105 protein-coding genes, 1 tRNA gene and 1 pseudogene (1 of these 107 only partly in view) are annotated in these 113,304 nt (G+C 71.6%); 63 read left to right on the top strand and 44 right to left on the bottom strand.

Annotated elements, in window-relative coordinates; translation table 11 throughout:
- The 5 genes from AHOG_RS14450 to AHOG_RS14430 form a co-directional block, all read left to right on the top strand.
- Positions 1–185: the 3' end of a TetR/AcrR family transcriptional regulator gene (locus AHOG_RS14450; RefSeq protein WP_093944467.1), read on the top strand. The gene continues 412 nt to the left of window position 1, outside the view; 185 of the gene's 597 nt are visible here — the last part of the coding sequence; the start codon falls outside the window, past its left edge; the stop codon is at positions 183–185.
- Between the two features lie 924 nt (positions 186–1,109).
- Entirely contained in the window at positions 1,110–1,331 is a 222-nt protein-coding gene (locus tag AHOG_RS29940) for an MmcQ/YjbR family DNA-binding protein (RefSeq protein ID WP_245856801.1), read from the top strand.
- Complete coding sequence (locus AHOG_RS29935; RefSeq protein WP_245856798.1) at positions 1,328–1,495, top strand: MmcQ/YjbR family DNA-binding protein; 168 nt, start codon at positions 1,328–1,330, stop codon at positions 1,493–1,495. The genes AHOG_RS29940 and AHOG_RS29935 overlap by 4 nt, the downstream gene beginning before the upstream one ends.
- A complete protein-coding gene (locus tag AHOG_RS14435) occupies positions 1,492–1,890 on the top strand; it encodes an MmcQ/YjbR family DNA-binding protein (protein WP_093941817.1) in 399 nt (132 codons plus the stop codon). The genes AHOG_RS29935 and AHOG_RS14435 overlap by 4 nt, the downstream gene beginning before the upstream one ends.
- 266 nt (positions 1,891–2,156) lie before the next feature.
- Complete coding sequence (locus AHOG_RS14430; protein WP_093941816.1) at positions 2,157–3,215, top strand: SDR family oxidoreductase; 1,059 nt, start codon at positions 2,157–2,159, stop codon at positions 3,213–3,215.
- 96 nt (positions 3,216–3,311) lie between these two features.
- On the opposite strand, the gene AHOG_RS14425 is transcribed toward AHOG_RS14430, so the two are convergent.
- From AHOG_RS14425 to AHOG_RS14415, 3 genes are all read right to left on the bottom strand, one after another.
- Positions 3,312–8,795, bottom strand: a complete 5,484-nt coding sequence (locus AHOG_RS14425) for an ATP-binding protein (RefSeq protein ID WP_093944466.1) — start codon at positions 8,793–8,795, stop codon at positions 3,312–3,314.
- Between the two features lie 147 nt (positions 8,796–8,942).
- On the bottom strand, positions 8,943–9,941 hold the full coding sequence (locus tag AHOG_RS14420) for a LysR family transcriptional regulator (protein ID WP_093941815.1): 999 nt from the start codon (positions 9,939–9,941) through the stop codon (positions 8,943–8,945).
- Positions 9,942–10,150: 209 nt separating this feature from the next.
- A complete protein-coding gene (locus tag AHOG_RS14415; RefSeq protein ID WP_093941814.1) occupies positions 10,151–10,771 on the bottom strand; it encodes a TetR/AcrR family transcriptional regulator in 621 nt (206 codons plus the stop codon).
- A 530-nt stretch (positions 10,772–11,301) separates the two neighbouring features.
- Here AHOG_RS14415 and AHOG_RS14410 point away from each other — a divergent pair.
- The 5 genes from AHOG_RS14410 to AHOG_RS14390 all read left to right on the top strand — a co-directional run bounded on the left by AHOG_RS14410 (position 11,302) and on the right by AHOG_RS14390 (position 16,851).
- Positions 11,302–12,495 (top strand): Cmx/CmrA family chloramphenicol efflux MFS transporter, encoded by a 1,194-nt coding sequence (locus AHOG_RS14410; RefSeq protein WP_093941813.1) that lies wholly within the window; start codon positions 11,302–11,304, stop codon positions 12,493–12,495.
- 365 nt (positions 12,496–12,860) lie between these two features.
- A complete protein-coding gene (locus AHOG_RS14405; RefSeq protein WP_093941812.1) occupies positions 12,861–13,268 on the top strand; it encodes a YciI family protein in 408 nt (135 codons plus the stop codon).
- A gap of 25 nt (positions 13,269–13,293) precedes the next feature.
- Positions 13,294–14,439, top strand: a complete 1,146-nt coding sequence (locus AHOG_RS14400; RefSeq protein WP_093944465.1) for an RNA polymerase sigma factor — start codon at positions 13,294–13,296, stop codon at positions 14,437–14,439.
- A 172-nt stretch (positions 14,440–14,611) separates the two neighbouring features.
- On the top strand, positions 14,612–15,163 hold the full coding sequence (locus AHOG_RS14395; RefSeq protein ID WP_093941811.1) for a TetR/AcrR family transcriptional regulator: 552 nt from the start codon (positions 14,612–14,614) through the stop codon (positions 15,161–15,163).
- Between the two features lie 179 nt (positions 15,164–15,342).
- Entirely contained in the window at positions 15,343–16,851 is a 1,509-nt protein-coding gene (locus AHOG_RS14390; protein WP_245856795.1) for an MFS transporter, read from the top strand.
- A gap of 413 nt (positions 16,852–17,264) precedes the next feature.
- Here the strand turns inward: AHOG_RS14390 and AHOG_RS14385 are convergent, their stop codons facing one another.
- The 7 genes from AHOG_RS14385 to AHOG_RS14355 form a co-directional block, all read right to left on the bottom strand.
- On the bottom strand, positions 17,265–18,056 hold the full coding sequence (locus tag AHOG_RS14385; protein WP_157736819.1) for an ABC transporter permease: 792 nt from the start codon (positions 18,054–18,056) through the stop codon (positions 17,265–17,267).
- Positions 18,053–18,850 (bottom strand): hypothetical protein, encoded by a 798-nt coding sequence (locus AHOG_RS14380; RefSeq protein ID WP_093941809.1) that lies wholly within the window; start codon positions 18,848–18,850, stop codon positions 18,053–18,055. Before AHOG_RS14380 ends, AHOG_RS14385 begins: the two co-directional genes overlap by 4 nt.
- Positions 18,847–19,560, bottom strand: a complete 714-nt coding sequence (locus AHOG_RS14375) for an ABC transporter ATP-binding protein (protein ID WP_093941808.1) — start codon at positions 19,558–19,560, stop codon at positions 18,847–18,849. Before AHOG_RS14375 ends, AHOG_RS14380 begins: the two co-directional genes overlap by 4 nt.
- Positions 19,561–19,645: 85 nt before the next feature.
- Positions 19,646–20,317 carry a response regulator gene (locus tag AHOG_RS14370; protein WP_245856792.1) on the bottom strand — a complete coding sequence of 224 codons (672 nt, stop codon included), beginning with the start codon at positions 20,315–20,317 and terminating at the stop codon, positions 19,646–19,648.
- Positions 20,314–21,474 carry a sensor histidine kinase gene (locus AHOG_RS14365; RefSeq protein WP_157736818.1) on the bottom strand — a complete coding sequence of 387 codons (1,161 nt, stop codon included), beginning with the start codon at positions 21,472–21,474 and terminating at the stop codon, positions 20,314–20,316. The genes AHOG_RS14370 and AHOG_RS14365 overlap by 4 nt, the downstream gene beginning before the upstream one ends.
- An 838-nt stretch (positions 21,475–22,312) precedes the next feature.
- The gene (locus tag AHOG_RS14360) at positions 22,313–22,939 is read right to left on the bottom strand and encodes an NAD(P)-dependent oxidoreductase (protein ID WP_093941806.1); all 627 of its coding nucleotides are present in this window, start codon (positions 22,937–22,939) and stop codon (positions 22,313–22,315) included.
- Positions 22,936–23,838, bottom strand: coding sequence for an EamA family transporter (locus AHOG_RS14355; RefSeq protein WP_093941805.1), 903 nt, complete (start codon positions 23,836–23,838; stop codon positions 22,936–22,938). Before AHOG_RS14355 ends, AHOG_RS14360 begins: the two co-directional genes overlap by 4 nt.
- A 79-nt stretch (positions 23,839–23,917) precedes the next feature.
- Between AHOG_RS14355 and AHOG_RS14350 the strand changes: the two genes are divergently transcribed.
- The 4 genes from AHOG_RS14350 (at position 23,918) to AHOG_RS14340 (ending at position 26,851) form a co-directional block, all read left to right on the top strand.
- Positions 23,918–24,871 carry a LysR family transcriptional regulator gene (locus AHOG_RS14350; RefSeq protein ID WP_093941804.1) on the top strand — a complete coding sequence of 318 codons (954 nt, stop codon included), beginning with the start codon at positions 23,918–23,920 and terminating at the stop codon, positions 24,869–24,871.
- Positions 24,872–25,256: 385 nt separating this feature from the next.
- Positions 25,257–25,760 carry a class I SAM-dependent methyltransferase gene (locus tag AHOG_RS29930; RefSeq protein WP_245856790.1) on the top strand — a complete coding sequence of 168 codons (504 nt, stop codon included), beginning with the start codon at positions 25,257–25,259 and terminating at the stop codon, positions 25,758–25,760.
- On the top strand, positions 25,751–26,143 hold the full coding sequence (locus AHOG_RS29925; RefSeq protein WP_245856787.1) for a hypothetical protein: 393 nt from the start codon (positions 25,751–25,753) through the stop codon (positions 26,141–26,143). Before AHOG_RS29930 ends, AHOG_RS29925 begins: the two co-directional genes overlap by 10 nt.
- Positions 26,144–26,554: 411 nt before the next feature.
- A complete protein-coding gene (locus AHOG_RS14340; RefSeq protein WP_093941803.1) occupies positions 26,555–26,851 on the top strand; it encodes a TetR/AcrR family transcriptional regulator in 297 nt (98 codons plus the stop codon).
- Between the two features lie 81 nt (positions 26,852–26,932).
- On the opposite strand, the gene AHOG_RS14335 is transcribed toward AHOG_RS14340, so the two are convergent.
- From AHOG_RS14335 to AHOG_RS14320, 3 genes are all read right to left on the bottom strand, one after another.
- Complete coding sequence (locus AHOG_RS14335) at positions 26,933–27,895, bottom strand: helix-turn-helix transcriptional regulator (protein ID WP_093944462.1); 963 nt, start codon at positions 27,893–27,895, stop codon at positions 26,933–26,935.
- A 576-nt stretch (positions 27,896–28,471) separates the two neighbouring features.
- Entirely contained in the window at positions 28,472–29,272 is an 801-nt protein-coding gene (locus AHOG_RS14325) for a VOC family protein (RefSeq protein WP_093941801.1), read from the bottom strand.
- A 52-nt stretch (positions 29,273–29,324) separates the two neighbouring features.
- The gene (locus AHOG_RS14320; RefSeq protein ID WP_093944461.1) at positions 29,325–29,735 is read right to left on the bottom strand and encodes a VOC family protein; all 411 of its coding nucleotides are present in this window, start codon (positions 29,733–29,735) and stop codon (positions 29,325–29,327) included.
- Positions 29,736–29,898: 163 nt separating this feature from the next.
- On the opposite strand from AHOG_RS14320, the gene AHOG_RS14315 reads away from it, so the two are divergent.
- The 4 genes from AHOG_RS14315 to AHOG_RS14300 all read left to right on the top strand — a co-directional run bounded on the left by AHOG_RS14315 (position 29,899) and on the right by AHOG_RS14300 (position 33,768).
- Positions 29,899–30,333 (top strand): DUF1801 domain-containing protein, encoded by a 435-nt coding sequence (locus tag AHOG_RS14315; protein WP_093941800.1) that lies wholly within the window; start codon positions 29,899–29,901, stop codon positions 30,331–30,333.
- Between the two features lie 246 nt (positions 30,334–30,579).
- Positions 30,580–31,782 (top strand): epoxide hydrolase family protein, encoded by a 1,203-nt coding sequence (locus AHOG_RS14310; protein ID WP_093941799.1) that lies wholly within the window; start codon positions 30,580–30,582, stop codon positions 31,780–31,782.
- Positions 31,783–32,074: 292 nt separating this feature from the next.
- Entirely contained in the window at positions 32,075–32,425 is a 351-nt protein-coding gene (locus tag AHOG_RS14305; RefSeq protein WP_093941798.1) for a YciI family protein, read from the top strand.
- 5 nt (positions 32,426–32,430) lie between these two features.
- The gene (locus AHOG_RS14300) at positions 32,431–33,768 is read left to right on the top strand and encodes an RNA polymerase sigma factor (protein ID WP_093941797.1); all 1,338 of its coding nucleotides are present in this window, start codon (positions 32,431–32,433) and stop codon (positions 33,766–33,768) included.
- A gap of 543 nt (positions 33,769–34,311) precedes the next feature.
- Here AHOG_RS14300 and AHOG_RS14295 read toward each other — a convergent pair.
- A complete protein-coding gene (locus AHOG_RS14295; RefSeq protein WP_093941796.1) occupies positions 34,312–35,160 on the bottom strand; it encodes a LysR family transcriptional regulator in 849 nt (282 codons plus the stop codon).
- A gap of 147 nt (positions 35,161–35,307) precedes the next feature.
- Between AHOG_RS14295 and AHOG_RS14290 the strand changes: the two genes are divergently transcribed.
- Complete coding sequence (locus AHOG_RS14290) at positions 35,308–36,045, top strand: NADPH-dependent F420 reductase (protein WP_093941795.1); 738 nt, start codon at positions 35,308–35,310, stop codon at positions 36,043–36,045.
- A gap of 102 nt (positions 36,046–36,147) precedes the next feature.
- On the opposite strand, the gene AHOG_RS14285 is transcribed toward AHOG_RS14290, so the two are convergent.
- Complete coding sequence (locus AHOG_RS14285) at positions 36,148–36,705, bottom strand: TetR/AcrR family transcriptional regulator (RefSeq protein ID WP_093941794.1); 558 nt, start codon at positions 36,703–36,705, stop codon at positions 36,148–36,150.
- An 84-nt stretch (positions 36,706–36,789) separates the two neighbouring features.
- Between AHOG_RS14285 and AHOG_RS14280 the strand changes: the two genes are divergently transcribed.
- Entirely contained in the window at positions 36,790–37,521 is a 732-nt protein-coding gene (locus tag AHOG_RS14280) for an MBL fold metallo-hydrolase (RefSeq protein WP_093944460.1), read from the top strand.
- Between the two features lie 241 nt (positions 37,522–37,762).
- Here AHOG_RS14280 and AHOG_RS14275 read toward each other — a convergent pair whose 3' ends face one another.
- A complete protein-coding gene (locus AHOG_RS14275; protein ID WP_093941793.1) occupies positions 37,763–39,253 on the bottom strand; it encodes a carboxylesterase/lipase family protein in 1,491 nt (496 codons plus the stop codon).
- A gap of 43 nt (positions 39,254–39,296) precedes the next feature.
- On the opposite strand from AHOG_RS14275, the gene AHOG_RS14270 reads away from it, so the two are divergent.
- From AHOG_RS14270 to AHOG_RS14260, 3 genes are all read left to right on the top strand, one after another.
- The gene (locus AHOG_RS14270; RefSeq protein ID WP_245856785.1) at positions 39,297–39,938 is read left to right on the top strand and encodes a TetR/AcrR family transcriptional regulator; all 642 of its coding nucleotides are present in this window, start codon (positions 39,297–39,299) and stop codon (positions 39,936–39,938) included.
- 1,167 nt (positions 39,939–41,105) lie between these two features.
- On the top strand, positions 41,106–43,781 hold the full coding sequence (locus AHOG_RS14265) for a helix-turn-helix transcriptional regulator (protein ID WP_093941791.1): 2,676 nt from the start codon (positions 41,106–41,108) through the stop codon (positions 43,779–43,781).
- Between the two features lie 3 nt (positions 43,782–43,784).
- A complete protein-coding gene (locus tag AHOG_RS14260) occupies positions 43,785–44,663 on the top strand; it encodes an alpha/beta fold hydrolase (protein ID WP_093941790.1) in 879 nt (292 codons plus the stop codon).
- Between the two features lie 663 nt (positions 44,664–45,326).
- Here AHOG_RS14260 and AHOG_RS14255 read toward each other — a convergent pair.
- A complete protein-coding gene (locus AHOG_RS14255) occupies positions 45,327–46,316 on the bottom strand; it encodes a GlxA family transcriptional regulator (protein ID WP_093941789.1) in 990 nt (329 codons plus the stop codon).
- Between the two features lie 129 nt (positions 46,317–46,445).
- Here AHOG_RS14255 and AHOG_RS14250 point away from each other — a divergent pair, with 129 nt between their 5' ends.
- Positions 46,446–47,327, top strand: a complete 882-nt coding sequence (locus AHOG_RS14250; protein ID WP_093941788.1) for an NAD(P)-dependent oxidoreductase — start codon at positions 46,446–46,448, stop codon at positions 47,325–47,327.
- A complete protein-coding gene (locus AHOG_RS14245; protein WP_093941787.1) occupies positions 47,324–47,956 on the top strand; it encodes a DinB family protein in 633 nt (210 codons plus the stop codon). The genes AHOG_RS14250 and AHOG_RS14245 overlap by 4 nt, the downstream gene beginning before the upstream one ends.
- 170 nt (positions 47,957–48,126) lie before the next feature.
- Here AHOG_RS14245 and AHOG_RS14240 read toward each other — a convergent pair whose 3' ends face one another.
- Positions 48,127–48,762 (bottom strand): GNAT family N-acetyltransferase, encoded by a 636-nt coding sequence (locus AHOG_RS14240; protein ID WP_093941786.1) that lies wholly within the window; start codon positions 48,760–48,762, stop codon positions 48,127–48,129.
- Positions 48,763–49,045: 283 nt separating this feature from the next.
- On the opposite strand from AHOG_RS14240, the gene AHOG_RS14235 reads away from it, so the two are divergent.
- From AHOG_RS14235 to AHOG_RS14225, 3 genes are all read left to right on the top strand, one after another.
- The gene (locus AHOG_RS14235) at positions 49,046–50,194 is read left to right on the top strand and encodes a coiled-coil domain-containing protein (RefSeq protein WP_093941785.1); all 1,149 of its coding nucleotides are present in this window, start codon (positions 49,046–49,048) and stop codon (positions 50,192–50,194) included.
- A 408-nt stretch (positions 50,195–50,602) separates the two neighbouring features.
- On the top strand, positions 50,603–51,229 hold the full coding sequence (locus AHOG_RS30510) for an ATP-binding cassette domain-containing protein (protein ID WP_184451107.1): 627 nt from the start codon (positions 50,603–50,605) through the stop codon (positions 51,227–51,229).
- Between the two features lie 115 nt (positions 51,230–51,344).
- The gene (locus AHOG_RS14225) at positions 51,345–51,947 is read left to right on the top strand and encodes a CGNR zinc finger domain-containing protein (RefSeq protein WP_245856782.1); all 603 of its coding nucleotides are present in this window, start codon (positions 51,345–51,347) and stop codon (positions 51,945–51,947) included.
- Positions 51,948–52,038: 91 nt separating this feature from the next.
- On the opposite strand, the gene AHOG_RS14220 is transcribed toward AHOG_RS14225, so the two are convergent.
- Both AHOG_RS14220 and AHOG_RS14215 read right to left on the bottom strand, forming a co-directional pair.
- Positions 52,039–52,560, bottom strand: a complete 522-nt coding sequence (locus AHOG_RS14220; protein ID WP_157736817.1) for a hypothetical protein — start codon at positions 52,558–52,560, stop codon at positions 52,039–52,041.
- A 262-nt stretch (positions 52,561–52,822) separates the two neighbouring features.
- Positions 52,823–53,626: an NAD(P)H-binding protein gene (locus AHOG_RS14215; RefSeq protein WP_093941783.1), complete on the bottom strand. Its 804-nt coding sequence runs from the start codon at positions 53,624–53,626 to the stop codon at positions 52,823–52,825.
- Between the two features lie 111 nt (positions 53,627–53,737).
- On the opposite strand from AHOG_RS14215, the gene AHOG_RS14210 reads away from it, so the two are divergent.
- The 3 genes from AHOG_RS14210 to AHOG_RS14200 all read left to right on the top strand — a co-directional run bounded on the left by AHOG_RS14210 (position 53,738) and on the right by AHOG_RS14200 (position 57,558).
- Positions 53,738–54,334, top strand: coding sequence for a TetR/AcrR family transcriptional regulator (locus AHOG_RS14210; protein WP_093944458.1), 597 nt, complete (start codon positions 53,738–53,740; stop codon positions 54,332–54,334).
- Between the two features lie 207 nt (positions 54,335–54,541).
- Positions 54,542–55,390 carry a pentapeptide repeat-containing protein gene (locus tag AHOG_RS30255; protein ID WP_093944457.1) on the top strand — a complete coding sequence of 283 codons (849 nt, stop codon included), beginning with the start codon at positions 54,542–54,544 and terminating at the stop codon, positions 55,388–55,390.
- 629 nt (positions 55,391–56,019) lie between these two features.
- Complete coding sequence (locus AHOG_RS14200; RefSeq protein ID WP_342746062.1) at positions 56,020–57,558, top strand: FAD-dependent monooxygenase; 1,539 nt, start codon at positions 56,020–56,022, stop codon at positions 57,556–57,558.
- 868 nt (positions 57,559–58,426) lie between these two features.
- On the opposite strand, the gene AHOG_RS14190 is transcribed toward AHOG_RS14200, so the two are convergent.
- Positions 58,427–59,356, bottom strand: a complete 930-nt coding sequence (locus AHOG_RS14190) for a zinc-binding dehydrogenase (protein WP_093941781.1) — start codon at positions 59,354–59,356, stop codon at positions 58,427–58,429.
- Between the two features lie 75 nt (positions 59,357–59,431).
- Between AHOG_RS14190 and AHOG_RS14185 the strand changes: the two genes are divergently transcribed.
- Positions 59,432–60,115, top strand: a complete 684-nt coding sequence (locus AHOG_RS14185; RefSeq protein ID WP_093941780.1) for a TetR/AcrR family transcriptional regulator — start codon at positions 59,432–59,434, stop codon at positions 60,113–60,115.
- Between the two features lie 180 nt (positions 60,116–60,295).
- Complete coding sequence (locus AHOG_RS14180) at positions 60,296–60,673, top strand: VOC family protein (protein ID WP_093941779.1); 378 nt, start codon at positions 60,296–60,298, stop codon at positions 60,671–60,673.
- Positions 60,674–60,731: 58 nt separating this feature from the next.
- On the opposite strand, the gene AHOG_RS14175 is transcribed toward AHOG_RS14180, so the two are convergent.
- Positions 60,732–61,136, bottom strand: a complete 405-nt coding sequence (locus AHOG_RS14175) for a winged helix-turn-helix transcriptional regulator (RefSeq protein WP_093941778.1) — start codon at positions 61,134–61,136, stop codon at positions 60,732–60,734.
- Positions 61,137–61,229: 93 nt separating this feature from the next.
- Here AHOG_RS14175 and AHOG_RS14170 point away from each other — a divergent pair, with 93 nt between their 5' ends.
- Positions 61,230–62,114 carry an SDR family oxidoreductase gene (locus AHOG_RS14170; protein ID WP_093941777.1) on the top strand — a complete coding sequence of 295 codons (885 nt, stop codon included), beginning with the start codon at positions 61,230–61,232 and terminating at the stop codon, positions 62,112–62,114.
- 353 nt (positions 62,115–62,467) lie between these two features.
- Here the strand turns inward: AHOG_RS14170 and AHOG_RS14165 are convergent, their stop codons facing one another.
- Positions 62,468–63,619, bottom strand: coding sequence for a winged helix DNA-binding domain-containing protein (locus AHOG_RS14165; RefSeq protein ID WP_211290598.1), 1,152 nt, complete (start codon positions 63,617–63,619; stop codon positions 62,468–62,470).
- 347 nt (positions 63,620–63,966) lie between these two features.
- On the opposite strand from AHOG_RS14165, the gene AHOG_RS14160 reads away from it, so the two are divergent.
- Both AHOG_RS14160 and AHOG_RS14155 read left to right on the top strand, forming a co-directional pair.
- Positions 63,967–64,389 carry a VOC family protein gene (locus tag AHOG_RS14160; RefSeq protein WP_093941776.1) on the top strand — a complete coding sequence of 141 codons (423 nt, stop codon included), beginning with the start codon at positions 63,967–63,969 and terminating at the stop codon, positions 64,387–64,389.
- A 203-nt stretch (positions 64,390–64,592) separates the two neighbouring features.
- On the top strand, positions 64,593–65,264 hold the full coding sequence (locus tag AHOG_RS14155) for a TetR/AcrR family transcriptional regulator (protein WP_211290597.1): 672 nt from the start codon (positions 64,593–64,595) through the stop codon (positions 65,262–65,264).
- A 438-nt stretch (positions 65,265–65,702) separates the two neighbouring features.
- On the opposite strand, the gene AHOG_RS14150 is transcribed toward AHOG_RS14155, so the two are convergent.
- Positions 65,703–65,776: transfer RNA gene (locus AHOG_RS14150), tRNA-Ala, on the bottom strand.
- Between the two features lie 293 nt (positions 65,777–66,069).
- Between AHOG_RS14150 and AHOG_RS14145 the strand changes: the two genes are divergently transcribed.
- Complete coding sequence (locus tag AHOG_RS14145) at positions 66,070–66,606, top strand: NADPH-dependent FMN reductase (protein WP_093941774.1); 537 nt, start codon at positions 66,070–66,072, stop codon at positions 66,604–66,606.
- A 76-nt stretch (positions 66,607–66,682) separates the two neighbouring features.
- Here the strand turns inward: AHOG_RS14145 and AHOG_RS28505 are convergent, their stop codons facing one another.
- Entirely contained in the window at positions 66,683–66,865 is a 183-nt protein-coding gene (locus AHOG_RS28505; protein WP_157736816.1) for a hypothetical protein, read from the bottom strand.
- 87 nt (positions 66,866–66,952) lie between these two features.
- Entirely contained in the window at positions 66,953–67,201 is a 249-nt protein-coding gene (locus AHOG_RS28500) for an MFS transporter (protein ID WP_157736815.1), read from the bottom strand.
- A gap of 3 nt (positions 67,202–67,204) precedes the next feature.
- Here AHOG_RS28500 and AHOG_RS28495 point away from each other — a divergent pair, with 3 nt between their 5' ends.
- On the top strand, positions 67,205–67,846 hold the full coding sequence (locus AHOG_RS28495) for an MFS transporter (protein ID WP_157736814.1): 642 nt from the start codon (positions 67,205–67,207) through the stop codon (positions 67,844–67,846).
- 190 nt (positions 67,847–68,036) lie between these two features.
- Entirely contained in the window at positions 68,037–68,576 is a 540-nt protein-coding gene (locus AHOG_RS14135) for a GNAT family N-acetyltransferase (protein WP_093941772.1), read from the top strand.
- An 85-nt stretch (positions 68,577–68,661) separates the two neighbouring features.
- On the opposite strand, the gene AHOG_RS14130 is transcribed toward AHOG_RS14135, so the two are convergent.
- Positions 68,662–69,492, bottom strand: a complete 831-nt coding sequence (locus tag AHOG_RS14130) for a helix-turn-helix transcriptional regulator (RefSeq protein WP_093941771.1) — start codon at positions 69,490–69,492, stop codon at positions 68,662–68,664.
- 130 nt (positions 69,493–69,622) lie between these two features.
- Here AHOG_RS14130 and AHOG_RS14125 point away from each other — a divergent pair, with 130 nt between their 5' ends.
- Entirely contained in the window at positions 69,623–70,066 is a 444-nt protein-coding gene (locus AHOG_RS14125; RefSeq protein ID WP_093941770.1) for a nuclear transport factor 2 family protein, read from the top strand.
- Positions 70,063–70,971 carry an NAD(P)H-binding protein gene (locus tag AHOG_RS14120; protein WP_093941769.1) on the top strand — a complete coding sequence of 303 codons (909 nt, stop codon included), beginning with the start codon at positions 70,063–70,065 and terminating at the stop codon, positions 70,969–70,971. The genes AHOG_RS14125 and AHOG_RS14120 overlap by 4 nt, the downstream gene beginning before the upstream one ends.
- 199 nt (positions 70,972–71,170) lie before the next feature.
- Here AHOG_RS14120 and AHOG_RS30670 read toward each other — a convergent pair.
- A pseudogene (locus AHOG_RS30670) lies at positions 71,171–71,602 on the bottom strand (hypothetical protein); the annotation flags it as partial.
- A 1,150-nt stretch (positions 71,603–72,752) separates the two neighbouring features.
- Positions 72,753–73,835, bottom strand: coding sequence for an FAD-dependent oxidoreductase (locus AHOG_RS14105; RefSeq protein WP_093941766.1), 1,083 nt, complete (start codon positions 73,833–73,835; stop codon positions 72,753–72,755).
- Between the two features lie 135 nt (positions 73,836–73,970).
- Here AHOG_RS14105 and AHOG_RS14100 point away from each other — a divergent pair, with 135 nt between their 5' ends.
- The 4 genes from AHOG_RS14100 to AHOG_RS14080 all read left to right on the top strand — a co-directional run bounded on the left by AHOG_RS14100 (position 73,971) and on the right by AHOG_RS14080 (position 77,644).
- Positions 73,971–74,426, top strand: coding sequence for a MarR family winged helix-turn-helix transcriptional regulator (locus AHOG_RS14100; protein ID WP_093941765.1), 456 nt, complete (start codon positions 73,971–73,973; stop codon positions 74,424–74,426).
- Positions 74,427–74,781: 355 nt separating this feature from the next.
- On the top strand, positions 74,782–75,057 hold the full coding sequence (locus AHOG_RS14095; RefSeq protein WP_157736813.1) for a hypothetical protein: 276 nt from the start codon (positions 74,782–74,784) through the stop codon (positions 75,055–75,057).
- A gap of 88 nt (positions 75,058–75,145) precedes the next feature.
- Positions 75,146–76,825, top strand: coding sequence for an acyl-CoA dehydrogenase family protein (locus AHOG_RS14090; protein WP_245856778.1), 1,680 nt, complete (start codon positions 75,146–75,148; stop codon positions 76,823–76,825).
- 225 nt (positions 76,826–77,050) lie between these two features.
- Entirely contained in the window at positions 77,051–77,644 is a 594-nt protein-coding gene (locus AHOG_RS14080) for an AAA family ATPase (protein ID WP_093941761.1), read from the top strand.
- A 65-nt stretch (positions 77,645–77,709) separates the two neighbouring features.
- Here the strand turns inward: AHOG_RS14080 and AHOG_RS14075 are convergent, their stop codons facing one another.
- Positions 77,710–78,609 carry an NAD(P)-dependent oxidoreductase gene (locus AHOG_RS14075; RefSeq protein ID WP_093941760.1) on the bottom strand — a complete coding sequence of 300 codons (900 nt, stop codon included), beginning with the start codon at positions 78,607–78,609 and terminating at the stop codon, positions 77,710–77,712.
- Positions 78,610–78,668: 59 nt separating this feature from the next.
- Between AHOG_RS14075 and AHOG_RS14070 the strand changes: the two genes are divergently transcribed.
- Positions 78,669–79,097, top strand: a complete 429-nt coding sequence (locus AHOG_RS14070) for a MerR family transcriptional regulator (protein WP_093941759.1) — start codon at positions 78,669–78,671, stop codon at positions 79,095–79,097.
- A gap of 225 nt (positions 79,098–79,322) precedes the next feature.
- Here the strand turns inward: AHOG_RS14070 and AHOG_RS14065 are convergent, their stop codons facing one another.
- Positions 79,323–79,892, bottom strand: a complete 570-nt coding sequence (locus tag AHOG_RS14065; RefSeq protein ID WP_211290595.1) for an SWIM zinc finger family protein — start codon at positions 79,890–79,892, stop codon at positions 79,323–79,325.
- Positions 79,892–81,913: a DEAD/DEAH box helicase gene (locus AHOG_RS14060; protein ID WP_211290594.1), complete on the bottom strand. Its 2,022-nt coding sequence runs from the start codon at positions 81,911–81,913 to the stop codon at positions 79,892–79,894. Before AHOG_RS14060 ends, AHOG_RS14065 begins: the two co-directional genes overlap by 1 nt.
- A gap of 175 nt (positions 81,914–82,088) precedes the next feature.
- On the opposite strand from AHOG_RS14060, the gene AHOG_RS14055 reads away from it, so the two are divergent.
- Positions 82,089–82,571: a MarR family winged helix-turn-helix transcriptional regulator gene (locus tag AHOG_RS14055; RefSeq protein ID WP_093941757.1), complete on the top strand. Its 483-nt coding sequence runs from the start codon at positions 82,089–82,091 to the stop codon at positions 82,569–82,571.
- A gap of 282 nt (positions 82,572–82,853) precedes the next feature.
- Here AHOG_RS14055 and AHOG_RS14050 read toward each other — a convergent pair whose 3' ends face one another.
- Positions 82,854–83,900 carry an NAD(P)/FAD-dependent oxidoreductase gene (locus AHOG_RS14050; RefSeq protein ID WP_184451117.1) on the bottom strand — a complete coding sequence of 349 codons (1,047 nt, stop codon included), beginning with the start codon at positions 83,898–83,900 and terminating at the stop codon, positions 82,854–82,856.
- Positions 83,901–84,483: 583 nt separating this feature from the next.
- A complete protein-coding gene (locus AHOG_RS14045; protein ID WP_093941755.1) occupies positions 84,484–84,990 on the bottom strand; it encodes a pyridoxamine 5'-phosphate oxidase family protein in 507 nt (168 codons plus the stop codon).
- Positions 84,991–85,328: 338 nt separating this feature from the next.
- Between AHOG_RS14045 and AHOG_RS30335 the strand changes: the two genes are divergently transcribed.
- Together AHOG_RS30335 and AHOG_RS30330 are read left to right on the top strand one after the other, a co-directional pair.
- Positions 85,329–85,601, top strand: coding sequence for a pyridoxamine 5'-phosphate oxidase family protein (locus tag AHOG_RS30335; RefSeq protein ID WP_311770197.1), 273 nt, complete (start codon positions 85,329–85,331; stop codon positions 85,599–85,601).
- Complete coding sequence (locus tag AHOG_RS30330; protein WP_311770194.1) at positions 85,598–85,855, top strand: hypothetical protein; 258 nt, start codon at positions 85,598–85,600, stop codon at positions 85,853–85,855. Before AHOG_RS30335 ends, AHOG_RS30330 begins: the two co-directional genes overlap by 4 nt.
- A gap of 47 nt (positions 85,856–85,902) precedes the next feature.
- Here AHOG_RS30330 and AHOG_RS14035 read toward each other — a convergent pair whose 3' ends face one another.
- Positions 85,903–86,241: a PASTA domain-containing protein gene (locus AHOG_RS14035; RefSeq protein WP_157736812.1), complete on the bottom strand. Its 339-nt coding sequence runs from the start codon at positions 86,239–86,241 to the stop codon at positions 85,903–85,905.
- 174 nt (positions 86,242–86,415) lie between these two features.
- Here AHOG_RS14035 and AHOG_RS14030 point away from each other — a divergent pair, with 174 nt between their 5' ends.
- The 3 genes from AHOG_RS14030 to AHOG_RS14020 all read left to right on the top strand — a co-directional run bounded on the left by AHOG_RS14030 (position 86,416) and on the right by AHOG_RS14020 (position 90,742).
- Positions 86,416–88,272 carry an ABC transporter ATP-binding protein gene (locus AHOG_RS14030; protein WP_245856776.1) on the top strand — a complete coding sequence of 619 codons (1,857 nt, stop codon included), beginning with the start codon at positions 86,416–86,418 and terminating at the stop codon, positions 88,270–88,272.
- The gene (locus tag AHOG_RS14025; RefSeq protein WP_093941752.1) at positions 88,269–90,077 is read left to right on the top strand and encodes an ABC transporter ATP-binding protein; all 1,809 of its coding nucleotides are present in this window, start codon (positions 88,269–88,271) and stop codon (positions 90,075–90,077) included. The genes AHOG_RS14030 and AHOG_RS14025 overlap by 4 nt, the downstream gene beginning before the upstream one ends.
- A gap of 266 nt (positions 90,078–90,343) precedes the next feature.
- On the top strand, positions 90,344–90,742 hold the full coding sequence (locus AHOG_RS14020; protein WP_093941751.1) for a RidA family protein: 399 nt from the start codon (positions 90,344–90,346) through the stop codon (positions 90,740–90,742).
- A gap of 101 nt (positions 90,743–90,843) precedes the next feature.
- Here AHOG_RS14020 and AHOG_RS14015 read toward each other — a convergent pair whose 3' ends face one another.
- Positions 90,844–91,449: a TetR/AcrR family transcriptional regulator gene (locus AHOG_RS14015; protein ID WP_093941750.1), complete on the bottom strand. Its 606-nt coding sequence runs from the start codon at positions 91,447–91,449 to the stop codon at positions 90,844–90,846.
- Between the two features lie 487 nt (positions 91,450–91,936).
- Here AHOG_RS14015 and AHOG_RS14010 point away from each other — a divergent pair, with 487 nt between their 5' ends.
- The 4 genes from AHOG_RS14010 (at position 91,937) to AHOG_RS13995 (ending at position 95,238) form a co-directional block, all read left to right on the top strand.
- Positions 91,937–92,845: an NAD(P)-dependent oxidoreductase gene (locus tag AHOG_RS14010; protein WP_245856773.1), complete on the top strand. Its 909-nt coding sequence runs from the start codon at positions 91,937–91,939 to the stop codon at positions 92,843–92,845.
- A gap of 136 nt (positions 92,846–92,981) precedes the next feature.
- Positions 92,982–93,965: an AraC family transcriptional regulator gene (locus tag AHOG_RS14005; protein ID WP_093941749.1), complete on the top strand. Its 984-nt coding sequence runs from the start codon at positions 92,982–92,984 to the stop codon at positions 93,963–93,965.
- Positions 93,966–94,051: 86 nt separating this feature from the next.
- Positions 94,052–94,921 carry an NAD(P)H-binding protein gene (locus AHOG_RS14000; RefSeq protein ID WP_093941748.1) on the top strand — a complete coding sequence of 290 codons (870 nt, stop codon included), beginning with the start codon at positions 94,052–94,054 and terminating at the stop codon, positions 94,919–94,921.
- Between the two features lie 95 nt (positions 94,922–95,016).
- Positions 95,017–95,238: a hypothetical protein gene (locus AHOG_RS13995; protein WP_157736811.1), complete on the top strand. Its 222-nt coding sequence runs from the start codon at positions 95,017–95,019 to the stop codon at positions 95,236–95,238.
- Here the strand turns inward: AHOG_RS13995 and AHOG_RS13990 are convergent, their stop codons facing one another.
- Complete coding sequence (locus AHOG_RS13990) at positions 95,239–95,529, bottom strand: GNAT family N-acetyltransferase (RefSeq protein WP_093941746.1); 291 nt, start codon at positions 95,527–95,529, stop codon at positions 95,239–95,241.
- Positions 95,530–97,711: 2,182 nt separating this feature from the next.
- Between AHOG_RS13990 and AHOG_RS13980 the strand changes: the two genes are divergently transcribed.
- Positions 97,712–98,197 (top strand): GNAT family N-acetyltransferase, encoded by a 486-nt coding sequence (locus AHOG_RS13980; RefSeq protein ID WP_157736810.1) that lies wholly within the window; start codon positions 97,712–97,714, stop codon positions 98,195–98,197.
- A gap of 744 nt (positions 98,198–98,941) precedes the next feature.
- Here AHOG_RS13980 and AHOG_RS13975 read toward each other — a convergent pair.
- Positions 98,942–99,151, bottom strand: coding sequence for a hypothetical protein (locus AHOG_RS13975; protein WP_093941743.1), 210 nt, complete (start codon positions 99,149–99,151; stop codon positions 98,942–98,944).
- A gap of 160 nt (positions 99,152–99,311) precedes the next feature.
- On the opposite strand from AHOG_RS13975, the gene AHOG_RS13970 reads away from it, so the two are divergent.
- Positions 99,312–100,289, top strand: coding sequence for a tyrosine-type recombinase/integrase (locus AHOG_RS13970; protein WP_093944452.1), 978 nt, complete (start codon positions 99,312–99,314; stop codon positions 100,287–100,289).
- A 775-nt stretch (positions 100,290–101,064) separates the two neighbouring features.
- Here the strand turns inward: AHOG_RS13970 and AHOG_RS13965 are convergent.
- The 3 genes from AHOG_RS13965 to AHOG_RS13955 form a co-directional block, all read right to left on the bottom strand.
- The gene (locus tag AHOG_RS13965; RefSeq protein WP_157736809.1) at positions 101,065–101,775 is read right to left on the bottom strand and encodes a VOC family protein; all 711 of its coding nucleotides are present in this window, start codon (positions 101,773–101,775) and stop codon (positions 101,065–101,067) included.
- Between the two features lie 84 nt (positions 101,776–101,859).
- The gene (locus AHOG_RS13960) at positions 101,860–103,851 is read right to left on the bottom strand and encodes a putative bifunctional diguanylate cyclase/phosphodiesterase (RefSeq protein WP_245856770.1); all 1,992 of its coding nucleotides are present in this window, start codon (positions 103,849–103,851) and stop codon (positions 101,860–101,862) included.
- Positions 103,852–103,937: 86 nt separating this feature from the next.
- Entirely contained in the window at positions 103,938–104,297 is a 360-nt protein-coding gene (locus AHOG_RS13955; RefSeq protein WP_093941741.1) for a hypothetical protein, read from the bottom strand.
- Positions 104,298–104,363: 66 nt separating this feature from the next.
- Here AHOG_RS13955 and AHOG_RS13950 point away from each other — a divergent pair, with 66 nt between their 5' ends.
- The 4 genes from AHOG_RS13950 (at position 104,364) to AHOG_RS13935 (ending at position 108,206) form a co-directional block, all read left to right on the top strand.
- Positions 104,364–105,161: a glycerophosphodiester phosphodiesterase family protein gene (locus AHOG_RS13950; protein ID WP_245856767.1), complete on the top strand. Its 798-nt coding sequence runs from the start codon at positions 104,364–104,366 to the stop codon at positions 105,159–105,161.
- A 224-nt stretch (positions 105,162–105,385) separates the two neighbouring features.
- Positions 105,386–106,789: an MFS transporter gene (locus AHOG_RS13945; protein ID WP_245856766.1), complete on the top strand. Its 1,404-nt coding sequence runs from the start codon at positions 105,386–105,388 to the stop codon at positions 106,787–106,789.
- Positions 106,790–106,852: 63 nt separating this feature from the next.
- Positions 106,853–107,614 carry a thymidine kinase gene (locus AHOG_RS13940; RefSeq protein WP_211290593.1) on the top strand — a complete coding sequence of 254 codons (762 nt, stop codon included), beginning with the start codon at positions 106,853–106,855 and terminating at the stop codon, positions 107,612–107,614.
- Positions 107,615–107,858: 244 nt separating this feature from the next.
- Complete coding sequence (locus tag AHOG_RS13935) at positions 107,859–108,206, top strand: RNA polymerase-binding protein RbpA (RefSeq protein WP_075740826.1); 348 nt, start codon at positions 107,859–107,861, stop codon at positions 108,204–108,206.
- A gap of 342 nt (positions 108,207–108,548) precedes the next feature.
- On the opposite strand, the gene AHOG_RS13930 is transcribed toward AHOG_RS13935, so the two are convergent.
- From AHOG_RS13930 to AHOG_RS13920, 3 genes are all read right to left on the bottom strand, one after another.
- Entirely contained in the window at positions 108,549–109,349 is an 801-nt protein-coding gene (locus tag AHOG_RS13930) for a polyprenol monophosphomannose synthase (protein ID WP_093941740.1), read from the bottom strand.
- A 128-nt stretch (positions 109,350–109,477) separates the two neighbouring features.
- On the bottom strand, positions 109,478–111,136 hold the full coding sequence (lnt, locus tag AHOG_RS13925) for an apolipoprotein N-acyltransferase (protein ID WP_245856763.1): 1,659 nt from the start codon (positions 111,134–111,136) through the stop codon (positions 109,478–109,480).
- A 132-nt stretch (positions 111,137–111,268) separates the two neighbouring features.
- Complete coding sequence (locus AHOG_RS13920; RefSeq protein WP_157736808.1) at positions 111,269–111,547, bottom strand: hypothetical protein; 279 nt, start codon at positions 111,545–111,547, stop codon at positions 111,269–111,271.
- 139 nt (positions 111,548–111,686) lie between these two features.
- Between AHOG_RS13920 and AHOG_RS13915 the strand changes: the two genes are divergently transcribed.
- On the top strand, positions 111,687–112,466 hold the full coding sequence (locus tag AHOG_RS13915; protein ID WP_093941738.1) for a class I SAM-dependent methyltransferase: 780 nt from the start codon (positions 111,687–111,689) through the stop codon (positions 112,464–112,466).
- The last annotated feature ends 838 nt before the right edge of the window (positions 112,467–113,304 follow it).

The following is a 113,304-nucleotide window of genomic DNA, read 5'->3' as shown; positions in this document are numbered from 1 at the left end:
CCGTCGCCGCCGGACTCCTCGACGCCGCGGTCCAGGCCGAGGAGATCAGGCCCGGCACCACGCCCTACGAATTGATGCGCGGCATCGGCAACCTCTGCATCGGGCACGACAGCGACCCGGACTACGACCCGCGTCGACTCGTCGACCTGCTCCTACGCGGCCTCCGACGGCCGACCTCCCGCTAGAACGTCGACTGGACCCCGGCATCGGACTCGTCTGCCAGAACATGCCCGGCGCGCGGACGGCGACGACATGCAGGGCGCGCCGCGGCCGCCCTGGTCGAACAGATTCGGACCGACGCGCCGGTGCGCGGGAACCTGAGGACGCCGGCGCGCCTGGCCGCCCAGGCGCCGTGGACACCGCCGTCCGACGTCATCGCCCGCAGGCATGAGTCCCTCGCCGAAAGGCCCCTCACCGCCCGGCGGAGAACCGCCACGGCCTGGAACGACGTCGAGGCCGACGTCAGCACATCATCGTCCTGAACGACTGAGAGACGAGCACTCAGGGCGCCGTCCGCCGCTCACCGACCGGTCGTGCCTTCCCCGGCCGCGACCGCGTCGAGGGCCATGCCCGCGCGGTCGCCGGCGAAACGGCCGAGGTCCGCGCAATCCGAAGACACCGAGAGGACCGGCCGCACTCCGGGTCTCCCACCCGGGCACCGCCGCGGACTCCCGGCTGCGAGCAGGCGTCGCCGGTCGATGAGTTCACGCACCGCTGTGCCGGTTCCAGCGGCAGGTCTTCGGATGGACCATGCCGAGGAACGCGGAGTAGTCCGGTTCAGTGGCTCGACGCCGAGGGTGCACATGACACCTGGTCACCCATCTGTGGCCGCGCAGGTCGTTGACGTCCTTGAAGTCGGCGACCGCGCCGCGCTCGGCGAGGATGCGTTCGATGCGCCGCCACCCTCCGCGACCGGATGGAAGACCGACGGTTCCTCGCCAGGCTCGGCGGGGACGAGTTCGCCGGCGTGGACGGCCGGTCCGGCCCGCGGCGGAGAGGCGGGCGTCGGCGCCTCTCCGCCGCGCGGCTGAACTGTGCCGCCGCGACAGCCGGCGCACACTCAGCAATGGCCGGTGCCGCAGCCGACCCCTCAAGGAGGACGACACCCCATGACTCCGCACACGATCGCCGCCGACTGTGCGCAGGAGCTTCCCGGAGCCCGACCGGGCCGCCCCTTCGGGGACGACTGGGACGTCTTCACAGTGCGAGGCAAGGTGTTCATGCCGATGACCGAGGTCCCCGGGCGTCCGGTCGTGATCCTCAAGGCGGACCCCGCCGGGGCCCTCGCCCTGCGAGAGCACAACAGCCACATCACCCCGGCTACCACATGAACAAGAAGCACTGGATCACGCTGGAGGACGGCGACGGCGTGGACGGGCGGCTCATCCGAGAGCTCGTCACCGAGTCCTACCGGCTCGTCGTCACTCGCCTGCCCAAGAGCGACCAGCCCGTCGACCCGCACACCTACGCGGGCGGCACGCGGGTATCCCGGTGAGCGCGGCCGGCGATCGGCTCCAGGACACCGCGCGCAAGGCGGCCCTCGCCCTGCCCGAGGTCAGCCGCGGACGCCCCTTCACCCCCCGGCTCGACGTGTACAAGGTCGCGGGCAGGGTGTTCCTCATCGTCACCGACGACCCGAACGAACAGATCATCACGGTCGAGTGCGAACCTGAGCACGCCCGCGCCCACGTGCACGCCTACGCCTCGGTCACGCCGGGCCGCTACTTCGACGAACGCCACTGGATCACGCTCGAGGCGGGACCCGGCATCGTCAAGCGGCTGATCACCGACGTAGTCGAGGACTCTTACGACCTGGCCGTCCAGCGGCTGCCACGCCGCGATCGCCCCGGCCCCCCGATGAACACCCCGAGGACGCCCACCGCCGGCTGAGCTGCCCCCTGCCCGCGCCCCGGTTCCGGTTCTTCCACCGGCCGCCCGCGGCCCACGCCGCCCGAAGCGCGAGCCCGGCGCCAACAGCCATGAGCATCGCTCATCGAACAGGTGAGAAAGATTCCTTGGACTCATGAGTCGAGCTCGACGAGGCTGGAACTCGGCCGTCGCCACCGCCCGCAGCCGAGGCCCTTCCGGCGACGGCCGTCCTGATCACGGCCCGCACGTCGTCCCGATTCCGCGGACGTCGCATCGAAAGAGGAGTCATGAGCACTCGACACAAGGTCGCACTCGTGGTCGGCGCCAACGGAGTCATCGGCGGCGGACTCGTCGAGCACCTTCTCGAACTCGGCGACTGGCAGGTCGTCGGCCTCTCACGCCGAGGCGGTCGCTGCGCCGACCGGCTGCGGCACGTCCGCGTCGACCTGCTCGACACCGAAGAAACCCGCTCCACGCTCGCGGGGCTCACCGACGTGACCCACATCTTCTACGCGGCCTACCAGGACCGACCCAGCTGGTCGGCGCTGGTGCCGCCCAACCTCGCGATGCTGACCAACGTCGTCGACGCGATCGAACCGGTCGCCCGAGGACTCGAACACGTCAGCCTCATGCAGGGCTACAAGGTCTACGGCGCCCACCTGGGCCCCTTCAAGACACCGGCGAGGGAGACCGACGCCGGACACATGCCGCCGGAGTTCAACGTCGATCAGCAGCAGTTCCTGCAACGCCGTGCGGAAGGTCGGAACTGGAGCTGGTCGGCGATCCGCCCCTCGGTGGTCTCCGGGGTCGCCGTGGGAAACCCGATGAACCTGGCGATGGCGATCGCCGTCTACGCCACCCTGTCCCGGGAGCTCGGGCTTCCGCTGCGCTTCCCCGGCAGCCCCGGCGCCTACGACAGCCTGCTGGAGATGACCGACTCCGGACTGCTGGCCAAGGCGACCGTCTGGGCCGCCACCGACCCCGGATGCACGGGGCAGGCCTTCAACATCGGCAACGGCGACCTCTTCCGCTGGAGCGAACTGTGGCCGAAGATCGCCGGCTACTTCGACCTCGAGGCCGCACCGCCGCTGCCGATGTCGCTGGCCGAGGTCATGGCCGACAAGGAGCCGCTGTGGGACGCGATCGTCTCGCGGGAGGGCCTGGCCCCGAACTCCTATGCGGCGGTCTCCTCCTGGTCGTTCGCCGACGCAGTGTTCTCCTGGGACTACGACATGTTCGGCGACGGATCCAAGGCCCGCCGTCATGGGTTCCACGAGTACGTCCAGACCGATCAGATGCTCTTCGACGTCTTCACCCGTCTGCGGACGCGACGCGTCATCCCCTGACCGGCGAGGCGGGTCCGTGACCCGCCGCCCGCGTCGGCCCCGGTGGTCCGTGCCGCCCCGACGAACGGAGGCGACGCGGACCACACGGTCAGCCGGTCACACCCCGCCGATGGCCTCGATGATCCTCGGACGCAGCTCGGCCGCACGGACCACGGCGTCCACCGAGCCGACCTCGATCGCCCGCTGGACGCTGTGCACCCGGTCGAACTCGGTGGCCACGTCGGCCAGCTTCTCCGCACGCACCGCCGACCGCACCTCGGCCAGCGTCGCGCTCAACTCGGCCCGCTCCGCGCCCGCCGCCGCCCCGAGACGCGCCTCCAGGTCGGCGACCCGGGGGTCGGCGGCGGTACGGCGGTTCACCTCACCCGCGAAGACCACCGCCGCGGCGGGGGCGCCGCCGAGCACCGAGGCGAACGCGCCTTCCACGGCCAGGACCGTCATGTTCGGATTGAGGGCCTTGGAGAACACCACGAACGCGCCGCCGTGATAACGGGAGATCACGCAGAACACGATCGGACCCTCGAAGTTCACGATGGCCCGGCCGATCTCGGCGCCGTACTCCAGCTGCAGCCTGCGCATCGACTCCGGGGAGCCGTCGAAGCCCGACAGGTTCGCCAGCACCACCAGCGGCCGGTTGCCGCTGGCCGAGTTGATCGCCCTGGCCGCCTTCTTCGCCGAGCGGGGGAACAGCGTGCCCGCGGTGTAGGTGTCCGGGCCGTCGGTGGGAGGGAACCCGCGGCGAGCCACCGAACGGGACTCGATGCCCAGCAGACACACCGGCCTGCCGCCCAGGTGTACGTCCTGCACCACGGCGGTGTCGGCCTCGGCCATGCCCGCCCAACGCTCCAACGCCGCATGGTCCTGGTCGGCGACCGCCCGCATCACGGTGCGGATGTCGAAGGGCTTCTTGCGATCCGGGTTCGCCGTCGCCGAGAAGATCTCGCCGACGGTGGTGAAGTCGCTGCCCTCCACGGCATGCGGGAAGTCGGAGATGTCCCGGTCATGCGGATCGGTGGTGCCCGCGTGTCGCGGTCCCGTCTCGCCCGGTGCGACGTAGGTGTGCTCGTAGTGGGCCATCAGCACGTCGCGGGCCGCGGTCAGGTTCGGCGCCCAGTACTGGGCCTGCCCGTTCGGTCCCATCACCCGGTCGTAGCCGCCGATGCCGAAGTTGTCCTCCGCCGAGACTCCGCCGGAGAAGTCCAGGGACTGCTTGCCGGTCAGCACCATCGCCGAGTCCGGTGTCATCACCAGGATGCCCTTGGTGTGCATGAGCATCGTGGCCTCGGCGTTCCAGTAGGGCTGGGCGCCGACGTTGATGCCCGCGACCACGATGTTGATCTCGCCGCCGTCCTGGGTGAAGGTGACGATGCGCTTGAGCGCGGCGGCCACCCAGTCCATGTTCTCCGTGCCGGACTCCATCGAGATGCGGGCCCCGGAGGACAGGGCGAACCACTCCAGGGGGACGCGCAGCCGTTCGGCGAGGTCCAGCGCGGCGATGACGCGCGCGCACTCCGGTTCCGACAACGCCCCCAGTGACTTCGTCGGGTCGCCGAGCAGCACCACGCGGGACACGCCCTCGGGGTGCAGGGCGGTCGGGGTGGTGACCACGCCCGCCACCAGGGCCGCGGTGTTCCGGCCCGCCGGCCGGTTCACCGGGACGAGCACGCCGTCGTCGGACAGGTCGTGCTCGACGAAGCCGCCGCGGGCGCCCGCGAGCATGCCGGTGAGCTCGTAGGGGTAGACGGTGCCGCGCCTGCTGGCCCGCAGCACCTTCTGTCGGTAGTCGTCCAGCGGCTCGACCAGTCCGGTCGGCCGGTCGCCGACCTCCAGCCGCATGCCCGACTCACCGTCGTAGCCGATGCGCACCGCCATGTCGGTCAACTCGCCGCTCTCGCGGTCGCGCTGGCGAGCGAGGAACACGACCTCCTCCAGACCGGCGCCCGTGGTGGTGGGCAGGATGCGCTGGGCGACGGTGGTGAGGTCCTCGTAGGTCAGGTCGCTCGGCGGCCAGACGTAGATCAGCACCCGGTTGGTGTCGAAGCGCTTGTTCGCGGGGCGCCCCGACTGCACCTTGCGGATCGCGTCCAGACAGCCCGCCAGGGTGTCCTCGATCGACGGCAGCGCCACCAGCCTGCCGTCGCCGTCGCGCAGCGGGCTGAGGTCCCGGACCTGGGCGAGGGCCACCAGCCGTTCGTCGGAGGGATTCCTCGGTGCGACGCAGCGGAACAGGTACACCTCCTCGTCGGCCGAGGGCAGCCGCGTGAGGTCGAAGTTGCGCAGCCGCTCCAACTGCATCCGCTGGGCGATCAGCGGGTGCAGGCCGCGGATGAGTCGTTCCTCGGCGATCCCGGTGGACGACGGGCGGAACGTGAAGTGGTGGTGCATCACCGCGCCGCTGCGACCGGCGACCGTGGTCGTGACCCGGCGAACCTGACTGAAGAGCTTCTGGGAGGCCAGCACCTCGCGAAGCTCGGCGGCCATCGCGTCCGGGTCCTCCGGCTGGTCCGCCCAGGTCAGGTAGATGTCGGCGACCACGTCGTCGGTGGGGGCCAGGTCGTCGATGGCCCGCACGGCCGCGGGCAGCGACGCGAAGTCGACGGCCGTGGTCAGCACCGCCGACCGACCGGTGTCGTCCTGGTGATCGGCGACGACGAACGTGCAGCCCGCGATCTCGGTGGCGTGCAGGTCGTGCAGCGCCTTGTTGCCGTAGTACCGGCGGGTCAGCACCTCCAGCATCGGGGCCAGTCCGGCGCCGCGCCTGCCGATGCGCTGGCCGAGCAGTCGCACGAGGGGTTCCGCGCTGGCCACCATCGAGGCGATCCGCTCCGCGCGGTCCGGTGCGTCGGGGTGGGCGTCCAGGTAGGTGAGGTGCTTGCGGACGCTCGCGTAGATCTGTGCCCGGTTGCGTCGCAGCATCGGCTGGGCGAACCAGCGGAAGACGACGGACCGGGCCAGGTCGGCCACGGCGGGGAAGCGGACCTGCGTGGCGGCGACGAGGTGTTCCAGCGCCAGGCCCGCGGGCTCGCGCAGGGCCTCGCCGGGGGGCGGTTCGGTCAGCCACCGCCGCAGCAGCATCGTCACCACGGCCACGTCGGTGGCCGCGCGCCGCTGCGCGAGGAAGATCCGGAAGACCGCGTCCTCGAGTTCGGGGGTGTGCTCCAGGTCGGGCACGCCGTAATGGCCGAGGACCCTGGTGAGCCGCTGTTGGAACTCGGCGGGCAGCCCGGCGCGGTCGGCGTCGAGGCTCTGCAGATAGGTGTGGAAGTACTCGCGGGGGCTGTGCACCTGGGTCTCGGGGGTGCCCTCCGCGCCCGCGGGGCGGTTTCGGGACAGCTCCGACAGGTCGGCGAACACGCCGAGCAGGGCGATCTCGCCCGCCAGCGGCCTGCCGTTGCCCTGGGCGACCTCCGCACGTGCCGAGGCGTAGTCCTCCATCACGCGGGTGCCGTCGTGCGTGTCGGCGTCGTAGCCGAGCAGCAGGGACCGCAGGTCCCGCAGTCCCGCCGCGACCCGGTCGGCGGCGGGGACGTCGACGGGCGCGGGCGGCAGGTCGATCTCGGTGACGGCGGCGGTGTCCTGCTGGGCGCCGGAGTCGGCGGCGTCGCCGAGCGGCTCGAGCCACAGCAGCGGAGCACCCGTCTCGACCTGGCTGCCGACCGCGACGGGGCGTTCCCGCAGCCGGGCACGGAACGGGGCGCGCAGCACCGTCTCCATCTTCATGGCCTCCAGCACCAGCACCGGAGAGCCCGCCTCCACCTCCGCGCCGACCTCCAGCGGCGTGGCGACGACCAATGCGGGGGAGGGGGCGCGCAGGACGCCGCCTTCGTCGTGGCTGATGCGGTGGGCGACACCGTCGACCTCGACCAGGTGGGTGGGCCCGTGTGCGTTGACGACGAGCCGGAACCGGGTGCCGTTGACGATGAGGTGGCCGGTGTGCCGGTCGAAGCGTTCGATCTCGACGTCGGCGGGACGCGGTGTTCCGTTGCCCGCGGCGATCGCGACGCGGAAGCGGGTGGGAGCCACCCGTCCGACGTGCACACGGTATCCCGCGCCGCGCAGCTTGAGTTCCAGCGCGCGGTCGGTGTCCAGCTGGACCTGTGGCCTGCCGCCGTGCGCGGTGGTCAGCAGCCGTTGACGGGCGACGCTCTCGGCGTCCTCGTAGGCCTCGATGGCGGCGGCGGCGAGTGCGACCGCGGAGCCCTGCCGGGCCACGAGCCTGCCTTCGGCGCGGACCCGGTCGATCCAGCCGGTGTCGGCGACGGCGTCGATCACCTCGGGCTGGTTCAGCAGGTCCAGGACGAAGCTCTTGTTGGTGGCGCCGCCCGCGATGATCACCGTGGTCTGCGCCATCGCGCGGCGCAGTCTGCCCAGTGCCTCGTCTCGGTCGCGGCCGTGCGCGATGATCTTCGCGATCATCGAGTCGAAGTCGGCCGGGATGGTGTCGCCCTCGCTGACCCCGGTGTCGACCCGGATTCCGGGGCCCGCGGGCAGTGCCAGCCGGACGATGTGTCCCGGCGCGGGCGCGAAGTCGCGATCCGGGTCCTCGGCGTTGAGCCGTGCCTCGACGGCGTGGCCGCTCTCGGCGGGCGGCCTGCCCTCCAGCCGTCCCCCCGATGCGACGTGCAGCTGTGCTTTGACCAGGTCGAAACCGGTGGTCAGCTCGGTGATGGGGTGCTCGACCTGCAGGCGGGTGTTGACCTCCAGGAACGCGAAGATCTTCTCGCCGGGGTGGTACAGGAACTCCACGGTGCCCGCGCCCCGGTATCCGACCGCCAGGACGAGCCGCTCGGCGGCGGCCTTGAGGTGGTCGGCCTGCTCGCGCGTGAGCACCGGCGACGCCGACTCCTCGATGATCTTCTGGTTCCGACGCTGCACGGAGCAGTCCCGCACGCCCAGTGCCCACGCGGTGCCCCGGCCGTCGGCGATCACCTGGACCTCGACGTGTCGGGCGCCGGTGACCAGCCGTTCCAGGAACACCACGCCGCTGCCGAAGGCCCGTTCAGCCTCCATCCTGGTGCGTTCGTAGGCGTCGGCGAGCTCTTCGGGGGAGGTGACCTTGCGGATGCCCCGGCCGCCGCCTCCTGCGGTCGCCTTGAGCATCAGCGGATAGCCGATCTCCTCGGCCGCGCGGACCGCGGTCGCCAGATCGTCCACCGCGCCCCGGCTCCACGGCGCCACCGGGACGTCGACCTCCTCGGCGAGCAGCTTGGAGCCGATCTTGTCGCCGAGCCTGCGCATGGCCTCGGCGGACGGTCCGACGAAGGTCACGCCGATCCGCTCGCACAGCTCGGCGAACGCGGGGTCCTCGGCGACGAAGCCCCAGCCGACCCAGGCCGCGTCGGCGCCGCTGTCCCGCAGCGCTCGTTCCAGGACCGCGTGGTCCAGATACGGCCGCGCGGAGGCCGGGCCGAGATCGACGGCGTGGTCGGCCTCCCGGACGAAGGTGGCCGTGCGGTCGACGTCGGTGAAGAACGCGACGGTCTCGATCCGCGTCCCGGTCTCCGCGGAGAGCTCCCGGACGGCATGGATCAACCGCATCGCGGCCTCTCCCCGGTTGACGATGGCGACACGACTGAACACCGACCGAGCCTCCTGCACTAGACATGTGTTGGGCGGACGCACCCACTCCCACCATGAACACTCTCGTGTAAGGGCGGGTAAAGAAATGCCGTCACCGACCGTGCCTCGTGCCCGAACTTGTGGGAACCAGCCAAAAAGTGACCCCGATCACCTGGTTGCGGTGGGTGGGGAGGGGTCACGAGGGGTGACGGCCTCGAGTGGGCGTCCGGGCGATCCCAGGTGGCCGAACCCGTTATCGAGACCGAGTCGGTCACGCAGTGTCTCGGGGAGTACGCAGGCGGTCTCGATGAGCATCTCGACGAAGGCCTCGGTGAGTGGATCGGGGTCGGGACGGGTGTAGGCCGTCAACGAGCGGCGCACCGGCGGGTCGGGCCGTAGGACCAGACCGTCGAAGGCAGGCGGGACCATGTTGGCGGGTACCAGCGCGGGACCGAGTCCGGCGGAGGCCAGCACCGGGGCGGCCGCGGTCTGTTCCGTGCGCACGGCGGCCGCAGGCCGGAAACCCGCCTCGCCACAGGCCTGGTCGACCACCTCGGCCAGGCCGTTGCCCGAGGCGTAGTGCACCCACGTTCGGTCGGCCAGCTCCGCGAGATCCACACGGCGGGCGCCGTCGGCGCCCGCCGGATCGTCCGGAGGCAGCACGACGACGAACTCCTCGTCGCCGAGCATCCACACCGGACCGCTCCACCGACGCGGCGAGGGGCCGACGGCCAGATCGGCACCGCCTTCGGTCATCGTGGCGACGAGCTCCTCGGTGTGCCGGTGTTCCGACAGGCTGATCTGGACGTCGTGGTGCCGCTGTCGCCAGCGGCGCAGCACCGGGGGCAGCACGCCGAGGCCGACGGAGTACACGGCGGCCAGTCGCAGTTCACCCTGATCCAGGCCCGAGACCTGCCGGGCCGCACAGCGGGCCCGGTAGGCGTCCGCGAGCGCGGCGCGGGCATGCGGCAGCATCGCCCGTCCTGCCGGAGTCAGGCGGACCGAGCGGGGGAGCCGCTCCACCAGCGGGCCGCCTGACAATCGTTCCAGGATGCGCATCTGGTGCGACAGCGCGGGTTGGGTGACGTGCAGCTGTTCGGCGGCCCGCGTGAAGGAGCCGTGATCGGCGACGGCGACCAGGTACTCGAGCTGACGCAGGCTGACCATGAGCAGTGAGTCTATGGACGTGACAGTCGGCTGCGGCGTGTCGCCGTGGGACTTCCGGTGTTCCGCCGCCGCGGACTCGAGGATCTCGCGTTCGGCCTCGTCTCGTGTGCTCCGAGCCCCGGTGGTGACGTCGGTCGTCGCCGGGCGGCTGCCCGCGATCGACGCCGACCGCGCCCGGGTACGGCGTTGGATCGTCGCGCCGCGGCCGGCTAGTCGTCGGCGGGTTCGTCGACCCGGCCGGGCACGGCGAGCATGGCCGTCTCGGCCAGTGCCGTCAGCTCGCGCGTGGTGGCGCCGTCCCGCGCGCGCTGCGACATGCCCTGGATGACGGCGGCCAGATACGAGGCCAGTGTGGACACGTCGGTGTCGTCGGGCAGCTCCCCGACGGCCACGGCGTGTCCCAGTCGCTGTTCGAAGACGGCGAGGTTGGCGTCGCGCAGCTCCCGCAGGCGCGCGGCGACGTCGGCGTTGGCGGGGGAGCAGTTGGCGGCACCCGAGATCACCAGGCAGCCGGGCGGCACGGTGGGATCGGTGTACTCGACGGCGGCCTCCCGCAGCATCCTGGCGATACCCGTTCGGACGTCCGGCTCCTCGTCCAAGGCCCGCAGCATGAACGCGCCCCTGGTCCGGCGGTAGGTGGTGACGACCTCCTCGAACAGGGTCTTCTTGTCACCGAACGCCGCATACAGGCTGGGCGGCCGGATGTTCATGGCCTCGGTCAGCGCGCCGATCGAGGTCGCCTCGTACCCGTGCCGCCAGAAGAGTCGGGTCGCCGCGGCGAGGGCGGCCTCCCGGTCGAAGGCCCGAGGTCGTCCACGTGTCGCTGCCATCGGCCCAGGCTATAGCGTCCGCTACAGAACGCCGGGGCGGTCTCGGGCGTCCCGTGTCCGATGCTCGGCAGACGGGACGCGGCCGGGCCCCACCGTCATGCCCCCGCGCCCGGGAGGCACCACGACGGTGGGAGCACGCGGAGCAGGGCCGGTCGACGAGGCGGATCGACACGGACGGAAATCCGATGGACGCGCGCGGGCCCGCCCGGCTAGCCTTCCGCCGTGTCCAGCCCCGAGGCGTCAAGACGCAGGCCACCGGCTCTCCGGTGGCTTCCTGGTGCTGCCGTCGACGCACGGCCTCTCTGAGGCCGCGTGGGCTCGCTGTGACGTGATCACCGCCGCCACCGGGGCGCCGTAGCGCGCTTCCCGTCCGACCTCGATCGCGCGTCGCCCCTGTGACGCCGCGAGGTCTCGCCGCGCGCGGGATACGCGGGTCTGCGCGGTCGACGGCCTGCCGTCGTCGACTCCCGACCCGCTTGTACCCCGCCGACGCCCCGTCGTTTCCTCGATGTGGTTCTCGGAGTCTTGTCATGCCCTTCACGATCCATCTGCTCGCGCTCGCCGTCTTCGCCCAGGGGACGTCGGAGTTCATGCTGGCCGGGCTCGGCCCGGCCATCGCCGCCGACCTGGGTGTGTCCATCCCCGCCGCAGGGGCGCTGACCTCGGCCTTCGCCGTCGGAATGATCATCGGCGCTCCGCTCATGGCCGTGGTGAGCCTGCGCTGGCCTCGTCGGCGCGCGCTGCTCGCCTTCCTCACCGTCTTCCTGCTCGTGCACGTCGTGGGCGCGCTCACCACCAGTTACGAGGTCCTGCTGGTCACCCGGGTGATCGGGGCGCTGGCCAACGCGGGCTTCCTCGCGGTGGCGCTGGTGACCGCGACCGGGCTGGCGGGTCCCGGTGCCAAGGGCCGCGCCACCGCCACACTGTTGGGCGGAGTCACGCTCGCCTGCGTCGTGGGGGTGCCCGCCGGGGCGCTGTTGGGGCAGGTCTGGGGCTGGCGTTCGGCGTTCTGGGCGGTGGCGCTGGTGTCGATGCCCGCGATCGTGGCGATCCTGCGGGCGGTGCCCGCCGGCGGCGCCGACGGCTCCGTGCCGAGCGCGCGTCGGGAACTGCGCGCCCTGCGTGATCCGAGGCTGGGGACGGTCCTGGCATTGGCCGCGCTGGTCAACGGGGCGACCTTCTGCACGTTCACCTACCTCGCCCCACTGATCACCGACGTGGCCGGTCTCGGCGAGGGTTGGGTGCCCGCCGGGCTCGCGCTGTTCGGAATCGGTTCCTTCCTCGGGGTGACCCTGGCGGGTCGGATCGCCGATGTGCGGCCGGTCCCGCTGTTGACCATCGGAGGGACGGTGTTGTGCCTCGGGTGGGTCGTGCTCGCCCTGTCGGCGGGCAGCAGGTCTGCGGCGATCGCGCTGATCCTGGTGCAGGGCACGCTGTCCTTCGCCGTCGGCTCGACCTTGGTCTCCCAGGTGCTCTACGTCGCGGTCGACGCGCCGAGGCTGGCGGGCGGGTTCGCCACGGCGGCGTTCAACGTGGGCGCCGCGCTCGGTCCGTGGCTCGGCGGTGTCGCCATCGACGCGGGGCTCGGTTTCCGTGGCCCGGTATGGGTGAGCGCGCTGCTGACGGCGGCGGCGCTGATCGTGGCCGGTGTCGCCTGGATCGTCACCGGCGGGACGGGGGCGACGGCGAGGCCGTCATCCCGTCGCGGCGCCGCCACCGGCTGACGTCTTGGCTGGTCGCGGGGCGCGGACGTCTACGGCGTGACGTCGACCCGACGAGCGGCCGTCGAGGTCGTCGCCGGGCCGGTCGGAAGGTGGTCCGACCGGCCCGGCCCCCGGCTCGGCGTCGCAGGCGCGGGCAGGATCGCGCCGTCGACTCATACGACCGGTCACCGCAGCGCGCACGAACGGAGCCGATGACGAGATCGGCGGGCGGAACGCTCTGTCGGCAGGCGCTCCGAGCGGGTCGGACGGCGACGCCCGAAGATTCTTCGAAGAAGTCACGGCGAGGATGTCGAGACCGGCCCGGCGGCTCCGTCCCAGAGCGAACGCGGCCGTCGGGGCCGTAGGAGCGACAAGGGAGAGTCGACATGGCGAGGTATCTGCTTCTCAAGCACTACCGGGGCGCACCCGAGGCGGTGAACCCGGTTCCGATGGATCAGTGGAGTCCCGAGGAGGTACGCGACCACGTCCGGTTCATGGCCGACTTCGCCGATCGGCTGACGGACACGGGCGAGTACGTCGACAGCCACGCCCTCGCCGAGGAGGGCACCTTCGTCCGGTACGACGGCGAGGGGCGCCCGCCGGTGACCGACGGGCCCTTCGCCGAGACCAAGGACCTGATCGCGGGCTGGATGATGATCGACGTGGACAGCTACGAACGCGCGCTCACGCTCGCGGGTGAGCTGTCGGCGGCCCCCGGTGCGGGCGGCAGGCCGATTCACGAGTGGATCGAGGTGCGCCCGTTCCTCACCGCGCCGCCGACGATCGCGGAGTGATCGGGACGCCGGAGAGAATCGTGTGATGAACGAACTGCTGCTGCGGGAGTTGACGCCCGCGGTGATCGGCGTCCTCGTCCGTCGCGGAGTCGACTTCGCGACCGCCGAGGACGCCGTGCAGGAGGCACTCGTCCAGGCCGTGCTGACCTGGGCCGACGGACCGCCCGACGATCCGAGGGGCTGGCTGATCACGGTGGCCTGGCGCAAGTTCCTCGATCTGCGCCGTGCGGAGGTCTCGCGTCGCGACCGCGAGCAGGCCGTCGACGCCGAACCGCCCGCCGGGCCCGTCGAGGACGTCGACGACACGCTGCGGCTGTTCTTCCTCTGCGCACATCCGTCGTTGACGCGGGCGTCCGCCGTCGCGCTCACACTGCGGGCCGTCGGGGGCCTGACCACCCGGCAGATCGCCGCGGCCTGGCTGGTGCCGGAGGCGACGATGGCGCAGCGGATCAGTCGGGCCAGGCGTCGGGTCGAGGGTGTGCGGTTCGAGCAGCCGGGCGAGGCGTCGACGGTACGTCGGGTCCTCTACCTGATCTTCAACGAGGGCTACACCGGGGAGGTGGACCTGGCGGCCGAGGCGATCCGGCTCACCCGGCAGCTGGCGTCGCTGACCGACGACGCCGAGACCCGGGGGCTGCTGGCGTTGATGCTGCTGCACCACGCGAGGCGACCGGCCCGTATTCGGCAGGACGGCAGCCTGGTCCCGCTGGCGGACCAGGACCGGTCGCGCTGGGACACCTCGCTCATCACCGAGGGGGTGGCCGTCCTGCAGGCGGCGCTGGCACGCGATCGGTTGGGGGAGTTCCAGGCGCAGGCCGCGATCGCCGCGTTGCACGCCGACGCGCCGCGCGCCGAGGAGACCGACTGGCCGCAGATCGTCGACTGGTACGACGAGCTGCTCCGCCTCACGCGGAGCCCGGTCGTGCGACTCAATCGGGCCGTCGCGATCGGCGAGGCCGACGGCCCGGCGGCAGGCCTCGCCGCCCTGGCGGCCGTGGACGCCGGCCTGCCCCGTCGCGCCGCCGCGGCGGCGTACCTGCACGAGAAGACCGGTGATCTCGCGAACGCGGCGCGGCTGTACGCCGAGGCCGCCCGGTCGGCCGTCACCCTCCCTGAACGACATCACCTTGCCGAGCAGGCGGCGCGGATCAGGCAGACGCTGCGTGGGTGAGGTCGGCGGTCGTCGCGCTCGGCGGTGGCGGCCCGCGACCGGGACGAACGGCGCGGAGCCTTCCCGGGTCGGGCGGGGTGTGCCCGGACGCCGCCGGGGCGGAGATCGGCCGGTGTCGCCGCGGCGACGATCACACCCCATTACTGTACCTTCCGGAAGGTACAGTAATGGCATGAGGCCGAGCGCGAGGACCGCGATCCTCGATGCCGCCATCCGGGTCACCGAGCGCGCGGGCATCACGGGATTGACCATGGACGCCGCCGCCGAGGAGGCAGGCGTCACCAAGGGCGGCCTGCTCTACCACTTCCGCACTCGTGACGACCTGTTGCTGGCCATCCAGCGGCGGCTCGTCGATCAGTGGGAGGCGCGGCTGCTCGCCGAGCTGGGCATGCCGCAGGACGAGGCGACGCCACGGCAGCGGGCCGCCGCCTACGCCCGACTCAACCTGAGCGACCAGATGAGCAGCACCGCCGAACTCGCCTTCATGGTGGAGGCGGCGAATCACCCGGCCCTGGCCGAGGTGTGGAACGACCTCGCGCGACGCTGGGTGCCCGCGCCGACCTCCGTCGAGCCCGCCACGCTGGATCTCTTCATCGCCCGGCTGGCCTCGGATGGGCTGTGGTTCCTCGAGGCCACCAAGGCGGTCCCGCTGACGCCCGCCGTCCGGGATGCGCTGACCCGACGCATCGCCGCGCTGACCGCGCCGCCCGGCCTTCAGGCTTGACGCCGGATCGGATTCCGAGCCGCCCCGTCCCGAGGCGGGCCGCGGTCGATCCCGGCCGCACCGCCCCCGAGCAACCGCACTCCGGTGCCCGTTCGAGCGAGTCGAACCCGTCCGCGGCCGCGTCCCGGCCCGCCACACGTCACGAGGACGGCCCCCGAAAGAAAGTCGTCGAACACCTGATGCCCGCACACCGTTGGACCGTGCTGCTGACCGTCTCACTGGGACTCCTGCTGATCTCGGTGGACATGACCGTCCTCTACACCGCTCTGCCCACGCTGACCGCCGATCTCCACGCCGACGCCTCGGAGAAGCTGTGGATCATCAACGCCTATCCCCTCGTCATGGCGGGTCTGTTGATGGGCGCCGGGACACTCGGTGACCGCGTCGGGCATCGACGGATGTATCTGACGGGTCTGCTGGTGTTCGGCGTGGCGTCCGCGGCCGCCGCGTACGCGACCTCGCCCGCGATCCTCATCGCCGCGCGGGCGTTCCTCGCCGTCGGGGCGGCGGCGATGATGCCCGCCACGCTGTCGCTGATCAGGACCACCTTCGATGACGAGCGGGAACGCAACATCGCCATCGCGATCTGGGGTTCGGTCTCGGTCTGCGGCGCCGCGCTCGGCCCGATCGTCGGCGGTCTGCTCCTGGAGCACTTCTGGTGGGGATCGGTCTTCCTGATCAACCTGCCGATCGTGGTGGTCGCGTTGGTCCTCACCGTCCTCGTCGCACCCGGCGGCGGGGGAGCCGGCGCCGACAAGCCATGGGACCCGCTGGCTTCGGTACAGATCATGGTGGGGCTGGTCGGGCTGGTCTACGCGATCAAGGAGGCGACGAATCCGGCACCGTCGCTGTTCGCCGTCGGCGTCGCGACGCTCGCGGCCGTGCTCGGGTTCTGGCTCTTCGTGCGGCGGCAGCGTGGCCGGGCCTACCCGTTGATCGACTTCGCCCTGTTCCGGGACCCGCGCATCCTGATCGGCGTCGTCGCCGCGGCCGCCGCGATGTTCACCACCGCGGGCGTGCAGCTCATCCTGTCCCAACGGCTGCAGCTGGTCCTCGGCGACAGCCCGTTGCAGGCAGGCCTGATCCTGGCCGCGTTCGCGCTCGGCTCGCTGCCGGTGGGCGTCCTGGCCGGGGCGAGGCTGCATCGGGTGGGCGCGCGAGCACTCATCACCGGCGGGCTGCTGACCTCGACGCTGGGGGTGGCAGGTCTGCTCCTCGTCGGCACCGTCGGCAGGCTCGCGGTGGTCCTCTGTCTCGTGGTCATCGGCGCGGGCGTCGGCGTGGCGATGACGGCGGCCTCCGCGGCGATCGTGGGTAACGCGCCCGCACATCGCGCGGGAATGGCGTCCTCGGTGGAGGAGGTGTCCTACGAACTCGGCAGCCTGACCGGAGTCGCCATCCTGGGCAGCGCGCTGACCTCGGTCTATGCCCGCGCCGTCGTCCTGCCCGCCGGCACCCCGGCCGAGGCGGCCGACGGGATGGACCAGGCCCGCGCGGCGGCCGCGGGAATGCCCGCCGAGCAGGCGGGGCCGCTGATCGACGCCGCCGTCTCGGCATTCGACGGGGGCTACCGCGTCACCCTGGCGATCGCCTGCGCCGCGCTGGCCGCCGCCACGGTCTTCAGCCTGTCGTACCGGCGCCGCCGCGTGGGCGTCGCCGCGCCGACCTCGGCGGCGACCGGCCGCTGAGCGCCTCGACACCCGACGGCACGGTCGCACCGCGCGCGGGACCGGAACGGACGGGATTCACCGGGCCGGACACCGAGCCTTCGGCGGTGCGACGGTGGCTTCCACCACTCGGTGTCCGCCGCAGCCGGCGCGGCACGGCCGAGGAGGTACCGCCCGTTCCGGGAAACTGTGTGCAGGCGGGCGGCCTCAACGGTGTAGTCACCACGGTGCGCCCTCGTCGCCCGGCGAGACGTGCTGCCCGATGCCGGGCGATCCAACCCCCTCGGGGCCTGCGGCTCCCCGCTCTCGGTCAGTTCCCGGCCGAGTTCCGCGGAGAACTCGCACAGCGCCTTGGTATTCGAAGACCGGTCACTCGCGGCGACCTCTCGCGGCGGGCCCGACGCGACTGTGCCGCCGGAGCCGCGCCTCCCGGATCAGGCGCCGCTGACGTCTCGGCGGACGAGACATCGACAGGCCGCGGCGACGAAGGCCCCCGCCCAGCCGAGCAGGACGAGCCAGGCGGTGTCGGCACCGAGCGCGACGGACGGGTCGATCGGAGTGCCCAGCCCGCTCAGAGCGGCTTCGTGCGGAAGCAGCCGCACCACGGTCGGCAGCACGCCCTGGAGCATGGGCGAGAGCAGGATCGGGATGGCGAAGAGCGTGGCGACGGGGACGACGACACTCCGTGTCACGACGGCGAAGCCCCAGCCGATCAGGCTGAAGAGCAGATGGACGGCGACGGACGCGCCGAATCCCGCCGTGACCTCGGCTGCCGTCAGGACTCCGGCCGAGAGGTCGGGGAGATGCCGCAGGAGGTGGCCGGGACCGAGGACGGGGACGGCGGCGAGGACGCCGAGCACCGCCGCTGCCATGGTCTTCGCCGCGGCGAGCCTGGTGCGGTTCGGCACGGCTGCGAGGCTGACACCGAGTTGTCCCGCTCGGTACTCGTCCGCGACACAGACGCCGACGACCAGGAAGGCGTAGACCGGCGACAGGAGCAGCGTCCCGAACTGTCCGATCGAGACCTCACCGTCGGGCCCGGCGAAACGCAGAGTGTCCGTCGCCGCGAGCGCGCCCAGCAGTGATGCGGCCAGGAAGGCGACGACGAGCGCGATCCACACCGCAGGCAGGGTGCGGGCCTTGCCGAACTCGGCGGACAGCACGTCGACGAATCGGACGCTCGTCGTCGGCTCGTTCCGCGCCACCCGCCGCGCCGAGCCCCTCACACGTCCCTCCTCGTGAGGACGACGGCCGCGACGCCGATCGTGCCCGACGCCCAGCAGACGAGCACGATCAGCGCGTGCGTCGGGCTCGCGGTGAGCTGGTTGAGGCCGGGGTCCAGCAGCAGGTTCCGCCCCGCGCTCAGCGGCGTCAGCGCGTCCAAGGTCGGGGACACGCGAGTCAACAGCTGCGTCATCGTCGACGCGATCAGCGCGACCGTGCCCACGATGCCCACCAGGGTGCTGCCCGCGATGACGGTGAGCGCCAGGCCGACCAGCGAGAACAGCACCGCGAACGCCAGGAACCGTCCGTTGATCAGCAACGCCTCCGGGGAGAGCAGCAGGCCTGGATTCCAGTCGCGGATCACGGTGTAGGTGACAACGGTGCTGATCACGGTCATGAGGACGGCCACCAGGAGCAGGAACATCGCGGTGGCGAAGACCTTCGCGGTGAGCAGCAGCCCTCGGCTCGGGGTGGCGAGCAGCGTCGAGGCGAGCTGGCGCGATCGGAACTCCTGCCCGGCGATCACGGCGGCCAGGGCGGGCAGCAGCAGGCTGAGTTGCAGCGACGACGCGCCGAGCAGGCCCAGGACCGCCTCATCCACCGGTTGCGGACTGCCCACGAACAACTCGACGAGGCCGTCCTCGGTCCGGTTCTGGATCGCCTCGGCGGACAGTCCCGCCGACGGGACCAGCACGAAGACCTGAAGGGCCAGGACGAGCCCGGTGAAGATCCAGGACACGGGCAGGGTGATGATCTTGGTCAGTTCGGATCGGATCGCGGCGAGCACGGCCGTCACCGTTCCGATCCGCGCCGGTCCGCGGTGAGAGCGAAGAACGCCTCCTCTAAGGACCGGTGTCCGGCGGTCACCTCGACCAGCGGTCCCTGAGTCACGATCCGTCCACGGTCGATGACGACGACGTCGTCCACGGTGTCGGCCGTCTCCGTCATCAGATGGCTGGACAACAGCACCGTCCGACCCGCCGCCGCGTAGTCGCGTAGAAACGTCCTGATCCAGCGGATCCCCTCGGGGTCGAGACCGTTGACCGGCTCGTCGAGAATGAGGATCTCGGGGTCGCCGAGCAGCGCCGCGGCGATGCCCAGCCGCTGCCGCATCCCGAGCGAGTACTTCCGCACCCGCCGTCGCGTCGCGTGGGCGAGCCCGACGACCTCCAGCACCTCCGCCACCCGCCGCCCGGGGAGACGGTTGGACTGGGCGATCCAACGGAGGTGGTCGATCGCCCGACGTTCCGGCACCGGCCCCGCGTCGTCCAGCAGCGCGCCCACCGTGCGCAACGGGTGCCTGAGCTCCCGGTAACGCATGCCGTCGATCAACGCGGTGCCGCTGGAGGGGCTGTCCAGGCCCAGGATCATCCGCAGGGTGCTGGACTTGCCCGCCCCGTTGGGTCCCAAGAAGCCTGTGACGCGGCCCGGTCGCACGGCGAACGTGACGTCGTCGACTGCCGTGGTGTTCCGGTGGTGTTTCGTCAGCTGAAGAACTTCGATCATGTGCGTACTCGTCTCATCGCCGTCGGCTGGTGCGGTCAGCCTGCGGCAGCCGTGCCCGTGCCCGCGTCCCCCGGAAGTAGACAGCTCAGCGCGGTTCGTGGAGGAGCCCGGCCTCATAGGCGAGCACCGCCAGCTGCGTGCGGTCGCGCACGTCGAACTTGAGGAACATCCGTCGCAGGTACGTGCGCACCGTCTCCAGACTCAGGAACAGCTCGTCCGCGATCCGTTGATTCGAATAGCCGCGCGCCACCAGGCGGACGACCTGCAGCTCGCGTTCGGAGAGCGGCTGTCGGGTGAACACGTGGGGTCGCGGCGGCCTCGGCGGCGCGAGCCTGCGCATCAGTCTCGCGGTGACCTCCGGCGCGAGCATGGCGTGACCCGCGTGGACGGTGCGCACCGCCCGCAGCACCTCCGGCGGGGAGGCGTTCTTCAACAGGAAACCGGCGACACCCAGCGCCAACGCCTCGTGCACGTAGTCGTCCAGGTCGAACGTCGTCAGCATGATCACCCGGATGCGGTCGGTCGCCCCGAGGACTCGCCGGGCCGCCGCCAGCCCGCCGCCCGGCATCTGCACGTCGAGCAGCGCCACGTCGGGGGTCGACGCCAGGATCCGGTCGGCCGCCTCGATGCCGTCGGCCGCCTCCCCGACGACCCGGAGACCGGCCGTGCGGTCGAACAGCTTTCGGTAGGCGGCGCGGAAGCGGTCGTCGTCATCCGCGAGGAAGACCCGGATCGGCACGGCCTCGTCATCGGTCACCGGGCACCCGCCGACGGCAGCCGTGCCTCGACCTCGAAGCCTCGACCGGGCCGGTTCCGCCACTCGACGGTGCCGCCCACGAGCCGAGCGCGTTCCCGCATCCCCGTCAGGCCGAAGCCGCCCGCCGCGAGGTTCGGCATGCCCGGCCCGTCGTCGCGGACGCGCACCACGAGGACGTCGCCGTCCTGGCCGAGTTCCACGGTGCAGGCCGCGCCCGGCGCGTGACGCACGACATTGCCGAGCGCCTCCTGGACGATTCGAGTCGCCACCATGCCGGTCGCCTCGTCGACCGACGGGGGCACGGCGATCCGCGAGGCGACGTCGACTCCGGCCGATCGCGTCGCGTCGATCAGCGCGGGCAGGCGGCCCAGGCCGCCGCCCGTCGCAGCCGCTCCGGCCGACGGTGCGGCGACGGCCGGGTCGGTCCGCAGCGAACCGACGAGGACCTGCATCTCCTCCAGGGCGTTCCTGGCGTGCCCTTCGATGTCGGTCAGCGCGTCCCGAAGTTCCCGCTCGTCGGCGTCGGGCAGGGCCCGGATCACGCCCGCCTCGGCGCCGATCACACCGAGCGCGTGCCCCACCACGTCGTGGACGTCACGGGCGACGTCGAGCTGCAGTCGCGCGGCCCGTTCTCGTGCCTGGGCACGTTCGACCGCCACGGCCGCGTCGATCTGTCGTCCCACGGCGACTCCGGCCAGCCAGGCGACGCTGAGCGCCGCGGCCGCGATCACCAGCCGCTGCACCGTGTCGTCCGGTCCCGCCACGGGCATCCCGATCGTCATCGCCGCGGCCGTGGCGATGACGAGACCGACGACGAGGGCGCGGGAGCGGTCGCCCCGCGCGAGGGCGACCGGATAGAGACACCACGCCGCGGCCAGCATCGGGTCCTGCGTGACCTCCAGGACGCCTGCGACGATCGTCGCGGCGGCCGCCGCCGCGGCGGAGAGCCTCGGGTGCCGCCTGCGCGTCTGCATCGCCGCCCCCGCGACCACCGCCGCCGCGACGCCGACGACGATCAGCCACGGCGCGGGCGCCCCCGCGATGGAGGGCAGCCAGAACACCCCGATGACCACGAGCGCGGCGGCCGCGTCCAGCAGCATCCGGGAGAGTCTCGGCCTGCCCGACACGGTGGGGTCGGCAAGGATGCGGTCTGCCACCGCACCGGTTCTACACGGCCGACCCGAGGGGCGAGGCAGGCGGTCGATCCGCCGCCCGGACCGGGGTGAACGGACTCGTGCGCGACGGTCGGGCGACAGTCCGTTCGGCCCACGGCTCCGCCACCGGCGCCACCGGGGACACGGCCGGGGTCCGGCCTCGGCGGTGCTGTCGGCGACGGCGCGGGTTCGCCGCGGCGGAGGCGCCCTTGAAGCAGCCGAGGAGCCTTCGGCCGCGCGTCCCGTGCGTGGACTATCACGTCGAGCCACGCTGTGGGACCGGAGACGTGCAGCCGGTGGAAGCGGATGTGCCCAGGTCGTCGATGCCGCCCGCGACGGCGAACCGATCGGAACGCGGCGCCGCCGGGTCCGGGTGTCTCCGCCGGTACGGGAGCGCCAGATCGGCGCCACGGCCGGTTGATCAGGTGGCCGACAGCGCCGTCGCAGCCGGTGCTTGCGGCCGTGACAGCGCCTGCGGCGTGGCGGGACCGCGACGACAGGCACGCCGCGGCAGGCCGGGAGCACGGGAGCCGCCACTCGAGTCAGCGGTGCGCGGACCGTCCTGAACGGGCATGGGCGGACCAGGAGACGGACACCGCCTGCGGTCGTCCGGCGTGCCTCCTGTGGACGCGGAACCACGGCGGTCCGAAGCCGGTCTTCCAGCTCCTCATCCAACCGGTGCTCGACGATCGACGTCGCACGCCGTCCAGCACCGGCCCGACAGGCGTCCCCGTCTTCGACTCGCCCGCACGTCGCAGGCCGCTCCCGCCTGCCGACCCGACACGGCGGCCGTCGTCGTCGCGAGGCGCCGCACCGACGAACTGCTTCGGAAGGCCCGGCGTCAGTAGCCGACGGTGATGTGTCGATTCTCGCCGGGCCTCTCCAGCTCGTCGACGACGGCGATCGCGAAGTCCTCGGCCGAGATCCACGATCGACCGTCGGCCGCCACCATCAGGCCGGTGGTCCCACGTCGGTAGCCGCCCGTGCGCGCACCGGGTTCGAGGAGCGCGGGCGGGCTCAGGTAGACCCAGTCGGCGTGATGGGCCCGGCAGACGTCCAGCTGCACGAGGCTGGCGGCGGCGATGGTCCGCACGAACGGCGGCACGAATCGGTCGTCGTCGAACACGAGTCCGCCTCGAGGGCTCAGCAGGGGTGCCGCCCCGCCGATCAGCAGGGCACGAGTTCGGGCTGCCACGGCCGCGTCGAGCAGGGCGGTGGTCGTCGCCGCGACGGTGTCCTCCGCGCCGGGGGCGGGGCGGGTGGCGCCGACGATCGCGTCGGAGCCGCCGAACAGACTCGTCATGTGGGCGACGTCGGCGGCGTCGCCCTGGACGACGGACACCCCGGCGGGCAGCGACTCCGGCCTGGTCCGACGGACGACGGCGGTGACGTGGTGCCCTCGGTCGACGGCCTCGCCGACGACGCGAGAACCGGCCATGCCCGCGGCTCCGATGACGGTGATCTTCAACTGTCGTTCCTCTCCTTGACGGTTCTCGGGGTGATCTGGCCCGCGACGATCGCGGCGAGCGCGACGGCGAAGCCGAGCAGTTGGACGGGACCGAGCAGCTGGCCGAGCAGGACGGCACCGAGCAGGGCGGCGATCATCGGCGACAGCAGGGTGAGCACGGCGACGGAGGTGACCGGCAGCGTGGTGATGCCGCGGAACCACAGGATGTAGGCGATCAGCCCACCGGGGATGCCGAGCCAGAGGTAGCCGAGCAGGGCGCCCGCGTCGACCGCGGGCGGCGGCCCTTCGACGAGCAGCGTCACGGGCACCAGCAGCAGCCCGCCCGCGGCCAGCTGCCACCCGGCGAACGCCGTGGAGCCGACGCCATCCGGGCGGCCCCAGCGTTTCGTGAGCGTCACGCCGAGGGCCATCGCTCCCGCGCCGCCGAGACCTGCCGCCACGCCGACCACGTCGAAGGCCGCGTCCGGTCCGAGGACCACCAGCCCGACCCCCGCGATGCCCGCCACACCCCAGCCGAGCGTCCAGGCCGAGACGCCCTGTCCGAGCACCATGACGGCCAGGATCGCCACGAGCAGCGGCTGCGCGGCGGCCAGAGTCGCGGCGACCCCGCCGGGGAGTCGTTCGGCGGACACGAACAGCAGGGGCAGGAACACGCCGATGTTGAGCACGCCCGACGTCGCCGCCTTCAGCCACCACGTCCCGCGCGGCAGGGTTCGGGTGATCGCCAGCGCGATCAGCCCGGCGGGCAGGGCACGCACCAGCGCGGCGAACAGTGGATGCCCCGCCGGGAGCAGTTCGGTGGTGACCACGTACGTCGTTCCCCACACAGCGGGCGCGAACGCCGTCAGTGCGATGCCGGCGAGCCCGGCCGGGATCGATCTCGTCGTCAGGTTCGTCACGAGATCCAGGATCGACGCCCCCGATCAATGAGTCCAACACATGCTTGTCACGTGATCCATCGTGATTCACGATGGATGAATGGAGCTTCAGCAGCTGCGTTACGTCGTCGCCGTCGCGGAGACGAGCAGCTTCACCCGAGCCGCCGAGCGATGTCTGGTCGTCCAGTCCGCCCTCAGCCATCAGGTGGCGAGACTGGAACGGGAACTCGGGGCTCGACTCTTCGAGCGCACGAGCCGTCGCGTGCGGTTGACGCACGCGGGGGAGGCGTTCCTGCCTGCCGCCCGGCAGTGTCTCGACGCGGCCGAGCGTGCCGCCGCCGAAGTCGCCTCGGCCGTCGGCGAGATCCGGGGTCGGCTCGCCGTCGGGGTGATCCCCACCGTCGCCGCGGTGGACGTCCCGGCCGCGCTGCACTCGTTCCACCAGCGCTGTCCCCAGGTGCGGATCGACCTTCGCGTCGGCCCCAGCGAACAGCTCGTCGAGCAGGTCAAGGACGGCGTCCTGGAACTCGCCTTCCTCGGCCTGCCCGTGACGGCCCGGCCGCGGGGGGTGGAGTCCCGGCCGCTGGCTCAGGACCGACTCGTCGCGGTGGTCGCGCCCGACCATCGGCTCGCGGGGGAGTCCGAGATCGAGTTGGCGCGGCTGGCCGACGAGGCGTTCGTGGACCTCCCGGCGGGAACGGCGGGTCGCGCCCAGTCCGACCAGGCCTTCGCCGCCGCGGGCGTGCACCGCGAGGTCGCCTTCGAGGTGACCACCGTCGATCTCATGATGATCCGCCTCGTGCGACAGGGGCTCTGCGTCGCGCTGCTCCCGTCGAACTACGCGCCGGACCTGACGGGGGTGGTCACGATCCCGGTCCGGGACGCGCCCGAGCGGATCGAGCATCTCGTCTGGACTCGCGCCACCCTCAGCCCGGCGGCGACGGCGTTCCTGACCGCACTGGACATCGCCGTCGACGGGGCGACGCGCGGGCAGCCGACGACACCGGGGTGGCCGGCCGCACCTCGGTGGGACGGTGAAGGGAGGCCGGCGTGACGGAGGGCCAGGCCCCCGGCGGCACCGTGCTCACCGGGCACCGGTCGATCTCCTCGGCATCGCACACGCCCGTGGAACCCGGTCGCCGCCGATCTCGATGTCGTTCTCACGGCCGCTCTTTCGGGATCTCCCCGTCGAACGGCTCGGGCCCGGAAAGAAGCGTCTGCGGAGATCCGGGGCTCGTGACGCTGTGCCCGCGCCGCTCGACGGCGACTCCTCAGGACCAGACAGGGTGACGAGAGCCGATCACGGCCGGGTCTTCGAGGACTACGGTCGGCCCCATGGCGACGCTGCGGCTCTCGTGGCCCGGGACGTCCACGAAGATCGAGGTGACCTCGACAGTCGAGTTCGCCATGACATGGATCACGTGTCGCCTGGCAGCCGTGTGACCAAGGCCGCCTATTCCGAGGAAGTGACCATGACGGACACGCCGACCGTCGGCACGTCCAACACCGACCAGTTCCGTTCCTGGGACGGCGACGGCGGAGCGTTCTGGACCGAGCGGGCCGACCGCTTCGATCAGGGTATGGCCGGCTACCACGGTGGGCTGTTGACCGCGGCCGACATCCAACGGGATTCGGCGATACTGGACATCGGCTGCGGGAGCGGCCAGGTCACCCGCGACGCGGCCCGCATCGCCCAGGACGGCTCCGCGCTGGGCGTCGACCTGTCGTCGACCCTGCTGAGCCTGGCGCGCGCCCTGACCATTGGGGAACGGCTGACCAACGCGACGTTCGTGCAGGCGGACGCGCAGATCCACGACTTCGGCGAGTCGCGTTTCGACGTCGCGCTCTCAGCAGACACGGCACGATGTTCTTCGGTGACCGGCAGGCGGCGTTCGCCAACATCGCGCGCGCCATCCGAACAGGCGGCCGCTTCGTGCAGCTGACCTGGCAGGCACTCGACCGCAACGAGGGCATCAGCACGTTCCGGACCATCGCGTCCGGCGGTCGCGAACTGCCGCCGCCACCCCCGGAGGCGCCGACGCCGTTCTCACTGAGCGACCCCGATCGAGTGCGTCGGCTGCTGCATGAAACAGATTTCACCGACGTCGAACTGACAGGGCTGACCGTTCCCATGTACTACGGCCGTGACGTCGACGACGCATTCGAGTTCATCACGGACCACTTCCCCTCGGCCTTGAACCGACTCGACGACGAATCCCGTGCCCGCGCCCTCGACGCACTCCGAAGCGACGTCGCCGACCACCGCACCGATCGAGGTGCGCTGTACGACGCGGCGCACTGGCTCGTCCACGCTCGACGCACCTGAGCGCACAGGCGACCAGGGTCTTCGATCACCATGAACGCCGCGCGGGGGAGACCCGCTGGCCTTGGCGGCGGCCGCGCGGTCCGGGCACCGTGTCGCGCGCCTGCGGCGGCCGGTACGCGGTGAGGCGGCGGGTCGACTCGACGTCGACGCCGTTAGTCGGACGGAGCCGGCGTCCGCACTGCGCGCCGAGAGACACCGGGGGAACCGCGTCATCGACGCGGCGTCCGGGCAGGCACATCGACGCGACCATCGGCACTGAGCCTCCCGATCGCCCTGGGGCGGCACGCCGCGGCCGCCCCAGCCCTGGTCGTTACCGACCGAGCGGACCGCTGCGCCGGGAACAGTCCTGACCGAGCACACACCGCGAGATGACCAGTCGACCCGAGTCGGCCGTCTGGCGATCTCCGTGGCATGCCCCGACCTGCTCCCGACGCCCGAGAGATCCTCGACGTCACTCAGGCCTCGGTGCTCCGCCACGGCGTGGCCAAGGCGTCGACGAACCACATCGCCAGGGCCGCCGGGGTGTCGAAGGTCCTGCTACACCTGTGTTTCGCGTCGCGGGACGCGCTGCTGGACGCCCTGATCGGTCCAGAGCTCGCCCGACAGCCGCACGTAGTGCGCGACGCCGTGCTCGCCGACGACCGGGGGCCTGCTGTCACCGGCACTCCGCCTCGGCGCTGCGTGACCATCCGCTGCTGTGGATGTTGAAGTCGCTGACGGCCGAGGTCGAGGACGACGCCTGACCGACATGTCACGGCGGTGTCGCACCAGGCGGGGCGAACGGGGCCGCTAGTCGTCGTCCGCCGCCCGTCCGGCCCGACGGCTCCAGCCTCGCAGCCGGGCGCGCAGCTCCTCGGGTGCGTGCACCTCGAACTCGCAGTCCGCCAACAGCAGCCGGGCGGCCAGCCACTCGACGGTGTCCGCGTGCCCACGCACCACACAGCTGGTGTCGTCGATCGCGGTCACCTCGGCGGGATCGGCACCGAGACGACGGACGGCCTCGGCGGCGGGCAGTCGCAGCGTCGCCACCATCTCGTACACCGGCGCCAGGGAGAAGAATCTGCTGGTGACGAACTCGGCCGCGTCCCGGATCGGCGGCTCCCGAGGCGGCACCCGCACTCCGGTGCGCGCGGCGTCGTCGATCCGGTCGACCCGGAAGATCCGCCAGTCGTCCCGTTCGACGTCGAAGGCGGGCAGATACCACCGACGCTCCGCCGCCACCAGGCGATACGGCTCGACGAGCCGCCGTCCGGTGCGCCCGTCCGCCGAGGCGTAGCCGAACCGCAGCCGTTCGCCCGCGATGACGGCGCCCGCGATCACCGCCAGCACCTCCGGACTCACGCTCGCACCGCCGCCCATCGTCATGGGCACCGTCGCCGAGCCGAGTGTGTCGACCCGCTGCCGCAGTCGCGACGGCAGCACCTGGGCCACCTTGGCCAGCGCCCGCAGCGACGCCTCCTCGATGCCGGTCACCGGATGGCCGGTGGCAAGCCGGATGCCCACCGCGATCGCCACGGCCTCCTCGTCGTCCAGCAGCAGCGGCGGCATGGCCTGTCCCGCGCGCAGGCGATAGCCGCCGATCGGTCCCCTGGCGGCCTCGACCGGATAGCCGAGCTCGCGCAGCCGATCGATGTCGCGTCGCACCGTGCGGCGGCTGACCCGCAGCCGCTCGGCCAGCTCGCCGCCCGGCCACTCCCTCGGGGTCTGCAACAGCGACAGCAGCCGAAGCAGCCTGCCGGAGGTCGAACTCATGACCGACAGTGTCGACCCGGAGCCCGACATCCCCGGCGGCGGACCTCCTTCGTCGCCGAACCACGGCGGCCGGAGCGCCCGCGGACGTGCGTGTTCGGTCGGCGCGGGCGGCCGGACAGGTCGCACCGCGGCCGCCGGCGGACACGATCCGGCCACTGCGGAGGATCTCCGCCCGTCCGACGACCCGCCGATCCGGCTCGGGGCATCGGCGACCGCATCACCGAGACCGCCTGCCGTCCCGGCTGCGAGACCTGCGGGGCATCGGCCACCGTGCCGACGAACGGTGCGCACCGGCGGCCTGCTTCGGCGGCGTCGGCGGCCGGGGCGGACCCACGTCACCGACCGCGCCGAGACGACCCGTTCGCGCCGCGGCGAGGACGGCCCGCGAGGGCCGGGTCGTCGCCGGCCGCGGTCGGCCGCCTGCCGCCGACCGCAGCCCGTTCCCCGAGACGCGAGCGACGGCCCCCTTTCCGTCGTTCTCGCGGAACGCACCCATGTCGGGTGATCGCCGCCGTCGACAAGACGGCCGTCCCGCGACCGCGCCCCGAGCGCGGCCGAGCCGTCGCGGCCCCCGGATCAGACCGAGGCGACGACTTTCCAGTGGTGGCCGTCGGGGTCGGCGAACAGCCCGACGTAGGCGCCGTCGTCGGTGCGCCTCGCGGGCGCGGTGACCCGGCCGCCCGCGGCCGCCGCCGCGGCGAGCAGCCGGTCGACCTCGGTCGGCGACGCCGCGAGGTGGGTGAGGACGAGCGCGGCGAACCCGTCACCCGCCTCGGACACCCCGGCGTCCTTGGCCAACGGCTTACGCGGCAGCAGCCCCAGCCTGCACACGCCCTCGGCGATGGTGAAGTCGATGAACTTGTCGCCGTAGTCGTGGTCGGCGCTCATGCCGAGCGCCTCGTAGAACACCGTGGACGCCTTCGGACTGGCGACGCCGAGGATGACGGCGGTCTCGGTCGGCCGCGGCGGGTCCGGGACGGGGTCGGGATTCCTCTTCGACGAGGCCGCCAGCTTCCAGACGGCGCCGTCCGGGGCTCGATGCACGGCGGTGAACTCGCCGAAGAACTCCTTCTTCGCCTGCTTGACCACCGTCGCCCCCTGCGCCGCCGCTGTCCCCAGCAGCGCCTCGACCTCGGCGGGCGACTCGACGGCGACGGACAGGACGTAACCCCGGAAACCCGAGGTCGCCGGGTCGACGGCGACCTCGGCGGCCAGCTCGTCGATCGGATGCAGCGTGAGCCTGCCCGCGCCGTGCAACCGCAGGCGGACGGACTGGTCGTCGTCGGCGACCGGGGCGGCGAACGCGGTGGCGTAGAAGTCGCGAGCCGCGGCGAGCCGCGGTACGCCGAGAGCGATGATGTCGAGAGAGAGTGCCATCGGAAGGATCCGCCGTGTCGTGGCGGGAGGCCGCTCGGCCGGAACTGCTCGTTCAGGCGAGCTGATCGATGCGGAGCAGGTTGCCCGCGGGATCACGGAAGGCGCAGTCACGAATGCCGTAACCCTGGTCGGCGGGTTCCTGGACGACGTCTGCTCCGGCGGCCTGGAGGCGGTCGAAGAGGCCGTCGAGGTTACCGGTGGCCAGCGTGACCGAGGCATGGACGCCCTTGGCGATGAGCTCGACGATGGTGCGTCGCTCCGCCTCGGTGATGCCGGGGTCCACGGCAGGCGGATGCAGCACGATGGACGTGCCCTCCTCACCGACCGGTCCGACGGTGATCCAGCGCATGCCGTCGTAGCCGACGTCGTCGCGGACCTCGAAACCCAGCACGTCGCGGTAGAAGCCGATCGCGGCCTCAGCGTCGGTGTGCGGGAGGAAGACGTGATGAATGGTGACGTTCACGATCAGCACGCTAGGCAGTGGCACCCGCCACGGGCTTCTCGATTCCTGACCGGTCTCGCGTCGCCACCGCCGACGTCGGTCAGGAATCGAGAAGCGCCGACGCCCGAAGTACTCCTAACGTCGACGGCACTACACCTCCGATCGCGAGCAGGGAGCGACAGCGATGAGCACCAACGGCTTCTCCGAGGAAGAACGCGCCGCCATGCGGGAGCGCGCCGCCGAACTGAAGACGGAGGCGAGTCGCGGACGTGGCGGCAAGGCGGCCGCCGAGGAACTCGACGTACTGTCGAAGATCGCGGAGATGGCGATGCCCGACCGTGCCGCCGCCGAACGCATCCACGCCATCGTCACCACCAACGCGCCCGAGCTGGGTCCGAAGCTGTGGTACGGCCAGCCCGCCTATGCGCGCAAGGGGAAGGTCGTGTGCTTCTTCCGCAGCGGAGACGTCGACAAGGAGCGCTACTCGACCTTCGGCTTCACTCCGGAGGCGCGGCTCGACGGCGGCGACGGTCTGTGGCCCACCTCCTACGCGGTGACCGAGCTGAGCGACGCCGCCGAGAAGACGATCACCGAGCTGGTCCGGCGGGCGGTGGGCTGACGCGGCTCGAACGGTTCGGAATGCCGTGTCGTCGGCGCGTATCCGGGGTCGGGACGCCGGGCCCGGCGACCGCGTGATCGGTCGCGGCGTCCGCACGGCGTCGAGCCGGTACGTATAGGACGGGAACGGACCTATACGGCCGTTAGCGTCTCGCCGGCGCTGACCCTCAGCGCACCGGGAGCCGAGAACGACACCGCTCGTCCTGGCTCCCGGCCGGGCCGCCCGCCGACGAGACGAGACCGACGCATGAGTGCCGAGATCCGCCCGTTCCACATCGACGTCCCCGAAGCCGACCTCGCCGACCTGCGTGATCGGCTGACCAGAACACGCTGGCCGGCCCGCCTGCCCGGCGCCGAGTGGAGCCGGGGGATTCCGGTCGATCACCTCCGCGAACTGGCCGAGCACTGGCGCACCGACTACGACTGGCGTCGGCACGAGGCGGAGCTGAACCGCTTCCCACAGTTCCGCACCGAGATCGACGGACAGGAGGTGCACTTCCTCCACGTGGTCTCGCCGGAACCCGACGCGCTGCCGGTGATCCTCACGCACAGCTGGCCGAACTCGGTCGCCGAGTTCCTGACGATCCTCGGACCCCTCACCGACCCCCGCGCCCACGGCGGCGACCCCGCGCGGGCAGTCACCGTGGTGGCGCCGTCCCTGCCCGGCTTCGCCTTCTCCCCCTTCCCCGAACCGGCCGACGACGAACCCTGGAGCGCCGCCCGTGTCGCCCGCGCCTGGTCGGCGCTGATGAGCCGACTGGGCTACCGCCGTTACGGTGCCCACGGCAACGACGTCGGCGCGCTGGTCTCGGCGGAACTGGCGCTCGCCGACCCGGAGCACCTGATCGGCGTTCACCTGACCGGCGGCCTCGGCATGCCCACCGGCGATTCCGCCGAGATCGAGGAACTCACCGAGGAGGAACGCGACCAGATCGCCTGGCTCGGTGACCTGTTCGGCGAGACGGGCAGCGGCTACGCGCGTTATCTGGCGCGTCGCCCGCAGACCCTCGCCTACGGACTCCACGACTCCCCGGCCGCCCAGCTCGCCTACCTCCTCGAACGGTTCACCGAGTTCGACGGCTGGCCTGCCGAGGGCACCACCCCGGTCGCCTGTCTCGACCGCGATCAGTTCCTCACCACCGTGAGTCTGTACTGGTTCACCGGCACCGCGGCGTCCTCGGCATGGACCTACTTCGAGGACGCCGCCGGGATGCCGATCGATCAGACCGTCGTCCCGACCGGCGTGTCCCACGGTGGGCCCACGGCCTTCCGGCGGATCGCCGAACGCGGCAACACCATCGTCCGCTGGTCGAATCACACCAGCCCCAGTCACATGGTCGCCATGGCCGACCCCGAGAACCTGGTGGCCGACCTCCGGCAGTTCTTCGGCGGCCTGCGCGCCGGGGGGCCGGCCGGCGCGGGGGGTGCGGCGTGCCCGAGCGGCGGTTGACCGAACTCGACACCGCCACGACAGCACGGCGCCCCGCCCGCCGACTGCCTCGCCGAGATCCGCGTCGCGGCCGTCATGACCGCCCGCGCCGACCCGCCACGACGGGCAGTCCACCGACCAGGCACGATGACGGCTGGGGCGCTCTGGCGCGGAGGGGCGGCCCGGCCCGTCGCCGCCGGTTCGACCACGGCGGCGAAAAAATTCTGGAGACCTCGGTCGATATGACGATCCCCCGTCCGTCGTCATCCAGTACGGCGGCCCCGCCGTGCCAGACCACGACAGGAGACAGATCGTGAAGTACATGCTGTTGATCTACGCGGCCTCGGTCGACGCGGCCAGCCAGTGCACGCCGCAGGACTGGATCGAGCACGAGAAGGCGATGCGCGACGCCGGCGTCCTGGTCGGCGGTCACTCGCTCGCGGACCTGACCACCGCCACGACGGTCCGGGTCGACGCCGCGGGCGAGCGCAACGTCACCGACGGACCGTTCGCCGAGACCCGGGAGGTCCTCGGCGGGTACGAGGTCATCGACGTGCCGAACCTGGACGTCGCCCTCGACTGGGCGGCCCGCTGTCCCGGCTCGCGGGGCGGCGGCTCCGTCGTGGTTCGGCCGATCGCCGACTTCGGCGACAGCACCGACTGACGGCGATGGGCGAGAGCGACGCAGCAGCCGAAGGCCTGCGCGACGGGCGACCCTCGACGTGCCCGGACAGTGCCTCACCCTCGGCGGCCACCTCGATCGAGGCGGTGTTCCGCGAGGAACGCGGCAGGCTGCTCGCCGCTCTCGTCCACCGCTTCGGCGATCTCGACCTGGCCGAAGAGGTCGCCTCCGAGGCCGTCGAGGCGGCGCTGGTGCACTGGCCGGCCGACGGAGTGCCCCGCAGGCCGGGAGCGTGGCTGCTCACGACGGCGCGCCGCAAGGCCGTCGACCGACTGCGGCGAGACACCGCCTACGCCGCCAGGCTCGCGGTCCTACAGGTGGAGGCGGACCGAGCCGACCCGTCGCCGCCTGCGGACGCCGACGGCGACCTTCCGGACGAGCGGTTGCAGCTCTTCTTCACCTGCGCCCATCCGGCGCTGTCCGCCGAGGATCGTGGAGCCCTGACCCTGCGGTGTCTGGCGGGTCTCACTACGCCTGAGGTCGCGCGGGCTTTCCTGATCCCGACGGCCACGATGGCCCAGCGGATCGTGCGTGTGAAGCGGAAGATCCGGCAGGCCCGCATCCCCTTCCGGGTACCGGGTCCCGACGAACTGCCGGACCGCCTGCCCGGCGTGCTCCAGGTCCTCTACTCCCTCTACACCGAGGGCTATGCCGCCAGCTCGGGCCCGAACCTACAGCGTCTCGACGTCGCCGAGGAAGCGCTCCGACTGACCCGCATCCTGTATCGCCTGCTCCCGGCCGAACGGGAGATCGCCGGACTCCTCGCGCTGCTGTTGTCGACGCATGCGCGGCGCGACGCCCGCACCGGCCTCGACGGGGAGATTCGGCTGCTTGATGAGCAGGACCGCTCCCGCTGGGACCGGACGATGATCGAGGAGGGGCGGGAACTGGCGGTCACCGCGCTGACCGGCGGCCCGCCGGGACCGTACGGCGTGCAGGCCGCGATCGCCGCCCTGCACGTCGAGGCCCAGGATGTCGACTGCACCGACTGGCCGCAGATCGTCGCCCTCTACGACGTCCTGCTTCGACTGACGCCGTCCCCGGTCGTGGCCGTGAACCGGGCGGTGGCGGTGGCCATGCGCGACGGCCCCGAGGCCGGCCTGCGGCTGCTCGCCGCGCTGGCGGACGAACCTCGACTGCGCGGCTACGGCCCGTACCCGACCGCCCGAGGCGACCTGCTGCGCAGACTCGATCGGTGCGACGAAGCCGCATCGGCGTACCGGGAAGCGCTCGAACTGGCACACACCGAACCAGAGCGGGCGCACCTGCGCCGCAGGCTGGCCTCGGTCCGACGAGGCTGTTCGACGGAATCGCCGGAGCTCTGACGGGGCGTGGTCACCGGCATGCCAGCGAGCTGACTGTCATCGTCGTCCTCGTCTGACGGGCCGAGCGCGATCACCGACGACGCGCCGGCCGACCTTCGTCATCGGATTCCGTGCCGCACGATGACCCTCCTCGCCGTGGGAGACCAGGTGATCGGCTGACCCCGTGGGCTTCTCGTTCCCGTGGCCGCCCTACGCGGTCCTGCCCCGTGACTTCGACCTGAGCGAACGGGCCGTCGACTGAACAGAAACCGGCCTTGGCGATGAGGCGTCGCGGCGTGGGCCGGGGCCGGGGACCAGGTCGGTGTGCCGCCGGGGCGGCTGCGGACGCCTCTCCGATGGGGAGACAGACGAGGGCCTGCCGTACCGCGCAGCCTCGGGCGCGACGCACTGTCGCGACGTCCGTGATCGGCTGGTTGCCCGAGTACAGGCGGTCGGCCGCGCCGTCCGGCAGCAGTACCCAGGCGGCGGCCAGACCTCAGACCGGATCTCCCACGCAGAGGTCGCCGAAATCGATCCGTGCGTGCAGGGGACGGCAGCCGCTGGTCACTCCGCGAACGCCGCCACATACGACGCCACGCAGGACTCGGGGGTGGCCAGCGAGGTGACGACGTGGCCGTCGACGGTCAGCGGGGGGTCGAGGGGTACTTGGCGCAGGCGTTCGGAATGCGAACCGCCGAGCTGCTCCGCAGCCGCCAGCGTCCAGCCTTCCGGGTCCCGACCCACCTCGAACAGCACCTGGAGCAGGTCCCCGGCGGGCGGCCTCAGCGGGGCCACCGGCAGGGCGGCCAGGATCGCGTCGTACATCGGAGGGTCGCTGTCGCGGACGGGAAGCCGCAGGCCGCGCGGATCGAGGTCGTGCAGTCTCACCGCGGGCTCACAGGCGGCGGGATGGTCGCGGACGAGCACCGCGTGCAGCGGCTCCGACCAGGCACGAGCCACGGTCACCGATGTCGATGCGACCGCGCCCCGGACCAGTGCCAGGTCAAGCTCGCCGTCGCGAACGGCGTCCAGGCGCGCGGTCACCGGGAGATCGATTAGTTCCGGCTGGGTGGGGCGTTCGCTGTCACACAGGCGGGTCATCGCCTCGTCGAGTCGTCGGGTCACGCAGGACGCCACCCCGATCCGGAGAGCAGCGGCCGGTTCTCCGGCGACCACTCGCACCCGCGCTGCCGAAGCAAGGGTCTCCCGGGCCGCCAACAGCACCCGATCGCCCGCCGAGGTGAGTCGCACTCGTCGTGAGGTGCGGTCAAGCAGACGTACGCCCAGTTCGCGTTCGAGCCGGGCGATCTGCTGGCTGACCGCGGGCTGCACGATACGGAGCCGTTGCGCCGCACGCCCGAAGTGCAGCTCCTCGGCGACGGTCACGAAGTACTGCAACGCCCTCAGTTCCATTCTTCTGATCTATCACACGATGTGATCGCTTCCGGGTGGTTCTGAGCATTGTTCGTGCAGATCACCCCGGCTGGAATGGGGGACGAACCCGCCGCAGCGTTCCGACCGTCGGACGCCGCGATGCGGTGATACTCGAATGGAGAAGAAGTGAGCACGACAACCCTCGGCATCATCGGCACCGGCATGGTCGGCGTCGGTGTCGCGCGCCGCGCCGTCGACGCAGGACTGGCCGTCGTCCTGAGCAACTCACGCGGCCCGGCGACGTTGGCCGACCTCGTCGCCGACCTCGGCGAGCGGGCTCGCGCGGCGACCCCGGCCGAGGCGGCGGAGGCGGGAGACCTGGTCCTGGCGTCTGTGCCGTTGGCCGCTCACGAACGGCTGCCTCGGGCCGAACTGGCGGGCAAGACCGTGATCGATCCCATGAACTACGCTCCGAAGCCGGAGTGGAGGGTCCCCGAACTCGACGACGACGAGCTGACGTCCAGCGAACTGGTGCAGCGCCATCTCGCTCAATCCCGTGTGGTCAAGGCATTGCACTCCATCGGTCCCAAGCAGCTGTTGAACCTGTTCCGGCCGGCCGGAGCTCCCGACCGGACGGCGGTGCCGCTGTCCGGGGACGATCCGGCCGCCAAGAGCGAGGTGGCCGAGTTTCTCGACATCCTCGGTTTCGACACGGTCGACCTCGGCAGCCTGGCCGACAGTTGGCTGAGCGGACCCAACACCCCGCTGTACGCCCTCCCGTACACGGGACAGCCGCCTGCCGGCCTTACTCCCATGGAGTTCGTGGCCTGGGTTCAACAGTCTCCCGGTGTGCCCGCCTCCGCTGCCCGGGTCAGGGAACTCGCAGCCGCCACCGTGCGCGGCCCGGCGGGCTTCCAGCTGTAGCCATGGTCCGCGGCCCGCCATCGAAGAGGCGGCTGCGGATCGCGTCAGGTCGCCGGGTGCCGACTCTCGCGGGCGAGTCGGCGAGCCCGTCCCTGGCGGGCTTCATCGGGCGAGGGCGTCGGCAAGGCGGTCGACGCCGAATTCATACGCGCTCTCGACGTCGCCGCCCAGATTGAACGCACCGGCCAGCTCCATGCTGATGAAGCCGTGCGTCCAGGCCGTGATGGTGCGTGCGGCTTCGAGGGCGTGCTCGGGGCCGGCGAGGACGGCGGCCAGGTTCAGTACCGGGGCCGCCGCCTCGGCCAACAGCGCGGGGTCCGGCCGGGCCGCGGCGGAGGCGTTCGTGAAGACCAGGTGATAGCCGTGCGGGCGGGCATGGGCGAAGGCGCGGATCGTGCGGGCGAGATCACCGAGCACTCGTCGGGGGTCGCCGGTGGCATCGATCGCGTGCAGTTCCTCGCTCAGATCGCGGATGGTGGCCTCGGTGGCAAGTCGAAGCAGGTCGTCGCGGTTGCGAACTCGCTTGTACAGGGAGGGGGCCCGCACACCGACGCGCTCGGCCACGGCTTGCATCGTCAGGTGGGCGGGTCCGTGTCGCTCCAGGATGTCGCGGGCGACCGTGACGATCTCCTCCTGAGACGTCCGTCTGGGTGTCGGCACGAGTCTCCTCTCATAGCTATGTATCCTAGCCATGATGGCTATCGAACGTAGCCATGTTAGCGGTTCATGAAGGAGGAGCACGCCATGAGGCTCGATGAGGGGCTGCACCGCATCGGCAACGACATCGTCGCGGCGTACCTGGTCGTGACCGAAGACGGCGTGACCGTCGTGGACGCCGGACTGGCCGGGCACTGGCGGGAGTTGACCGCGGAACTCGCGGGGCTGGGCCGCTCTCTCCGCGACGTCCGCGGCGTCGTGCTGACCCACGGCGACACCGACCACCTGGGTTTCGCCGAACGCCTCCGCCGCGAGCACGACGTACCGATCTACGTCCACCACGCCGATGCCGCCCGCGCCCGCGGCGAGGTGACGAGCCGACCGGTCTGGAGTGGTGCCCGGATCGGCCCCATGGCCCGCTTCCTCTGGTACGCCGCAGGCAAAGGCGGCCTGCGGACCGACCATCCGCGCGAGGTCGTGGAGTTCGACGACGGCGACGTCCTCGAACTGCCCGGCGCTCCTCGCGTTCTCGGCCTGCCCGGACACTCACCGGGCAGCGTCGCCGTCCAGGTGCCCGCGGTCGACGCGCTCTTCGTCGGCGACGCACTCACCACACGGCATGTGCTGACCGGCCGGAGCGGCCCGCAGGCCGCTCCGTTCACCGACGATCCGACACAGGCGCTGCACTCGCTCGACCGCCTTGCCGAGGTCAGGGCGAAGTGGGTGCTTCCAGGCCATGGCGCGCCCTGGTCCGGAGGTGTCCAGGAGGCCGTCCGGCAGGTGAGGGAGTCGGCGGGGCGACCGCCCCGAACGGCCTGAGGCAGTCGATCGGACAGCGCGTCGACGGCCGCGCTTTCGAACAGCAGACGGACATGGCGTTCGCGAGGCAGCCGTGGAGCCGTACATCCCCTGGCGCGGCGGCGTCGGCACCGGCCGGCCCGCGTGCCGTCGATCGCGCGCGGCGTTGTGCCGCGGCATGGTCGAGATGCCGGCGGCTTCCTGTCCCCCTGCCTCCTACACCGCCGTCGTCGGCGGCACGGCCTGGGGCGGTTCACCTACGTCACGAGAGATCGAAGGGGGCGGGGGAGCGGCCTTCCCAGATCCGACGGGATGCCTGTTCGGGGTAGGGCAAAGTCTTCGACTCGGCGTCCAGGACGCGGGTGAGGTGCCCACCGGGCCGGTGGGCGGGCCAGCCCGCGTCGCCGGTGGTGACGAAGCGGACCCAGGCCTCGTGGAGTTCACGGGAGAGCGCGACGGCCTCGGAAGTGGGATCCTCGCCGATGAGCTGGGTGCCGACGGGACTGTCCAGCGTGCCGAACGCCAAGGGCACGTCGAGGCTGTGGCAGGCGCCCAGGATGCCGCCGAGGACCGGGGCGACCCAGCACAGTTCGAACAGGTACGAGGTGCCGCCTGCTACGGCGTTCGCCTCGGCCAGCTTCTGCGACGGCATGCGGAAGAGGGCGTCGGAGTACACCGTCTCCACCAGCTCCTCCGGGCCTGCCTGCGGAAACGCGGCACGGTAGGCCCGCGCGCCGTCCGGTCGCGGGGCGTGCAGTTCCAGGGCTGCGCGGGCGTCCTCCTCGGTGAAGGTGCCGTATCGCCCGCTCATGACGCTGAAGTACCGGAATTCGTCCCGGGTGTGGCCGACGAGCAGTTCGGTCCCGCTCGCACGCCCGCCGGTCAGCGCGGGCCAGGGCGTTTCCGGGAGGACCTCGCCGTCGACGACGGGGCACAGCGCGGTGCCGGTATCCGTGAGCCGTCCCCAGCTCTCCCGGTGCGCGTGAAGGCCCGCGTTGAAGGAGGTGAGCTCGGCGGCCAGGCGCCATGGGTCGATGTCGCGCAGGGCTTCGGCGGTGGGGGCCGCCGCGCCGAGCCGATCCGCGAACGCGGCGGTGACCTGCCGCGCCAGCGCGGGGGTGCTGTGCAGCCCCGGTACCGAATGGGCGATGGCCCGCCGGAACAGCCCGCGCGCGGACGTCATCGTCAGCAGGGCGGCGACCGAGCCCGCCCCGGCGGACACCCCGCCCACGGTGACCTTGCCGGGGTCGCCCCCGAAGGCGGCGATGTTGCGCTGCACCCACTCCAGCGCCGCGATCTGGTCGAGCAGTCCGCGGTTGGGCGGCGCGTCGTCGAGGAAGGCGAATCCCTCCGCGCCCACGCGGCAGTTGACGGTCACCACGACGACTCCCGCCTCAGCCAGCGCTGCCGGGTCGTACATCGGGTCGCTCGACGCCGCCGAGAGGTAGCCGCCCACGGGGATCCACACCAGCACCGGCAGGCCCGCCGCGCCGGGGTCCGGGGTGCCGACGTTGAGGGTCAGCCAGTCGGTGCCCTGCGGGGGCACGTCGATCGGCAGGGACAGCGGCACCACGGGGCCGAACTCGATCGCCTGCCTCGTCCCCTCCCAGCGGTGCGGCGGCGCGGGCGCGGCGAAGCGGAGCGCTCCGACCGGGGGCCGGGCGTAGGGGATGCCGCGGAACACCGCGTGCCCGTGCCGCCTGCGCCCCTGCACCAGGCCTTCCGTGGTCCGTACCTTCGGCTGCTCGGACATGACGGCTTCCTTCCCTCGCGTGGACCGCAGGATTATGGGTCAGATGTATTATGTCAACCGTATTGGAACAAGGGGAGGGTCGGCGATGCCGAAACAGGTGGATCACCGCCGACGCCGCGAAGCGATCGCCCGCGCACTGTGGCGGGTGGTGGAGCAGCGCGGCGTCACACAGCTGACGATGCGCGTGGTGGCGCAGGAGGCGGGCATGTCACTCGGGCAGCTGCAGCACTACTTCGCCTCCCGGACCGCCATGCTCTCCTTCGCCATGGACTTCGCGTCCGAGCAGACCTCGGTGCGCATACACCAGGGGCTGGCCGAGCTCGGCAACCGTCCGCACCCCCGTGCCGTGCTGCGACTGACGCTCGCGGAGATGCTCCCGCTGCATGCCGATGCCCGGGCGACGAGCCGGATGAGCGCCGCCTACGTCCTGGAGGCGCTGCACGATGAGGCCGTGCGCGAGCAGGCGCGCCGCGGCCTTGCCCAAGGGCGGGCCCTGGTCGAGCGGCTGGTCCACCAGGCGATCGCCGACGGACACATCGACTCCGGCCGTGACCCGGCGATCGAGACCAACCTGCTCCTCGCGCTCACCGGCTTCACCTCCCTGATCGAACTCGACGTGATCGAGACCCAGGACGCGCTCGCCGCGATCGACGTGCATCTGGACCGGCTGTTCCGGAGTACGTGACCCTGCCTGGGCGCGGGGCGGGTGAGACGAGATCAGCCCTGGTCCGGCCGCTGCCCGGCCTGGCGCCATCTGACCGCCGACCTTCCGTCTCGGCACCGCGCCCGGAAGCGACGGTCCCGTCCGCGTCCTGGTCATCCGCGCCCTGAGTGGCCGCGCCGACGCCCGCCGTGCCGAACCCACCTGCACCGTGGCGGTCAACCGCCGACTGGCCCGCACCCGGCGGCTCCAGATCGGCGCGGCCCCTGATCGGTGCGCCGAACCGATGCTCAGCCGCTCGCTGCATCGTCTTCGAGATCGTCTCCCTGGCGCCCGAATCCGGTCCGGTCCACCTGAAGGCCTTTCTCCGCCTTCGCGTCGGCCGTCGACGCTGACCAGCGCCTTGGTTTCGTCAGAGTTTCGTCATGTCTAGTAGTCGCCGGGGCATCCCGGTACCCCTCGATATCGCGCCGAAGGCCTTTCCCTGTGCCGATGTGCCGGCGATCGCGGCAGAGGTCCGTCGATGCCGCCCCGACACGAACTCGCCGAAGCGGCCGCATGACCGCGGCGACGGCCCGGTCTCGCGAGCCGCCCCTTCTCCGTGCGTCGCCCGCGCGCGAAAGCGTGTCGACCCGTCGCTCCTGTCGTCGACCTCTCTCCAGCGACGGGAGGCACGTCGACAGCAGAAGGCGGACCGATTTCCTGACTCCATTTCATTACGTTTGCTCCTAACGTTTCTAACGAAACATTAAGGGTCGAGAACGCCTGGTGATCACCCCGTCACTCATCCTGACCGCCGATAAGGTTCACTTATCGGTGGTCAGGATTTTCGGGTGTCGGGACGGGTCCGACCCGCGACGGACTGTCGACAGGACGGCCCGACGGGTGCGGGCCGGCGACGTGACTGAGGTCCGGCCGGCGACGGCTCGTGCGCCGTCCACCGACCCGCGCGTGGTCCGGACGACACCGGCGGCCGCACTCGGCGCCGCGCCGTCATGGGAGACGGTGAGAGCCGGCGGGCCGAGGCCGGAGGGAGATCGCTGCCGCGCTACGGCCCGCGGGAAGGTCGCGGAAGCCGGGGAGTCCCGTGGTCTCACACCCCGCCGTCGAGCGCAGAGTGCGGGTCCGGCTCCCACTGACGGTCCGTCCGCCGAGCGCGCCGGTATGGCAGCCCCTTTACAGTGGTCCTCCGTGCTCTATGGAAGGTCTACGGAGGTCAGCGCCCTCGACGAAGTGATCGCACGGGCCCGCCGAGGCTACGGCGGGGCGGTGGTGCTTCGCGGTGAGGCAGGCGCGGGCAAGACCGCCCTGCTCGACGCGGTGGTCGAGCGGGCCGAGTCGACGAGGGTGTTGCGAGCCTGCGGCGTCGAGTCCGAGTCGGACCTGGCGTTCGCGGCGCTGCACCAGTTGCTGCGGCCGGTGGCCGGTCTGCTGGACACGCTGCCCGGGCCGCAGCGTGACGCGGTGCGAGCGGCCTTGGGCCACGCCGCCCACGGCGTCGGCGACCGCTTCCTCCTCGGCGCGGGAGTGCTGTCGGCGCTGGTCGAGGCTGCGGGGCAGGAGGGCCTGATCTGTGTGGTCGACGACTTTCACTGGATCGACCGGGCCTCGGCCGACTCGCTGCTGTTCGCCGCCAGGCGACTGGGCACCGAGCGGATCGCGATGTTGCTCGCCGTCCGCGGCGACGCCGCTGTCACCGGCGTGCCGTCGACGGTGAACGTGCGGGGCCTGCGCGAGGACGCCGCGGCCGAGCTGCTCGAGTCACGACACGGGTCGATGATCGGCCCGGTGCGACGAGAAGTCATCACGCTGACCGGGGCCAACCCGCTGGCCCTGACCGAGATCGCCGCCCGGCTGACGCCCGCGCAGCTCGCAGGCCGCGACCCGCTGCCCGACCCCCTGCCCGGCGGCGCCCGACTCTTCGGCGACCGAGTGACCGGGTTGTCGGTTCCGGCCCGGCTGGTCGCCCTCCTGACCGCTGTCGAGAGCGACCTCAAAGTGGTCCTGAGTGCCGCCGAGCGGCTGGTGCCAGAGCCGTCTTCGGACGCGGTGACGGCAGCCTTCGCCGAACTGGAGGAGCGCGGGTTGATCCAGGCGTCGGGCACCGAAGTGCACTTCCGTCACCCGCTCATGCGATCCGCGGTTCACGAGGCCGCCGCCCCCGCCGAGATCCGCCGCATGCACGCCGCCGTGGCGGAGCTGACCACGGGCGACGGGAGAGCGTGGCACCTGGCCGGAGCCGCCCTGGGCCAAGCGGAGCCGGTCGCCGCGGCGCTGGCCGACGCCGCCGAACGGGCTCGTGACCGCGGCGGATACGGCGCCGCCGCCACCGCCCTGGCCAGAGCCGCCGATCTGACCCCCGATCCGCGCGACCGCGCCGTCCGACGTAAGGACGCCGCCGTGGCGGCGTGGCTCGCCGGCAGACCGGGGCAGGCCGAATCGCTGCTTGCCGAGGCACGTGAGGGGACACACGACGACGCTCTCGCGATGGAGATCGCCCGGCTGCGGGGCCGGTTCGAGTTGAACTCGGGCAACGCCGCAGAGGCCGTGCGGATACTGGCGGCGGGCGACGGCCTGGACATGCTGGCCGACGCCGTGGAGGCGGCCTCCTACGTCGGCGACACGGCGGCCATCGTGGAACTCGGCCGTCGGGCGGCGGCGCACCCGAAGGGATTCCTGCGGGACACGCTGGTGGGGATCGGCGCGACTCTGCACGGCGACGCCGCCGGGCCGCGTCTGCTGCGACGAGCACTGTCGCGGGCCGACGAGCAGGCGGATGCGACAGGCCACCTGTGGGCGACGGCCGCGGCCAGTGCCCTGGGCGAGTCGGATCTGGCGGCCGAGACGGCCGAGCGCGCCGGGCGCGTGGCGAGGGTGTCGGGGATGGCCGGGCAGCTGCCCGTCGTGCTGGCGTTCGTGGCGACCGGCGACCGCATCGCCGGACGGCTCGCGCGCAGCCAGGCCGTCTCGGAGGAGGGTCTGGCGTTGGCACGGGAGGCAGGCTACGAGAACACGGTGGCCGCGCACCTGGCCAATCTGGCGGTGCTGGCGGCGCTGCGCGGTGAGGGAGAACTCTGCGAACGGCAGGCCCGCGAGGCACTGGCCATCGCCCTGCCGCACCGGGTAGGGCTGCACGCCGGAGTGGCCGCGTACGCGCGGGGGATGCTCGAGTTGTGCCTGGGCCGCTACGGGTCGGCGTACGAACGTCTCCGAGCCGTCGCGGCGGCCGGGCCGGGCGCGGGGCACCCGACCGTCACGTGGCGAACCATGCCGGATCTTCTGGAGGCCGCGGTGGGCGCGGGCGACGCGGCCGGTGCCCGCGTGGCGTTCTCGGCCTACGAGCGATCCACCGAGCACGCCGCGACAGCCGAGTCCCGCGCGCTGCTGGCCCGCTGTCGAGGTCTGGCCGCATCGGCTGAGGAGGCGTTCGTCGAGGCGCTGCGGCTGCACACCAACCCGTTCGAGGCGGCCAGGACCGCGCTGCTGCTGGGTGAGCGTCTGCGTCGCACGCAGCGGCCCGGCCAGGCACGAGCGCACCTGCGGACGGCGTGGGAGGTCTTCGAGCAGGCGGGCGCTCTGCCGTGGGCGCGGCGCGCGCGGGACGAGCTGCGGGCGGCAGGCGAGAACGGCGACGCCCCGCCCCCCAGCGTGCTCGACGTGCTGACCCCGCAGGAACTGCGCATCGCGGGTCTGGTCGCCGACGGGTTGTCGAGCAGGCAGATCGCCGCCCGGCTGTTCCTGAGTCCACGCACGGTCGAGTACCACCTGTACAAGATCTACCCGAAGCTGGGCATCGGCTCCCGTACGGATCTGGCGCGGCTGGTAGTTCTACAGAAGGCGTCCGCAGCCGGAGGCGACATGCTGTGAGGCATGCGAGAGGTGACCATCTGGAGTGAAGAGTTCGGTGCCGAGAAGGACACGCCGATCCTGTTGATCATGGGGTCGATGTCACAGGGCGTCCTGTGGCCGGACGAGCTCGTCGGCCGGCTGACCGCCGGCGGCCGCCGAGTGATCCGATACGACCACCGTGACACCGGCAGGTCGGGCACCGTCGACTTCGCGACCGCGCCGTACACCTGGGAGGACATCAAGAACGACGTCTATCGCGTGTTAGCGGCCCACGGTCTGGACAGCGCTCACCTGGTGGGCCATTCGGCGGGCGGGCTGCTCGGCCAGTGCATCGCCGTGGAGGCGCCGGAGCGGGTGCGATCCCTGACCGTCATCGCCTCCTCGCCGCTGGGCGGTGGCGAGGGGCAGGTGCTCCTGCGAGCGCTGACGGGTCAGGAACAGCCCGAGGAGTCTCTGCCCGCGCCGAGGCCGGAGTTCGTGGAGTTCTTCCGCGCGCTGATGACCGCCCCGCCCGCGCAGGACCGCCGGGAGCTGATCGACAACATGATCGCCGAGCAGCGTGTGCTGCACGGCACCGGGCTGCCGTTCGACGAGGACGCCGCGCGTCGGCAGCAGGAACGTGTCTACGACCGGGCCGTCGACCTGTCGGCGGCGGCCAACCACCGGCTGGCCGCGGCGGCCGGCCCGGAGTTCGAGCCGGTGGGCGTGCTTCACCGGGTGCAGGCGCCGACGTTGGTCATCGAGGGCAGCCACGAGCCGGTCAAGCCGGGGCACGGTGCGATCATCGCCGAGCGTGTTCCGGGAGCGCGATTGAAGATCGTGGCGGGCATGGGGCACACGCTGCCGCTGGAGACTCATCAGGAGCTGGCCGAGGCGATCCTCGACCACACGGCCGAGTGAGCTCGGCGGAGTGAACTCGGCATGGCCCGCGCTCGGCGTCGCCTGCCTGAGGTCGCCTGTGTCGGGCCGCGGTCACCGGAGCCCCGGTACGAATCCGCGTCATGCGGCCGGCGGCGGAGCAGGGCTCCCGAAGTCGGTCCCACCGGCTCGCGCATGCCACGCACCCCGCCGCGCCGCGAGGGTCGCCGACGGAACAACCGATTCGCCCGCACCTCGGGGTTCGTGGACTCGGAAGTGCCGGACTGGTCACTCATCGATGTACGAGGCAGGAGATCCGCCTTTCGTGGCGTCTCGGGGCAGAGGGCCACAGCCACCGCGGTCGGCGAGGAAGCTCCGACGACGACACCTCCCAGTGGTGCGGGCGGGCTCAAGCGCCGCGGCGGCGTTCGGGCACGGCTTGGCGGACGGCACCACACTCCGAGGCCGCGCGACTGACGAGACGCTGGCTCGGAAGCGTCGTCGGGCACCCTCGGGATCACCCGGCGTCGCTGGTCAGCGGCATCGGCGGGGCAGCATGGCAGTGACGAAGGCGGGCAGCCCTCGGCAGGGGACACGTGAGGCCTCGCTGATCGTCGAGCTCGCGGACGGGGCATGAGGAGGGCGGTGACCTGGGATTTCGATGCGGTCTGGTGTGCAGCTCGGTGCCGAGACAGTCGGGTGCCGCTATGCCCGGGGGAACGCCCGTCGGTAGTCGCTCGGCGACACGCCGAACCGTTTGAGGAAATGGTGCCGGAGATTGTTCGCCGTGCCGAGACCGGTCAACTGCCCGATCCTGTCGACCGACAGGCTTGTCGATTCCAGCAGGCCCTGGGCTCGTCGCAGACGCTGATCGAGGAGCCATTGCAGCGGCGTAGCCCCGGTGGCGGCCTGGATGCGACGGTAGAGCGTGCGCGGGCTCACCGCGGCCCGCCGCGCCAGGTCCTCGATCGTCAGCGGCCGGCCCAGGTTCGCCCTGGCCCAGTCCAGTACGGGCCCCAGGCTCCTGTCGTCGGTGGCAGGCACGGGCAGATCGATGAACTGCGCCTGGCCGCCGGGCCGGTGAGCGGGCACCACCATGCGCTTGGCCAGCTGATTGGCGACATGGGATCCCAGGTCGCGGCGGACCAGATGGAGGCAGAGATCGAGTCCGGCGGTCAGGCCTGCGCTGGTGAGCACATCACCGTCGTCCACGTACAGCACGGAGTCGTCCACCTGCACCTTCGGGTAACGCGCGGCCAGTTGGCCCGTGTGCGTCCAATGGGCGGTGGCACGGCGGCCGTCGAGCAGCCCCGCCTCGGCCAGTGCGAACGCGCCGGTGCACAGCGAGACCATGCGGGCGCCCGCGTCATAGGCGTCACGCAGAGCGGTGATCAGCGCTCGTGGCATCGGTGCGCCCTCGTCGACACAGGCATCGGGCACTGAGGGCACCAGCACCGTGTCCGCGGACGCGAGGTCGGCGAGCCCATGGCCGGTCCGCAGGGACAGTCCGGTCTCCTTTGCAGGAGCGGGTGGAGAGGCGTCCCTCGTGCCGCACAACCGCAGGTCGTACCAGGGATCGGCCAGATCGGGCTGGGGGACCCCGAAGACGGTGCAGGGAATGCTCAGCTCGTACAGGCCCCACGAGGGGACCCCGATCTCCTCGGTCACGACCACGGCGACAGAACCGGCGTTCATGCCTCGCAGCGTATGGCAAAAATTTGGTGGTTGTCGTCATCGGTGTCACTGTCTCCGTCCGCCGCACGCTGCGAAGGTGATGCACACCTGATCAACACCACCTGCGGACAGACAGAGAGTTGAGAGAGCATGAATCTCCGCCCCCCGGCCGTGACCGTCATCGGATTGGGCTCGATGGGCTCGGCGCTGGCCACCGTATTGCTGGCTGCGGGCCACACGACCACGGTGTGGAATCGCTCGACGCACAAGACGCAGCCGCTTCTCGATCGAGGCGCCCGGCCCGCCGCGACGCAGGCGGAGGCGATCGCCGCGAGCGAGTTGATCATCGTCTGCGTACTCGACTACGACGCGCTGCATGCCGTACTCGATCCCGTCGTGGACTCCCTGGCAGGCAAGACGTTGGTCAACCTCACCTCCGGTTCCCCCGAGCAGGCCCACGAGGCCGACAGCTGGGCCCGCGCGCACGGCGTCGACTACCTCGACGGCGCGATCCTGACCACCCCGCCGGGGGTCGGCAACCCGGAGATGATGTTCTTCTACAGCGGTGCACCCGCCACCTTCGAAGCCCACCGGCCGACGCTGGCGGCCCTGGGCGACCCGCTGTACCTGGGCACGGACCCCGGCCTGGCCTGCCTGTACGACTCGGCTCTGCTCGGCCTGATGTGGTCCACCATGACGGGCTGGCTGCACGGCACCGCGCTGGTCGGAGCGGAGAAGACGGCGGCCACGACCTTCACGCCCGTCGCGATCCGCTGGCTGAGCGCCGTGACCGGCTTCATGACCGCCTACGCGACCCAGGTCGACGCGGGCCGCTATCCCGGCGACGACGCCACCGTCGACGTGCAGATCGCAGCAATCGACCATCTCCTGCACGCCGCGGCGTCACGCGGCATCGACAACGCGCTGCCGGAACTCCTGAAGACCATCATGGAACGAGCCAGTGCCGCAGGCCATGGCTCCGCGAGCTACGCCAGCGTGATCGAGACCCTGCGGAATCCGGTGCGCCGATGACCGAGGCATCGACCGGCACCGCCGCTGTCGCTGAGGCACCGCCGACCTCCGATCGGACCTGGACGGAACTACTCGCCTACGCCACCGACGACTGCCTGCACGCTCTCCAGGAGGGAGCCGCCGGGGACTGGTCGAGGCAGGCCCACGGGCTGGACTGGAGCTGCCGCGAGACGCTGGATCACCTGGCCCTCGGACTGATCGGTTACGCAGGTCTTCTCCTCGCCCGCCCTCAGGATCGTTACATCACCCTTTTCGCCTCTCTCGATCCCGAGGCCTCCATCACCGCCTGTCTGGAGGGTCTCCGCATCGCCGCGTCCTTCCTGGGGACCGCCGTGCGCGACACGGCCGTGGACGTCCGGGCCTGGCATCCGTGGGGCCACTCCGATGTCACCGGTTTCGCCGCCATGGGGATCACCGAATTGATCGTCCACACCTACGACGTCACCCGCGCACTCGGCGTCTCCTGGGCTCCGGCCGACGACGTGAGTGCCGCCGTCCTGGCCCGCCTCTTTCCCGACGCCCCGGTCGGTCATCGCCCGTTCGACACGCTGCTGTGGTGCACGGGGCGGGCGGCGCTTCCCGGCCTGCCACGCACGGCGGAGTGGCGGTGGCACGGCTCCGTACGGTGACCGCGCGGCAGTCGGCGGCCCGGCACGGTTCTGCACCGTCTGTGAAACGGGGCGGGAGGCTCGCGGTTCCACCGCGGTGATCACCGTCGCCGTCTCAGAAGAGAGCCGGCCCGTGCCGCCTGTGGGCCGGTCGAGGAGACGGGAGGCGTCGAGAACGGCGCGGCCGAACATCAGCGTGGATCCTGGTCGCGCCAGTGTCGGCCGCGTCGCCGCGTCCGCGAATGTCGGCCGCGTCGGGGTCGATCCCACGGTGAGGATGGCGCGCCATCGCCATGGCGGGCGGCGAACTCGTGGGCCGTGATGCCCATCAACGCCGGATACTTCACTTCGCCGGGCAGCAGTTCGGTGTCCCGAGGTCTGCCCTCCTCGCGGAAGCCGAGGCTGCTGTGCAGCGACAGGGAGGCGAGGTTGCCGCCGTAGATGCTGACCTCGCACTTCTGGTAGCGACGCCTGCCGAACATGAAGCGCAGCAACACGGTGATGGCGTCACCCGCGTAACCACAGCGACGATGGGCGGGGCCGATGCCGATGCCGTAACTGAACCGACTCGACGTGGCGTCGGTCTGGGTCGCCGAGATGGATCCGACCAGCATTCGACCATGCAGGGTCTCGATCGCGAAGCGGAGATCGTCGCCCGAATCGGACGGCGCGGTGCGATGCTCAGCCCAGTGTCGGTATCCGCCGATGCGGGAGGCGGTGCTACGGGCCGAATCTCGATCGAATCCCGCCAGGGTCCGGCGATCCGCAGGCACGATGCGACGTAGCCGCACCTTCCGCCCGACCCAGCTCACTGCATCCGTCGGCATCGGCCCGACGCGGCCCGACGGGTTTGATCGGGGCGCGTGCATGGTCATCGGCAGGGATGCTACCCGGGCCGCAGGCCATGCGGAACAGCTGTCCATCCACTTCGGACCGGCTTGGGCGGTGACGTGCCTGTCGGGAGGTGAAAGGAGGAGACCGTGCGAACCGCGACCGCGGCGGCCACCGCAGGAGCGTCGTCTCCTGGCAGCCGATTCACCACCACGGAAGAGGCGCCACGCGCGTTTCGCGAGGAACCTCCGTCCCTGACGAATACTAGGCTCACGCCTCATGACCACGCAGGAACTCCCCGAGGCCGCGGCGGCGACGTCGAGCGAGGCGGCAGCCAAGACGAACACCTGCAACTATCCCGGCTGTGAGCGCGCGGTGCATCGGGGAGCGGGCCCGGGCAGGCCGTCGGAGTACTGCGACCTCACCGAGCACACCCGGTGGCGGGCCTGGCGGGAGCGGCAGCGCCTCTCCCAGGAGAGCAACGGCACCCCAAGTAACGTCACCGTGACGAAACAGTCTGGACCGGTGACCGCAGCGAAGATCCGGGCCGACGACCTCCTGACCCAGTTTCGTGGGCTGGCCACTCAGGTCAGCAAGACCATGCAGCAAGCCGTGACCGAGTTGAACACGCTGGCCGATCCCGGAGTCGCCGAGGAGCAGATCCAGGCGACGCAGGCCGACGCGACCAGGAGGATCGCCGAGGCCGAGTCGGGTATCGCCGAGGCCGAGCGACGCCGTCGCGCCGCGGAGAAGGACCGTGCCGAGGCGATGGCCGCCGCCGACGACGCCGGTGCCGCCGCGGAGAAGGCGGAACGCGCCGCCGAGGTCGCTCAGGACGAGCTGCGTGATCTCCGAGAACGCATGGAGGCCGCGATCCGACAGGCCGCCGCCGATGTCGAGGCAGCCCGCAACGAGGCCGAGGTGGAGACGGCCCGGATTCGACGAGCCGCCGACGAGCGAGTAGAGGGCATCCGGGAGGCCTCCGTTCGAGACGTCGAACAGGCGCGGCGAGACGCGGCCCAGGAGATCGCCGAGGCAAGGCGGGTCGCCACCGAGGAGGTCGCGGAGGAACGCGCCGCTCGGGAACAGGCCGTGGTGCGTGCGGAGCGGGCGGAGGCGTCCGCCCGGCAGGCCGAGCAGACGGCCGCCGACGCCCGCACCGAGGTGGAACGAGTTCGCACCGAGCTGGCCGACGCTCGGCGACTCGCGACGACCGAGGCCGAGCGACTGCACGCGGAGGCCGCCGACCAGCGTGCCGACCTCCTGCGCGCGGCGGCGGACGCACGCGCGGCCGCCGAAGAACGACTGCGGGCGTTCGAGGAGGTGCGTGCCCTCGCCCTGGCTCGCGCCGAACGCGCCGAGGCGCAGGTCGACGCGCTCACCGAACAGTTGCGCCGGGTAGGCGAAGCAGCAGCAGACCCGCGTTGACAGCCGAGTCGCGGCCTGGCCGCGCACCACGACGAGGGTCCGCTGTTGTCGCCGTCGGATCTCTCCGGCAGTCTGCGCAACGCTCGCTTCAAGCCGGCACGGCTCGACGCCGTGCTGCGCACCGAACCGCTGCCCGCGACTCACGAGCCACCGCGCCCGAAGGACGACGCCCTCGAGGTCGACTCGGCGGTGTTCGGCACGGCGACCGCATGGTGTTCGGCGGCCTGTCGCTGTTCGTCCGGACCGCACGCGACTCGTCGGCACCGGACCCGTCCGGTGCGGGAAAGAGCACGCCTGCCGCACCTGCTCGTGCGCTCTTCCGACGTGGACGGCGGCGCGGTCCGCCTAGGTGGCGTGGACGTGAGTTCGATGGACCCCGACGTGCTGACGGCATAGTCCGCCATCGTCGTGCAGGACGTCCGGCTCCTCGACGGAACGATCGAAGAGAACGTTCGCGCCGGCCGGCCGGACGCCGACGATGCCGCGGCGGCGGAGGTCTCGGCACGGCTGGACGAGGTCGTCGACCGGGGCTGCTCGCGGGCTGGTCGACGCCGGCCGGGAGGGCGGCGCCCGGCGTCTGGTGGTGAGCGTCAACGTGTGTCGATCGCGCAGGTCCTGCTCAAGGACGTGCCCTTCGTGCTGCTGGACGAGGTGATCTCCGCGGTCGATCCCGACCACGAGGCCGCGCTTCACGAAGGCGTCGAACGCCTGTCGGCGGCCGGACCGTGGCGATGGTGGCGCATCGCATGCAGGCGGTGCGCCGAGCCGATCGGACCGCGTTCCTGGACCGGGTCGGATCGTGGAGGAGGGCGAGCACGAGGAGCCGCTGCGGCGGGGCGGTCGCCATGCCGAATTCTGCGCGATCTCCGAGGTCCCGACGGTCGGTTGACGGGAGGAGCCGGTCGCCGACATCGACGATCGGTCTGGTCATCCGCTGTGCCGGCTGCGGGCGCGGGCGAGCCGTCGTCGTCGGCACCGACCGTCGAGCACGTGGTGAACGGGGCGGACGCGTCGCCGCGATGCACCGGTCCGTGACGAATGCCCTGGTTCACCCGCGTGGCCGGGGCGAATCGAACCCAGACCCGCAGCGCCGTCCGATTGCTAACCTGTCGAGCGGGGTGAACCGGTCAGCGAAGGAGTGTGGTCCTGGGTGAGCTCGCGCGGAGGAGGCGACGGTGCCGCGAACGCCGGGGCCGACGAGGTGCTGGCGCCGGTGCTCGCCCGTCATGAGTGGCCTGCCCGTCCGCTGGCCGGGCAGCCGCTGGGCGTCGATCTCCTCAACACCCGATGGGCGGCCGGAGGCGTCGACTACGACCTGTTCGAGCACGACGAGCTCACCGCGGCGTGGCTCGTCGATCGGAAGCTGCGGCAGGCCGCGCCGCTGCCCGCCGTCCGGGCACACCTCCGCGAGGCACGCGACGCCCTCGCGGAGGTGATCGCCGGTCGCGACGCGCGAGCCCGCCTCAACGCCGTGCTCGATCACGGCAGGCTGCGGCTCGCTTTGGGTGAGCACGGCCCGGTCGAGCACGAGGAGTTCGACGATCCGGCCGCAGGCGCGGCCTGGACATGTCTACGGGCCTACCTGCGGCTGTCCGATGCGGCTCCCGGCCGCATCCGCCGGTGCGAGAACCCGGACTGTGTCCTGCACTTCCACGACGTCTCCCGCTCCGGCGACCGCCGCTGGTGCTCCATGGCGGTGTGCGGAAACCGCCTCAAGGCGCGGCGGCACAGCGCCCGCGTGCGTGGACGCTGACGACACGCCGGAACGGGCCTGACGCGGGACGTCGGCTCACCGAGCGGTTCGCTCTCCTCGTGAGCCTCGCGCCGGGTCCCGCGCCGCCCGGCTACCGCGCGGGCAGCGGGATCTCGGCCCGGGCGGGCAGCACCGTCTCCTCCTCGTGGTCCAGGTGCGCGATCGGCTCACGGGACATGCGGGCCGGCTCCCTACGGAGTCGACCGGCGTCGGCGGTGCCGATCTCCTCCTTGGTGCGGGCGACCGTCCGGTGTTCCGCACGGAGACGGTCCAGTGCCGCACGCAGGTGCGGCTGGTGCTCTCCGATGGCGGGGAGCACGTGCGCGTCCTCACTGGCGTGGAACTCCAGCGTCTCGCAGAAGGCCAGGCAGTGCTGCCGGATCTGCATGCCGAGGCTCGGTGCGGGCGGGTCACCGGGGCCCGATGTCCGTCGCGAGCGTCGAGGTGGACGCAACTGGCCGCGATTCCCGTCGTGGACGGCCAGGAGCTTGTCCGCGACGGGAGGGATCTGTCGTGGAGCCCGACGCTTGGCGGCCGACGCCTGTCGGGCATCGGCGTGCTCCGACGTCGTGGGCGGGGGCGGCTGCCGCTCGTCACCGTCTGACCTGGTCACCGGTGTGCTGTGGTCACCGTCCTCTGTGCTCAACGCCCGCGCACGGGGCGACGAGAACAGCGGAAGACGCCCGTGCTCGGGATCGCGGTGCCGCGGCGGCGAACCGCGGACGGCGGCGCGGGTGAACTGGACGAAGGTCACCGCCTCCGACGCGCCGGGCGGAATGGATCACGCCGCGTCGCACCGCACCGGCGGCGGGTTCACAGAACCGAGCCTGCCGGGCCGCTCGACGCGGCCGCCTCGCCCGCGGACGGCCCGAGGGTCAGCGGAAGGAGTCCGCGTTCGCCGTCGCCCATTCGGCGAAGGTGGTACCCGTCCGGCCCATGAGGTCACGGAAGGTGCTGGTGGCCTGATGCGGTGCGGCGGCGAGGTCGGCCATCCCGTCGACGTACCAGCGCGCGTAGTCCCCCATGGTGGCGGCGTACATCTCCACGGCCTGTCCGTGGCTCAGTTCCTCGTAGGGGATGTCTCGGCCGAGCACACGTCCGATACAGCGGAGCATCTCCGCGCGAGTGAGCGTCTCGGGGCCGGTCAGCGAGTAGGTCCTGCCCAGATGCCCGTCTTGCAGGAGGACGGCGGCGGCGACGGCGGCGACGTCCTCCAACGCGATGGCCGCCCCCGCCGACTCCGGGTAGGCGTCGCGCACTCGGCCCGTGTCGCGGATCTGATCGACCCAGCTCAGCCGGTTGGTCATGAACTCACCGGGTTCCAGGTGCGTCCAGGCGACGCCGGAGCGCTCGACCGCCTCCTCGACGCCGTACCACCAGGTGCCTGCCGGGCCCGCCACGTCGACGACGCGCTCCACGCCTGCCGAGGCGGCGAGTCGCATGACCTCCGCGACTGTCTTGGGCAGCGGCGCCAGATACAGGCGATCGACCCCCTCCAGAGCCTTCGGCATGGTCTCGACACGCCCGAGATATCCCTCGACGACCTCGACCTCCGGCGGCAGGGCCGCCCGCACCGGGTCCACGGTCAGGACTCGCACCTCGGTGGCTCCCGACCGCACCAGCTCGTCGACGACCAGTCTGCCGATGTTCCCGGTTCCGCCTGTCACCAGGATGCGCATGGGTCCTCCTGCTCTTCAAGGCCAAATGAGCCGCCAAACTACCGTATTGGACCTTTGAAGGTCCAATACGGCCAGTTGGGGGACTTCCGGGGGATCGCTACCATGCCCGGCATGAACGACCCGGCCTTGGAGTCGAGAACACGCGGCCGCACTTATCGCGCCATCCTCGCCGCGGCGGCGTCCGTGCTCGCCCGCAATCGCACCGCGACCCTGCCCGAGATCGCCGAGGCCGCAGGCGTCAGCCGTACGACGCTGCGCCGGTACTTCCCGGATCGTGACGGGTTGATCAGCGCCGCGGTCGAGGACTCCGTCGAGGCGATCGAGCAGTCGGTCGCGGACGCCGAGATCGAACAGGGCTCGCCTGTCGAGGCGATGCGCAGGCTGGTCGCCGCCATGGTCTCCGTCGGCGACCGGCTCATGTTCCTGTTCGGCGACCCTCGGATTCTGGAGGGGCACGGCCCCGGAGGCGTCGAGACGCGGTCCGGGGAGCCTGCCGCCGCGTCCGACGACCCGGTCATCGCGCTCATCGAGCGCGGCCAAGCCGAGGGCGTGTTCGATCCCGAGGTCGGCGCCGACTGGATACAGAAGGTGCTCTGGTCACTGGTCTACACCGGCTACGAGGAGGCGGACCAGGGTCGGCTGCCGCGGCATGGGGTGGTGAGCATCGTGATCAGGACCCTGGAGAACGGAATCCGGGTCGGGCGCTGAGCACTGGAGCACGACGAACGCGGCCCCACCGCTCCCACGCTCGACGCGACGATGCCTGGCACGCGATGAGACCGGGGTGTCACCACCTCGGTCGGAGTCGGGCGGGCGGGCGACCTACAATTCCGGTCTCCCGCCCGAACCGTCGTGAACACCGCCGAGCAGGCGGCCTCACAGCACGAGAGTCCCCGACCGGAGGCGACACACCCGGTGTCTGAGAACCATGCGACGGCTGCCGAGCAGGCGACTTCGTCCTCCGACGGCCGCCGAGTCCTGTCGGCCGACTGCGCGAACTGTTTCGCGCTGTGCTGCGTCGCACTGCCCTTCACCGCGTCGTCCGACTTCGCGATCAGCAAGCAGGCGGGCACACCCTGCCCGAACCTGCTGTCGGACTTCGGCTGCGGCATCCACACCGAACTCCGGCAGCGAGGTTTCGCGGGCTGCACGTCGTTCGACTGCCTCGGCGCCGGACAGCAGGTCTCTCAGGTCACCTTCGGTGGTCGAGACTGGCGATCGGCTCCGGACACCGCCGGGAAGATGTTCGCCGTCCTCCCGATCATGCGCAGGCTGCACGAACTGCTCTGGTATCTGTCCGAGGCGCTGACCCTGCCCGCGGCCGCGTCGCTCCACCCGGCGCTGCGCGACCTGCGGGATCACACCGAGGCTCTCACCCGGGGAGCCCCGGAGGAACTGCTCGCGGTGGACCTGGCGGCGCAGCACGAGAAGGTGGACGCGGTGCTGCGGCGCACCAGCGAACTGGTGCGGTCAGGCGTGCCCGGCCGCCGCAGGAGTCGCCGTCGAGCCGACCTCATCGGCGCGAAGCTGCGCGGCGTCGATCTCCGCGGGGTCGACCTGCGCGGGGCCTGCCTCATCGCCGCCGACCTGACCGGGGCCGATCTGAGTTCGGCCGACCTGATCGGGGCGGATCTCCGCGACGCCCGACTGCACGACGCGAATCTGACGGACAGCCTGTTTCTCACCCAGCCTCAACTCGACTCCGCCGCGGGGAACGCCGCCACTCGCCTTCCCGCCGTTCTCGGCCGCCCCGCGCACTGGTGATGCGCGAAACACCGTGATTCCTCCGGCGGTGTTCCTCCTGTCGGATTCGGGACGGCTGGATCACGCCGTTTCCGACACGCCGCGGTGGAGGAGTGCTCGTCTCAGTGCGTCCGACCGTTCCCCGAGTTCGACTGCCTCGAACCCGGCTGCTCCGCGGGGCGTCGATGCGCGTCTCGGCTCGGCCACGATGCCGGACACCGTTCACTGCTGCTGACCAGGCACTGTTCGGGAGGAGTCGTCGGTCGGTCCTCTCCCGCCGACAGTCGCTGATCCCCTGACCGGGTCGCTGTCACGAGACCACCGACAGACGACCGAGCTCCACGCCGAAGAGTCCACTGAGTACGCCGCCCGCGCGGGCGCCCCAGTCAGGGAGCGGCTGATGACCATGGGCAGGCGTTCACCGCTCCGTCCCATTCTCAATTTATAGCGCACCCGGGGGCTTGCGGCAAGACCCGGGTCGTATCGCAGAATCAGCGGCCGAATCCGCAAGTCGATAAGAATGGAAGTGCTCAGTGCGTGTTTCGTCATCCGAAGATCCCGACGTCGGAGAATACGCCTTCGGAGAACGAGTCGACGAGAAAGCGACCGCGGAAACGCGCCGGAGATCGCCCGGGACGGATGCCGACGTCATCATCGTGGGAGCGGGCCCGGTCGGCCTCATGCTGGCCTGCGAACTGCGGTCGGCAGGCGTGCACCCGTTGGTGTTGGAACGACAGCCGCGGATTCGGGACGTCCCCAGGGCCAACGGTCTCAGCGGACAGATTCTGGAGCTCCTGCGCTGCCGAGGCCTGCTGGACCGGTTCGAGGCGGCGAGCGCCGGGCCCGTCCACCCGGCGCCTCGCTTCCCGTTCGGCGAGGTGCACCTGGACTTCAGCGGCCTGGACGACCCTCCGCTGCGGGGGCTGAGTCTCCCGCAGCCTCGGCTCGAACGACTGCTCGAGGAACGCGCCCTGGAGCTGGGTGCGGATATTCGCCGTGGTCGGGAGGTCGTCGGAATCGACCAGGACACCGACGGAGTGATCGCTCGGGTGCACGGCCCGGGCGGGGAGCATCTGGTGGGCGCCCGCTATCTGGTCGGCTGCGACGGTGCCCGCAGCGGGGTACGCGACCGGGCGGGCATCCCGTTCCCCGGCACGACGTATCCCGAGGTGAACCGGCTCGGCCAGGTGGCCACGCCGGACGGGGTGACCGTGCTCGAGGACGGCTTCCTCGACGTTCCCGGGCTCGGCAGGATTCGACCGAGCTTCGTCCGCACCGATCGCGGAGTCTTCGGCATCGGCGCGATCTCCGCGGAGATGCTGCTCGTCTCCACCACCGAGCCGGAGTACCTCGAGGACGAGGACACGCCGATGTCCCTGGCTGAACTGGGGGACAGCATCCGTCGTGTACTCGGCTTCGACGTCCCGTTGGGGGCGCCGATCAGGCTGTCGCGTTACCGGTCCGAGGCCCGGCAGGCGGAGCGCTATCGCGACGGTCGGATCATGCTCGCGGGTGATGCGGCACATCTCTTTCCCGCGACCGGGGTCGGCCTCAACGCGGGCATGCTCGATGCGGTCAACCTCGCCTGGAAGCTGTCCGCCGCCGTCCGAGGGCGGGGGCCCGCGGACCTGCTGGACACCTACCACGACGAACGTCACTTCGCGGGTGCCCGCACGATGCTCCACACCCAGGCGCAGGTCGCGCTGCGCCGTGGGCAGGACTCGGCGGCGCGGGCGTTGCGCACGGTGTTCCTGGAGCTGTTCACCGACGAGCAGCCGCTGCGCCGGGTCGGTGCGCTCATCTCGGGCACCGACCTGCGCTATCCGACGGCCTGTTCGGATCGCCATCCACTGATCGGCGCCTTCGCACCGAACCTCGTGCTGCGCACAGGTCAGGGTGCCACCAGTGTCGCGGACCTGATGCGTCCGGCGCGGCCCGTCCTCCTCGATCTCGCGGATCGCCAGGATCTCCGGGACGTCGCCGCCGCTTGGGCGGACCGCGTCGACATCCGGATCGCGACGACCGAGCGGCGACCTGCCGACGCGCTGCTGATCCGCCCGGATGTCCACATCGCATGGGCCGCGCCCGTCGACGAGCCCGGTGACGTCGCCGTGGACACACTGCGGGAGGCCCTCGGCCGCTGGTTCGGTGCCCCGCGGACAGCGGTCGCCGAGTTCGCAACGCCGTGACGGTCCGGCGGCGATCGGCCCGCGCGCCGAGCATGCGCGTGGTGCCGCCGACGTCGAGCGGGTGCGCGGGACCGGCCGGACCATTCCACGTCGACGGTCGTCGACCGAGGCAGGCCTGGTCCGGCGCGGGGATCGAGTCGGCGAGCCGCCGGACGTGCTCGATCGGCTCCGGCGGCTCGTGCACCACGAATCGGTGCCCGAGGAGACTCGCGTACAGGAAGCGAGTTCGTCGAGGGAGTTCGAGCCCGCCCGCAGGCGTGCCCGAGTGCTCATCGACGGCTTCCAGGGCGCCGATCGGCGGTGTGATGTCCTCGGCCGCCACCTCGACGGAGATGCGGAGGGCGAACCGGGCGTGGTAGCGGTACACCCCGGTGGAGGTCCCGTGCGCGGTGTACTCGGCGAGATCGACGGCAGGCGGGGCACGGGGAGCGAACCGCGGCGCGGTCGGTGTGCGGGGGCGAGAGGCGGTCGACGCCGGGGCGGCACAGGCCGCCCCGGTCGAGCTCCCAGGCGATGAGTCACCACCGCCTGCCGGGATGCCATGGGCGATGCGGTTCGGTGCGACGGGCGGAGACGCTGCCGTCGGGGGGCTCGCGGTTCGACCGCGCGACGGCAGGCCTCCGCCACGCTCGTCAGGACGTCCGGGTCGGCGACGGCCCGCCCTCGGGCATCGTGAGCAGGACGGAGGCAGCATGTCGGCCCGGTGACGCGGTCAGGCGGGTGGTACCTGGTCGGCTTCGGCCAGGTAACCGCGGTGACGTCTCTCGATGTCGTCGCCCGCGCCGAGCCGACAGCCGGCGACGCCGGGCGTGGCGTGCACCGGACAGCCCAATGCCCGGAGCCGGTCGCCGCCGACCGCGTCATGGGCTCAGGTGATCTCGAGTACCGCCTTGCCGTGCAGGGTGCGGCCGAGCAGGGCCGAGACCGCCTCGCCCGCTCTGCTCCAGTCGCCGCGCCAGCTGATGCCCGGGGTCAGCTCGCCTGCCGTCACCCTGGCCGCCAACCAGGTCAGGTCGGCCGCGAGATCCTGGCAGCCGAACAGGTGGAAGGTCACGATCGACCGGTCGTGTCTGCCGCCGTCGCCCCACAGCGCGCGGGCGGGGAAGGGCGAACCCACGTCGGCGATGTGCCCGACCGACACGAGAGTGCCGCCCTGGGTCAGCCTGGCGTAGGCGTCGACGAGCTGTCCGCCCCCGACGAGTTCCACGACGCCGTGCACGCCGTCCGGGAAGTCCAGGGACTCGGACACGACTTCGTGGGCGCCCAGCGCGTGCAGGTCGGCGCCGCGTCGGTCGGGGTCGCCGGTGGCGGCGAGGACGTGAGCACCACCGAGTCGAGCGAGCTGCACGGCGTAGCGACCGACGCCGCCGGTGGCGCCGGTGACGAGTACCCGCCTGCCGAGGATCGGACCGAGACGGTGCAGTGCCCGTAGAGCGCTGGCGCCTGCGACGGGAATGGTGCTGAGCGCACCGAGGTCGGCGCCGTCGGGAGCGACTCCGATCAGGTCGGTGTCCGCCGCGCGCAGCTCCGCCCAGGCGCCGTCGACGCCGACCGTCACCACCGGGGTACCGGCGGCCGGCCCGGTGCCGTCGGCCGCGGCACGTTCGACGACTCCGGCGGCGTCCCAGCCGAGCACCGCACCCTCCGGACCGCCCGATACGAGGTGACTCACCTCGCCGAAGTTGAGCGACGACGCCGTGACCCGGATCAGTGCCTGGTGCGGTAACGGCTCGGGGTCGGGCGCCTCCCCGAGCCGGAGCCCGCCAGGTGCCGTCCGGTCGGTCAACAGTGCACGCATTGATGCTCCCCACATTAAAGTCCACTGAGTGGCATTAGCCTACAGGTGGCCTTATGTGCCGATTAGGCTGGTCCCATGACCACGTCGTCTCAGCCCGGTGTGCGGGCCGCCGCCTCGGCGGAACCGCTCACGCTGCGCGAGCGCAAGAAGCTGCGCACCCGACGAGAGCTGATCGACACGGCACTGGAGCTCTTCACCGAGAAGGGCTTCGAGGCGACGACTCTGGACGAGCTGTGCGCCGAGGTCGAGGTGTCCAAACGAACCTTCTTTCGCACGTTCGACAGCAAGGAAGACGTCGCGATGGCCCCGACGCAGGATCTCTGGGCCGCCTTCGTCGACGAGCTGGAGTCCTGCGACCCGGCCGGGCGGCCGTTGATCGAGGTGCTGCGGGACGTCCTGCTCGCCGCGCTGGCACGGATGACGGGCGAAGGCTGGGCGCGACGAGTGCTGCTCAGCAGGCATCTCACCGAGCGGACGCCGTCGATGGGCGCCCACGGACTCCACTTCTGCGATCGCACCGTTCGCGTCGCGGAGGAGATCGTGCGCAGGCGGATCACCTTGTCGGGAGCGTCCGACCTGCGCCTTCGGCTCGTGCTGGACATGATGGTGGCCGCCTTCCACTCCGCGATGGACGAGTGGAGCGACCTGCCGGGGGACCCGTCACGGGAGGCGCTCGCGGCCTGCTTCCGGCGAGCCTTCGCCGCCATTCCCGGCAGTATCGCCACGACGGCGGCCCTGCGCGAGCACACCGCTCGCTGAGTCCGCGTCCTCGACTCGCCGATCACGCCCGGGCGGCGCTCGTCGGGCGGGCCGTCGCCTTCTTCGGCACGCTGGTACGCGGCACCGAGTCCCGACTCGGTCGCCGAGACGAGCGGACACCCCGCCGAACACGACGGCAGGTCCGGGAGTCCGCAGGCGGACGACGACGAGGGAGGGCCCATGCTGCGGGACAGCGAGGCGTTCAGCGGGTTCGCGGTGGCCGACATGGCGGAGGCCAGGAGGTTCTACGGCGAGGTCTTGGGGCTTCGACTCAGCGACTCCCCGGAGTTCGGGCTGATGAACCTCCACCTGGCCGGTGGTCGGGACGTGCTGATCTACCCGAGCCGCGACGCCGTTCCCGCGTCCTACACGATCCTCAACTTCCCGGTGCCCGACATCGACGCCGCCGTCGACGAGCTGGCTCGACGAGGGGTCGTCTTCGAACGATACGACGAGTTCGATCAGGATGAGAAGGGCGTCTTCCGGGGCGACGGACCGCTGATCGCCTGGTTCAGAGATCCGGCAGGCAACGTCCTGTCAGTGCTCCAGACCGACTGAGTCGGCGAGCACCACCCGCGGACACGGCCGATCGCGGCGCCGGCTCGGCAGCCCGTGCTCAGCTCCGCCGAGCGTCGTAGGCCGCGCGGGCGGCGGTGATGTGCTCCACGGAGCCTTCGACCACCTCCGCGAGGGCCCGCAGCCGCTCGGCCACCTCGGTGCCCAGCGGCGTCAGCGAGTACTCCACGCGGGCCGGGATCACGGTGACGACCTCGCGACGCACGAATCCGTCGCGCTCCAGGGCGTGGAGGGTCTGGGCGAGCATCTTCTCGCTCACGCCTTCGACGCGACGCCGTAACGCATTGAAGCGATAGTCGCCCTCGATCAGTGCGAGCAGCGCGAGGATCGCCCACTTGCCCCCGACGGTCTCCAAGGCGCCCCGTGAGGCACAGCCCCGGGCGAAGACGTCGGCGACCAGCGCGTCGGACGGCTCTACCGACTGGGACGGGGGCGCTTCGGTCATGCGACCACTGTACTCGACCCCGAGCGATTCGCATGTACTGTAGAAAAGTTAGTACATTCGGATCTACGGTGCCACTGAATCGACAGGAGAACCATGACCACCTACGCCGTCACCGGAGTCACGGGCCCCTACGGCAGGCTGGCCGTCGCAGCCCTTCGCGCGCGCGGAGTCGAGCCCGGCGACATCGTCGCCATCGCCCGCACGCCCGCCAAGGCCGCCGACCTCGCCGATGCGGGCGTCGTCGTCCGGCAGGGCGACTACTCGCGGCCGGAGACGCTGCCTGCGGCGCTGGCCGGGGTCACCACGCTGCTGCTGGTCTCGGGCAGCGAGGTCGGCCACCGTGTCGCCCAGCACACCGCCGTGATCGACGCCGCCAAGGCCGCAGGCGTGACCCGTGTCGTCTACACCAGCGCGCCGCACGCCGACGCCACCACGCTCGCCCTGGCCCCGGAGCACAAAGCCACCGAAGACGTGCTCCAGGCCTCCGGAGTGGACTTCACCATCCTGCGCAACGGCTGGTATCTGGAGAATTACACCGACGCGCTCGGCCGCTACCTCGACAGCGGCGAGATCCTGGGCGCGGGCGGTGACGGCCGCATCGCCGCGGCCACCCGGGCGGACCTGGCCGCCGCCGCGGCCGCCGTCCTGACCGAGGCCGGACACGAGAACAGGGTGTACGAGCTGGGCGGCACGCCGTTCACCTTCGCCGAGCTGGCCGCGACGATCACCGAGGTGACCGGCACACCGGTCGTCTACCGCGATCTCACCGTCGAGGAGTTCGCGACGGCGCTGCGGTCATCCGGCATGGACGCGGACACGGCGAGCTTCGTGGCCAGTCTCGACGGGTCGATCGCGCTCGGCGAGCTCGACACCGACAGCGGCGACCTGCAACGGCTGATCGGCAGGCCGAGCACTTCGCCTGCCGACGCCGTCCGACTGGCCTGCCAGGGCCTGTCGACCGGAGCCGCCGGAGCCTGACCCCTTCGGCGCGGTCGGCCGCCGTCGGGCTGACACCGCAGGTCCGCGGGCATCGGCGATCCTCGGCCGAGCGCGTGTCCTTGCGACGGCGGCCGAAGGTGCCCGAGCCGACGATCAACGGCGGCTCCGGCTCCGAGACGTGCATCGACGCCGAGACGGTCAAGCGATCCGGCGTGGTCCCGACCCGTCGGCGAACGCGGCGTCATCGTTCGCGCCGCGACCGAGCATGACCGAGCACGGTCCGCGGGCGTACCGCAGGCAGGCAGCTCGATCTCGCGGCGCAGCGCACGCCCGCCCCCGTGTCCCTGCCGCCCCCACTCGCCGACGATTCACGCGGACGGCCCCGGGAACGATCACTCCGCCGCCATCGCGGGCGAGCGGTACCCGGTGCCGAGGCGTCGGCCGCCCAGCCAGGCCGTCAGTCGGGCGGCCTCGGCCTCGAGCGCACGGCGGGTGCGCGCGGCGACCTGCTCCGAGAGCCGCACCGCGACGACACCCGCGTCGTCCTGAATCCAACAGCCGACGATCCGGCCGTCCGCCCAGGCCGTGGTGCCCGCGTTCCCCCGATTGTCGAAGAGCCGCTCGCGATGCGGTCCGAGGTAGAAGTCCCGGTGCCGCCACCCCATGACCGTCGGATCCAGCGGGGGCAGCAGGGCCACCCACGGGTCGGGCTCCGATGCCTCGGCCAGATCGTCGGGCAGCAGCAGGCCCGTGCCGCCGCCGTCCAGGGAGACCGGGACCGCCCCCAGCTCGGCCAGCGCGGCCCGAATGATCGTCTTGGTGGCGCCCGACCACCACACGAGGTCGTCCTCGGTGCCGGGACCGAAGGTATGCAGCCAACGCCGCACGATCTCGCGGTAGCCCTCGGCGGCGGACCACGGTGTCGGGATCGCGCCCAGCCAGTGGCGCGTCAACGTCCATCGAGGCCGCGAGGCATACCAGCGGGCGGTGTTCTCACCGCGGACGAGCAGGCCCCTCGCGCCGAGGTACAGCAGAACGCTGGACGCGGAGAACGTCGCGCCCGCCGGCGTCCGCGCCGTCACGTCGATCATCGGCACGGCCGCGCGCATCTCCTGCGCGGAGCGTCCCTCGGGTGCCTCGGCGAGCACGGCGAGGACCTCGGCCGCGGCTCGGTCGAGCCAGTCCTCGCCGTCGTGGGCGATGCCCGTCTGGACGATCTCCTTGCACATCCTGGCCCGTTCCTGTCTCGCCACCCGGGCCGAGGCGCCGGCCCACGCCGCGGGCAGCAGGTCGCGCGGGAAGACGAAGAGCGTTCTGCGCATGGCCAGCTGCTTCACGAGGCTGCGGTCCGTGTAGAGCGCCCGGTCGAGATCGGCCACCTCGAACGCGGCCGTCCTGGCGCGGCAGGACAGGTGGACGGTGGCCGCCTCGGTCGAGTGCAGCACGGTCATCGCCCTGGTCACAGCCTCCGGCGACTCGACGTGGAATGCCGGAGCCAGCGCGTGCCGGGCGGCGAGCCGGGCACGGCGTTCGTCATCGGTCACATGGCGCACCACGGGAATGCTGCCAGAGCGGACGCCGCCGACTCTCAGCGGGGGAACCGTCCAGTTCCGGAACTTGTCAGTTCCGGAACTGGCTAGTACCGTTTTCGGGGCCGGTCGGGAGAGGCTCCGACGGTCACCTCGGCCGTGCCCGGGCCGAATGCGCGTGATCGACGAGCACCTCCAGACGAGACGAGGCGGCCAGGGCGGGAGAGCACCTACCCACCGCCGGACGACGAGTTCGCCTCGATCAGGTCACCCCGACCCGACCCGACCCGACCCGACACGACCGGCACCGGCGGGCGCCGTCCTGCGCCCGGACACCACTCCCGAAAGGCACGGAGCAGATCATGTCCGTCACGACCACGACCCACCTGAACTTCCGAGGGGACGCCCGCGCTGCGCTGGAGTTCTACCGCTCCGTCTTCGGCGGCGAGCTCGCCGTCATCACCTATCAGGACGCCCAGAGTGTCCAGGACCCGTCCGAGGCGGAGCAGGTCATGTGGGGTCAGGTGATCGCCGACAACGGCTTCCACGTCATGGCCTATGACGTTCCCGTGCGACTCGACTACGACCAGGGTGAGAAGTCCTGCTTCGTCTCCGTGCGGGGCGAGACCGTCGAGGAGATCACCGCGTTCTGGGAGCGACTCACCGAAGGCTCCACGGTCGTGCAGCCGCTGGGCCCCTCGGGCTGGGCGCCCGCCTACGGGATGCTCAAGGACCGATTCGGCGTCGTCTGGGTGCTCGACGTCGTCGGCGACTACGCGGGCTGACCGACCCGGGCGGGCAGCACCGGCCACGAGGGGCGCCCGCCCGGCGTGGTCCGCCGGCCTCGGCGGGCATGGGTCGACGCCGCCCGCCCGAGAGGCGCGGACGAGCCCGGACGGCAGCCACGACGGAGGCCTCGGCCCGCGTCGGACATAGTGTTCCCCCAGAACCGATCAGCAGCGCGAAGAAGGCCGGGAGGCAGCCCACCGTGAGGCACGAGGAGTCCGCGTACTCCGAGCAGCAGGACGCCGCGCGACCCGGCCGGCGCCGCGATCACACGCGCGACGGCGTGATCCTGGACGCGACGCTCGAGGTGTTGGCCGAAGAAGGCTACGAGCGCATGACGATGGACATGGTCGCGGTGCGGGCGAAGGCGGGAAAGGCCACCGTGTACCGCCGGTGGCCGTCGAAGGGCAGCCTGGTCGTCGACGCGATCGCCCGACTGGGACGACGGGAGGTCGGCCTCGACGAACTGCCCGACACCGGCACGATCCGCCAGGATCTCCGGGCGCTGTTCCGACCGGAGATGCTCCAGGACGGCGAACGCCGGTTCCGGGTGATGGCGGGGCTCACGTCCCTGCTCGTCTCCGACCGGTCGGGGCTGGCCCAGGCCGCGCATGCCGCGAGCACCGAGCCGTGGGTGACCGTGAACCGCACGCTCATCCAGCGAGCGATCGACCGGGGCGAGGTCCGCGTCGCCGCCGACGTCGAGACCTTGGCCCAGGTCGTTCCGTCGATGGCCGCCTATCGGGTCGTGGTCGAGCGCAAGCCGATCGACCCGGACTTCCTCATCGCCGTGATCGACGGCGTGCTGCTGCCCGCGCTCGGCCTGCCGCCCGCGTGGTCGGGCCCGGACGGCGACGCACGCAGCCCACGCTGATCGCGTGGAAGCCGACCGCGGCGCAAGGTGGATCGCGGCGCTCGGGCGGCTGCCCCGGTCCTACGCTCCACCCGTCGGGTAGACACCGCTCCGCGCTCAAGCGCGCACGACCGACGAAGAGCTCGTCGCCGACGGCTCACCGAACCACGCGCCGACAGCCGGCGACTCGGCATCCGCCACGACGAACTCACCCTCGCGCTCGACGACGAGCCCACCACCCCGAGTCCGCCACACTGGCGACCGTGGCCGATCACATCGCCGGCGGCGTCCACGACCAACCAGGGCACGTGTCGAAGCCCTCGCCACCAAGGCCACGATCAACGGCCTTGATCGGCTCATCCTGTTCTTCCTCATCCCGACTCCGCGACCACGGCCGGATCACCCGTTGTCCTACCAGCGAAGAGGGCCCTGAACGGCGTGGCTCCATGGCTAAGTCGGTGGAGCCGAAGGGGGTCGAACCCTCGTCCTCCCCGATGCTGTCGGGGCGCGCTACCAGCCTGCGCCACGGCCCCGTCTGACGTGGATGGACTTCGTCAAGATCGCCCCAGGCATCGTCCTCCTGTTCATCCCTCGGTACGGCGACGCCACGCAGGTGCCGCCGCAGCGATGCCGACGCGGGGGCCGGTCACCTGCATGGGCCGGCGCACCGTCGCCACCAGGCACGATCACGGAGTTGACCTCAAGATTAGTTCAGGTTCTAGCCTGGGGTCGCCGTCGGACACGTCAGCGTCGTCCGGCGGCAGTCGTTCATGCGGATGTCTCCACGTCGCCTACCGCAGGCGACCCCAGGGAAAGGACGTCGTCCATGTCTGAGCCTCTCCGGCTCGCGGTGATCATCGGCAGCGTGCGGGCGGGCCGATTCGGTCCCACCATCACCCGTTGGGTGACCGGGCAGGCCCTTCGGCGGCGAGCGACGACGGTGGACGTCGTCGACCTCGCCGACACCGCCGCCGCGCCTCGGTTCGCCGAGCGCATCGATGCCGCCGACGCCGTCGTCCTGGTCACTCCGGAGTACAACCACGGCTATCCGGGGCCCGTGAAGGTCGCCGTCGACTCCTTGAGAGAGGAGTGGCACACCAAGCCCGTCGCCTTCGTGTCCTACGGCGGGATCTCCGGCGGACTCCGCGCCGTCGAGCAGCTCCGCCAGGTCTTCGCCGAACTGCACGCGGTGACCGTTCGCGAGACGGTGAGCTTCCACAACGCAGGCGAGCGTTTCGACGCCGACGGCGAACTGCGCGATCCCGACACGGCCCGGCACGCGGCCCACCGGATGTTCGACCAACTCGACTGGTGGGCGACGGCGCTGCGCCGCGGACGGGCCGCGCGACCCTATCCGGGCTGAACTCGCGCACCGATCGACCGTCCCGAGGAGGGCGAGCGGAGGCGCCTTCCGCCTGCGGGAACGCCGTGGCACCCGGTCACGACAGGGCGGCCGCCGACGTCCTCCTCGGGAGCATGAACACCAGTCCCAGCGCCACCACGACCAGGGCGATGTCGACGCACGAAGCGACCCAGGCACCGTGCGAGAAGGCCGAGGCCCGGTCGAGCTCGCCGACACGCAGCGTGCCCAACGGCCCACTGCTGACCGACGCCACACCCACCGCGCTGCCGACCCTCCGCCGGCGGCAGCAGCAACGCGATCCCCGCGACGCGGAGCGACGCCAGTCCCACCAGGTCGGCGGACGGTTTCAGCGCGGCCGTCGGCCTGCCCTGCGGTCGCGCAGCAGGCGCGGCGCGACGGTCGCCGCGATCAGACCGATCGGCACGTTCACGAGGAAGGCCCAGCGCCGGCCGCTCACACCCAGACCGTGCACCAGCAGACCACCCGACGGCGGTCCGATCGCCGTGGAGACGCCCATGACGGCGCCGAGCGGACCGAAGGCCTTCCGCCGCGCCGTGCCGCGGAACCGGAGCTGGATCGGTTCCGCGCCTCCCACGCCTTGCCGACGTTGTCGGCGGTCTTCGTCGGGGCCTTCGTGGCGCTGCTGGCCGCCACGACCGTCAACGTCGCGCTGCCGGACATCGGCTCCGCCTTCTCAGTGGGTGAGGAGACGTCGGCGTGGACCCTCTCGGGATGCTTCCTGTCCTTCGGAACGATCCTGATTTCAGCGGGCCGACTCGACGACCGGCACGGGCACCGGATGATGTCGGCCGTGGCGTTGAGCCTGTGCACCCCGGCCATCCTCGCCGGTGGCCTGTCCGGTGACCCCGTGCGGCTCGTGGTGCTGCGAGTCGTGCAGGGCCTCGGCGCGGGCCTGTTCTTCCCGATCATCGACGAAGGGCTCCGCATGCTCCTCGACGTGGTCGTCGGAGCGCCCCGAGGGCGCGACGGCTCCGGAGTCGGCCCGGCCATGACGTCGGGCTCCCTCGGACACCCCGTCGTCCGCACGCCGCCCGGCGCCGACCGCACTCGGGCGGCCCCGTGGCGCAGGGCCGCATCGCGACGACCCCCGGCAGAGCCGCGGGCTCGGGGCGCGGCTGCCGCCCGGCGGTCGGCCACGTCCTGCGAAGGAACGGTCACGCGATCTCCTCAGCGTGATGCGGCATTCCACATCCCCGGCGATCCATCGGGTGGTGGTTAGCCCGGCCTCGGGACCCGGCCGAAGGACGTCCTCGGGCCTTGCTCGACGCGGAGCCGTCGGCGGTCGTCGCGTGCCGCGCCGCGCGGCGCGGCAACCGACGCCGAAACGCGATCGCCTCGGCGGGACCGCGGCCTCTCCTTCGGGGTGCGGACCACCACCGGTCGACGGTGCTCGGGTTACCGTCGCGGCGATGACCGAACACGAGGCCGACGCCGAGACGGTGTCCACCCCCAGGCTGTCGTTGCGACGACCGGTCCACGACGACGTCGGCGCGATGCTGGCCGTCCATCGGGACCCCCGTACCTGCGCGCACAATCCGTCCGACCGGCTGCGCACCGAGGCAGAGGCCGAGCGGCTGTTCCACCGCTGGGATGATCAGTGGGAACGCTTCGGAATCGGCTACCTGGTCCTGCGAGAACACGACTCGGCGACCGTGCTGGGGTTCTGCGGGGTGAAGTCGCTGCTGCTGAAGGATCGGGCCGTCCTGAACCTCTTCTATCGCCTCGCCCCCTCCGTCTGGGGGCGCGGGCTGGCGAGCGAGGCGGCGCGGGCGGTCGTGATCTGGGCGCGTCTGCGAGTGCCGGGGCCGCCGATCATCGCGAGGGTCCGCCCCGCGAACACCGCCTCCCAGCACGTGGCACGCCGCGCCGGGCTCCGCCGAGCGGCACACCTGGACGGGCCGGGACCGGACGGCCTCGACTGGCTCTATGCGACGGACTGGCCGGACTGACGCCGACGGGGCGCGGGACGGCGACGAACTCCGGGCGCCACCGCGCGGGACGGCGAGACAGGTCTGCCTGTGCCTGTCGCCGGTGTCAGAAGACACGATCCAGACGCTCGAGCGCGGCGGCGCTGGGACTGCCCGGATCAGCGGTGTAGAGCACCAGCCGGAGAGCGGTGTCGGGTACCGACAACATCCGGCGATCCAGTTCGATCTTGCCGATCGTCGGGTGGTCGAGGTGCTTGCGCACGGTAGGTCGCGATCGCACCTCGTGGCCACGCCATGCGACGGCGAAGTCCTCACTGTGCCCGCTGAACTCGCCGATCAGTCTCGCCAGCACCGGGTGCCCAGGGTGCCGGGCACTCGCCCTGCGCAGGTCGGCGGCGGACTGCCGTGCGAACTCACCCTCCGTGCCCGGCGGTGACGAGCACAGCGTGCCGCCCAGGCGGACGGCCACTCGCACGGTGTTGCGCTCGTCGGTGGGCAGCTGTTCGAAGTCGACGATCAACGCGGCCGCCAAGTCGTTCCACGCGACGACATCCTCCTGCTCGTCGACCAGATAGGCGGGGACCCGACCCAGCTGGTGCAGCAGTCTGTGAACGTCGGCGGGCACGGCCGTATGGTCACGAGGTGGGCCGGGCCGGGTCTGCCCGGCCAGTCGCGCCAGATGCTCGCGCTCGCTTTCGGTGAGGCGCAGCGCCGTCCCCAGCGAAGCCAACACCTGTGGGGACGGGTGCGGCGCGCGGGCCTGCTCGAGGCGCTCGTAATAGCTGGTGGACATCCCGGCGAGCGCGGCCACCTCTTCCCTGCGCAGCCCGGGGGTGCGCCGAAAGCGCGGATTCCGCGGGCGGTCGGCGAGCGCCTGTTCCGGACGCAGTGCCTCCCGCCTGCGCCGTAGGAAGTCCGCCAGTTCATCTCTGCTCACCAGACCAGGGTGGCACGGTGATCCCGACCCGGCCACGGACTGGTGGTCCGAGGACCAACCGACTGTTCCGCGACGGCACGCACGTCCCCACCCTGGGATGCGACCCCCTCCGCCGAACCCGAGGACGACCATGCCGCGCACACCCGAAGAGACGGTCCGCCGACTACTGGACCTGTTGCAGGCCGAGGACATGGACGCCATCGCCGAGCTGTGGGCGACCGACGGCGTCGCCGAGTTCCCGTTCGCCGAAGACGCCACACGAGAAGGACTGGTGGGACGCGAGCAGATCCGAGATCATCTCGCGGACTATCCGAAACGCATGAACGTACTGCGGATTCCGACGGTCGTCGTACACCACACATCCCGCCCGGACACCATCGTGGTGGAGTTCGCCGCCCATGGGCGAACGGTGACCACCGGCGAGCCGTACCGTTTGGACTACATCACGGTGGTCACCGTCCGTGAAGGACTGATCGTCCGATACCGGGACTACCTGAGCCCGGTGGCGGCGGCCTCGGCGGCGGGCACACTGCCGGAGCTTCTCGAGTCGCTGCGTTCACGGGCCGACAGATGACCGGCGTGCTGGTCACCGGTGGAACCGGGAAGACGGGGTCCGCGCTCGCGGCGCGGCTACGGGAGTACGGCGAGCCGGTCCGAGTGGCGAGCCGAAATCCGCGTGCCACCGACTCCGACTCCGTCCGATTCGACTGGGCCGACCCGACGACGCACCGCGCCGCGTTACGCGGGATGGACCGGGTCTACCTGGTGGCGCCGCCGACCACCGTGGACGATCCGATGCCGCTGGTCGAGCCGTTCCTGTCCGAGGCGGAACGTATCGGTGTGCGCCGGGTGGTCCTACTGGGCTCGGCCATCGTGCTGCCGAACGCCCCCGGCGCGCTGACGCTCGCCGCACAGGTACGGGCCCGATCTGGGTGGGTGGTGCTGCGCGCATCGGGGTTCATGCAGAACTTCCTGCCGCCTCATCCGCTGGGCGACCGCATCCGTCGGCACGGTGAGATCGTCACCGCCGCGGGAGTCGGGCGGCTCGGCTGGATCGACGCGCGAGACGTCGCGGACGCGGCGGCCGCGCTGCTCGCCGAACGCGCCGTATCGCCGGACGATCCAAGAGATCACCTGCTCACCGGTCCCGCGACACTGAGCTACCCGACTGCGGGCGAGATCATCAGCGAGCACACCGGACGGCGAATCCGGACGCGACACGTCGGGGTCGACCAGTTGACCGCGGACAGACGGGCCGCGGGCATGCCTGCCGAGTTCGCCGCCGCACTGGCTGCCGTGGAGGCCGACATCGAACACGGATCGCAGGACCACGTCAGCACCGCCGTACTGGAGTTGACGGGCAGGCAGCCCCGCCACTTCGCCGAGTTCGTTCGAGATCATGCGGCCGAGTGGGCACCGGGATCGGCGAGCGGCGGGACGACGCCGGTCGGGAGCCGGTTCACCGGGCATGCCCCGTGAGGGCGCCCCACCCAGCCCCGGTACTCCGAACCCAGGCGTCGATCATCGGATCACCGCCCGGACGGTGTCGGTGATTCGCTCGGCGCGGGCGATCAGGCCGTCCACACAGGCGATCTCGCCGCGCAGCGTCTCCCGGACACTCACGTCCGCCGCCCCGGGGAGGTTGATCTCCACGTCGACCCGGCCGGTCGATGATCACACTGCGTCCACCGATCGGAAGCAGCGCCTCGACCAGGTCCGGCAGCCGCGTCACGACGGCGATCGTGTCGACGGGCGGTCGCACCGCCTCGCTGCGAGCGTGCGTGATCGCGTCCCTGCGGACGGTCTTCTCCTCATCGGTATGGCGTGGAAGCCGACCGTGCCGGCGGCGCGTGCGTCCTGTTCGATGACCGCCGGCGCCCCCGCCCGCAGGCCCTCGGCCTCCAGCAGCGCATTGCCGAGAGGTTCGGCGTGCTCGGCGCGGCCCTCGTGCTCGGCATGGCGCGTCACCATCGCCGGCGCCGCCGCCACAGCGGCGTGGAGCGCGGCGGCCGCGGCGCCGCCGGGAGCCGTTCCAGGAACTCGTCGATCGACTTCTCGCGCGCTCCTCCGCCCTTCGCCGCCGCTGACCGTGACGATCACCGTAGGTCACCACGGCGTCGAACGGCGGCCGTGAACTCGGCCTGTCCGATGCTCGGCCCGCGGCGACGATGCCTCAGGCCGGAACGAACCGACCGCGCCGGCGTCCGCCCGGTACGCGGACCGCCATCGGTGGCATGGACGCCTCCGCCTCACCGAGGCGGGCCACCGCCTCCGGCCCGATAACAGTGACGTCACCAGGCAGGAGGCACAGGGCATCCCGTGGTCCGAGGCGAGTACGTCGACCTCCGAGACGGGCAGCCATTGGCCGCAGCGCGTACGCAGCAGGCCGGCGACCGGAGCGGGCGACGGGCATCGATGCGCCACCCGTTGCGATTCCGGCGCCGTTCCCGCCTTGACCCGGATCAGCCGCTCCCGTTCGGACGGCGGCGGGATCGGCCGAGCCGGATTCGGTGCCCCCGGTCGACGGCCGGCAGCCGCCTCCTCACAGTCCCAGCACGGCTGTGACGCGGTCAGCCTGATCCCGGCGACGACCCGTTCGGGCGGGGGCCCGACCCGCATCGAGCGCCCACACCGGGCGACGACCACCGTCCCCTCCGCGGGGCGCGTTCCGACGACCTGGTGGCGGTCCAGCCACAGCCCCGACTTCGGCAGCGTGTCCTGAGTGAAGGACCGCTGAACCTCCCCGTTCATCGGGCCGCCCACTGCCGTACCGGTGCCGTGAGCGGAGCCGAGTACGGGAATCGACGTCGCCGGGCCGTCCGTCTGCCCGACGCTCCGGCACGCGGTGCTTCGGCGACCGTCGGCGGCTGCTCGCATCTCCGGCCCCGGCACAGGGCTACCGGAGTCCGTCCACCGTGTGGTGTGTTCATGGCATCACCTCCTGGGAATGGAAGGTGAGGGTAGGGCCGAAACATCGTCGTCCGGCCGCCGCGAGGTATACCCACCCTGATCGAGTTAACGACCTGCGTCGTCACCGCGAGCCCGACCGTCGACACGGGTCGACGGCCCGGCGGTGTCCGGGTCTGTGGTCTGCGACGCGGCGGGACGGGGAGGACGTCCGCGTGCCGAGATCCGACAGACCGATCGTGCCTCGGCGGTCGCGCCACCGCCACGAGGTTCGAGGCGCCGGCCTGCCGCCTGTGCCCTGCGGAGAGCGGGACGGACGGCGGGGTCGGTGGCGTCGCCGCGGCGACGACGCCTCAGGTGAGACCGAGGTAGTCTCGGTAGAACTCGACCATCAGATCGGCGCCCTTGATCTCGGCGGTCGTCGCCGCGCCGACGAGCCCCAGCTCGTCCGAGTAGGAGGCGCCGCCGCCCGGACCCAGCGGCACGGCGATGCCGGGCGCGGGCGGCTCGTAGCGCAGGAGGTCCGCGGCCCCGTCGATCAGGGCCCGGATGTTGGCCGCGACGATCTCGGCGTGGCGGCCCGCGGCACTGGCCGTGGGTGCCTCGCCGGTCGCGGCCAGGTCGCCGGCGACGAAGACGGTGCGCTGCCCGACGAGTCGAAGGTCCGGGGTGACCTCGACGTGTCCGTCGGGTCGCCGGGCATCGACCAGATCAGCGGTGAGGTGGTCGGACACCGGCACGACGCCGAAGCAGCGGAACCAGAGGTCTGCGGTGATCTTGCCGCCCGTGCTCGTGACGACGGTGAACTCGCCTGGTGTCCCGGGGTCGGTGCCGGGCGGCTCGCTCAGCGAAGCGCCGAGGAGGAGTTCGACTCCGCGCACCTCGAGCTGCCGACGCAGCTCGGCGCGCAGCGCGGCGGGGAGGGGGCCGCTGAGGACGTCGGGCGCCGGGTCCACGATCGTCACGGACTTGTCCGGCCACGCCGCCGTGATCTCGCCTGCGAGTTCCAGGCCCACCGGCCCGGCGCCCAGGAGCAGGATCCGGTCGACCGAGGCCAGCACCGTCTGAGCCGTGCGGAACGCGGCCGTGGCACTCGCGGTGTCCTCGAGTTCGGTCTTCGCCGGGAACGGGTAACGCGATCCGGTCGCGAGCACCAGGAAGTCGGCGTCGATCCGCGCGCCCGAGCCGAGGACGACTCCGGTCGGATCGACACGCACCGCTCGATCTCGGACGACGCGGCCGCGGCTGAGCAGGCGGTCGTAGGGCAGGAAGAGCCGGCCCGACCATGCCGGGTCCACCACGCCGCGCAAAGCGGCGACGCTGTGGAACAGCGCCTCACGTGGTTCCACGAGGACGACGTCGGCGACGTCGTCGAGCGCCTTGGCGACCGCGATTCCGGCGTACCCGCCGCCGACGACGACCACGGTCTCGGGCATGGACACCGACCTCCTTGGTTCTCATAACGTACTGTCGACGATGCAGATAGTACGTACAGCGCATGGTTCGTAGTGCGAATTAGATTAGTTCGTGGCGCGAACGGATGTCAACTACACTCGGCGTGAGGAGGCGCCATGACCGACAGCACCGAGACAGGATTCGCCGACGCGGTGGTGCGGCTCGCGCACCTGGTCGACCACGTCTTCGACGAGGTGAGTCGTCGGCACGACCTCACGGCGGCCCAGACACAACTCCTGTGCGTGCTGGTCGGCGGCCCGATCGGGATGACCGACCTGCGCCGCGCGCTGAAGCTGGAGAAGTCGAGCCTGACCGGCCTGGTGGACCGGGTCGAACGACGGTCGCTCGTCACTCGCGTCCGCGACCCGCGGGACCGACGTGCCTACCAGATCGCCCTGACCGAGGAGGGCACCCGGCTGGCCGTCCTGACCCACCGCGACGTGGCCGCCGGCCTGGACGCGCTCGCCGCCGGCCTCCCCGCCGCCGAACTGACGCTGGCGACCTCGATCCTGACCAGGATCACCGACGACGCCGCCGTCGGCACGGCCGGTCTGCCCCAGCCCGCGAGCTGACCCGTCGACCGTGACGGACGCGGCCTGATCCGTCGTCGACGCGGTCGACGATCCGCGGCCCCGGGGCGCCGGCCCGGACCACTCCGTCAAACGCCGTCGAACGTCGTCTCGCACAAGACGTCGAGGGAGCTCCGCCCGAGGCGTCGAGGTCGCGGGCGGCCGCATCGTCTCCCACCGCCCGCGCCGCGACCCGGAGGTGTCTTCCCGGCCCGAGGCCGCCTGAAGCGGTGAAACCCGCCGAACCACGGGGTGATCCTCCTGGCGTGTCGACACCACCGCGCGATGCACTGCGGTCACGCCGCTACGGCGGCGACGTGCGGTGTCCACCGTGGACGAAGCCGAGGAGGGTGCGCCGATGATCTGGAAGCGGTACGGGACTCCGCGAACACCGTCGGTGGCGGTGGCGGTCGCCGTGGTGCTGGCGTCCACCGCCTGGACGGCGGCGGGACATCCCGCCTCGGCCGCCGAAGACGCCGACGCCTGCATCGCCTTCGCCCTCGTGCGGGGCGTCGACGAACGCACCGCGGCGACGGCCTGCGACGCGAACACGACCACGGCGCAGCGATGCCGGGAACTGCTGGGCCCGTTCATGTCCGGCCGGGAGGCCGCCGAGGCCTGTCGCATCCGCTGATCGGCGTGTTCTCGGAGTCGATCGTGGGAGGCGGGCACGGCCGGGCAGGATGGCGGGTACCGCGACCGACGACGTTCGAGGAGTCCCCGTGTCCGCCGTGATCCCCCCAGCCGACGTCGACGCAGCGGGCGAGGTCCGCAACCAGTCGCCCCCGCGCGTCGACGTCGACGAGTTCGCCGCCGACCTGCCGTTACGTGAGGCGGTGTCCCGCTACTCGGCAGGCTGGGCACAGGACCACCTCGGCACGGCCGGTCGCCTCGCCGGATCGGCCCGGTTCCACGCCTGGGCCGAGCAGGCCGAGGAACGGCCGCCGCGGCTGCACACCCACGATCGAGTCGGCCGCCGCATCGACGAGGTCCGCTACGACGCGGCCTACCACCAGGTGATGGCGGCCGCCGTCGGACTCGGCGCCCACGCCCTGTCCTGGCAGGAGGCCCGCCCCGGCGCGCAGGTCGCGCGGTCGGCGGTGCACATGCTGCTGGCCCAGACCGAATCCGGACACGCCTGTCCGATCACCATGACCCACGCGGCGGTGCCTGCGCTGCGGGCCCAGCCCGACCTGGCCGCCGAATGGGTGCCCCGGCTCACGACGTCGGACTACGACCCGCGACCCCGGCCGGCCGCCGGCAAGTCCGGAGCGCTGATGGGCATGGGCATGACCGAACGCCAGGGCGGCTCCGACGTGCGGTCCAACACCACCCGTGCGCGGCGGGCGGGCGGTGACGGCGAGTACCTCCTCACCGGACACAAGTGGTTCTTCTCGGCACCGATGTCGGACGCCTTCCTCGTCCTGGCACAGACCGACGCAGGCCCCACCTGCTTCCTGCTTCCCCGGTTCCTGCCCGACGGCAGCCGCAACGCGCTGCGGCTGCAACGGCTGAAGGACAAGCTGGGCAACAGGTCCAACGCCTCCGGTGAAGTCGAGTTCGACGGCGCGTGGGCACGGCTGGTCGGCGAACCGGGCGCCGGGGTGCGCACCATCATCGAGATGGTCAATCACACGCGCCTGGACTGCGTCGGCGGCACGGCGGCGCTGATGCGGCGCGCGGTGGTGGAGGCCTGCCACCACGCCCGACACCGCCACGCCTTCGGCGCCGCGCTGGTGGACCAGCCACTGATGACGTCGGTGCTGGCCGATCTGTGCGTGGAGTCGGAGGCGGCCACCTCCGCGATGCTGCGCCTGGCCCGAACCTACGACGTCGACGCCACGGAGCAGGACCGGCACCTCCGCAGACTCGGCACCGCCGTGCTGAAGTACTGGGTGTGCAAACGCGGCCCCGGCCACGCCTTCGAGGCGATGGAGGCCCTCGGGGGCAACGGCTACTGCGAGGACTTCCCCTTGGCCCGCGTCTACCGGGAACAGCCGCTCACCTCGATCTGGGAGGGCTCGGGCAACGTCATCTGTCTCGACGTGCTGCGCGCGCTCACCCGCACACCCGAGACCGGCGAGGCGTTCCTCGCCGAGATCGAACTCGCCCGAGGCGGCAATCGGTCGCTGGACACGCATCTGGATCTGGTGCGGCGTGACCTGGCCGCGCTGCCCGCCGACCCGGCCGAGGCACAGCGCCAGGCCCGCATGCTGGTGGAGCGGCTGGCGCTGGCCTTCCAAGGCGCCTTACTCGTTCGTCACGCCCCTGCCGAGGTGTCCGACGCGTTCTGCGGCGGAAGGCTCGACGGCGGCCGGTCCTACGGGACGCTGCCCGTCTCGGTGGCGGCCCGGGTGATCGTCGACCGCCATACCGGTGCTGTGGAGTCGCCGTCGGGATGATGGCGCGGCGCGGACGGCGCGTCGACGGTCGCGGACGGATCGGCGGAGGTCGAGAACCAGCCGCCGGACGCACGACGGCCGGCCGGCCCGGCCCTGAAATTCGCGTGCGCCGCCTCGGGCGCCCGGATACGGTCCCCGAGATCGTCCGGCCGCGGCGCCGTGCGATCGCATCCACCGCCGGATCGGTACCCGACCCCGCAGACACCCACCAGCGGAAGGACGACCATGACCCTCGGCTCCGCCGAGCCCGGCCCGCTGGAGCGGGGCACCCCCGCCGTCATCCTGATCACCGGTGTCCAGGCCGCAGGCAAGTCCACGGTCGCCCAGCTGCTGGCCGAGCGACTGCCGCACGCGGTGCACCTGCGGGGAGACCTGTTTCGCCGGATGATCGTCTCCGGACGACATGAGATGACTCCCGACGCCGAGCCCGCGGCGCTCGAACAGCTCCGGCTCCGGCATCGGCTCACCGCGTCGGTCGCCGACGAGTACGTCCGCGCGGGCTTCACCGTCGTCGCACAGGACGTCGTCCTCGGCGAGGAGCTGCCCCGCCTGCTCGCCGCCGTTCACAGCAGGCCCGTGTTCGTGGTGGTGCTGGCTCCGGACGTCGCCGCGATCGCCCGGCGGGAGGAGGGGCGACCCAAGAACGCCTACGGCCCCGCCTGGAGCCCCGAGGACCTCGATCGGCTGTTCCGCGCCGAGACCCCGCGGCTGGGCCTGTGGTTGGACACCACGCATCAGACGCCCGAGGAGACCGTCGAGGAGATCCTGACGCGCGTCTGGACCGAGGCGGGCGTCGACCCCGCACCGGAGCAGCGCTGAGGACCTTCCACGCGGCGCCCATGCGGCCCCGGCCTCGCCCCGAGCCCGGTTCCGACGACGCGGTGTCAGGTCACCGTCGGGCGGTTCAGCACCGAGACGACGTCGTCGCCCGAGTCCAGTGCCCGTTGGAAGTGGGCGGCGACGCCGTCGAGCACCGCGGTGTCCAACCCGTGGCCTGCCGAGGCATGGACGAGGTGACCGACGCTCGTCGTCGCGGAGGCCAGGGTCGCGGTCTCCTCGGGATCCTCGCCCGCGCTGATCCTGCTCGCGTAGTGATCGATGATGTCGGGCATGATCGCGGCGATCCCCTTCGCGTGCGGCGCGAGTTCGGCGGCGGTGACGCCCTCCGCCCGCGCGAGCGCCAGCGCGTGCATGAACCCGCTCATCGAGGTCCAGAAGAAGTCCAGCAGCGCGATGTCGTACGCGGCCGCGCGGCCGGGATCGGTGCCGAGGTGGTTCGACGTGCCGCCGAGCCGGGCCAGCGTCGGCGCCCATGCGGCGTAGAGCTCCGCCGGTCCGCTGTAGTTGACGCGGGCGCCAGGGCCGCCGATCGTGGTGGTCGGGGTCATGATGGATCCGTCGAGGTAGTCGACGCCGTGGTCGGCGGCCCAGGCCGCGGTCTCGCGGGCGCGGGCGGGGAGGTCCGCCGTGAGGTTCACCAGTGTGCGGCCGCGCAGGGCGTCGCCGACGGTGCCCAGGACGGCCTGCACGGCGTCGTAGTCGAGCACACAGATGATCACCAGTGGGCTCGCGGCCACCGCGTCGGCCGCGGTGGCCGCGGCGGCGGCGCCCCGGGCGAGGAGGTCGCCGTCCTTCCCGGGGGATCGGTTCCAGACGGTGGTGGGGTGTCGGGCTGTCAAGAACGCGCCCGCCAGTGCCTGCCCCATCGGGCCGAGTCCGAGGATCGTGACGGGGGCGAGGCCGGTGGCCGTGGTGGAGCCGGTGATCGGCTGAATGTCGGTCATGGCCGCGACGCTAGACTTTGACATCGATGTCAGAGTCCACTCGGCATGGCGGAGGTCACATGCGCATCGGGGAGCTGTCCCGCCGCACCGGCGTGAGTGAACGGTCGCTGCGCTACTACGAACAGCAAGGTCTGCTCGGTCCCAGGCGGCGACCCAGCGGATACCGCGAGTACGTCGAGTCCGACCTCGATGTGGTACGGCGAATTCGGACGTTGCTCGCCGCCGGGCTCAGCACGGCGATCATCGCCGAGGTGCTGCCGTGCATGGTCGACGACGGCGAGCGGCTGGTGCCCGCCTGCCCGGAGCTCGCTGTGGAGCTGGACCGAGAACGCGACCGCATCACCGGCCACATCGACGAGTTGACCGACGCACGAGCGATGCTGACCGAGATCATCGCCGCCACCGCCGCATCCCATCCCGCCGCGGACGACTGCGAGGTCCTGGACGCGGCGGCGGGTCCACGACGCAGGCAGCCCGTGGCCCGCTGAGCACCAGGGCCGCCTCAGGCGATGCGGCCACCGGTAGTGGCGCGCGGACCCGGCGGAGCCGCCGGATCACCCAGTCGTCCGAGTGTTCCCGCCCCTGGCCGACCGCCCGGTTCCCGACCTGAGGGAACCCGCCGAGGTGGCGAACGCGGAACACCCTGCCGTCGGCGCGGGTCGCGTCCGCCACCGACGACGAAGATCACATGTCGGCGCCGGGGGCTCGTCCGATCAGTCGCCGTAGAAACGCGCCGGATCGAGCTGGCCGAGGGGGATTCGCTCCACACCGGATGCGGACTCGCCGATCCGCGCGGCGCGTGCGGATCGCAGGACCAGGGCCAGCGCCGGTTCCTCGTCTATCCGCTGAACGAGGGAGTAGAGCACCGCCACCACGTGCACACAGCGCGGGCCGCGGGCCCGGCAGTCGCACTGGACGACCTGGTCCGCCGCGGGCACGACGAGGTCGACGCCTGCTCCCCGCAGGTCCGCCTCCAGGGCGTCGGGCAGATCGCCGGGGGCGAGGGCGGCGCGCTGCGCGGCGACGCCCGCCACCAGGCGCTCCGCCTCCATACGCATGTCGCCGGTCCATTCGGGCAGGATCAGCCCGACCCGATACACGACGTCCTTCACCCGCACGCCCGCCGTCACCCGACCGGTGCCGACAGCCAGGCCCTCGACGGCCTTGTTGCGGGCGAGGGCGCGGGCCTTGGGCAGCCCGGAGTCGACCGTGGTGACCGACGTCGACTCGACGGTGCGCAGCCACGCCCGCCCCCACACGGTGGCACCGAACTCGGCCGCCATCAGCCGATCACCTCCTCGTCGAGGGCGAGGACCGCATGGAGGTCCTCGTCGGACAGCTCCGCCAACGCGGCCTCGCCGCCCGCGACGGCCTCGGCGAGGACTCGTTTGGACTCGTGAAGCCGGGCGATGTGGTCTTCGACGGTTCCGCCGGTGACCAGGGTGTGCACGGTCAGGGCGCGGTCCCGGCCGATCCGATGTGCTCGGTCGGTCGCCTGTTCCTCGACCGCGGGATTCCACCAGCGGTCGTAGTGCACGACGTGTCCGGCGCGGGTCAGGTTCAGACCGAAACCGGCGGCCCGCAGGCTCAGCAGCAGGATCGGCGGCCCGTCGTCCTCGTTCTGGAAGGAGTGGACGAGTCGGTCCCGGTGCTCGGCGCTCAACCCGCCGTGCAGGAACGGCACGGTCGTCTCGCCCAGCTCGGCGGACAGGTGCCGGGACAGCAGCTCGCCCATCACCCGGTACTGGGTGAAGACCAGCGCTCGGTCGTCGTGCTGGACGATCTCGGTGAGCATCTCGGCGGCCCGATCGAATTTGCCGGACCGGCCCGCCAGTCCTCGATCGTCGGGTCGGAACTGAGCCGGATGGTTGCAGATCTGCTTGAGCGCCGTCAGCAGGGCGAGCACCCGTCCTCGACGACCGATGCCGGCGCCGAGGCCCTCGGCGAAGGCGTCCCGCACGGCATCCCGGTACAGCGCGGCCTGCTCCTCGGTCAGGGTGCAGGAGACCGTCGAGTGCAGCTTGGGCGGCAGGTCGGCGGCCACGTCCGCCTTGCGGCGACGCAGGACGTGCGGGGCGATGAGCGAGCTGAGTCGGGCGGCGGCCGTCGGGGAGCGGCGCTGTTCGATCGGAATCGCGAACCGCTGTCGAAAGCGAGCCCTGGTCCCGAGCAGCCCGGGATTGGTGATGCGCAGGATCGCCCAGAGCTCGTCCAGCCGGTTCTCCACCGGGGTGCCGGTCATCGCGAGGCGGATCGCGGCGGGCAGCGCCGCGGCTGCCTTGGCGGCTCGGGTGTCGGGATTCTTGATCTGCTGTGCCTCGTCGAAGACCACGACGTCCCAGTCGATCCCGGCCAGTTCCTCGGCGTCGGAGCGCAGCACGCTGTAGCTGGTGACGACCACGGACCCGGCGTCGGGAGCGGCGGAGAGTCCGCGCCGGGAACCGTGGTGGACGCGGACCGGGATGTCCGGGGTGAATCGGGCCAGTTCGCGGCGCCAGTTGCCGACGACGGAGGTCGGGCAGACCACCAGATGGGGTCCGGCCGAGCGGCGCGTGGCGAGCAGGCAGATCGCCTGGAGTGTCTTGCCGAGTCCCATCTCGTCGGCCAGCACGCCGCCACCGGGACTCGGGTGGCGCGCGGCGACCGAAGGAGACGCGCCGGCCATGGCGGGTTCCGCGGACGGACTCGTCCGGTCCCCGGGCGGGTCCAGCGACCGAAGCCAGGCGACACCGTCGACCTGATACGGCCGCAGCTCGGCGTGCACGGCGGCCGAGGCGAGCTGTCGGCGGGTCGTCGCAGTCTGGCGAAAGCGGGACAGCAGGGCGGCCGCGGTGTCGATCGCGGTGCCGTCCGGGCTGAGCACGGCGTGTGCGGCGGTGGGCATCCGTTCGGCCAGGGCCGCGAAGCGGGACTCCAGCTCGGCGGTTTCGTCCGGTCCGCCGTCGAGCAGCAGTGCCGCCTCTCGCCAGCCGCGTACCGACGTGCCCACGTCGCCGAGGGCCGCCGGATCGAGCCGGCGCAGCGCGGGAAGGGCGACGTCGAACGGGGACAGTCGCGCGGGCACCGTGACGCCGATGACGCCACCACGCGGCGACCGGGTCGGCGCGGCCAGGCGCACCAGCGACTCGCGTCCCACGGGCAGGTCGCGGGCGGCGAGTACGGCGGGCAGGTCCGTCACGCCCCACCAGGCCACGGCGCCTTCGGTGGGGACGAAGGTCGCCTGGAGTCGTCCAGGCAGGTCGGCGGCGGCGATCGTGGGCAGGTCGAGCGGGACCAAGCGCCCAGGCGCACCCATGTCAGACATCCGTGGTCACCCCCGAGACGGATCGGTCGGCGGCAGGCCGCGGGAACGGAAGGGGTGTGTGAGACAAGCCTGCTCCTCTGACGGGAAGCCGATGCCGGATGATTGCGCGACGCAACAGTTGTGCGACGCAAACGATGGGCGGCACAAGCTACCAGAAGGAGCGAGCGAATTTCACATGACGAATCTCCCCGAAGGCGCCGCCGATCGTGACGCGGCCGTCGACCGCATCCTGTCGGCACTGCCGAACTTCGTGAACGCGGTGGTCCAGCTCAACGAGCTGATCGCCGAACGGATGGGCGTGGTGCCCACCGATCTGCACTGCCTGCACGAGCTGCACCGCCGGGGGCCGATGACGGCCCGCGACCTCGCCGAGCACCTCGGCCGCAGCCCCGGTGCGGTCTCCCGCATGATCGACCGCCTCGACGCCGCGGGCTGTGTTCATCGGGCCGATGACCCCGACGATCGTCGTCGAGTGCTGATCAGCCCGACGCGGCAGGGGCTCCGCCGGGTGGCCGACTACTACGCGGGTCTGACCGTCCGCACCCGTGACGACCTGGCCGACCTCGACGAGCGCGGCCTGTGGATGCTGGCGAGCTTCCTGACGACCGGCCAGGAGAGCACCCGCGCCGAGGTCGACCGGCTGCGTGCGGCGCGCTGAGGACGTCGCGTCCGACCTCGATGCCCGGGGGGATGGACCCGCCGAGGGCTCGGCCACGGCACCGTCGACGTCCTCGTGCGGCATCGGGCAGTCCGGGCCGTCCGGGAACACCAGTTCGACGGCGTCGGCGTGGGCCGGTGGACCCCGAAGTGCGCCGAGAGCCGTCAACCGAGCCGGAGGAACGAGCGGGCGAGTCCGGCCGACGAGCGGCCTGCCGCGGCACTCGCGTCCTCGACGGCCGGTCGGCGCCCGGCGCCGCCGCGGCGGCCGGTTCGTCCGAGGTCAGACGCCGTGACGCCGCTCGCCCATGACCCGCTCCGACATCGCACGCTCGTCCGCGGCGGAGAACGCCGCGCGCCCGTTCCGATACTCGGCCACGGCCAGTCGGGTGTCCTCTTCGAGCAGATCGGCGTTGATCGCCGCCGCCGCGGCCAGCCCCGCCGCCGCCGAGCCGAGCACCTGTCCCCGCGGGTCGGTGACGTTGCCTGCCGCCCAGACACCGGGGACCGACGTCGCTCCGCTCGCGTCGACCTTCACGGCACTGCCCACGACCTGCCCGCCGACCTCCGTGTCGACGGCCGCCACGCCCAGGGAGGCGAGCACGTCGGCACGGGCGGTGAAGCGGGGCGCGACCACCACGGCATCACAGTCCACGACCGCACCGGAGGTGAGCCGGACGCCCGTCACGCCCTCCTCCGCCGACTCGACGGCGGCGACCTCGCCCACGACCACGGCGATGCCTCGGGCGGCCAGTCGCTCGGACGTCCCCTCGTCGGGCTCGGGTTCCGTGTGCAGGAAGAGCGTTACCTGGGAGCTCCACTGCCGGAACAGCTGCGCCTGATGCGGTGAGAAGGGGCTGGTGGCCAGCACGCCGATCCGCCGGTCCCGCACCTCCCAACCATGGCAGTACGGACAGTGCAGGACGCCGCGCCCCCACTGCTCCACGATCCCCGGCACCTCGGGCAGCTCGTCGACCAGGCCGGTGGCCACCAGCAGCCTGCGGGCGGCGACCGACCGCCCGTCCGCCAGGCGCACCCGGAAACCCCGGGGATTCGACGCCGACTCGGCGCCGACGGGCTCGGCCGAGACGACGCGACCCGAGACGACCTCCCCGCCGTAGCCGGCCACCTCGGCGCGGCCCACGGCCAGGAGCTCACCCGGAGGCGTGCCCTCCCGACCCAGGTAGTTGTGCACGTGTCCGGCCGGGGCGTTGCGCGGTTCCCCCGCATCCACGACCAGCACCGAGCGCCGGGCCCTCGCCAACGTCAACGCACCGCCGAGTCCGGCGGCGCCGCCGCCCACCACCACCACGTCATAGCCGTCTCGCACCGTGGTCACCCCGTTCTCCCTTTGAGATGCCGCCGCACCTGCCCGCGTCGGCCGTCGGGATCGACTGTCCGCGCCACCTAGCGAGATCGTCAAACCTATTTGCTGTTTCGCCAAAAAAGGGCGCGGTCTGTCCTCGTGCGACCTGCTCCCGAACGCGGCTCCGTCATGAGACAGGCGACTGAACGGAGAGCCTCGGCCGCGCCCGCCCCGCCGACGATCTCCCGACGCGAGAGCAGACGGACACGACGACATGCGAGGCGTGACGGAGCCCGACCGGCTCGGACAGACGACGCTGCGCGGCGGACGTCGACCAGACGGGGGTGAAGCTCCACCGGTTCGCTCGACCATGGCGCGAGCCTGGTTCGCAGGCTCCCCGCCGCCCGACGTCGTCTGCCGCCCGCCGAGGGCGACTCGCTACCGTGACACGGGCAGTCGATCCTGGACCGCTGCCGGCACACGCCAGCTCCAGACGCCGGACGGCCGCGGGGCGACGACACGTCCGACGGTGGGATCCCGGCGTTCCTCCCCTCCGCGAGGGCGCGGCGGTCCCACCGTCTGTCGACGACGAGACCGCCGCGCCGTATCAGAACCGCCAGCTCGTCGCGCTGTGCTCGCCGTCCCGGCCGTAGGCGTAGACCGTCGCCGGGGTCATCCGATACACCTGCGCCACGTTGCCGCCCTCGCCGACGAACTCGTCGCCCCGGACCACGAAGTTCCAGCCGTACTTCGCGGCGTAGTCCCGGGCGATCCGATGCAGCAGGTCGTCCTCCGACACCCGCACGGCCTGGCCGTCGACGACCAGGTCGACGCCCTCGTCCATGCGGTTACACCCGGTCGTGAGGGTGCACCGAGGGTTCTCCGCGAGATTACGAGCCTTGCGTTCCGCCCCGCCCGTGCAGAAGTACAGCGCCTCGTCCCGCCACACCGCGATCAACGGGGTGACGTGCGGCCGCCCGTCGGGGCGCACCGTGGAGATCCAGAACACCTCCGCCGCCGCCAGCCGCTCCCGCACGTCGGACCAGGACGCCGCCGTCGCTCCGGGACTGCTGAACCCCGCGTGCAGTGTCCCGACCGGTTCCGTGTTCACCATCAGCTCTGCTCCACTCCTGTCCGCGCGGCCCCCGCCGTCGGCCGGCGGCGGGAGGTGGACCGCGCTCTCGGTAGTACTGACTTCCCCAGGGCGCCGAACTCACCGGTTCCCGTCGAAACAGTCGACGCCCTCCTCGTTCCGCTGATCGGGTTCGCCTCGATACGAGCGGCGGCGACGCACGGCAGTCGCCCGTCGCCGGCCGCCCTTCACCCGAGGCAGGGCGCGGGGGAGGGCACGGACGACGTCGACGGGGCAGCTGGTGATCACCTCACCGGAGGAGCCGGCGGCGTTGGTCGGCGAGCCGACGCCACGCGACGCCGACCAAGGAACGCGCCGCGCTGCACCCGCCGGATCGGGAGTGGCTCGCCGCGTCGCCGTTCCATCTGGTCGCCACGGCCGACGCCGCCCGGCGCTGCGACGTCTCCCCGAAGGGCGACCCGCCGGGCCGCACCCTCGTACTGGACGACACGACGATCGCCGTTCCGGACCGGCCGGGCAACCGGCGTGTCGACGGCTTCCGCAACGTGCCGGCCGATCCGCACGTCGGGCTGATCCACAGGGTGCCGGGCCGCGGTGACACCCTGCGGATCAACGGCCGGGCGAGGCGGTGAGCGACGCGCCGCTCCTCGACGAGATGATCGTCAAAGGCCACCGGCCCCGCGTCGCGATGATCGTCAAGATCGACGAGGTGTTCCACCACCGCTCGAAGGCGTTCCTGCGTTCGGCGCTGCGGAATCCCGAGACCTGGCATCCCGACGCGGTGCCCTCCCGTCCCCGCATCGCCAAGGGGCTGTACCGCCCCGAACCCGATCCTGCCGAGCTGGAGGCCCACTACAGGCCCGCCTACGCCGAGACGCGCCACTGACGGCACGCCGCCGGACCGCGGTCGTCCGACACGACGTCTCGCGGCGCTCAGTACGCCCGGTCGGCGTCCGGTCCCAGCTCCGTACGGCCCTGCGGGACCGGCGGAAACGGCCACCGGGGCTCGTGTCTGGCCGCCTCGCCGCCGGATCCGGTCGCCGACACGATCACGCGCGAGCCACGGGGAACCAGCACCCCGGCGCCGGGGTGCTGACGGACCACCGTGCCGCTCAGCTCCTCCAACGGCTCCGGGTCATCGCCGGGCGCGGTCACCCGCAGCCCCAGCTGCGCGCCGATCCGACCGGCCTCGCCCGAGGTCAGTCCCAGCAGGTCGGGCACCGCGACGGACTCCCACCGTCGCGCCGCGTGCTCGTCCTCAAGGCTCCCCACGATCCGACGGTAACACCGTCCCAGGCATCGGGCAGCCGCATCTCCAGGCCGCATCCCAAGTCGATGACCAGCGATTTCTCCCGGTATCCACGCAGAGCGCCCCAGCTGGTGACGCCGCGACGGCGAGCGGAAACCCGTCGCTGGGCCGCGCGTGTCCCCGCTACGGTCGGCACCGTGCGCAGACGAGCTCCGTACGCCGATCCCGGCGAGCCAGACATCCGAGGCCCGGGCCGATACCTGGCGTGGCTGGTCGTCCGCCAGTCACGTCGCGCCCTGGCCGCGACCCTGCTCGGCACGACCTGGATGGTCGGTCTGATGCTGCCGCCCTACCTGCTCTCCCGCGCCGTCGACGACGGACTGCGAGCCGGCGACCTCGGCGTCCTGGCGTGGTGGACGTCGGGCATCCTCGGGCTCACCCTTGTCAACGCGCTGGTCGGCACGGCACGTCACCGCACCATGACGTTCCTGCGTACCGACGCCTCGCTGCGCACCGTGCAGCTCGTCACCCGCCACACGACCCGACTGGGCCACACCCTGGCGCGCCGGGTGGGCACCGGCGAGGTCGTCACCATCGGCGCCACCGACATCAGCCACCTCGCGACGGCGTTGACCTGCGTCGGCCCCGGCGCGGGCGCCGTGATCGCCTACGGCCTGGTGACCGTGCTGCTGCTGTCGATCTCCCCGGTGCTCGCCGCCGTGATCCTGCTCGGTGTTCCCCTGCTGTGCGTCGTCATCGGCCCGCTCGTGGGCAGGCTTCAGGGCGCCGAGACCCGTTACCGCGACCGGCAGGGCGCCCTGACGGCACGTGCGGGCGACATCGTCGCGGGCCTTCGGGTGCTCTGCGGGATCGGCGGCAAGGAACAGTTCGCGGCCCGCTACCGCTCCGCCTCCCAAGAGCTGCGTGCCGAGGGTTACCGCGTCGGGGCCGTCACCAGCTGGATCGAGGCCGTCACGGCCGGCGTGCCGGTGCTGTTCATCGCGGCGGTCACCTGGATCGCCGCGCGGATGGCCTCGACAGGGCAGATCACGGTGGGCGAGCTGATCGCGGTCTACGGCTATGTCGCCGCCCTGATCGTCCCGGTGTTCTTCCTGATCGAAAGCATCGACCAGATCGCCAAGGGACTGGTCGCCGCCCGTCGTGTCGTGAACGTCCTGCGGCTCGCCCCGAGTGTGCGGGAACACCCCCGGCCCACCGTGTTCCCCGACCGGCCCGCCGCCCTGCACGACCCGACCTCGGGGGTCACCGTCGAGCCGGGCGTCGTGACGGCGCTGGTCACCGTCCGCACCGCCGAGGCCGAGTCGATCCTGCGACGGCTGGCCCGACACGTGGACTCCGACGCGGCCTGGGGCGGCATCCGACTCGACCGGCTGCCGTTGACCGAGACCCGCCGCCGCGTCCTGCTGGCCGACGCCGACGCCTACCTCTTCGCGGGCTCACTCCGTGACACACTGGCCACGGGTGAGGACCGGTCGGACGCCGAGATCCTCGCCGCACTGCACACCGCCGCCGCCGAGGACGTCCACACCGGCCTGCCCGAGGGACTGGACTCCCCGATCCGAGCACAGGGCCGCGACCTGTCCGGCGGCCAACGTCAACGGCTCCGCCTGGCACGCGCGGTGCTCGCCGACCCCGACACCCTGCTGCTCGTCGAGCCCACCTCCTCGGTCGACGCCCACACCGAGAACGCGATCGCCCGCAGACTGTTCGCCGCACGCCGGGGACGGACCACCGTCGTGGTGACCACCTCCCCGCTGATCCTGGAACACGCCGATCACGTCGTCCTGCTCCTCGACGGGCGCGTGCACGCCGAAGGCGGCCACGCCGAACTGCTCGCCGGACAGCCCGCATACCGGGCGCTGACCGGCCGCGACCCGGTGGCCGACGACGACGATTCCCGCGGGCGCTCGGACCGCACCGGGCGACGAGACTCGGCGGGCGATCCACCCCCGGACACGGTCGGCTCGGACGATGCGATCCCGGTCGACTCGGCCCGCTCCGGCACCGCTGCCGACGAGGAGGCACTCCGATGAGCGGTCCCGCCGACGATCGGCGGCTTCCCGTCGCCGACGCCCGAGGCGTCCGGCGCGCGACCTGGGAGCTGCTGCGTCATGACCGTCGCGCACTGGCGCTGGTCGTCACGCTGACCGTCCTGGCCGCCGCGGCGGGCCTGGCCGCGCCCCGGCTGCTCGGCGAGATCGTCGACCAGGTCGAGGCAGGCGCGGGCACCGGCGTGCTCGACGCCCTGGCCGCGGCGCTCGTCGCCTTCGCCGCCGCCCAGTTCCTCCTCGGCCGCTTCGCGTACTACGCGGCCCACCGCTTCGCCGAGCGTGCCCTGGCCCGACTGCGGGAACGGTTCGTGGACCGAACACTGGCGCTGCCGACGTCCGTCGTGGAACACGCCGGATCGGGTGACCTGATGACCCGAAGCTCCTCCGACGTCGCCACCGTCGGCACCACCCTGCGCGACGCCGGACCCGACCTGTTCCTGGCCGGTGTGCAGACGCTGCTCATCCTCGGCGCGATCACCCTGGTGGACCCGCTGTTCGGCCTGTGCGCGCTGGTCGGCGCACCGTCGATCTGGGCGGCGACGCGGTGGTATCTGCGGCGGGCCCGCTCGGCCTACCTCGCCGACGGCCACGCCAACTCGGCGGTCTCGGAGAGCCTCGCGGCCACCGCCGACGGTGCCGGGACCGTGGAGTCGCTGGGCCTGCACGGCAGGCGGATCGCCGAGGGCGACCGCCGAGTGGCCGACTCCTACGACGCCCGGCGACGCACGTTGCGACTACGCACCGTCCTGTACCCCGTCCTGGAATTCTCCTACGGACTGCCATTGGCGATGATCCTGCTGGTCGGCGGCGTGCGGTATCTCGACGGCGCGATCGGCGTCGGCACCGTCGTCACCGCGAGCCTCTACGTGCTCCAGCTGACCGACCCCCTCGACCGAGTGTTGACCTACCTGGAACAGCTGCAGCGCAGCAACGCCTCGCTCGCCCGCATCGAGGGCGTCGGACTGATCACCGACGCCGCCGACGCCCCCTCCGGCGAGACGCCGGTCGACGACCGCATCGAGGTGGTCGACGTCAGCCATTCCTATGTGGAGGGGCGGAACGTCCTGATCGACGTCACCCTGTCCGTGCGACCGGGGGAGCGGCTGGCCCTCGTCGGCCCGTCCGGCGCGGGGAAGTCCACCCTCGGACGGCTGCTGGCGGGCATCGACGCACCGAGCACGGGGAACATCACCGTCGGCGGCGTCGCCGTCGCACGACTGGGCGCCGCGGAGCTGCGTCGCCGCGTCGTCCTGGTCACGCAGGAACACCATGTCTTCCTCGGCACCCTGCGCGACAATCTGAGCCTCGCCGCGCCCGAGGCGAGCGACACGCGGCTGCGGGCCGCGCTGGACGCGGTGGACGCGCACTGGGTCGACGAGCTGCCCGACGGACTGGACACCCGCCTGGACACGCCGGGCGCCGCGCTCGACGCGGCCCGATCACAGCAGATCGCCCTGGCCAGGGTCGTCCTGGCCGATCCGCGCACCGTCATCCTGGACGAGGCCACCGCCCTGCTCGATCCGTCGACCGCCCGCCAGGCGGAGCGTTCGCTGGCCGCCGTGCTGGCGGGCCGCACCGTCATCGCCATCGCCCACCGCCTGCACACCGCGCACGACGCCGATCGCGTCGCCGTCCTGGAAGGCGGGCGGATCACCGAACTGGGCAGCCACGACGACCTTCTCGACGCGGGCGGGCCGTATGCCGCGCTCTGGCGGTCCTGGCACGGTCCGGCGGCGCGGCGAGCCGCGACGGCAGGCAGGCCCGACGACCACGGGCGGAACTCATGAAGGTCGCCGCCCGTCGACACCACACCGCGACGGGCGGCACCGCGAACCGGACCAGACGACCGATGAGCGGCCGAGCGTGGGCCGCACCGCCGGGGACGCGCCGGGGCAGGGCCACGCCGTCCTCGTGGACACGCCACCGGCATGCCGAACTCACCACGCACCCGATCGACGCGGACAGGCCCGATCGGCTTGACCTCCACACGGCTGGAGGTTGCACGATCGATGCTCCGCCGACGTCGCGTCGACAGCACCGAAGGAGCCGTCTCATGCCGCCCATCGTGATCAATCCGGCCGCCCTGCACGATCCCGTTCCCTACGGCTACAGCCATCTGGTGGACACCGGGGCCGCCGGGCTGATCGTCGTCGCGGGTCAGTACGCGGCCGACGCCGACGGCCGTCTCCTCTCCACGGACTTCGACACCCAGGTCGAACGCTCCTTCGACAATCTCGGAACCGCGTTGGCCGCGGTCGGGCTCGGTTTCGGCGACGTGGTCCGCCTGGGCACCTACATCGTGGGTCACGACGCGGCCCGACTCGCCGGACTGTGCGCGGTCGTCGACCGCATCTGGGGCGACCGGCCACCCGCGCAGACCCTGCTCGGCGTCGCGGGCCTCGCGCTGCCGGGGATGCTCTTCGAGGTGGACGCGCTCGCCGTGCGCGGCTGATCGCGACCCGCCCGCCCGGTGCGAGGAACGGCCGCCGGCGAGCCCGGCCCGCCCTCGTCCCGCGACGTGCCCGTCGAGCATCCCGGGACGATGCACACCCGTCATTCACGGACCGCGTGGGTGTGCAGGCCGTCCAGGACGAACCCGGTGTGCCTGCGCCACACGGCGTTGGCGGCCGTGCCCTCGGCGGCGCCGCCCGGCACGGCGGAGAGCCGCACCACCCGGCCGAGAGCCAGGATCAGCAGGCCCACGTCGACGGCGGAGACATCCAGCCGCAGAGTGCCCTGCCGATGGGCGCGGGCGACCAGACCGTCCAGCATTCCGCGCAGCGTCATGAGACAGTTCACCAGAATCGGCGGGGCGCCGCGCGGCTCCGACAAGCCGTCCAGGACGGCCCGATGTCGGGCCATGACGGCCAGGGTCTGCTCGATGATCAACGTCAGACCGAACCAGGCGTCCTCCGTGGCCACCGCGACGGCCGCGGCCTCCGACCACTCGGTGAGGTCCTTCTCCAACGTCGCCGCCACCAGGTCGTCCTTGGTGGGGAAGTGCCGGTAGAGGGTCGCGATGCCGACACCCGCCCGCCGGGCGACCTCCCGCACGTCGACCGCGAGACCGCGAGCGGCGAAGGCCTCCCTGGCGGCGGTGAGTAACGCGGCGCGGTTGCGCGCGGCGTCGGACCGTCGCCGTCGTGGTGTCGCGGACATCGGCGGCACCCTACCCGATCCGGAACATCTGTTCCGGATAGACGAATCATTTTCCGGAACATCCGTTCCGGATCGACGAGGCAGACCTGACCAGCACCGATCGGCGAGAGTTCCGGCGCGCCCGGCGGTCGGGGCGCCGCGCGGGCCGGGCGAGACCGTGAGCCGCAAGCGGGCGGCCTGCGGCTCACGACGCCCTCTCGGACACGGACCGCGGTCGGGCCCGCCGCGCACCGCCCTAGGCGCGGGGTGCGAGGGCCAGACCGAGGCCGCGATCCGCTTGTCCCTCCGGTATGCGGTGACCGCCTACGGGCGCCCGGTGAACGGATCGCGTGCCCTCCGACGGGTCCACACGCTCGATCCGCACCTTCCGGTGCGTACCCCACTAATGAGTGCCTACTTGTCCGCAGGCCCGGTCCGCACGAGGCTCACAGGGCGGACGGATTCACGTCCAGAACACCCCTGACCTGTAGTGACGACTGGAGAACCCGTGCCTGAACACGTCGACTCGACGACTCGACCCGCCCCTGTCACGATCATCGGCCTCGGCGCGATGGGCACCGCGCTGGCCGCCGCGTTCCTGGCCGCAGGCCACCCGACGACGGTGTGGAACCGCTCACCCGCCAAGGTCGAGGCCCTCGTCGCGCGCGGCGCACTCCGGGCCGGCTCGGCGGCCGACGCCGTCGCGGCCTCCGAACTGGTGATCGCCTGCGTCCTGGACTACCCGGCCCTGCACGAGATCCTCGACGACGCGGCCACCGACACCCTCGCGGGCCGCACCCTGGTCAACCTCACCAACGGCCTGCCCACCCAAGCCCGCGACACCGCCGCCTGGGCGGCGAAGCACGACATCGCCTACCTCGACGGCGGGATCATGGCCGTACCACCGATGGTGGCCACCCCGGCGGCGTTCCTGCTCTACAGCGGTCCGCGGGACGTCCTGGCGGCCCACCGCGCCACGCTCGGCGTCCTCGGCGAGGTGCATCACCTGGGCGAGGACCCGGGCTCGGCGGCTCTCCACGACCTCGCCCTGCTCACCGGCATGTACGGCATGTTCGCGGGCATCCTCCAGGCCTTCGCCCTCGTCGACTCCGAGGGCGTCTCGGCGGCGAGCCTCGCCCCGCTGCTGAGCCGGTGGCTCACCGACATGGCGAGCAGCGTGGACTTCTACGCGCACAAGATCGACAGCGGCGACCACGACAGCGACGTCGTCAGCCCCCTGGCCATGCAGGCCACCGGCCTCGCCAACCTCGCCCAGGCGGGCCGTGACCAAGGCGTCGACGTGGAACTCCTCGCCCCGCTGTACGACCTCATGCGGCGCCGGGTCGCCGACGGCCACGGCCAGGGCGACGTCTCCGGGCTGTTCGAGCTGATCAAGCGAGGCAGCGCGACAGGCTGAGCGAACACGGCACGGCTCGTCCCCGTCCGCCCTCGCGACTTCGGCCGAGGGCGGACGGACACCGCCCGCACTCGACCGACACAGGCCCACCCGCCGGTCCCGACGCCACCCCGAACGGCCCGACTACTGTCGAGGCATGGACGCGCTGACCGACCTCCTGCGCGGCGTCCGAGCCGACGGAGCACTGTTCCACCGAACGACTCTCACCGCGCCCTGGTCGCTGCGATTCGCCGACGGTGCCGCCCTGACCCTGTGCACGATGGCGCATGGCGACGGCTGGATCATCCCCTCCGACGGAGCACCCCTGCCGTTACGCCACGGCGACACCGCCGTCATCCTCGGCCCGAAGCCGTTCCGCGTCGTCGACGAGCTTCCCGACTCCGACGGACCGTGCCAGACGCCGCACACCAGGTCCACGGACGGCCTCGACGCCGCAGGCGACCCCGCACCCGCCGGCCCCGCCACCCTGATCGTCGGCGCGTACCGGGCAGGCGCGGACGTCGGACGGCGACTCCCCGACGCACTGCCACCGGTGTTGACCGTCCCCGGGGACGAGGCGTGCGACGCCGTCCTGGACTACCTCGCCGCCGAAGTCGCCGCCCACGGCACTGACCGTCAGATCGTGCTGGACCGCCTCCTGGACTGGCTGCTCGCCTGCACCCTCCACGCCTGGTTCAGCCGCCCCGAGGCTCATCTACCAGCCTGGTACCACGCACTCGGCGATCCCGTGGTCGGCACCGTGCTGCGTGCCGTCCACGCCGAGCCTGCTCGCCACTGGACCGTCGCCACGATGGCCGCGGAGGCAGCCGTGTCCCGTGCCGCCTTCGCCAGAAGATTCACCGCCCTGGTCGGCGAACCACCGTCGACCTACCTGACCACGTGGCGGATGGCCCTGGCCGCCGAGCTGCTCGCCACACCCGAGCTCACCATCGCCGCCGTGGCACGGCGAGTCGGCTACACCGACCCCTTCGCCTTCAGCACGGCGTTCACCCGTGTCCGAGGTATCACGCCCAGCGCCTATCGCGCCGGTCACCGCGACTCGGCACCCGAACCCCGCTGCCAAGAAGCCGCCACGGGGGAGCAGGCGTGCGACCGGACCTGTCCGGCGACCGTGCCCTAGTCGCCGCCGCCGTCGGGAGACGAACACCCATGCCGCCGAGAGTCTCGCCCATGGCCGTCGAGCCTCCTACGTCGCAGGCTCGGGACATGACACACGACCCCGTCCTGGTGATCGGCGGAACCGGCAAGACCGGCCGACGAGTGACCGCCCGGCTCCAGGCGAACGGCACTCCCGTCCGCGTCGCGTCGAGATCCGGCGCGACGCGTTTCGACTGGCTCGACGAGACGACCTGGAACGCCGCGCTCACCGGCGTGGCCGCCGCCTACATCGTCCCCCTGGACAGCGCGAACCGCACCGGTGCTCTGGTGCGCCGTGCCGTCGACCTCGGCGTGACCCGCCTCGTGCTGCTCTCCAGCCGGGGAGTCGACACCGTCGGCTACTTCGGAACCGAGGACCTCGCGGGCGAAGGACATCTCGCGGGAGAGGCGGCGCTGCGTGCCTCTTCCGCCGACTGGACGATCCTGCGCCCCGGCTGGTTCGCACAGAACTTCAGCGCCGAACCCTTCCTGAGCCCGATCCTGCGGGGAGAGCTCAGACTGCCCACCGCCGACGGGGCCGCGACGTTCATCGACGTCGAGGACATCGCCGAGATCGCCGTCGCCGCCCTCACCACCGACGACCGCACCCACATCGGACAGACCTACGAACTGTCAGGTCCTCGTCCGCTGACCATCGCCGAGGCGTTGGCCGAGATCAGCGCGGTCACCGGCCACCAGGCCCGTCACGTCCCGGTGACCGTGGAGAACTTCATCGCCGAACTCGTCGAGCAGGGCGCCCCCGCCGCCGAGGCCGAGATCTGGGCCTCCGCCCTGCTGCCCATCCGCGACGGGTTGGAAGCCCGTGTCTCCGACGGTGTCCGTCGAGCGCTCGGGCGGGAACCGCGCGACTTCACCGACTACGTCACCGCCGCGGCCGCGGCAGGCGCCTGGCGCGCGAGCGAGAAGGACCCCGGCTGACCTCGGCACGTCGGGCACGGTGCCGAGGGAGACCGGGGCCGTGCCCGACGGCCACGTCCCGCCTGCACGCCCCCGACGCGGACATGCGGATGCCGATGAGCGGCTGCGACGTGTCCACCCTGGTCGTCCTCGTGTACGGCGACGAGCCACCGCCCGCTCTCACACTGGTCACACACGCCACGCCGCCGGTCCCCGACCTCGGCGCGGTGTGTATGACCGGAGTCCCTCCGCCGCGGCGTCACCACACGCTCCGCGAGATCGGCAGCGCCCCTCCGCTCGTCGGCTCGAGTGGCGGCATCGTGGCGATCGCCGCCTGATCATCCCCGTGCGGGGCGGTAGTCGACCGCCGTCGACCCGAACAGCAGATCGTCGGCCCACTCGCCCGCAGCCACGTGTTGGCCCGGCGCACCCCCGCCGCGGCGGGATCCCAGACGCTCGAGCAGCCGCGCGGAGTCGATGTTCCGGGGATCGCACTCCGCCGACACCCGGCGCGGACCGCGGAGGACGAACAGGTGTTCCAGAATCAGACCGACGGCCTTGGTGACTTGGCCGCGGCCGTGGAACGCCGAGGCCAAGGTGAAGCCGGTCTCGGCCTGGCATCCGGTCATCGTGCGGGTTCACCCCGACGTCGCCGATCAGGACGCCGCCCAGCGCGACGGCGTACCCCGCCCACCCGAGACCGGGCATGCTCGACCATCGCCGCGCTCAGGCCCTTGGCCCGCCTTGCACGTCGCGGGGACACGTCGGTCGACGGCGGCGAGGAACGCCCCGTAGAACAGGCGGCGGCGTAGGCGACGCCGCCAGAGGTCCCAGTTCGGTAAGCCGCCGCGGCAACGTGGTCCCGCAGGACCGACTCGGCGTGGTCGAGTTCGCGGGCGAACTCGACGGCGACCTCCCAGCCGCCACCGCCGACCGCCTGCCCGCCGACACCCGCGCCTTCGCCCCGTGCCGATCGACCAGCGGACCCGTCAGGACACCGGCGGGAGCCCCGCCGACGCGGCCGCAACGCCGCGCCCACGGCCGCACCGGATCGGCGACCGCCAGAAAGCACGGAATGGTGAACGGAAGAAACAGGCCGCTGCCCAGACCGTCCACCCCCGCCGTGATCACCAGCTCGCCCCAGCCCCGCATCCGGGAAAACCCGAAACGCCCCACCCACGGGCGAGCAGCGCCGCTGAGAACAACCACGAGAAGAAACCCCCTGGCAACGATAACGAGAAGAAGAGATCCACCGCTATCATGGCCCGAAGAAACCATCCACCATCGAAAGGGAACCACGATTCCGGAAACCGGCGAGGACACCGGAGAATTCGATGTCGTGATCAACGACGAAGAGCAGTACGTCCTCGGGTTCGCCTCGACGCCCGCGAACACCCGGGGGATGACCAGTCGGGTCGCGTCCAGAGTCGCGCGGTCGGTCGCCGGCGTGCTTCGTCTCCGCTGCCGCCCGCGATGAAGTCGACGACCTCCGGCGGCAGCAGCACCGCCGCGATGCGCCACAGGTCTGCCGGATCCGCGGCCCGTTCGGCGTGTCTCGCCGCCCGGAGTCCTCGGAAGTGGATGACGGGGAGCGCGGCGGGATGTCCGCCGTCGTCGCGCCGGGCGTGGACGGTGCGACGGGGGAGAGGTTCGCCGCAGCTGCCCGGGCGAGTGCCGCCGTCCGGCGTCGAGCCGTCGGACATGCCGAGATTCGGCGTTTCCCCATGGACGGTCCAACACGCCGTCGGGCGTGCGACGTCTCCCTGTCAGGCCGCACGGGCCGGGAACCCGCTCCCGGGCGCATCGCCGCAGACAACGGGCACAATAGTGGCGCAGACAATTCACAAACCGTTCAACCTTTAGCCAGAGTCGTTACAGCCACCACGAGAGTGCGCATGCGACTACTGCATTCGGAGTGACGCGTCGATCGAAATCGATTCGACCGAAGAGGACTCTCCCGACGATCGACCTACCGCGATGCCGACCGGGGAGCTCGGTCAAGCCGCACCGCCGCCAGCCGACGATGACACCCTGAACAGCGCAACGGTCGACCGACACCAGAGTGGCGCCGACACGGGGGAGAGCGGCGCGGACGGACGGAAGACGACCGACCCCGAGACCATCACGTGCCGTGGCGATCCGCCTTCCCACACACCGCGCCGTTCGCGCGAGAACCATCCCTCGCGCCAACCGAACCACGGTATAGCGAGTCGATCACCAGACCATCGCCGAATCCTCGAGCCGACGCCTCACAGCGGACGAGCCTGAATGGCACGGCCAGGAGTCCGGGCGTCGCACCGAGGCACGACAATCCCGCCGCCGCGAGAACCAACTTCCTCACGCGAACGACGCGACGTCAAGGGCTTCTCGTCTCGCTTCCCGGTGCGCGGAGATCGGTTGGACCGACGAGGAGCGAGCCGCGTACCCCGATTCGTCCGCCACAGAGCATGCGCCATGCCAAGGCGCCGACGTCGAGGACAGTCGCCCGGCCGCCCGAGCACGACGACGTTCGAGGCCGACCGCGCGGCGCACGACGACCCGTCGCGCACTCAACGGTCTCACCGACGCCGCACGCGGAGAGACGCGAGCCGAGCGGGACCGCCGCCGCGGTGACGATCGCCGGCCGTCGCCGAGTTCGGGGGGAGAACGCCCCGAACTCCTACTTAACATAATGTACATTATCGGCCGTTTGGCGCGCCGCTGGTCAGCGGCCGATCGGGGCGGAAACCACGGTCGTCGACGATGCCGCGTGGCAGTCTTTCCGGCCGAGTGGTCCGTACGGGTGCGGGCTCCATCGCGAGGGAGGGACATGTGGACGTCGCACTGCGCGCGGTCTCCGAGGACGACGCCGAGTGGTACGTCGAACAGGTGCACGACCCGGAGATCCTGCGGTTCACGATCGAGCGCGCGTCGCTGACGGTCGAGGAGTTCCACGCGGCACTGGCCCGGCAGCGGCAGGACGACGACGCGATGGGACACCTGGTCGTCGATCCGACCACCGGGACACGCCTGGCCTCGGTCGCCGCGGTCCGTCATGGCGACGAGGCGGCGGTGAGCTACTGGGTCGCCCACGCCGCTCGCGGGCGCGGCGTGGCAGGCCGCGCACTGCGCGAGCTGTGCGACCGCGTTCTCGAGGCATGGCCGGTGAGCACCATCCGACTGTTCACCCACGTCGACAACCACGCATCGCAACGCACGGCGGAGAAGGCAGGCTTCCGCCGTGTCGACGGGCCTGACGAACCCCGCATGGTGGGCGGCCGACGATGGCTGGTCCGGTGGTATCGCCGCGACCGTTGAGCGCCGCCCTCATGACCTGGTGTCCCCTTCCTCGAGATCCGCACTCGGGCTGCCTGTCGACGGGCACCGGGGCGATCACAGGGCGAATCGGCGACGAGGTGGTCCGGCGCGCCCTACGCCGTGGATTCGTCACGGTGACGTATCAAGCACGCCGAGGACGCCGGTTCGACGACTCGACCGGCGAACCGCCAGCCGGCCACCTCAGCGGTCGCTGCCCGCGCAGACCTGCGACCGCGGACCGCAGACGGCCGGACTCGGCCGCTGTCGCCCCAGGACGAGCCGCTTGTCGAACCGACGGAAGACGCACCCTGGACAGGCGGCAGGGATCTCACGCTCGGACGGCGCGCCCTGCACTCGTCGACTCCCCGCGTTCCGGCGTCACTCGTCGCACGCCTGCCAGAGCGATGTTTCATGCATAATCGCCATTATGCATCATTGATCTTGATGTGCCGGCGCAGGCGCTTGGTCTGATCGGTATTCGGGGTCAAGTCCGGTGCTCGATATACCAGGCAGTGTCGAGATCGACGTACCGGCGACAAGTCCGCACCTACGACGACCACACCGTGACGCTGTACGACGTCATCCCCTGGGGCACCCGGGGCGACAGCGGTCTCGGCGGAACCGGCTCCGCTCCCCTACTGACGTCGAACCGGCCGAGGCGCCGCCGCGCCGCCGGTTCCACGACGGGGCGGGCGCGACCGCGGAAACCGCGCCGATCCGCGTCCGAAGCGGCGCCTCGAAGGGTCAGTGGTCGAGAATCTCGGCAAGGTTGATCTGCACGTGGTCGTCGGTGGACTCCGCGCGGTCGGCCGCCTCCCTTGTCGCCTGTTGCAGTGCGTCGAACTCCTTCGGCCCCAGGACGTGGCCGACCACTGCCCCGGTCTCGGTGTCCTCGATCATGAGGGACACCAGACCGAACTCACTGTCCGGTGTGATCCACATTTTCGCCTGCATGGCTGCCACGGTACGCGCTCCGACCAGTCCGTCGGGGATACGCGACCGCCGTTCGGCCTAGCGAGTGATCATCCGGAGCGGCCGACCACTGATCCTCTCCGGACCCCGCGTCACTACTGTCGGCGTGCACGAACAGGCCCCGGCGGTGTACAAGATCGGCATGCGGTTGATCGAAGCCCAGGACGGATTCTTCCTCGCGCGGCGCCCCCGCAAGGACTCCCCTCACACCACGGCGGCGTATCGCCGTGACCTGGCAGGCGTGACGGCGTTGCTGGCGGCCGACCTGGGGTGCGCCGCAGGCGATCTCGACTTGTCGGCGGTGACGTCGACATCGCTGCGATCGGCGTTCGGCGCCTTCGCCGACACTCATGCGAAGAGCTCGGTGCTGCGAGCCTGGTCGACGTGGAATCAGTTCCTGACCTTCTGTGTGGCCGAGGAGCTGGTGGCGGGCAACCCGATGGCGGCGGTGGCCCGGCCGAGGACCCCGCCGTTGACGCCGAAGCCGCTGCGAGGGGAGCAGACGCCGGAGGACCTGCTGACGGCGACGGCCGGCGGCGGTGGCCATGGCCGTGATCCGTGGCCGGAGCGGGACGTGCTCGTGCTGGCGCTCGGTCTGATCACCGGGCTGCGGTCGACGGAGATGCGGGAGTTGACCCTGGGTTCGCTCGTCGGCAGGCCCGGCGAGCGTCGACTGCACGTGCGAGGCAAAGGCAGCCGGGAGCGGTCGATTCCCATCGAGGAGCCGATGGAGCGGATCGTGGCCGACTACCTGGCGTCGTGCAGGCGGCGTTTTCCCCGCGCACCGAAGGGCACGTCGGCGCCGTTGCTGCTGGACCGGCATGGCGAGGCCATCGGGCGTGGTGGCCTGGAGTATCTGGTGCGGTCCTGCTTTCGCTCATCCGGGGTGCATGATCGGGTTCCCGCCGGGGCGAGCCTGCATGCGTTGCGGCATACCTTCGCCACCCGGTTGGCCGAGGACGGCGCGAACGCCTCGGAGATCATGGCGTTGCTGGGTCATGCGAGTCTGGCGACGAGCCAGAACTACATCGAGGCCACCGGGCGGGAGCAGCGGGCCGCGGCGGCGGTGAATCGGACATATCAGGCGTTGGCTCGGCTCGTCGAGCGGGAACGGGGCTGAGGCCGCCCTGCGACAGGGCTCGATGTCGGTCGATCGACTGTCGGCGGGGAACCCGGTGATCGCCTGCCACGCCGGAAAGGCCGGTCACGGAGGATTCGATCCCGCCAGCAGCTCCGACATGTCAGCGTTCGGGACCCGTCGACTCCGATGGTGATGGCGGGCTGCTCCGGCGAGACCACGCCGAGCCGTCGGGAACGCAGCCGGCCGAGTCCCCGACGGTGTCGCGCTGCCCGGACGAGACCATGCCCGGCCGGTATCCGGCCGCCGGTGACACGGCGGCCCCTGCCACGACGGCGGAGGACCGGCCGCCGGATACTCGCGGCGGCGGGTCGATGGCGGTGCCGCAGTACGACGTCGGGATCGGCCGACGCTACGGCGGGCGACGTGGCGGTGTCCTCGGACGCGGCCGAGGCGGTGGAGTTCCTCGCCGGGGAGATCCTGGCGTGCCGCCGCGTGTGATCGCCTTCCGCCAGGTGTGCTGGTCAGGTGGTGCTGCTCGCCGAGCTGTCGGCCGCCGACGGCTTCGTCGTGGATCACGAGTTCGGTCCGGGTGGCGGCTCCGAAGAGCCGGCGGTGACCTGGCAGGTCGGGAGATGCCCGCCGATGGGGCGTGGGCGGGACTGGCGGCGCTGGCGCGGGAACCGATGGTGTCGGTGTTCCCTTATCACGATCTTCCCGGCGCTGAGGCGGACGAGTCGGCGACGACGCGGGGTCTGTGTGTTCACAGGCCCGGCCGCCGTCCTGGGGTGGTGCGTCGGTGTCGGTGAGCGGGGGTTCAGTGTGGGTGTGGTCCTGCCGGTTGTCCTGCCAGCGCGCCTGCCCAGACGCCGGGGTTCTCCACCATGGCGTGGGGGAAGCCGTCGGGACAGATCACGGCGGCGGTGTGGCCGACGGCGGTGTGCACAGGGCGGGCTGCGACGCGGCCGCCGAGTTCGACGGCGCGTTGCAGGGATTCGGTGAGGTTCGGGCTGGCGAGGTGGCAGATCCAGCCTGCGGTGTGGTCGGCGGCCGCGGCGGTTCGTCGGCCTGCGATGGCGCGGCCCTCGATTTGATAGACGGCCGTGCCGGGTTCCGGGTTCGGGCGGAACTCCCAGCCCGCGTGGGTGGTCCAGTAGGTGTCGGAGCCAGGTGGGTCGGCGGTGACCAGTTCGGTCCAGCAGGGTTCACCTTCGCGGGGCTCGGGTGCCCAGGGGCCGTGGGTGACGCGGCCGGTGTCCAGGATGGCGTGCAGTCCCCCGCCGACGTCGGTGAGGGCGCGAGGGCCTCGGCGGCGGCCGCCGCCGAAGACGACGTGCCAGCCGGGGGTCTCGCCGGGTTCCGGGCGGCGGATGTGGGCGGTGCGCCGTTCGCCGACCCAACAGCTGAAGCGGTCGTCGGCTTGAGCGAGGACGACCCACTGGTGCAGGTTCGCGTGGAACTCCACGGATCTGACGGGGTCTGGGGTCAGCAGTTCGAGGCGGCGGACGCCCCGTACGGCGGAATTCACGCGGACGTTCTCCTGGGGCATGTCGGGCGGCCTGCGGGCGACGGACCGGTAGATTCTGACAGAGGCGAAAATCGATCGGGTGATTTAGAGGGGCAATACTCCGTTCGGTCGTGCCAACAGGTCGGTCAGGGGGGCCGGTCGGCCCAGGTGGAAGCCTTGGGCGACGTCGACGCCGAGTTTCATGAGTGCCTCGACCTGTGAGGGCCGTTCCACCCATTCGGCGACGGTGGACAGGCCGAGGCCGTTGGCGATCTCCATCATCCCGGTGACCAGGACGGCGTCGGTGCGGCCGTGGTCGATGGCGCGGACGAACTCGCCGTCGATCTTGAGTCCGGTGACGGGAAGGTGCTTGAGGTGGACGAAGGAGCCGAAGCCGGAGCCGAAGTCGTCGAGGGTGATCCGGCAGCCCGCGTCGCGTAGCCGCAGGGACAGGTCACGGGCGGCGTCGAGGTTGGTCATGGCCGCGGTCTCGGTGATCTCGATGCCGAAGCGGCCCTGGGTGATGTCGGCGGCGGCGAGGCGGTCGAGGACGAAGTCGCAGAAGTCCTCGTCGTCGAGGGTGCGGGCGGAGACGTTGACGTCCAGCCGGAAGGCGGGGTCTCGGTGGACGGCCAGGGCGTCGATGGCCTGGCCGAGCACCCAGCGGTCGATCTCCAGGACGAGGTCGGTGCGTTCGGCGTCGGGGAGGAACTCGGCGGGGCCGATGCGGGGCAGCTGCTGGTCCTCCAAGCGCAGGAGCAGTTCGTAGCCGAGGGTGCGGCCGGTGCGCAGGTTCACCATGGGCATGGCGTGGAGGGCGAGGTGGCCCTTGCCCAGTGCGGTGCGCACGCGTTCCAGGACGTCGACACGTTTGGCGGTGTCAGCGTAGTGGGCGGGGTCGTAGACGGTGACACGGTTGCGGCCCGCGGCCTTGGAGGCGTAGAGGGCGAGGTCGGCGTTGGCCAGGACGGCCTCCCAGCCGTGGCCGGAGGCGAAGGGTGCGACGCCGGTGCTGATGGTGATTCTGATCGCGGCACCCGCGACGTCGATGGGGACGGCGGCGACGGCCTCGGCGAGCCGTTGGGCGATGGCTCTGGCGTGGGCGGCGTCGACCTCGGGCATGACGACGGCGAACTCGTCCCCGCCGAGCCTGGCGAGGAACTGTCGGTCTTCCATCCGGTCGCGGAGGGTGGCGGCGAGGGTGCACATGACCTGGTCGCCGATCTTGTGGCCGCGCAGGTCGTTGACGTCCTTGAAGTTGTCGAGGTCGATCAGCAGCAGTGATCCGGTGGTGCTCACGGCGAGTTGACTCTCGAGTTCGCGGGTGAGCGAGCGCCGGTTGGGCAGGCCGGTGAGCGGGTCCTCCTCGGCCATCTTGCGCAGTTCGACGTGGACCTGGTGGGCCTGGGTGATGTCGTGGGCGCTGCCGACGAGACGGACGGGGACGCCTTGTCGGTCGTGGAAGACCTCGCCGAAGCATTCGAAGATGCGTTCGTCGGCGTCGGGGTCGGCGTTGAGGGCTCGGTGGATGTAGGTGAAGGGTTCCCCGGTGCGCAGCGCTCTGCTGAGGGTGCGTTCGACCAGCGGCAGGTCTTCGGGGTGGACCATGCCGAGGAACGCGGAGTAGTCCAGTTCGGCGTCGGCGGGGTGGCCGGACATCTCGCGCATGCCGTCGGACCAGACGACGCGGTCTTCGCCGACGAACCACTCCCAGTTTCCGACCTTGCCGACGACGGGCGATCGGCGGGTCGAGGCGTCGGTCCTGACGAGTTCCTGCTCTCGCCATCGGGTGACGTCCATGGCCCGGTAGAGGAGACGGTGGTCGGTGCCGGGCAGCGGCAGGCAGACCACCTCGATCCAGCGGGGCGGGGCGCCGTCGGCGGCGATCCGACTCAGCCACGGCAGGCCGTCGGCGGCCTCGGCGATGCCGGGCAGCAGCGCGGGCAGTGAGACGCCGACGCCTTGTGCCTCGGTGACGCCGAGGAGCCGGGCGAGCGCGGCGTTGAGCCACTGGAGTCGCCCGCGCGCGTCGGCCACACCGAATCCGACGTCCGCGTTCTGCAACACAGCGTGTCGCACGGCCTCGTCGTCCGTCACCCGTTCCTCCCCTGGTGCCCACCCTGCTGGAGCAATCGTGGCGTTCGCATGGTGCCGTGGGCAAGCCGTGGTCCGCGCCGAACTCGTCAGCGCAGCCGTTCCAGCCGCCCCGCCGTCTCGACGAGCTCGGCGGCCAGCCGGTGCATCTCCTCGGTGTCGAGGCCCTCCTCGACGCCGGTGAGGACGTCCTCCGCCGCACAGCGGAGTTGGAACAGGCGATCCTGCAGGTCGGTGATCTCGGTGGCCGACAGCACCACCGCGTCGTCGGGCAGCCCGCCGCGTTGGACCATGCTGCGTCGTTCGTAGGCGCGTTGTCTACAGGCCTGTCCGCAATATCGGCGTGGACGGCCGGTCCGGCCCGCGGCGGAGAGGCGGGCGCCGCACCAGGTGCAGTGGCGAGGTTCACGGCGCGTGATGGGGGCGAGGGAGTCGGCGAGGTGCTCCACGGCGGTGAACGGTAGCGGGCGTGGCCTTCCGCGCCGAGGTGCCACGCCGCACCTCACACTGGGCGGGTGCCACGACGACAGCAGCGACCGCATCCGTATCTCGACGGCCCGCATCCTCGGGCGTTCGCCCACCGCGGCTGGCATCTGGACGAGTTGGCGGGGATGGAGAACTCCGCCGCGGCGATGGTCCGGGCGTGGGCGGAGGGGTTCGTCTATCTGGAGACCGATGTGCGGGCGACCGCCGACGGCGTGGTGGTGGTGCAGCACGACGCCACGTTGGGGCGCACGACCGACATGGCGGGGGTGGTGGCGGCGCTGCCGTGGTCGCGGGTGCGGCGGGCCCGCATCGGTGGTCGGGAGCCGGTGTCGCGGTTGGAGGACGTGTTGGAGGCGTTGCCCGCGGCGCGGTTCAACATCGATGTGAAGTCCGATCATGCGGTGGGTCCGGTGCTGCGGGTCGTGGAGCGGATGTCGGCGTGGTCGCGGGTGTGTCTGGCCTCGTTCGACGAGCGGCGGCTGCGGGTGCTGCGCAGGGCGGGCGGGCCGAGGTTGCTGACGTCGTTGGGGCGAGAGTCGGCGCGGTTGCTGTGGGCGTCGTCGCGGCTGGGTCGGGTCGGCGACGGGCTGCCGGTGGCGGGCGGGCTCGCGCAGCTGCCGTTGGATCGGGGGATGTTGCGGGTGGTGGACGAGCGGTTGGTGCGGGCGGTGCGGCGGCGGGGGCTGGAGGTGCACGTCTGGACGATCGACGATCCGGCGCGGATGCGGGAGCTGCTGGATCTGGGGGTGGACGGGTTGGTGACCGATCGGCCGGATCTGCTGCGTGCCGAGTTGTCGGCGCGGGGGGTGTGGTCGTCGGGCGGGTGAGGCCGGGTCGGCCCGCTCGGGTGCGCCTCGGGTGCCTCGGTGGCGGGGTGTGTGCGGGGTCGTCCGCCCGGCTGAGCTGGGGTCGGTGAACGGCGGGGCCGTGGTGCGCGACGAATCGGTGTCGGCTGGGTGTCGGCTGGGCTTTTCCTCGTCGTCGGGCGGGAACCGCCGATTACAGTCCCGCCACCGGGTGTCGGAATTCACCCGGTGGGAGGAATTGGACTGTGGGGTCGAACGTCGTGGAGCCGGGTGACGAGGCTGCGTCGAGCAGTGCGCAACGGCGGCGGGAACAGCGTGGCTGGTGTTGGTATGACTGGGCGAACTCGGTGTTCCCGACGTCGGTCATCACGGTGTTCCTGTCGCTGTATCTGACGGAGGTGGCCGAGTCGGCCGCGCGGGCCTCGGGCCAGCCGTGCGCGGACGGTTCAGCGTTGGTGGACTGTGACATCAGCCTGTGGGGCTTGTCGTTCCCGGCGGGGTCGTTGTGGGGTTATCTGCTGTCGGTGGCGACGGTGGTGCAGGTGTTGGTGCTGCCGATCACCGGTGCCATCGCCGACCGGACGCAGAACAAGCGGGTGATGCTCGGCGGGTTCGCCTTCGCCGGAGCGGCGGCGACCTCGGCGTTGGCGTTGCTGGCGGGGACGAACTGGCAGCTGGGGGTGGTGCTGTTCATCCTGGCGAACATCTGTTTCGGCGGTTCGGTGGTGGTGTACTACTCGTTCCTGCCGGAGATCGCGGATGCCGACGAGCGGGACGGAGTGTCGTCGCGTGGCTGGGCGTTCGGTTATCTGGGCGGCGGCCTGGCGTTGGCGTTCCATCTGGCGCTCTATCTGAGTCACGAGGCGTTGGGGCTGACCGAGGCTGAGGCGGTGCGGTGGTGTTTCTTCACCGCGGGTCTGTGGTGGGCGGTGTTCACGCTGATCCCGTTGGCGCGGCTGCGCGGTCATCAGCCGCCGCAGGGCTCGGAGCGTGGTGTGGCGGTGTTCCGGGCCGGGTTCTCGCAGTTGGCGCAGACGCTGCGGGAGGCGAAGTCGTACCCGTTGACGCTGGGTTTTCTGGCGGCGTACCTGGTCTACAACGACGGGATCGTGACGGTGACCAACGTCGCGGGTCAGTACGGGGAGCGGGAGCTGGGGCTGGATCGGACGGTGCTGATCACGACGATCCTGATCGTGCAGTTCATCGCGTTCGTCGGCGCGGTGGCGCATGGGCGGGCGGCGCGGCGGTTCGGCGCGAAACGGACGATCATGGGCAGTCTGGTGCTGTGGGTGCTGGTGGTCGGAGCGGCGTTCTTCGTCGAGGCGGGTCAGGAGTTCCAGTTCTACGGGCTGGCGGTGGGCATCGGCCTGGTGTTGGGCGGAACGAACGCGTTGTCGCGGTCGTTGTTCTCTCAGCTGGTGCCGCCGGGGAGGGAGGCGGAGTACTTCTCGGTGTACGAGGTCGGTGAGCGGGCGACGTCGTGGCTGGGTCCGCTGGTGTTCGCGGCGGCGGGGCAGGCGACGGGGTCGTATCGGCTGGCGATCGTGTCGTTGGTGGTGTTCTTCGTGGTGGGGCTGATCCTGGTGGCGTTGGTTCCGGTGCGGCGGGCGATCGCGGCGGTGGGCAACAGGCCGCCGACGGTGGTGTGATCTCGGGCCGGGGAATGTGAGGGCGCGTCGAGCTGATCGGCGCACACCGTAAGGTCTGCGGCCGTGGACAGTGCAGTGTTGGCCGATGACCCGACCGATGCCCTCTCCTCGCTCCCCCGGCGTTCCGGGCGTCGGGCGGCGGGGCAGGTGAGGTTCTTCTACGGTCCGATGGACTGTGGGAAGTCGACGCTGGCGTTGCAGATCGATCACAACCATGCACGGCAGGGCCGTGAGGGGATGCTGTTGGTTCGTCACGACCGGTCGGGGCAGCCGAAGATCTCCAGTCGGATCGGCATCACCCGGGGTGCGGTGGAGGTCGACGAGGATCTGGACATCCGGGAGCTGGTGCGGGGGCGTTGGTCGGTGAGCAGGCCGGTGGACTATCTGATCGTCGACGAGGCGCAGTTCCTCACCCCGGCGCAGGTGGACCAGTTGGCCGAGTTGGCCGACGACGTGCAGGTGGACGTGTACTGCTTCGGGATCGCGACGGACTTCCAGAGCAGGCTCTTCCCGGGGTCGCGGCGGCTGTTCGAGTTGGCCGACCTGATTCAGGCGGTCCAGGTGGAGGTGTTGTGCTGGTGTGGTTCGTCGGGGCGGTTCAACGCCAGGGTGGTGGACGGGCGGGTGATCCGGGCCGGTGACACCGTTCTGGTGGCCGACACCGGACAGGACGGGGTCTCCTCGGGCGGTGCCGCCGGCGACGGTCGAGAGCCCGTCGACCAAGAACCTGTGACTGTGCGTTATCAAGTGTTGTGTCGTCGTCATTTCAGGGCCGGTGATCTGGGCCCGATCGCTACTGGACAGGGGCAACTGAGTCTGGCTTGATAGCCTCCGCCCTGAGCACCATCACCCATTCGTGTGGTCGTGCTCGTTACTTGGCGGAAAACGCGTCACGAACAGCGCTTGATTGCATCCCTATGGAGGAAGCCTTCGTTGACGCGTGAAACACGTCACCGTGGGCGACCGACTAGGCCAAACCGGGAACGACGACGACCTCACCGTCGTTGCACTCGGTGAGCACGTACCCCAGGGTCGATCCAGACCCTGGACCGAGCGAAAGGACACCGTTATGGCCGACCGCGTTCTGCGTGGCAGCCGGCTCGGAGCCGTCAGCTACGAGACCGACCGCAATCACGACCTCGCACCGCGCCGGACGGTGCGCTACGCCTGCCCCAAGGGCCACGACTTCGAGGTCCCGTTCTCCGATGACGCCGAGGTCCCCTCGATCTGGGAATGTCGGCTGCACGGCAACGAGTCGAAGATGCTCGACGGCAACGAGCCGGAGCCCAAGAAGGTCAAGCCGGCTCGTACCCACTGGGACATGCTGCTGGAGCGCCGGACGATCCCCGAGCTCGAGGAGCTGCTGTCCGAGCGGCTCGAAGAGCTGCGCGGCAGGCGCACCTCTCGGTCCGCCTGAGTCGCGGGCCGCACGATGCGGCGAGCCAGGCCGCCTGAACCACCGGGTTCAGGCGGCCTCGCCGTGTCGATCGCGCACCGGCGGGAGCGCCGACCCGCCTGACGGCAGCCGCGCACTCAGCCGCCACACCGCCTGGGCGGGCGCCGAAGCGATCCAGTGACACCGGGGCGCCCGAACCGATGAGGAGCGGTTTCGATCACAGACGGTGTCGAGTGTCGCGACCGCCTCGCCCGCGCACGCTCGCCGCCTTCGCCGGGTTCGTGGCCACCCGGCCTCGGCTTCTCCCCACCGCGGGCCGCCACCCGTCGGCGGCGCCTCCTCGAGAGGCGTCGCCCGCGTCGTTCAGTGTGCGCGTCTGCCTCCGAGCAGCGCCTGCAGTTGCCGTCCTCGGCGGCGCAGGCCCCACTTGGTGACCCGCAGCAACGCCTCACGGACGATGTTGCCACTCATCTTCGACTCGCCGTGCACCCGCTCCGTGAAGGTGATCGGGACCTCAGCGACGGTGAAGCCGGCCTCGATCGCCCGCCACGCCAGGTCGATCTGAAAGCAGTAACCCTGCGAGGCGACGTTGTTCAGCCGGATCTTCTCGAGCACCTGCCTGCGGAACGCCCGATATCCGCCGGTGATGTCCTTCACCCGGGCGCCCAACGCGATCTGGGAGTACAGATTGCCGGTCCTGGAGATCCACTCCCGACGTCTGGACCAGTTCACCGTTCTGCCGCCGGGCACATACCGCGACCCGAGCACCAGGTCGGCGCCGTTGGCGTCGTCGCCCAGCGCCGCGAGCAGCCGGGGCAGCTCCTCGGGGGCGTGGGAGCCGTCGGCGTCCATCTCCACCACGACCCCGTAGTCGCGGTCCAGCGCCCAGGTGAACCCCGCTACGTACGCCGCGCCCAACCCGGCCTTCTCCGTGCGGTGCATGACGTGGACCCTCGGGTCCTCGGCGGCCATCTCGTCGGCCAGGTCTCCGGTGCCGTCCGGGCTGCCGTCGTCGACGACCAGCACCTCCGCCGTGGGCAGCGCCGCGTGCAGACGCGCGACGATCGGGCCGATGTTCTCCCGCTCGTCGTAGGTCGGGATGACCACCAGCACCTTGTCCAGGCCGGGAGCCTGGCTCTCGTGCTCGGCAGGCTGCTCCGCCATGTGTCTCCTCCTCGTCGACGCCGCTCCCGCCTGCGTCGACCGTCTGTTCCCGATCATGTCGCCCCGTTCCCGGTGGCGCCCGGGACCTTCGCTGTACCTGCTGTCTGCGCCGTCCAGGGCTGCGCGGATCAGGGCTGCGCAGCCTCCCGCACGGCGGAGGACCTGTCGAGTCGGCGGCGTCGGACGCCGCCGATCACGACCCAGCCCGCCGCCGCCACGCCCAGAGCGGAGATGATCCACTCCGGGCCCGCGCCGAGCCGGGTGGCCAGCGTAGTCGTCGAGCGCAGGGGGATCTCCGCGACCAGTGCGTCGGCGGTGAACAAATCCGTCGACGACACGACGGTGCCCGACGGGGAGACCACGGCGGAGATGCCGCTGGTCGCCGCGACGAGCACGGCGCGGCCGTGTTCGACGGCCCGCACCTGGGAGATCGCCAGCTGCTGTTCCGACATCGCGGTCAAGCCGAAGGTCGCGTAATTGCTGGGCACGGCGAGCACGGTGGCACCGGCCAGCACGGTGTCGTTCACCCGATGATCGAAGGCGACCTCCCAACAGGTGACGACGCCGACGTCGGCGCGACCCATGGCGAACACTCCGGGCGTGTCGCCGGGCTGGTACTCCCGGTCGGGAATGCGAATGGAGGGGTTGACCACGCCCATCACCGCCGAGACCAGCCCACGCAGCGGGATGCGCTCACCGAACGGCTGGATCTCACGTTTACGGTAGATGTCGACCGGACCGTCGGCGGGGTCCCAATGCACGACCGTGTTGTGAATGTCGCCCTGTTCGGGGGTTTCCAGGGTGCCGATCATCGTGGGTGCGTCGATGGCGCGCACGGCCGAGTCGATCACCGCGTCGGCGTCGGCATTGCGGAACGGGTCGATGTCGGAGGCGTTCTCCGGCCAGATGACGATGTCGGGCTGCGGTTCCCGGCCCGCGGCGACGTCGGCGGCCAGTTCACGGGTGCGCTCGGCGTGATTGTCCAGGACCGCGCGCCGCTGGGCGTTGAACTCCAGGCCGAGCTGCGGAACGTTGCCCTGGATCAACGCGGCGGTGACGGTGCCCTCCTGCGCGTCGGTCCCCACCGCTGGCGACGCGGCCAACGCCGCCAGCGCGGGCACCACTGTCAGCACCGCAGGCATGGCCAGTGCTCGAGGCCCGATGGTCGCGGAGCCGTCGACGACCGGACGGCGAGCCGCCAGGACACGACGGGCCAGATCCGCCAGTCCGAAGCCGCACAACGCCACGGCGAACCCGACCAGGGCAACACCTCCGAGGGAGGCCAGGGACAGGAACAACCCGTCGGCCTGGCCGAAGGCCACGCTGCCCAGCGGGAACCCGCGGAAGGGCACGGCGCCCCGCAGGGCCTCGGCGGCGACCCAGGCCGCCGCCGCCCAGATCGGTGCCGCGGGCAGCCTGCCGACGAGGGCGACCATGACTGCGGCCAGGCCGAAGAACGACGCCTCCAGCATGGCCAGCACCACCCAGGGCACCGCGCCGACGTACTCGTTGGTCCAGGTCAACAACGGCAGGAAGAACGTCAATCCCGCGAGGAAGCCGAGACCGAAGGCCGCGCGCGCCCGCCGCCCGTACACCGCGGCGGAGAACAGGGCCAGGGCGATCGGCGCCATCCACCACCAGGAGAACGGAGCGAAGGACAGGGACAGCAGCGCCCCGCCCGCCGACGCGGCCAGCAGGCGCGACACGGTATGGCGCCCCCGAGGCGCGGGCGGGCCGTCCTGATCCGCGGGCTCGTTCGGCGACGCCGCGATGATGGCTGAAGACACGGCGACAACCCTACGGAACCAGCGCCGCGGTCCGGCCCTGCGCCCCGACCGACGTCGAGGCGTGGGTGCCCGTCGCGCCGCGGGCGGAATCCGGTCCTCGCCTCGGTGGTCGGGCACCGAGACCACTCCCGATCAGGTGGACCGGTTCGCCTCGCTCTTCGGCGGGGGCGAACCCGGGGACTCGCGGATGCCGTCGGCACGCGCGGCCTCCGGCCGCGCGCCGCCACGCACCATGGTGGCGACCCGTCGACCATTCGCGAGCAGCACGCCGTCCGACGACTTCCTCCCGCCGTGTCGCCACCGGTCGACGAGGAGCGCCCCGACCACCACGAGCCCGAACAGTGTGAGCCCGGTGACGAGCAGCGCGCTCAGCAGCGGCCACATCAGGGATGACCAACGATCCGCGACCATTCCACCACCTCCTGTGATCACCGCAGACCGTAGGACCGGCGACGTGGGCGGCGCGAGTCGACACGGCGCACCGGTGACGAGGCCGAGCGGGCGGCGGCGATGACGAGCCGTGTCGACCGCCTGCCGTGATGATGGGCCCATGAGCCGAACACAGCCCTCGGCCGCGGCCCGCTCCCCTGCTCCTGCCACCCCACGTCCGAGTCCACAGCCCGCGCCGGACCCGGAGCCCTACCGGGTCACCGCCGAGTTCTACGACCTGCTGCATCGGAGCCGGTACCGCCGCAAGGCGCAGCGGGAGCTGGCCGCGCTGGCCCGCTCGGCTCGGGCGGGGATCCTCGAGGTGGGAGCCGGGACGGGCATCGTGACCGAGGTGCTGGCCGAGTCGACGTCGGTTCCGGTGCATGCAGTGGAGCCCGCGCGGGCGATGCGGACGGTGCTGCTGTCTCGGTGGGCCGGATCGAGCCCGATGCGCCGACACGTCCGGGTGTACCCGCAGCCCGTGCAGGAGCTGCGGCCTGTCGACCCCGTCGACCTCATGGTATGCGTGAACCTCGTGGACGGGCTGGCCCCGCCGACTCGACGGCTGCTGTGGTCGAGGGCGCGGGCGCTGCTGCGGCCCGGGGGGCTGCTGGTCGTCGACCGCACCGGGGCCGTGCCGAGAAGACCGAAGCCCTTGTCGGCCGTGGTCGTCGGGGACACCCGGTATGAGGTCACGGTGGTGGCCGCGCCGGTGGAGGGGTCACGCCGACTGCGGTGGACCTTCCGATACACGGTGACCACCGCCGAGGGGGCGGTGCGGGAGGAGCAGGAGTCCTTCGACCTGTGGCCGGTGGAGGAGGCCGAGGTGCGCGCGGAGGTGGCGTCGGCAGGTTTGGCCGCCGGACCGCCGCAGCCCGGTCTGCTGGTCTTCCGTCGTTGAGTCGGCACCGCGACGACCGGTCCGACCAGACCGGTGCGGGCGGTGCGTCGCGACACCGCCTGCGAGGCGATCAGCACCAGGTGTCCACGCTCGGTCCGACGTGAACCACGGCGTCGCACCCGCCGGTGGTCGGCGACTCCGAGGCGTCTTCGTCGTCGTGCTTCCCCGGCGGGGTCTGTCCGAGCCGGCGGCGGCGGTGCCGACACCGGACGACCCGTTGCTGCCCGTTCCGATGTCGACGCCGGTCCGACTGTTCGGAACCCGTACGCGGCGGTGCCCTGATTCGTCGGTCCGCCCTGGTCGTGGCCTGCGGTCCGCTGTCGACGGCGATCCGACGACCCGCCCCGATTCGGCCGGCCGCCTCCGGTTCGCTCGGCGTGGGCGGGCCCATGGGTGTGCCGTCGACCTCGGTGGCTGCCCACCTCCTCGCGGATGCGCTCTTCCGGGTGAACACGCCGCTGGAACCGGGTCTCCCATCTCACGTCCGACGCCGCCCGGGCGTCTTCAAGGTGTGACCGTCGACGCCACCCATGAACGGCCTTCGTGCGCGACGGCCGAACCGGGTCGAACCCAGAGCGGAGAAGGAGGAGCCACCATGCCTACCGTGTCCCCCGCACCACAGCAGAACGGAGCCGTGTGCCTTCAGGTGCGGCCGACCGGCCGTCAACCCGCCGGACACCACGCCGATCCCGCACCATACCGATGGATCGTGCTGATCAGCGTCGATGTCCACGGCAGACAACCCGACACAGCGGATGAGGCCGTCCCTGATCAGCCCCGCCCCGCTCCGGTGCGCTCGCCCGTGCCGACGGCAGGGAGTCACGCGAACTCCGCACGG

Origin of the sequence: Actinoalloteichus hoggarensis (genome assembly GCF_002234535.1) — a bacterium.
GTDB classification, from domain to species: Bacteria; Actinomycetota; Actinomycetes; order Mycobacteriales; family Pseudonocardiaceae; genus Actinoalloteichus_A; species Actinoalloteichus_A hoggarensis.
This window is presented reverse-complemented; position numbering and strand designations above follow the sequence as displayed.

What these genes read in the sequence shown, in the direction of transcription:
- AHOG_RS14145 (WP_093941774.1), top strand. Translation starts at nt 66,070, where the DNA reads ATGTCTGAGCCTCTCCGGCTCGCGGTGATCATCGGCAGCGTGCGGGCG.
- AHOG_RS14025 (WP_093941752.1), top strand. Translation starts at nt 88,269, where the DNA reads ATGAGCGGTCCCGCCGACGATCGGCGGCTTCCCGTCGCCGACGCCCGA.
- AHOG_RS14430 (WP_093941816.1), top strand. Translation starts at nt 2,157, where the DNA reads ATGAGCACTCGACACAAGGTCGCACTCGTGGTCGGCGCCAACGGAGTC.
- AHOG_RS14045 (WP_093941755.1), bottom strand. Translation starts at nt 84,990, where the DNA reads ATGGTGAACACGGAACCGGTCGGGACACTGCACGCGGGGTTCAGCAGT.
- AHOG_RS14410 (WP_093941813.1), top strand. Translation starts at nt 11,302, where the DNA reads ATGCCCTTCACGATCCATCTGCTCGCGCTCGCCGTCTTCGCCCAGGGG.
- AHOG_RS14000 (WP_093941748.1), top strand. Translation starts at nt 94,052, where the DNA reads ATGACACACGACCCCGTCCTGGTGATCGGCGGAACCGGCAAGACCGGC.
- AHOG_RS14125 (WP_093941770.1), top strand. Translation starts at nt 69,623, where the DNA reads ATGCCGCGCACACCCGAAGAGACGGTCCGCCGACTACTGGACCTGTTG.
- AHOG_RS14340 (WP_093941803.1), top strand. Translation starts at nt 26,555, where the DNA reads ATGCCCCGACCTGCTCCCGACGCCCGAGAGATCCTCGACGTCACTCAG.
- AHOG_RS14190 (WP_093941781.1), bottom strand. Translation starts at nt 59,356, where the DNA reads ATGCGTGCACTGTTGACCGACCGGACGGCACCTGGCGGGCTCCGGCTC.
- AHOG_RS14350 (WP_093941804.1), top strand. Translation starts at nt 23,918, where the DNA reads ATGGAGCTTCAGCAGCTGCGTTACGTCGTCGCCGTCGCGGAGACGAGC.
- AHOG_RS14210 (WP_093944458.1), top strand. Translation starts at nt 53,738, where the DNA reads ATGAACGACCCGGCCTTGGAGTCGAGAACACGCGGCCGCACTTATCGC.
- AHOG_RS14415 (WP_093941814.1), bottom strand. Translation starts at nt 10,771, where the DNA reads ATGGCAGCGACACGTGGACGACCTCGGGCCTTCGACCGGGAGGCCGCC.
- AHOG_RS14310 (WP_093941799.1), top strand. Translation starts at nt 30,580, where the DNA reads ATGAGTGCCGAGATCCGCCCGTTCCACATCGACGTCCCCGAAGCCGAC.
- AHOG_RS13920 (WP_157736808.1), bottom strand. Translation starts at nt 111,547, where the DNA reads ATGGTCGCGGATCGTTGGTCATCCCTGATGTGGCCGCTGCTGAGCGCG.
- AHOG_RS14325 (WP_093941801.1), bottom strand. Translation starts at nt 29,272, where the DNA reads ATGGCACTCTCTCTCGACATCATCGCTCTCGGCGTACCGCGGCTCGCC.
- AHOG_RS14315 (WP_093941800.1), top strand. Translation starts at nt 29,899, where the DNA reads ATGAGCACCAACGGCTTCTCCGAGGAAGAACGCGCCGCCATGCGGGAG.
- AHOG_RS14300 (WP_093941797.1), top strand. Translation starts at nt 32,431, where the DNA reads ATGGGCGAGAGCGACGCAGCAGCCGAAGGCCTGCGCGACGGGCGACCC.
- AHOG_RS14215 (WP_093941783.1), bottom strand. Translation starts at nt 53,626, where the DNA reads ATGCGCATCCTGGTGACAGGCGGAACCGGGAACATCGGCAGACTGGTC.
- AHOG_RS14400 (WP_093944465.1), top strand. Translation starts at nt 13,294, where the DNA reads ATGAACGAACTGCTGCTGCGGGAGTTGACGCCCGCGGTGATCGGCGTC.
- AHOG_RS14170 (WP_093941777.1), top strand. Translation starts at nt 61,230, where the DNA reads ATGACCACCTACGCCGTCACCGGAGTCACGGGCCCCTACGGCAGGCTG.
- AHOG_RS14245 (WP_093941787.1), top strand. Translation starts at nt 47,324, where the DNA reads ATGACCGAGGCATCGACCGGCACCGCCGCTGTCGCTGAGGCACCGCCG.
- AHOG_RS14055 (WP_093941757.1), top strand. Translation starts at nt 82,089, where the DNA reads ATGACGAATCTCCCCGAAGGCGCCGCCGATCGTGACGCGGCCGTCGAC.
- AHOG_RS14335 (WP_093944462.1), bottom strand. Translation starts at nt 27,895, where the DNA reads ATGAGTTCGACCTCCGGCAGGCTGCTTCGGCTGCTGTCGCTGTTGCAG.
- AHOG_RS13990 (WP_093941746.1), bottom strand. Translation starts at nt 95,529, where the DNA reads ATGACCGGATGCCAGGCCGAGACCGGCTTCACCTTGGCCTCGGCGTTC.
- AHOG_RS14395 (WP_093941811.1), top strand. Translation starts at nt 14,612, where the DNA reads ATGAGGCCGAGCGCGAGGACCGCGATCCTCGATGCCGCCATCCGGGTC.
- AHOG_RS14295 (WP_093941796.1), bottom strand. Translation starts at nt 35,160, where the DNA reads ATGGAACTGAGGGCGTTGCAGTACTTCGTGACCGTCGCCGAGGAGCTG.
- AHOG_RS13995 (WP_157736811.1), top strand. Translation starts at nt 95,017, where the DNA reads ATGAGCGGCTGCGACGTGTCCACCCTGGTCGTCCTCGTGTACGGCGAC.
- AHOG_RS13935 (WP_075740826.1), top strand. Translation starts at nt 107,859, where the DNA reads ATGGCCGACCGCGTTCTGCGTGGCAGCCGGCTCGGAGCCGTCAGCTAC.
- AHOG_RS14275 (WP_093941793.1), bottom strand. Translation starts at nt 39,253, where the DNA reads ATGTCCGAGCAGCCGAAGGTACGGACCACGGAAGGCCTGGTGCAGGGG.
- AHOG_RS14390 (WP_245856795.1), top strand. Translation starts at nt 15,343, where the DNA reads ATGCCCGCACACCGTTGGACCGTGCTGCTGACCGTCTCACTGGGACTC.
- AHOG_RS14005 (WP_093941749.1), top strand. Translation starts at nt 92,982, where the DNA reads ATGGACGCGCTGACCGACCTCCTGCGCGGCGTCCGAGCCGACGGAGCA.
- AHOG_RS14250 (WP_093941788.1), top strand. Translation starts at nt 46,446, where the DNA reads ATGAATCTCCGCCCCCCGGCCGTGACCGTCATCGGATTGGGCTCGATG.
- AHOG_RS29940 (WP_245856801.1), top strand. Translation starts at nt 1,110, where the DNA reads ATGACTCCGCACACGATCGCCGCCGACTGTGCGCAGGAGCTTCCCGGA.
- AHOG_RS14185 (WP_093941780.1), top strand. Translation starts at nt 59,432, where the DNA reads ATGACCACGTCGTCTCAGCCCGGTGTGCGGGCCGCCGCCTCGGCGGAA.
- AHOG_RS13915 (WP_093941738.1), top strand. Translation starts at nt 111,687, where the DNA reads ATGAGCCGAACACAGCCCTCGGCCGCGGCCCGCTCCCCTGCTCCTGCC.
- AHOG_RS14080 (WP_093941761.1), top strand. Translation starts at nt 77,051, where the DNA reads ATGACCCTCGGCTCCGCCGAGCCCGGCCCGCTGGAGCGGGGCACCCCC.
- AHOG_RS13975 (WP_093941743.1), bottom strand. Translation starts at nt 99,151, where the DNA reads ATGCAGGCGAAAATGTGGATCACACCGGACAGTGAGTTCGGTCTGGTG.
- AHOG_RS14135 (WP_093941772.1), top strand. Translation starts at nt 68,037, where the DNA reads ATGACCGAACACGAGGCCGACGCCGAGACGGTGTCCACCCCCAGGCTG.
- AHOG_RS14070 (WP_093941759.1), top strand. Translation starts at nt 78,669, where the DNA reads ATGCGCATCGGGGAGCTGTCCCGCCGCACCGGCGTGAGTGAACGGTCG.
- AHOG_RS14255 (WP_093941789.1), bottom strand. Translation starts at nt 46,316, where the DNA reads ATGAACGCCGGTTCTGTCGCCGTGGTCGTGACCGAGGAGATCGGGGTC.
- AHOG_RS14160 (WP_093941776.1), top strand. Translation starts at nt 63,967, where the DNA reads ATGTCCGTCACGACCACGACCCACCTGAACTTCCGAGGGGACGCCCGC.
- AHOG_RS13970 (WP_093944452.1), top strand. Translation starts at nt 99,312, where the DNA reads ATGCGGTTGATCGAAGCCCAGGACGGATTCTTCCTCGCGCGGCGCCCC.
- AHOG_RS14100 (WP_093941765.1), top strand. Translation starts at nt 73,971, where the DNA reads ATGACCGACAGCACCGAGACAGGATTCGCCGACGCGGTGGTGCGGCTC.
- AHOG_RS14105 (WP_093941766.1), bottom strand. Translation starts at nt 73,835, where the DNA reads ATGCCCGAGACCGTGGTCGTCGTCGGCGGCGGGTACGCCGGAATCGCG.
- AHOG_RS14020 (WP_093941751.1), top strand. Translation starts at nt 90,344, where the DNA reads ATGCCGCCCATCGTGATCAATCCGGCCGCCCTGCACGATCCCGTTCCC.
- AHOG_RS14180 (WP_093941779.1), top strand. Translation starts at nt 60,296, where the DNA reads ATGCTGCGGGACAGCGAGGCGTTCAGCGGGTTCGCGGTGGCCGACATG.
- AHOG_RS14375 (WP_093941808.1), bottom strand. Translation starts at nt 19,560, where the DNA reads ATGATCGAAGTTCTTCAGCTGACGAAACACCACCGGAACACCACGGCA.
- AHOG_RS13930 (WP_093941740.1), bottom strand. Translation starts at nt 109,349, where the DNA reads ATGGCGGAGCAGCCTGCCGAGCACGAGAGCCAGGCTCCCGGCCTGGAC.
- AHOG_RS14420 (WP_093941815.1), bottom strand. Translation starts at nt 9,941, where the DNA reads ATGGTCAGCCTGCGTCAGCTCGAGTACCTGGTCGCCGTCGCCGATCAC.
- AHOG_RS14065 (WP_211290595.1), bottom strand. Translation starts at nt 79,892, where the DNA reads ATGGCGGCCGAGTTCGGTGCCACCGTGTGGGGGCGGGCGTGGCTGCGC.
- AHOG_RS14075 (WP_093941760.1), bottom strand. Translation starts at nt 78,609, where the DNA reads ATGACCGACATTCAGCCGATCACCGGCTCCACCACGGCCACCGGCCTC.
- AHOG_RS14060 (WP_211290594.1), bottom strand. Translation starts at nt 81,913, where the DNA reads ATGTCTGACATGGGTGCGCCTGGGCGCTTGGTCCCGCTCGACCTGCCC.
- AHOG_RS29935 (WP_245856798.1), top strand. Translation starts at nt 1,328, where the DNA reads ATGAACAAGAAGCACTGGATCACGCTGGAGGACGGCGACGGCGTGGAC.
- AHOG_RS14175 (WP_093941778.1), bottom strand. Translation starts at nt 61,136, where the DNA reads ATGACCGAAGCGCCCCCGTCCCAGTCGGTAGAGCCGTCCGACGCGCTG.
- AHOG_RS14270 (WP_245856785.1), top strand. Translation starts at nt 39,297, where the DNA reads ATGTATTATGTCAACCGTATTGGAACAAGGGGAGGGTCGGCGATGCCG.
- AHOG_RS14405 (WP_093941812.1), top strand. Translation starts at nt 12,861, where the DNA reads ATGGCGAGGTATCTGCTTCTCAAGCACTACCGGGGCGCACCCGAGGCG.
- AHOG_RS14235 (WP_093941785.1), top strand. Translation starts at nt 49,046, where the DNA reads ATGACCACGCAGGAACTCCCCGAGGCCGCGGCGGCGACGTCGAGCGAG.
- AHOG_RS14095 (WP_157736813.1), top strand. Translation starts at nt 74,782, where the DNA reads ATGATCTGGAAGCGGTACGGGACTCCGCGAACACCGTCGGTGGCGGTG.
- AHOG_RS14240 (WP_093941786.1), bottom strand. Translation starts at nt 48,762, where the DNA reads ATGCCGACGGATGCAGTGAGCTGGGTCGGGCGGAAGGTGCGGCTACGT.
- AHOG_RS14120 (WP_093941769.1), top strand. Translation starts at nt 70,063, where the DNA reads ATGACCGGCGTGCTGGTCACCGGTGGAACCGGGAAGACGGGGTCCGCG.
- AHOG_RS14280 (WP_093944460.1), top strand. Translation starts at nt 36,790, where the DNA reads ATGAGGCTCGATGAGGGGCTGCACCGCATCGGCAACGACATCGTCGCG.
- AHOG_RS14015 (WP_093941750.1), bottom strand. Translation starts at nt 91,449, where the DNA reads ATGTCCGCGACACCACGACGGCGACGGTCCGACGCCGCGCGCAACCGC.
- AHOG_RS14260 (WP_093941790.1), top strand. Translation starts at nt 43,785, where the DNA reads ATGCGAGAGGTGACCATCTGGAGTGAAGAGTTCGGTGCCGAGAAGGAC.